Origin of the sequence: Streptomyces sp. ISL-96 (genome assembly GCF_018614035.1) — a bacterium.
In the GTDB taxonomy this organism is placed as follows: domain Bacteria; phylum Actinomycetota; class Actinomycetes; order Streptomycetales; family Streptomycetaceae; genus Streptomyces.
Window position 1 is genome coordinate 172428 of the sequence record NZ_JAGGPA010000011.1, and the last position, 110498, is coordinate 282925.

Genomic DNA, 110498 nt, shown 5'->3' on the forward strand with positions numbered 1-110498 from the left:
GCCAACCCCGAGGTGGAGACGGCCGAGCAGGCGCAGGAGCGCGCCGACCAGGTCAAGCCGGTCACGGCGAACGCGAGGGCCTTCCGGGTGCTCGTACGCAACGCCATGTTCCGCCGGGTCGAGCTGGCCGCCCTGGACAACGTCCGGGAGCTGGGCGCGCTGGACGGTGAGTCCGGCTGGGACGAGGACAAGTGGGGCGAGGCCATGGACGCGTACTGGGACGAGTACGACGACCTGGGCACGGGTCCTGACGCCCGCGGTCCGAAGCTGCTGATGATCGAGGAGGACGCCGAGCACGGTCTGTGGCGCGTCCGCCAGATCTTCGCCGACCCGAACGGCGACCATGACTGGGGCATCAGCGCGGAGGTCGACCTCGCCGCCTCGGACGAGGAGGGGCGGGCGGTCGTCCGCGTCACCTCGGTAGGCCAGCTGTAGAAGAAGGAGAAGCACCCGTGACGACGAACCCCGCCGAACGGCTCGTCGACCTGCTCGACCTGGAGCAGATCGAGGTCAACATCTTCCGCGGCCGCAGCCCGCAGGAGTCCCTGCAACGCGTCTTCGGCGGGCAGGTCGCCGGCCAGGCCCTGGTCGCGGCGGGCCGTACGACCGAGGGCGAGCGGCCCGTGCACTCGCTGCACGCGTACTTCCTGCGCCCCGGCCGCCCCGGTATGCCGATCGTCTACCAGGTGGAGCGGGTACGGGACGGGCGTTCCTTCACCACCCGGCGGGTCACGGCGGTCCAGCAGGGCCGGACGATCTTCAACCTCACCGCGTCCTTCCACCAGCCGGAGGAGGCCGCCTTCGAACACCAGCTGCCGCCGCGCCTGTCCTTCCCGGACCCGGATTCGCTGCCGACGGTGGCGGACGAGATCCGCGAGCACCTGGGCGAGCTGCCCGAGGCACTGGAGCGGATGGCCCGCCGCCAGCCCTTCGACATCCGATACGTCGACCGGCTGCGCTGGACCGCCGAGGAGATCAAGGAGGCGGACCCGCGCAGCGCGGTGTGGATGCGGGCGGTCGGACCGCTGGGCGACGACCAGCTCGTCCACACCTGCGCGCTGGCGTACGCGTCCGACATGACGCTGCTGGACGCGGTCCGTATCCCGGTCGAACCCCTCTGGGGCCCGCGCAATTTCGACATCGCGTCGCTGGACCACGCGATGTGGTTCCACCGGCCGTTCCGGGCGGACGAGTGGTTCCTGTACGACCAGGAGTCCCCCATCGCGACGGGCGCACGGGGGCTGGCGCGCGGCCGGATCTACGACCGTGCGGGCAACTTGCTGGTGTCGGTGGTGCAGGAGGGACTGTTCCGCCCGCTGCCGTCCTGACCCGGATAGACGCCGCTACGGGGCGCATTCGTGACGCGGACCACGAGGGCGGGGCGGAGATCCCGCTGACGGCGGTGTCCCCGCCGAAGTTCCAAGTGGGCCGGCCGGCTGCGCAGCTCCTGCTGCACCAGGTGCGGTTGCGGCCGAATCTGGTGGTACGGGCGTCGTGCGGTCCCGAAGGTGCCCCGTGTCATTGAGCAGCCGCACCGCCGCGTTCCCATCCGCGGAGTACACCACCGCCGACAGCCACGCCGTCAGGTCGTCCGCGTAGCGCTCCTCCGGCGAAGGTCAGCCCCTCCCAGGCGCCGAAGTCCGCCTCTCGCAGGCCATCCTCGACGTGTACGTCCAGGCCCGGCCGCGCGGCAACCGCCTCCGCCGTCTCCCGGCTGCGCCGCAGCGGCGACGATCGCCTGCACGCTGCGGCGGACCGCCAGCAGCGCCGCGGTCGCTTCGGCCTGCCGGAGGCGGCCGGAGGCGGCCGGAGCCGCCTCCTCGACCCCGGCACGCCCCCCTTCCCCGTCTCCGCACAGCGGCGTCTTGATCTCCAGGAGAACTCCTCGTCAGTAGTCGATGCGGTCGGATTTGGCCAGCCACGCGTCGAACGGCGCCGTACGGTTCGGCAGGTCCAGCTGCTCCACCGGCATCGGCCACATCGACGCGGGCTGCTTCTCGAACAGGTCGTAGAACTTGCGGTCGTCGAAACCGGCCACCGCGGCATCGTGCCGATCAGCGGCGTAGATGATCCGGTCGAATCGCGCCCACAGCGCGGAGGAAAGGCACATCGGACACGGCTCGCACGAGGTGATCAGGACGCAGCCCTCGAGCGAGAAGGTGTCCAGTTTCTTGCAGGCTCCGCGCATCGCGCTCACCTCGGCGTGCGCCGTCGGGTCCAGGGTCGCGGTGACCTGGTTGTTCCCGATCGCGACAACCTCGCCGCCCTTGGCGACCAGTGCGCCGAACGGACCACCGCCGTTCGTCACGCTGTTGGTGGCCAAGCTGATCGCCTGTTCCATCCAGGCGCGGCTGAGCTCCTGGATGCTCGTCTCTTGGGTGTTCGCGGTCACGGTCACTCCTTCTTCGAAGACGGTGGGGGCTCCCCGGATTCGGGGCAACAACTGGGGTCCGCGGATGCCGCCTTGAGATCAGCACTCAATCAGCGCAGAAATCCGCACGGCCGGCGACCCGCGTAAGATCATCGCGGCACGACGCCGGCAATGTGCTCCTGTGCCACCGGGGTGTGGGTCAGGTCCAGCCCCGTCGCATTGCGGATGGCGTTCACGACCGCCGGAGTGGCCGAAATGGTGGGCGGTTCGCCGACACCACGCACACCGTACGGCGCGTGCGGGTCACCCATATCGATGGCATTCACCGTCATCGGCAGCATGTCCACGATCGTCGGGATCAAGTAGTCCGTGCACGACGGGAGATCAGGCCAGGTGATCTCAGTATGCCGACCGGAAAACTTCTCAGTCACGACTTTCCCTTCGGTCGGCAAGAAGTCAGGAGGATCAAGCAGAGCAGTCGAACGACGGCCTTTGCGGCCACCGCTTCCTTGCGACTTGTGTGAGGAGTACACAGCCACGCGAGTGGAGCCAGCTAGGAGTGGAAGACATGAAGGCTGAGGCCGACTCTTCGTAGACTTCTACAAGAGCCGGTCAGACCTGCGGCGTTGGTCAACGCCCAGCACTCCCGTAGTAGTTCCTGATACGGATCGTGCACCGCCGGCCGAACCCCCGCACCGGCCGGCCGCCCCAGCACCACCCACCCGATCGTCAAATACCGGGGCCCGGCCGGCCCGGTGGGGAAGGTAACGGTCGATGAGGTCGGCGGCCGGTACGCCCCGCAGCGTCGGGCAGGGCTCCTTCAGCGAAGTCCGGCTCAGTCGAGATTGCCCAGCTTGCCGAGGTCCTTGCACATCACGCCGTCCTTCATGACGAGCAGGATGTTGGCGGGCGCGGTGAGAGCCGCGATGTCGGTCAGCGGGTTCCCGCGGGCCACGACGACGTCGGCGCGCTTGCCCGCCTCCAGCGTGCCGATCTCGTGCGCCAGGCCGAGGAGTTCGGCGGCCTCACTCGTCCCGGCGCGGATCGCACCCATCGGCGTCATTCCGCAGTCGACGAGGTACTCCAGCTCCCGCAGGTTCGTGCCGTGTTCCGCGATGCCGCAGTCGGTTCCCATGGCGACACGGACGCCCCGCGCGACAGCGTGCGGGATGTGCCGGCGGGCGACGGCCTGCCAGTGCTTCTTCTTCTCGTACGCCCAGGCTGCCACCTTCTGCGGGTCGGGGTCGGTGTTCACGGTGGTGAGCGTCGGCACGAGAAACGTGCCGCGCTCCAGCATCAGGTCGATCGCCTCGTCGTCGATCGCGTAGCCGTGCTCGACGCTGGCGACTCCGGCGCGTACGGCATTGAGAATGCCGCCGCGGCCCTGGGCGTGCGCGGCCACCTTCGTGCCCCGGTGGCCTGCCGCGACCTCGGTGATCGTACGGATCTCGTCCTCCAGGAAACCGTCGTCGTCCGGATGGTCGGTCGGGCTCCACACGCCGCCGGTGGCCGCGACCTTCACGCAGTCGGCGCCCTTGCGGAGCACCTCGCGCACGGCCCTGCGGCATTCGGTGGGACCGTCGGCGAGGCGGCCCATGACGGGGTCGTTCTCGCCGTTGTCGGTGGCCGCCCGGAAGTCGCCGTGGCCACCGGTGGGGGTGAGCATGGCGATGGCGACCAGCAGGCGCGGCCCGGCGAGCAGCCCCGACTCGACGGCCTCCCGGTGGCCGGCGTCCGCGCCACCGAGGTCGCGGGCGGTGGTGACGCCCGCGTCGAGGGTGAGCTTCATACGCGGCGCGGCGAGAAAGGTCCGCAGCGAGACGGGCATCGCGGCGACCTCGGCGTGGGTGAGGGCTCCGCCGGGCGCCGCCATGTGCACGTGGCAGTCGATGAACCCGGGCAGGATCGCGTTCCCCTGTACGTCGATACGCCGCGCCGGGGCGGGCAGTGCGGGCAGGCGCAGCCCCCCCGACGGTCCCGCCCAGCGGATGAGCCCGTCCTCGATGAGCACCGCTCCGTCCGCGACCGGCTCGCCACCGGTGCCGTCGATGAGCAGTCCGTTGTGGAGGAGTACGGGGGTGCTGGGGCCGGTCATGGCGCGATTCCTTCCCAGGAGTGGTGCGTGCACCACCACACGGTGGTGTAACCGTCCTCGGCCGGAACCTCGGTGCCCTTGAGCGGGCGAAGGTCTGAAACAGTACGAACCAGTGACCGACCGGCGGCCGGACCGGCCGCCCATAGCCATAGGAGACGGCGATGAGCCTGTACGACATCCCCCTGCGCACCCTGACCGGCGAGCCGACCACCCTGGCGGCCTACGAGGGCAAGGCGGTGCTGGTGGTGAACGTCGCGTCCAAGTGCGGGCTGACCCCGCAGTACGCCGGCCTGGAGCGGCTCCAGCAGACGTACGGGGACCGGGGCTTCACGGTGCTCGGTGTGCCGTGCAACCAGTTCGCGGGCCAGGAGCCGGGCAGCGCGGAGGAGATCGGCACGTTCTGCTCGGCGAGCTACGGCGTGACGTTCCCGCTGCTGGAGAAGATCGAGGTCAACGGTGATCACCGGCACCCGCTGTACGTCGAACTGACCTCGGCGAAGGACGAGGCCGGCGAGGCCGGGGACGTCCAGTGGAACTTCGAGAAGTTCCTGGTGAGCGCGAAGGGCGAGGTCGTCGGCCGGTTCCGCCCGCGCGTCGAGCCGGAGGCCCCGGAGGTCGTGGCGGCCATCGAGGCGCAGCTGCCCTCCGCCTGACGGCACGGACACGCGAAGGCGCCGTCCCTCTTGTGCAGGGGGACGGCGCCTTCCGACGTCGACGGGCTGTCGGGCTAACGGGCTAACGGATCGGCATGCCCGACAGTGTGCGGGCGATCACCAGGCGCTGGATCTCACTGGTGCCTTCGAAGATCGTGTAGATCGCGGCGTCGCGGTGCATGCGTTCCACCGGGTACTCGCGCGTGTAGCCGTTGCCGCCGAGGATCTGTATGGCCTGTGCGGTGACCTTCTTGGCCGTCTCGCTGGCGAACAGCTTGGACATCGAGCCCTCGGCCGAGGTGAACGGCTTGCCCGCGCTCGCCATCCAGGAGGCCCGCCAGACCAGCAGCCGCGCCGCGTCGATCTGGGTGCGCATGTCGGCGAGCTGGAAGGCGACGCCCTGGTTGTCGATGATCGGCCGGCCGAACTGCTCGCGCGTCCTGGCGTAGTCGAGTGCGACCTCGTACGCGGCGCGGGCGGTGCCCACCGCCATCGCGCCGACGGCCGGGCGTGATGCCTCGAAGGTGGCCATCGCGGCGTTCTTCACGCGCTCGCCGCCCTTCTGGACGCGCTCGCGGGCGCGGGCGAGACGCGCGTCGAGCTTGTCCTTTCCGCCGAGCAGGCAGTGGCCGGGGACGCGGACGTTCTCCAGGACGACCTCGGCGGTGTGCGAGGCGCGGATGCCGTGCTTCTTGAACTTCTGGCCCTGGGAGAGGCCGGGCGTATTCGGCGGGACGATGAAGGAGGCGTGGCCCTTGGAGCCGAGGTCGGGGTCGACGAGGGCGACGACGACATGGACGTTGGCGATGCCGCCGTTGGTCGCCCAGGTCTTCGTGCCGTTCAGCACCCACTCGTCCTTGGCCTCGTCGTATACGGCGCGGGTGCGCATCGCCGATACGTCGGAGCCTGCGTCGGGCTCGGAGGAGCAGAAGGCGGCGACTTTGACGTCGTTGGGGTCGCCGTACATCTGCGGGATCCAGGTGCCGATCTGCTCCTCGGTGCCGTTGGCGAGGACGCCGACGGCGGCCAGGCCCGTACCGACGATGGACAGGGCGATCCCCGCGTCGCCCCAGAACAGCTCCTCCATCGCCATCGGGATGCCGAGGCCCGTGGGGTCGAAGAACTGCTGGGCGTAGAAGTCGAGGGAGTAGATGCCGAGCTTGGCCGCCTCCTGAATGACGGGCCAGGGCGTCTCCTCGCGCTCGTCCCATTCGGCGGCGGCCGGGCGCATCACGTCGGCGGCGAACCCGTGGATCCAGTCGCGGACCTGCTTCTGGTCGTCGTTGAGTTCGAGCGTGAACTCGGCCATCGTCCCCTCCAGGCGTTACTTGCGGTAACAGAAGTCTGTTACTGGTAAGTAGCTCATGTCAACCGCGGCAACACGGCCGACGGTCATGGTGTTACGTTTCCCAGGCGTCACGGAATCGCTTTGGGCGGGGAGACACATCATGGAAACCACACAGCAGGACGCTCAGCAGCGCTCGGCTGCCGCGCGGCGGCGGCGGGAGCTGCTGGAGGCGGCGGACCGCGTGGTGCTGCGGGACGGGCCCCAGGCTTCCATGAACGCGATCGCCGCGGAGGCGGGGATCACCAAGCCGATCCTGTACCGGCACTTCGGGGACAAGGGCGGGCTGTACCGCGCGCTGGCCAAGCGCCACACCGATGCGCTGCTCTCGGCGCTGCGGGCGGCGCTGGACGCGCCCGCCGAGCGGCGGCAGCGGGTCGAGGCGACGCTGGACACGTACCTCGCGGCGATCGAGGCGCTGCCCGAGGTGTACCGGTTCCTGATGCACCCCGCCGAGGACGCCCACCAGCCCGAGCAGGGCTTCGACGTCGGCCGCCACTCGGCTCCGCTGCTGCGGCGGCTCGGGGAGGAGCTGGCGATGGTGATAGCGGAGCGGGTGGACCTCGGTCCGGACAGCGAGCAGCTGGCGCGGGTGTGGGGGCATGGGATCGTCGGCATGATGCACGCGGCGGGTGACTGGTGGCTGGGCGAACGCCCGTGCTCGCGCGAGCAGTTGGTGTCCAGCCTCGCAGACCTGCTCTGGGGCCGCCTGGCCGCCGCCGGCGACCGCGTGGACGGCCCCGGCTTCTAGCCCCACCCCCGGACCAACACCGCCGCGCGGGCCTGTTCCGGCTACGCCCGGCCGCCCCACGACGCCCGCCGCGCCGCCCGCAGGGCCTTCGCCCGGCGCCAGCCGGACAGCCGGTCCGTGTAGACCACCCCGCCCAAGTGGTCGCACTCGTGCTGCAGGCAGCGGGCGAAGAAGCCGGTGCCCTCGACGCGCACAGGATCGCCCGCCACCGACACCCCCTCCACCACCGCCCGGTCGAACCGCTCCGTGCCCGCCTCAATACCCGGCAGGGACAGGCACCCCTCGGGACCGCGTACGGTAATGCCGTCGGCCTCGACCAGGCGTGGGTTGACGATGTGACCGACATGCCGGACATCTTCATCGTCCGGACAGTCGTAGACGAAGACACGCAGCGGTACGCCGACTTGATTGGCCGCGAGGCCAACCCCCTCGGCGGCGTACATCGTCGCGAACATGTCCTCGACGAGCCGGACCAGCGAGGGACCGAAGTCGCTCACCGTCTCGCAGGGCGCGTGCAGCGCCGGGTCGCCGAGCAGTGTCATGGGTCGTACGAGCCCGGAACTGCCGGGAATCGGGCGGTGTCGCATGGCGGCAAGCGTACGGGCAACCGGACGTTCCGCCGGGGGCCACAAACGCCCCGGCGGTGCCGGGGTGCGGGAGCCCGGCTGGATCTCGATAGGCTGAGCCCCGACGTTGACCGGTGGACCTGGGGCAAATGCGGCGCCGGATGCAAGGAGGATCAGTGACGATGGCAGGCAACACGGAGCCGTTGTCGCCGCGGGCCAAGCTGGCCGTGACGGCAGGCAAGGCCGCGGCGGCGGTGTCCCGCGCCGCGGGACGCGGCAGCGGATCCGTGATCGGCGGCAAGGTGGCGCTCAAGCTCGACCCCGACCTGCTCGGGCGGCTCGCCCAGCATCTCGACGTCGTGCTTGTCTCCGCGACGAACGGCAAGACGACCACGACCCGGCTCATCGCCGAGGCGCTGCGGGCCAGCGGCCCGGTCGTCTCCAACGCGCTCGGCGCCAACATGCCGGCGGGCATCACCTCCGCCCTGGCAGGCGGCTCGGACGCGAAGTACGGCGTGATCGAGGTCGACGAGAAGTACCTCGCCGGAGTCGCGCGCGATGTGACGCCGAAGGCGATCGCACTGCTCAACCTCTCCCGCGACCAGCTCGACCGCGCCGCCGAGACCCGGATGCTCGCCGAGAAGTGGCGCGAGGGCCTGTCCGGCACGAAGGCCGTCGTCATCGCGAACGCCGACGACCCGCTGATCGTCTGGGCCGCGTCGTCCTCGCCGAACGTGGTGTGGGTGGCGGCCGGCCAGGAGTGGAAGGACGACGCCTGGTCGTGCCCCTCCTGCGGCGGCGTCATGCAGCGGCCCGGCGACGACTGGTTCTGCGGCGAGTGCGGCTTCCGCCGCCCCTCCCCCAGCTGGGTGCTCAGCGGCGACCACGTCCTGGACCCGCACGGTTCGGCCTGGCCGATCCATCTCCAGCTGCCCGGCCGCGCCAACAAGGCGAACGCCGCCACCTCGGCCGCCGTCGCGGCCGTCTTCGGTGTGCCGCCGCAGGTGGCCCTGGAGCGGATGTACGAGGTCCAGGCTGTCGCCGGCCGCTACGACGTCGTCCAGTTCCAGGAGCGCGAGCTGCGACTGCTCCTCGCGAAGAACCCGGCGGGCTGGCTCGAAACGTTTTCTCTCATCAACCCGCCGCCCACGCCGGTGATCCTGGCCGTCAACGCGCGCGGTGCGGACGGCACGGACACCTCCTGGCTGTGGGACGTCGACTACACCCGGCTGGCCGGCCACCCGATCTTCGTGCTCGGTGACCGCAAGCTGGACCTCGCGGTACGCCTCGAAGTCGCGAACCTGGACTTCCGGGTCTGCGAGACGCTCGACGAGGCCGTGCAGCTGGCGCCGCCCGGGCTGATCGAGACGATCGCCAACTACACCGCGTTCCAGGACCTGCGCCGCCGCGTCGGCAACTAGGCCCGCGTACACCGGAAAAGGACAAGCAAGCATGAGCGACAACAGCCTGCGCCTGGTGTGGATCTACCCGGACCTGCTGAGCACGTACGGCGACCAGGGCAACGCCCTCGTCGTCGAGCGCCGGGCCCGTCAGCGCGGTCTCGACGTGCACCGTGTCGACGTACGCAGCGACCAGGCGATCCCCACTTCGGGCGACATCTACCTGATCGGCGGCGGCGAGGACCGGCCGCAGCGCCTCGCGGCCGAGCGGCTGCGCCGCGACGGCGGTCTGGAGCGTGCGGTCAGCAACGGCGCGATCGTCTTCTCGGTCTGCGCCGGATACCAGATCCTCGGCCACGAGTTCATCAACGACCTCGGCGAGCGCGAGCAGGGCCTCGGGCTGCTCGACGTGGTCAGCACGCGCGGCGAGGGCGAGCGGTGCGTCGGTGACGTCCTCGGGGACATCGACGACCGGCTGGGCCTGCCGCAGCTGACCGGGTTCGAGAACCACCAGGGCATCACCCATCTGGGCCCGACGGCGCGGCCGTTCGCGCGGGTGCAGATCGGCAAGGGCAACGGAACCGGTGACGGCACGGAGGGCGCGTACAACGACACCGTCTTCGGTACGTACATGCACGGTCCCGTGCTCGCCCGCAACCCCCTCATCGCGGACCTGCTGCTGAAGCTGGCCCTCGATGTGAACGCGCTGCCGCCCACCGACGACCGGTGGTACGAGGCGCTGCGCGCCGAGCGCATCGCGTCCGCGACGCAGCCTGCCTGACGGCCGGCCGACGTCCAGCAGTCGGACTGCCGGTTCGGCCCCGTCACTCTGCGCGAGTAGGGTGACGGGGATCCAACCGGACGACGTGGTCCGGTCTCCGGCCCACGTTGCAAAGGTATTCCGGGCATGCGCATTGGTGTACTCACTTCCGGCGGCGACTGCCCCGGCCTGAACGCCGTCATCCGTTCCGTCGTGCACCGCGCCGTCGTCGATCACGGCGACGAGGTCATCGGCTTCCACGACGGGTGGAGGGGTCTGCTGGAATGCGACTACCGCAAGCTCGACCTTGACGCGGTAGGCGGCATCCTGGCCCGTGGCGGCACGATTCTCGGCTCTTCCAGGGTCCAGCCCGCGCATCTGCGCGACGGCGTCGAGAAGGCCCGCGGCCACGTCGCGGAGCTCGGGCTCGACGCGATCATCCCGATCGGCGGCGAAGGCACGCTGAAGGCGGCGAATCTGCTGTCCGAGGCGGGGCTGCCGATCGTCGGCGTACCGAAGACCATCGACAACGACATCGCCTCGACCGACGTCACCTTCGGGTTCGACACGGCGGTCGGGGTCGCGACCGAGGCCCTCGACCGGCTCAAGACCACCGCCGAATCACACCAGCGCGTGCTGATCGTCGAGGTCATGGGGCGGCACACCGGCTGGATCGCGCTGCACTCCGGAATGGCGGCCGGCGCGCACGCCATCGTCGTACCCGAGCGGCCCTTCGACATCGGTGAGCTGACCGAGCTGGTCGGCAAGCGCTTCTCGGCGGGCAAGCGGTTCGCGATCGTCGTGGTCGCCGAGGGCGCCAAGCCGCGCGAGGGCTCCATGGAGTTCGACGTGGGCGGCAAGGACATGTACGGGCACGAGCGCTTCGCGGGCGTCGCCAGGCAGCTGTCCATCGAGCTGGAGGAGCGCCTCGGCAAGGAGGCCCGCCCCGTCATCCTCGGGCACGTCCAGCGTGGCGGCACTCCGACGGCGTACGACCGCGTCCTCGCCACTCGCTTCGGCTGGCACGCGGTGGAGGCGGCGCACCGGGGTGAGTTCGGGATGATGACGGCGCTGCGCGGCACGGACATCGTGATGGTTCCGCTGGCCGAGGCCGTGGAGACGCTCAAGACGGTGCCCACCGAGCGGTACGCCGAGGCCGAGTGCGTGCTCTGATCAACTTGCTGCGGGTCTGAACTACTGCCCCCGGCCGCGGACGCGGCCGGGGGCAGTTCTAGTCTGTAGCGGACAACCGGCACGAATTGGGTCGCCCCCACGGGAGTACGCAGATGGATCACAGCGGGCACGGCAGCGGCATGAACATGGATCTGCCGCCGTTCACGCTGGGACGGGGGCTGGAGTTCTCCCCCGACCTCTTCTTCCTGGTGGGGTGCCTGCTGGCGCTCGCCCTGTACGGGTGGGGCGTGGTGCGCCTGCGCCGGCGCGGCGACGCCTGGCCGGTCGGCCGGGCGGTTTTCTTCGTCATCGGCGTGCTGAGCGTGGCGCTCGTGATGTGCACCAAGCTCAACGACTACGGCATGGTCATGTTCAGCGTGCACATGGTGCAGCACATGGTCATCAGCATGCTCTCGCCGATCCTCCTGCTGCTCGGCGCTCCGGTGACGCTGGCGCTGCGCGCGCTGCCGGTGGCCGGGCGCGGGAACGGCAAGGGGCCGCGCGAGGTGCTGCTGATGCTGCTGCACAGCCGCTACATGAAGATCGTCACGCACCCGGCGTTCACGATCCCGCTGTTCATCGCGAGCCTGTACGGGCTCTACTTCACGCCCATTTTCGACTTCCTGATGGAGAGCAAGCCGGGCCACCTCGGCATGATGGTCCACTTCCTCGCCGTCGGCCTGGTCTTCTTCTGGCCCATCATGGGCATCGATCCGGGGCCGCACCGTCCGGGTTATGTGATGCGGATGCTGGAGCTGTTCGCCGGTATGCCGTTCCACGCGTTCTTCGGCATCGCGCTGATGATGGCGACCCAGCCGATGATCGGTACGTACACGAACCCGCCCGCGTCGCTGGGCATCGACGCGCTGAGCGACCAGCACGCGGCGGGCGGCATCGCCTGGGCGTTCTCGGAGATCCCGTCGGTGCTGGTGCTGGTCGCGCTGGTCTTCCAGTGGTACCGCTCCGAGCAGCGGGTCGCGCGGCGCTCGGACCGGGCGGCGGACCGCGACGGCGACCAGGAGCTGGCGGCGTACAACGCCTATCTCGCCTCGCTCCAGGCGCGCGGGCGCTAGCCGGCCGGTAACGTCGGCACAGTAGCGCGGGAGCCCTTCAGGGGTGACGATGGCCCTCCATCAGAAGGAGGGGGTGCGCATGCCCGGTTCTGCTAAGTCGATGGGGGTGCTCACCGTCGGGACGCTGATAGTCATCTCGGCGTACACGGCGGCACTCGGCAGCAATGGCTGGCTGTGGTTCGGCTGGGTCGTGCTCGGACTGGTCACGGTCGGAATGGCCGCGTCGCGCAGCCGGTGAGGAGCTGACAGCCGGAGCAGTCGCTGAAACGAAACCTCACTGCGCGACGCACGCACGAACGCCGCGTGGTCAGAAGCGGAAGACCGGCCCGGTCGCGGTCTCGAGCACGCACGCGTTCGGGTAGGTCTTGTGCCATGCCATCGGTACGCCGCGCCAGCTGCCGGAGGCGCTGACGGTCACCGGCTCGTACTGCTTGGTGCACGCCCGCGGGTTCCCGGGCAGCGTGTCGAAGTCACCCTTCGCCTTGTCGAGCGCCGCGCACGCGCCCGTGGCGTCCGGGTGGGGCCCTGAGGGGCCGGGAGCGCACTGCAGCAGGACGCCCCGGATCCAGGTGCTTCCCGCTCCGGAAACGGTGAGGAAGAGGCCGCTGGGCTGCTTCCGGTCATCCGTGTCGGCCGCCGCCCGGGCCGGCACGGCCGCAGCGGCGAGGGCGAGCAGGGCGACTGCGGTGACGGTGGCTTTGGAGCGCATCCGGACCTCCTGGGGCGGCGACGGGTTGCCTGGCGGCTGAGTGTCGGGGAGAGCCAGGCCACCTCCCGCCACGGCCACGGGCAAGCGACCGCGCCGCCCTTGTCCCACGCATGAGTACGCGCACTGCTCCGTACGGCGCAGACGGGTCTCGCGGGAGCGGTTCAGACGTCACTCCCGCAGGGCGTCCAGGCCCGCGGCCAGCCCCTCGGGGCCGCCGCGGGCGGCCATCGCGACGGCGGTGGCCCGCAGCCGTGGCAGTTCCGCCGCCGGCATGCGGTGCAGACCCAGCCGGAAGGCCGGGTCCGGTTCGCCCGGCTCGTCGTCCATGGCGCGCAGCTCGACCAGGAGGTAGCCGAGCAGCCAGGCGGTGAAGGTCCGGTGGATGTCCACGGCGGTGCGCTCGCCGAGCCCCGCGTCGTACAGCAGCGCCAGGACGCGTTCGTCGCCGCGCAGTACGGCAAGGGGCCGGCGGGCCAGCGGCGTGGACAGCATGCGGGTGGCCAGCAGGGGCACGACGTGCGGGTGGCGCAGGGCGACGCGGTGGGTGGCGAGCGCGAAGCGGCGCAGTTCGCGGCGCCACTGCGCCGGGTCGGGCGTGGCCGCGGGTTCCTGGTTCAGTTCCTGGTGCAGTTCCTGCCAGAAGGCCTCGACCAGCCCGTCCAGCAACGCGTCCTTGCTCGGGACGTAGCGGTACAGCGCCATCGCCTCGACACCCAGCTCGGCGCCCAGTTTGCGCATGCTCAGGGCGGACAGGCCGTCGCGGTCGACCACTTCCAGTGCCATGGCCAGCACGCGTTCCCTGGTGAGCCGTCCGTAACGCCCCCGGTCGCCCGCGCGTCGCCCGCCGCCGTCCCCCGCGTCTTTCGGCATGACCGTCCTCCGCGCTCGTCCAGTGGATGCTGATGATCTCGCCGCCGGTCACCGCGACATCGGATAACGACAGTCGCACAGTCGGACATATACGGAGTAAACGTACATAAGCAGCGTACAGCGTTGCACCAGGAGCGTCTGCCATGACGCACAGCGAGCCGGTGAATGGGGCGCTCTCGGACCGAACGCTCGGACGCGAGAGAGCGAAGCCTGTGACCCACCGTTGACTGTCCTTCTCACCGGAGGCGCCGGCTTCATCGGCAGTCATGCCTGCGTCGAGCTGCTCGACCACGGCTACGAACTGATCGTCGTCGACAACTACCCCAACAGCACCCCGCAGGTCTTCGCTTGCGTGGAAAGGATCGCCGGCGGTTCGTCGGCGCCGTGTACGAACTGGACATCCGTGATCGACGCGCCCTGTCGGCCGTCTTCGACCGCCACTCTGTGGACGCCGTCGTGCACTTTGCCGCGCACAAGGCCGTGAGCCCGTCGATACGGATGCCCATCGAGTACTACGACACCAACGTCGGCGGCACCACCTCCCTGCTGCGGGCGATGCACGAACACGGAGTGCACCAGCTGGTGTTCTCCTCGACCGCCTCCATCTACGGAGACGCCGGGCACGGGCCGCTGAACGAGGCCACGCCCGCCCGCCCGGCCAATCCGTACGCGGCCTCCAAGTGGCTCTGCGAACAGATCCTGGCCGATGTGTGCCACCGGCACCCGGAGTTCACCGTGCTCGCGCTGCGGTACTTCAACCCGGCCGGCGCCCACCCCAGCGGTCTGCTCGGCGAGGGCCCCACCGGAACTCGTGACCATCTGATGCCCTGCCTGGCTCAGGTGGCCATCGGCCGGCAGCACCGGCTCCGCGTCTTCGGCGACGACTACGCCACCCCGGACGGAACCGCGATCCGCGACTACATCCACGTCATGGACACGGTCGACGCGCACCGCGTCGCGCGCTGGACCACCTGGCCGACAGCCGGGGCATGCACACGTACAACCTGGGTCTCGGGAAGGGCCGTTCGGTCCTCGAAGTCGTCTCCGCCTTCAGCGCGGCGTGCGGCGCGCTCGTTCCGTACGACATCGCGCCCCGGCGCCCCGGCGATGTGCCCGAACAAGTCGCCGACGCGTCGGCCGTGGAGCACGCCGCATGCATGGCCGGCCTCGGCCACGAGGTGCTGGGCACCGACGTCGACGCCGAACGGATCGCCGCCCTGTCAGCGGCCAGGACGTCCCTGCGCGAGCCCGGCCTGCACGAACTTCTCGCCAGGAGCGTCGCATCGGGCCGGCTGCGCTTTTCCACCTCCCCCGCCGAAGCCGCCTCGTTCGCGAGGACACACTGCTCCCGCCGACGCCGAGGCCCGGTACGCCGAAGCGGCCCTGCGCGCGGTGTACGCCCCCATGGTTACGTCGTCCTCGTCGTCGGCGCGACAAGCGTCTACATAATGCTGCCGCCGACCTGTACGCCGCTGTAGGCAGCCATCGGTCTCGCGGGTGTGGCAGCCGTACTCATCGGTGTACGCATCAACCGGCCGGCGCACCGCTGGCCGTGGTGGGTGCTCGCCGCCGCGCTGCTCGCGTTCGCGGCGGGAGACACGTACTACAACGTGATGGAGGAGTACTTCCAGGCGTCCAACCCGTTCCCCTCACCGGCGGACGCCTGCTATCTGGCGACGTATCCCCTGTTCGCCACAGGGCTGTTGGGGCTGGTCAGGTACCGCTGGGTGGGCCGTGACCTGCCGAGCCTGCTGGACGCGCTGATCTTCACCGCCGGACTCGCCCTGCCCGTCTGGGTTTTCCTGGTGCAGCCCCTCGCGCGTGTCGAGGGCCTGACGTGGGTGCAGCGTGCCATCAGCATCGCCTACCCCCTCGGTGACGTGCTGGTACTGGCCCTGCTGGTGTGGCTGTTGACCCCGGGTTCGCTGTCCGGACGCAACCGTTCCGTGCAGTTGCTCGTCCTCGGCACGCTCACGCTGCTCGGATTCGACATCGCGTACGGGATCCTCCAGCTCAACGGGTTGTGGCAGACCGGCACCCTGCTGGACACCGGCTGGGTCGTCTTCTACACGGCGTGGGGACTGGCGGCGCTGCATCCGTCCATGCTGGAGCTGACCGCGCGGGCCCATCAGCCGCAGTCCCTGCTTCCGCCGCCAACGCGGCTCGTGCTGCTGTCCGCCGCCGTGCTGATCGCGCCCGGGATCCTGCTGTACGAAGGGCTGCGGGGCAATCCCCATGACGCGGCCGTGATCGCCGCCTTCTCCGGCACCCTGGTCCTGCTGGTCATCCTCCGTCTCACGGGGATGGTCGTGGCGCACCGCAAGGCGGTGGCCCGTGAGGTGGCCCTGAGAACAGCGGCCGCCTCACTGGTGTCGGCCACCAAGCCGCAGGAGATCGCGCGGGCCTGCGACGCCGCGGTCACCACACTCTTCGGACCCGGGGTCCGGCACGCGAGCATGCTGCTGTCGGCCGGCCTCGGCGACAACGGGCACAGGGGGTCCGAGCCGTCGCCCTCCGGCCCCGGCGACTGGCGGGACGCCCGGACGGGCCGGACGCCGCAGGCCTGGCCGGTCACCCTCGGCCTGCGCCGCACCCACCTGGTGGCGGTCCGGGACCTCGGTTCCGGGACAGCAGCCGGCCTGGCGCATCTGCCGACCGCCCTGGTGTGCCCCATGATCCAGCCCGACCGGCCGGCCGGGGGCGAGGTGCCGGGCGTCCTGCTGGCGGTCGGTCCCCGGAAACACCTCGCGGAGATGCGCGGTTCCTTGGAGACCCTGGCCTCCCACGCGGGTCTCGCGATGGAACGCATCGCGCTCCGTCAGGAGATCATCCGGCGGGAGAGCGAGGCGTACTTCCGCACGCTGGTGCGCAACGCCGCGGACGTCATCCTCAACGTCGACGACGACACCGTCCGTTACGCGAGTCCTTCCGCGAAGGCCGTGTTCGGCGATGTACAGCTGATCGGTGCGGCGTTGCCCGATCTGGTGGACGCGCGGGACCGGGACCGGGCGGACGGCGTCCTGACGGCTCTGCGCGACGGCGACCACCGCATGATCGGCGCCCACGCGATGGCCGCGCAGAAGGAGTCGTCCGGCGTACGGATGGCCGGGATCAACCACTTCAAGGCGGTCGACGACCACCTGTGGCGTGGTTCAGCGCCCGGCGAGGCCGGCTACCGCGAGCTCGCGGCGCGCGGCGTACACACCGTCGTGGACCTTCGGGCGGAGAAGCTGTCCGCCGAGCAGCTGGCCGTACCCCACAAGGCGGGGCTGAACGTCGTCCGCATGCCGATCCGGGACGGACAGACGCCCACCAACGACCAGGTCACCAGCTTCCTCAAGACGGTCAAGTCCTCGGACAGCCCGGTGTTCGTCCACTGCGGCGCCGGCGTCGGGCGTACCGGCTCCATCGCCGCCGCGTATGTCGTGAACACCGGTGAAGCGACCTCGAAGCAGGCCGCGCTGCGCAACCTCGCCGTGGGTCCGCCCTCGATCGAGCAGGCGTGGTACGCGCTCTCCTCCGGGCGTGACGAGAGGAGCCAGCCGCCGGCCGCCGTCGAGGCTTTCAGCCGTATCTTCGACGCCCCCCGCCGGATCATGGCTTCACTCTGACAGACCAGCACTTCCCAGGATTGTCGACCTTCATGACACCGCATCAGTCAGAACTGATGCGGTGTCATTTTCGGATGCGCGCTGCCCAAAACTGATGCCCGCCACCGGCCAGGCACGGTTACGCGGGACGACAGCTGCCCATACACTGACGGTCCCCCCGCGATACCCAGTGACCTGGCAGTACGCAGCCCTGGAGCCGATCCGGCGGAACGAGGAGCAGCCTCATGTTCTATTACGTGCTCAAGTACGTCCTTCTGGGGCCTCTGCTGAGACTGCTCTTCCGGCCCCGGATCGAAGGGCTTGAGCACATCCCCGACGAGGGCGCCGCGATCGTGGCGGGCAATCACCTGTCGTTCTCCGACCACTTCCTGATGCCCGCCATCATCAGACGGCGCATCACCTTCCTCGCCAAGGCGGAGTACTTCACGGGCCCCGGCCTCAAGGGCCGGCTGACCGCCGCGTTCTTCCGCAGCGCCGGTCAGATCCCCGTCGACCGGTCCGGCAAGGAGGCGGGGAAGGCCGCGATCCGTGAGGGGCTCGGCGTACTGAGCAAGGGTGAGCTGCTGGGCATCTACCCGGAAGGCACCCGCTCGCACGACGGCCGGCTCTACAAGGGCAAGGTTGGTGTGGCGGCGATGGCCCTCAAGGCGAAGGTGCCCGTCGTGCCGTGCGCGATGGTGGGTACGTTCGAGATCCAGCCGCCGGGACAGGTTTTGCCCCGCATCAGGCGCGTCACCATCCGGTTCGGTGAGCCGCTGGACTTCTCGCGCTACGCGGGCCTGGAGAACGAGAAGGCGGCGCTCCGCGCGGTCACCGACGAGATCATGTACGCGATCCTCGGGCTGTCCGGGCAGGAGTACGTCGACCGGTACGCGGCCGAGGTCAAGGCGGAGCAGGCGAAGAAGTTCCCGCGGCTCATGCGCTGACGGCGGATCAGCGGACGGCGAACGTTTCCCCAGCGTCGCCTCCCCCGCGCATAGCGTCCTTCGTATGACCAAGGGAAGCGCATTCGTCATCGGAGCTACAGGACAGATCGGGCGGGCTGCCGTACGGGCGCTCGCCGAGGACGGCTGGGACGTGACCGCCGCATCGCGCGGCGGCGGCCGCGCCGAGACCTGGCCGCAGGAGGTACGGCCGGCAGCGGTCGACCGGGAGGACGACGCGGCGCTGGCCTCCGCGCTCGGCGACGGCTGCGACGTACTGGTCGACATGGTCGCGTTCGAAGAGCGTCACGCGCGACAGCTGACGGGGCTCGCGGACCGCGTCGGTTCCGCGGTCGTCATCTCCAGTGGCGCCGTCTACGAGGACGCCAAGGGCCGCAGCTTCGACACCCAGGACGAGCCCGACGGGTTCCCCCAGTACCCGGTGCCGGTCCGCGAGAGCCTGGCCACCGTGGCGCCGGGTGACGCGACGTACGGGACCAGGAAGGTCGCGATCGAACGGCACCTGCTGGCCGCCGCCGACCGGCTGCCGACCACGCTGCTGCGCGCCGGCGCGGTCCACGGACCGTACTGCCGGACTCCGCGCGAGATTCACTTCGTCAAGCGGGCGCTGGACGGCCGGCCGGTCAGGATCCTGGCGTACGGCGGACTCAGCCAGTTCCACCCGGTGCACGTCTCCAACGTCGGGGAGCTGATCCGGCTGGCGGCGGCGCGGCCCGGCGCGCGGGTGCTCAACGCCGGTGATCCAGAGGTGCCGACGGTCGCGGAGATCAGTACGGCGATCGACGCGGTCATGGGGGTGCGGAGCGAGCTGGTGCTGGTGGACGGGCCGCCGCCGCGGGACGGCCTCGGGGAGACGCCCTGGGGGCCCGACCGCCCGATCGTCTACGACATGTCGGCCGCGGAGCGGGAGCTGGGATACCGGCCGGTGACGACGTACACCGAGTCGCTGCCCGCCACCGTGGACTGGCTCGCGGACCAGTTGCGCGAACGGGACTGGCGGGAGGCGTTCCCCAAACTGTCGCAGAGGTACGGGCCAGGCGACGGCCCCTTCGACTACGCGGCGGAGGACGCCTGGCTCGCCGGCGCCCGGTAGACGCGACGAGGGGGCGGCCGGGATTTTCCCCGCCGCCCCCTCACCCGTTCGGACCGTTATGGCTTCGGTGTGGCGTGCGGGGCGCACGTCACGTCGTGGCTGTCGGTCTTTCCGGTGAGCAGGTACGTGTCGACCCGGTCGTTGACGCAGGGGTTCGCGATCCCGGTGACACCGTGCGAGCCGGCGTCCTTCTCCGTGATCAGGCGCGAGCCCTTGAAGCGCTTGTGCAGCTCGACGGCGCCCTCGTACGGAGTGGCGGCGTCACGCTCGGCCTGCACGATCAGCACCTTCGGCAGCCCCTTGCCGGACTTCACGTTCAGCGGGGTCTGCTGCTTGGACGACCAGGTGGCGCAGGGCAGGTTCATCCAGGCGTTGGCCCACGTCATGAACGGGTGGTCCTGGTGCAGCCTGGTGTTGTCCCGGTCCCACGTCTTCCAGTTGGTGGGCCACTTGGCGTCCGCGCACTCGACGGCCGTGTAGACGGCGTTGCCGTTCTCGGAGGCCGCGTTGCCCGCGGTGTTCGACATGTCCGGCGCGATCTCGTCGACGAGCGCCTTCGTGTCACCCGCGACGTACTTGCTCCAGATCTCGGCGGTGTGCGCCCAGGCGGAGTCGTAGTACGGCGCGCTCTGGAAGAAGCCGACGAGCTCGGCCGGGCCGACGACGCCGCCGATCGGGCTCTGCTTGGCGGTGGCGCGCAGCTTCACCCACTGCTGCTCGACCTTCTCGGGGGTGTCCCCGAGGTGGTACGTCGCGTCGTTCTTGGCGACCCACTGCTTCCAGTCGTCCCAGCGCATCTGGAAGGCGACGTCCTGGTCCAGGTTGGCCTGGTACCAGATCTTCTCCTTCGAGGGGTTGACCACGCTGTCGACGACCATGCGGCGGACGTGGCCCGGGAACAGCGTTCCGTAGACCGCGCCCAGGTACGTGCCGTACGACACGCCGAGGAAGTTCAGCTTCTTCTCACCGAGCGCGGCGCGGACGACGTCCAGGTCGCGTGCGGTGTTCGGCGTGGTCATGTGCGGCAGCAGCCAGCCGCTGCGCTCCTGGCAGCCGTCCGCGTACTCGGCGGCCAGCTTGCGCTGGGCGAGCTTGTCGGCCTCGCTGTCGGGCACCGGGTCGAGCTTCGGCGCCTTGACGAACTCCTCGGGTTCGACGCAGGAGATGGGCGAGGAGTGCCCGACACCGCGCGGGTCGAAGCCCACGAAGTCGTACGCCTTCGAGGTCTTGGCCCACAGGGGGTTCTTCGTGGCGATCCGGCGCGGGAACTTCATGCCCGAGCCGCCGGGGCCGCCCGGGTTGTAGAGGAGAGCGCCCTGCCGGTCCTCCTTGGAGCCGGTGTTGCCGATGCGGTCGACGGCGATCTTGATCTTTTGGCCGTTCGGCTTGGCGTAGTCGACCGGGACGGTGACCCAGCCGCACTGGATGGGCTTCTCGATGCCCCAGTCGGCCGGGCAGTCGCGCCAGTCGATGCCCGTCTTCGCCGCACGGTCGGCGGCGATCTGCACCCCGCGCGCCTCGGACGTGCTGGTGCTGCGGCCCTCGGCGCCGGCGGCCGGCGCTGCCATCGCGCCGGCCATCAAGGTGCCCGCTATGAGAGTGCCGGCGGAGCCGAGCGCTGCTGTACGCCTCAAGTGGTGCCTCCCCCTGTGAGTGTTGTGCCGTACGTGACGTACGTGACGACAGTGGTCATTAGTCAGATCATGTACGGGCGCATCCTGTCGCCTGAAAGGGGCCGGGCAACAGGCTGTACTCGTGTTCTTTACCAATCCCATAACCGGAGAGCCGTGTCCCGCTGAGCGGTGCACATGGCGGTCACCCAAATGTCTGAAGTGCCCCGTCCAGTACGCGCCGCAGCCGCAGCGCGTCGACCGCCACCGCCGTGACCAGCACGGCGGGCCCGGCGAGCGGGGTGAGGACCGCACTGTCGCCCAGAAGAGTGGTTTCTTCCGGTTTATGCTCAAAGTCTGGGTTTACGACGATGAGTTGGCCGGTCGCCCGGTGCCCACCGAGCACCGCTCCCCCGTCCCAGCCGCCGGGCGCCCCCGGACCGTACGACAGTTCCTGGTCAAGCAGCGGGCGGCCGGCCCGGAACACGGTGAGCCGGGTGGTGAGCGTGCCGGACTCCTCGCCGTACCGGCCGAGAATCTGCTCTTCGCGCAGGACCAGACGGGCGGATGCGGCGAGCTCGACGCGGGTGGTCATGCGAAGGTCGCTCCCGCGGGCCGAGACGATCGGTTCCGGCAGCCAGCGCAGGTGCGCGTCGGCTCCGGCCGTCAGCCGTACGTCGTAGCGGGCGTGCCCGCCGCCTCGGCCGGGCAGGGCCACCGTGGCCGCGGCCGAGTCCACGGCGAGCGCGGCGCCGTCGCGTACCTCTGCCTCGACGGCCAGCCGGTCACCGCCCAGCGGTGCGCTCATCGCGCCGACGACGGTGACACGGGCGTACGCACCGGTCGCACGCGTACGGCGCAGGGCGAGCGGCCCGTCGCTCTCCAGGACGGGCAGGCGGGTGCCGCCCCGGCCGTCGGGGACGGCGCGGATCCTGGCAGTCGCCGCGATGCCCGCCGGCGCCACGGTGGTCATGCGGACCAGGCGGCGAGCTGTGCGCGGACCCAGTCGGCCACCGGCTTCACGCCGTTTGCTGAGGTCAACGAGGTGAAGGTGACAGGCAGTTCACCGCGCTGCGCCTCGGCGTCGCGCGCCATGCGGCCGAGGTCGGAGCCTACGTACGGCGCGAGGTCGGTCTTGTTGACGACCAGCAGATCGGCTGTCGTGACGCCCGGTCCGCCCTTGCGCGGGATGTCGTCACCGCCCGCCACGTCGATGACGAAGACCTGCGCGTCGACGAGGCCTCTGGAGAAGGTCGCGGTGAGGTTGTCGCCGCCCGACTCGACCAGGATCAGGTCGAGCGGCCCGACCGCGTCCTCCAGGTCCTCGACCGCTTCGAGGTTGGCGGAGATGTCGTCACGGATGGCGGTGTGGGGGCAGGCGCCGGTCTCGACGGCCTGGATGCGCTCGGGCGGCAGAACGGCGTTACGGAGCAGGAATTCGGCGTCCTCGCGCGTGTAGATGTCGTTGGTGACGACGGCGATGGACAGCTCGTCGCGCAGTTCGCGGCACAGGGCGGCGACGGTCGCGGTCTTGCCGGAGCCGACCGGGCCGCCGAGTCCGATGCGCAGGGCGCGCTTCGTACCGTCGGGGCGGGCGGCGTCGGCGCTGACGGCCATGGCCCTGTCGTGACTGTGGTCGAGGTGCATGGTGTGCGGCTCCTAAGCGGTGTGCGGTGTTACGAGGCGAAGAGGCGTACGGGCCAGGCCGCGTGCGCCTCCGCCGTGATGTCGAGCAGCGGTGCGGAAGCGGCGGGCAGCGCGCCGGTGCCTTCTTCGCGTGCGCGGTGGGCCGCTTCGGCGGCGCGCCGCGCGACCTGGTCGAGTTCGGGTGCGAGGCGGGCGAGGACGGCGGTGGCCTCGAAGGGGTCCAGGCCGAGGAGGCGTACCACCGCGGTGGCGGGCCCGCCGACGGTCTCGTACGCGACGCAGTGTGCGGCGTCCTCCGGTCCGAGCCCGGCCGCGCGGGCGGTGACGCCGAGCACGACGGGCTGGTGCGCGCCGCGCGGGCGGGCGGCGGCCAGCGCGTCGAGCGCGTCGCACGGCCAGGTGGCGCGGGCGGCGCGCATGAGCTGCCGGCCGAGCTTGCGCGCCGTCGCCCGCAGGGCGGGTGACGGCGTACGGGCGTCGGCGGCCTCGTCCAGTTCGAGCGCGTCCACGCCGAGGGCCGCGGCGGCGGCGAGCGCCGCCGAGGTGAGGCCGGTGGTGTGCAGGCGGCCCCGACAGAAGGCGGCGAGGTCCGCGGCGTCACGGATACGCCCCGCCTTGACGGCCGCTTCGGCGCCACCGGAGTGGGCGTGGCCACCGGCGGGGAACCGCCCGTCCGCGAGGACGAGAAGGGCGGCCCGTGATCCGTGCGCCGGGTACTGGCCGCGAGTGTCAGCGGCGGAAACGTCCATGTCAGAAGAGGAAGTAGCGCTGGGCCATGGGCAGCTCGGCCGCCGGCGCCGGTTCGACCGCGTCGCCGTCGATCGTCACCGTGAAGGTGTCCGGGTCGACCTCGACGCGCGGAAGGGTGTCGTTCTCGCGCATGTCGGCCTTGGTGACCCGCCGGGTGTTCTTGATGGGTACGAACCGCTTGCCGAGCCCGAGGCGTTCGGGCAGCCCGTCCTCGATCGCCGCCTGGGCCACGAAGTTGAAGGAGTTGGCGGCGGGGGCCCTGCCGAGCGCCCCGAACATCGGCCGTGGCATCACCGGCTGCGGGGTCGGGATGGAGGCGTTGGCGTCCCCCATCTGCGCGTACGCGATCTGTCCGCCCTTGATGACGAGCTGCGGCTTGACGCCGAAGAAGGCGGGCTCCCACAGCACGAGGTCGGCGAGCTTCCCGCTCTCGACCGAGCCGATCTCGTGGTCGAGGCCCTGCGCGACGGCCGGGTTGATCGTGTACTTGGCGACATAGCGACGTGCGCGGTGGTTGTCGGCGCGGCCGTCACCCGGCAGCGCGCCCCGGCGCTTCTTCATGACGTGCGCGGTCTGCCAGGTGCGCAGCGCGACCTCACCGATGCGGCCCATCGCCTGCGAGTCGGAGGAGATGATCGAGATCGCGCCGAGGTCGTGCAGGATGTCCTCGGCCGCGATGGTGGAGGGCCGGATCCGGGACTCGGCGAAGGCCAGGTCTTCCGGCACGGCCGGGTTGAGGTGGTGGCAGACCATCAGCATGTCGAGGTGTTCGTCGATGGTGTTGACGGTGTGCGGCCGGGTCGGGTTGGTGGAGCTGGGCAGGACGTACGGCTCGGAGACGACCGTGATGATGTCCGGCGCGTGCCCGCCGCCCGCTCCCTCGGTGTGGTACGCGTGGATCGTACGCCCGGCGATGGCGGCGAGGGTGTCGCCGACGAACCCGGCCTCGTTCAGCGTGTCGGTGTGGATGGCGAGCTGAGCACCCGTCTCCTCGCACACGCCCAGGCAGGTGTCGATGACGGCGGGCGTCGCGCCCCAGTCCTCGTGGATCTTGAACCCGAGTGCGCCGCCGCGCAGCTGGGCGTGCATCGCCTCGCGGGACATCGTGTTGCCCTTGCCGAGCAGTCCGATGTTGACGGGGTAGTGCTCCAGCGCCTCGAACATCCGGGCCAGGTGCCACCCGCCGGGCGTGACCGTGGTCGCCTTGGTGCCCTCGGCGGGTCCGGTGCCGCCGCCGACGAGTGTGGTGATGCCGCAGGAGAGCGCCTGGTCGACGACGGTCGGCGAGATGAAGTGGACGTGCGCGTCGATGGTGCCGGCGGTGAGGATCTTGCCGTTGCCCGCGATGATCTCGGTCTCGGGGCCGATGACGAGGTCGGGGTGTACGCCGTCCATGGTGTCGGGGTTGCCGGCCTTGCCGATGCCGGTGATCCGCCCGTCCCGCAGGCCGATGTCGGCCTTGACGATGCCCCAGTGGTCGAGGATCACCGCGCCCGTGATGACGGTGTCGGGAGCCCCCTCGGCACGGGTCGTACGCGCCTGGCCCATGGACTCCCGGATGACCTTGCCGCCGCCGAACACCGCCTCGTCGCCGGCGCGTCCCGGGCCGCCGCAGCGGTCCTCCTCGATCTCGATGAGCAGGTCCGTGTCGGCGAGGCGGATGCGGTCGCCGGTGGTGGGGCCGAACAGGTCGGCGTACACGGGGCGCAGGAGCTCAGGCATCGAGGGCACCTCCGGTGGTCCCACGCAGACCGGCGACGATGCGCCGGCCGCCGATGGGGACGAGTTCGACGTCGACGGGGATGCCGGGCTCGAAGCGCACGGCGGTGCCCGCGGCGATGTTCAGCCGCAGGCCGCGGGCGGCGGCGCGGTCGAAGTCGAGGCCGGGGTTGGCCTCGGCGAAGTGGTAGTGGGAGCCGACCTGGACGGGCCGGTCGGCCGCGTTGAGGACGGTGAGGCGGGTGACGGGCAGGCCCTCGTTGAGGGGGACCGGCTCGTCGGCGTACAGGACTTCTCCGGGAATCATCGGCAGCCGTCTCCCCGTCAGGCGATCGGTTCGTGGACGGTGACGAGCTTGGTGCCGTCCGGGAAGGTCGCCTCGACCTGTACGTCGTGGATCATCTCGGGGATGCCCTCCATGACGTCGTCACGGGTGAGCACCTTGCGGCCCGACGACATGAGCTCGGCGACACTGCGGCCGTCGCGGGCGCCTTCGAGGATGTGGGAGGTGATGAGGGCGATCGATTCGGGGTGGTTGAGTCTCACGCCGCGCGCACGGCGCTTCTCCGCCACGTCGGCCGCCACATGGATGAGCAGTCTTTCCTGCTCGTGCGGGGTCAGTTGCACGCGTCCCACCTCACAGTCCTCGTACCGGACCGCCCGGTCCGGCTGCCACGGCTACCGCGACGGACATAGATGTATCACGCATCTAGCAGGTGGGATTCCGGCACCCCTCCTGCGACTCCCTGTCCGTTCCGGCGCCTGGTGCGGCAGGCTAGTTGCGCGGGGTTTCGGACGCGTTAACTGAGATTTCGCCGAGTTGACGGCGTCATCGAGGTCAGCGCGCGGCGTCCGTCCCCGGACAGCGCTTGCCGGTCCGCATGCCTCGACAGTCCCGCCCCGGCACCGCGCACGTTGCCGCGCCCGCCGCGCGATGCGGAGGACATGGAAGCTGTTACGGGCCAAAATCATCCGTTCGCCGTATACGGCGCCTGCGCCTCCCCGTCGGCTGACGGCAGCGCAAGGCCGGCCGTGCGTCCCGGCCGCAGCGGACGGGACGCACGGCCTTCGTACGCGCTTTTCAGATGCCGGGGTCAGCTGCCAGGGGCTTCGCCGCGGTGTTCGGCGGCGATGCCGAAGCGGCGGCGTTCGCCCGGAGCGGACGACGTCGAGCCGATCGTCGAGACGGAACTGATCACCGACTCCTCGGCCACCTCCTGCTCACCCTCAAGTCGTTCCAGGTCAGCGGCCGAAACCAGCGCGACCAGCGGCTTCCCGTGCCGGGTCACGACCACCCTTTCGCCGCCGTAGACGACGCGGTTGATCAGCTCGGCTAGCTCTGCCCGGGCTTGCGTCACCGGAATCTCGTAGGCCATGCTCCCCATAGTACGAGCTGTACGTCCTGTACATTTTTTACAGAGCCCGCGGAGGCACCGCATGTACCGACCGATCCCGCACAGCGCCCGCTACGTACTGCCCGAGTTCACGGAGCGCACCAGCACCGGGAGCCGCACCCTCGATCCGTACTCGAAGCTGCTGGAGGAGCGGATCGTCTTCCTCGGGACGGCCGTCGACGACACCGCGGCCAATGACGTGATGGCGCAGTTCATGCATCTCGAACACGCCGCCCCCGACCGGGACATCTCGCTCTACATCAACTCCCCCGGCGGCTCGCACACCGCCATGTCCGCGATCTACGACACGATCCAGTTCGTCGCATGCGACGTCGAGACGATCTGCCTGGGCCAGGCCGCTTCCTCGGCCGCGCTGCTGCTCGCGGCCGGCACACCCGGCAAGCGCCTCGCGCTGCCCGGCGCCCGGGTGCTGCTCAGTCAGCCCTCCATCGCCGAGCCCGTGCACGGCCAGCCCTCCGACCTGGAGGTCGAGGCACGGGAGTTGCAGCGCATGCGGGAAACGCTCACCCAACTCCTCGCGCGGCACACCGGGCAGAGCGTGGAGCGGGTCGACGACGACATCGAGCGCGACAAGGTGTTCACGGCCGAAGCGGCGGCGGCGTACGGCCTGGTGGACCATGTCGTGCCCAGCCGCAAGGCCACGCTCGTCTCGTCCGCGGCGAGGTGAATCCGCGCATGCTGCCGCCCGAACTGCCGCCGCTGCCCGCACTGACCCGCGCGGAATGCGATGTCGTCGACCGCTACCTCGAAGTGCTCGACCTGGTGGGGCGTATCAATCCCGCGCACGGCGCCGACACCTACAGCGCGCTGCGGGCGGCCCAGACGCTCGCCGGGAAGGCCGCCGGCCTGCGGGACGCGCTGGCCCTGATGCACGAGCGGGGTGAGACGCGCCTGCACGCCGCCACGCTCGCGCGGGCTTTGCGGGTGCTCGACGGAGAGCGGCGGGCGGGCCGTGTCACCCTCCCGCCCGCGTCCGCGAGTTGAGGCACGCGCGGCCGCCTACCCCATTGGCGTACGAGAAGGGCTCATCCAAACGGGGTAGGAAATACCTGAACAGCGGTACGGCCCAACTTGCGCAACACGCCTACGCGCGGGGCGGAATGATCCGTTCCAGTGCTGGTACAGCGGTCGCCAGGCCCCTGCGCCCGGATCCGGAAATGCCCCTGTCCACCCGAACGGGTCATCGGTGAGCAGCCTCACAAAACGCCGTTTCGGCTCGGAAATCCGGTGGTTCATGAGTCAAGATCCCTGGGACGACAAGCCCCCGCCACCGCGGCGGGGCGGTCCGGGCGGACGCTGAGTCCTGCCGCCGCTTCGGATGACTGGTCGACAGGAGTGCATCGGCAGGAGTGGAGGACCCAGGCAGTACGGGGTGACCGGAGACGGTCGTCCCTCGGGGTGAAGCCGCAGTACGCGGCCGGGCATCTTCGCCTGTCCGAACCCGACAGGTCATCCTTCACAGGCGGCTGACGAAGGGTTGCGCATGACCGCGCACAGGAATATTCCGACCGTACTGTCCCGGGCCGGAGCCGCTTCGGCTCTCACCCTCGCCGCGATCGGCGGCACGATGCTGGCGCCGGGGGCCGTCCCCGAGGCCCACGCCACATCGCTCTCCGCGAAGGCGCTGAACGTCGCCGCGTCGAAGAAGGGGGCCCCGTACAAGTACGGGGCGACGGGCCCGAGCCGGTTCGACTGCTCAGGGCTGACGCTCTATTCGTACAAGAAGGCCGGCAAGACCCTGCCGCGCACCGCCCAGTCCCAGTACAACAAGACCCGGCACATCTCCGCCTCCAGTCGGCAGCGCGGTGACCTGGTCTTCTTCCACTCCGGGGGCAGCGTGTACCACGTGGGTATCTACGCGGGCAGCGGCAAGATCTGGCACTCCCCCAAGTCGGGAGCCGTGGTGAGGCTGGAGAAGATCTGGTCCAAGAGCGTGCGGTACGGCCGGGTGCGCTGAATATTCCGAGGCGACTGTCGGTCCTGGGCGGTACGTTCGCCGCCATGACCTTCACAAATCCGGTACGTCACATCACCTTCGACGCCCACGCCCCGTACGCCGTCGCCGAGTTCTGGTCTCATCTGACCGGCTACAAGCTGCTGGACGAACCGGGCGACGACGAGGTTCTGATCGATCCGGAGCAACCCAATGTGCCCGGGCTTCTGTTCATCCGGGTCCCCGAAGGAAAAACCGTCAAGAACCGCGTCCACCTCGACATCCAGCCGCCGCACGGCACGCGGGATGCCGAGGTGGAGCGGCTCGCCGCGCTCGGTGCGCGGATCGTCAGCGACCGGCGCGTCGAGGACGGCCGCGGCTGGGTGGTCATGGCCGACCCCGAGGGCAACGAATTCTGCGTGGAGCGCGGCGCGGAGGAGATACGGCCCGCCTGAGTGCGGCCGCCCGCCTGAGTCACCTGGCCGCCACCAAGGGGCCTGCCAGGAGGAACACCCCGAGCACGGCGAGCGCGGCCCCGCTGACCCCTTCCACGGCACGGGCCGCGCCCGGCCGCCGCAGCCACCCGCCGAGCCCGTCCACCAGCAGCGCCACGGCGGGGAACCACAGCAGCGCGAGTACGACGACGATCGTGGCGAGCAGCAGCGTCCTGGGCAGCGGCTGCTGGTCCGCCGGCACGAACTGGGGCAGCAGGCTGAGGAAGAGCACCGGCGCCTTGGGGTTGAGCGCGTTGGTGAGGAAGCCCTCGCGCAGACTGCGGCCCGTGCCCCGGGCCGCGGCCGCCTCCGTCCCGTTCTCGTGCTGCGGCGCCGGGCGGCGCACCGCGGACCGCAGGGCCCGGCAGCCCAGGTAGAGGATGTAGGCGCCGCCGAGCAGTTGAATCGCGCGGAAGAGCGCCGGTACGGCGACGAGCAGCGCCGCGAGCCCGGCCACGGCGAGCGCCGTGTGGACCAGCAGCCCGCCCGCGACCCCTACCGCGCACGCGACCCCGTCCCGGCGTGACGCCAGTGCGTTGCGTACGACGACGGTGAAATCAGCGCCGGGCATGGCGACCATGCCCGCGGCGACGCCCGTGAAGGCGACCAGTTGTGCGTCCATGCCCGCAAGCCTGGCCGCTTCTGGCCTTTAGCATGTACTTGCGATCTTCTAGGTCTGCCTAAAGGAAAGCTTAAGGAGCCGCCCGATGTACGACCCGACACGGCTGGCGGCGCTCGTGGCGGTCGCCGAGGCCGGTTCGATCACCCGGGCCGCCGCGCGCCTCGGCTACACCGCGCCCGCTCTGTCCCAGCAGCTCGCCAAGCTGGAGCGTGAGGCGGGCGCCGCCCTGCTGGTACGCCACCACCGCGGGGCCCGTCTGACGGCCGCGGGTGAACTGCTGGCGGCGCGGGCCCGGCGCGTACTCGACGAGATGGACCAGGCGCGGCACGAACTCGCGCGGCTCGCGGGGCTGTCCGGCGGTCGTCTGCGCGTCGGTACGTTCACCACGGCCGGGATCCATCTGCTGCCGCCCGTGCTCAGTGCGTTCCGCCGCGCCCATCCCGATGTGGAGCTCGCGGTCGCCGACTACGAGCCGCCGGACGGCGTCTCGGCGGTGGCCTCGGGCGCGGTCGACCTGGCGCTGACCCATGCGTACGAACCGGCGTCACCGGTGCCCATGCCCTCCGGCGTGGCGGCGGAGCCACTGCTGGACGAGGAGCTCGTACTGGTGACGGCGCCCGGGCACGCGCTCTCCGGCGGGTCGGGGCGGCTGCCGGTGGGCGAGCTCGCGGGGCAGCCGCTGATCAGCAGTGCGCCGTCGCATCCTGCCCGGCAGGGCGTGGAGGCGGCGCTGGCCGCGGCGGGGGCGACTCCGGCGGTGGTGTGCGAGTCGCCGGGTTACGCCTTGGTGTGCGCGCTGGTCAGCGCGGGGCTCGGGGTGGCCGTGGTGCCCGAGATGGTCGCCGCGATGGCGATGACCCCCTTGGGCGTACGGGCGCTGGAGCCGGCCGGGCTGCGACGTACGATCTCGGTGGTGCACCGGCCCAGCGGGGCGAGCCCGGCGGCGGACACGCTGCGCGCGCTGCTGCGCGGCGCCTTCGGCCGGGCTTCCGCGGCGTGATCCGGGGCGGTCGTACCGCTGGGGACGCGGCCCTACTGCTGCACTGGCTGCTGGACCGGCTGCTGGATGGGGACGGGCTGCTGGACGGGGACGGTCCAGGGCAGCTCGATCCACACGGTCTTGCCGCCCTCCTCGGTGGGCCGGACGGAGACCCGCCCACCGCACTCGGCGGTCAGCCAGCGGATGATCACTATGCCGCGCCCGTTGTCCTGCTGGACGGCCGCGGGAAGCCGTTTCGGCCAGCGGGGGTGGCTGTCCGTGACGCCGATGCGAAGCTGCTCGTCCCGCTCCAGCCGCACGTCCACGGTGAACGTGGGCGACTGCCCGAAGGTGTGCTGAACGGCATTGGTGGCCAGTTCCGAAACGATCAGCCGTACGGTATCGGCGGCGTCGGATCCCGGGGGCATGCCCCACTCGCCGAGAATCTCCGCGACATATCTCCTCGCCGCGGAGACCGAGGCTGGCTCGCTCGGCAGAGTGACGGATACTTCCTGGTGGTCTGCCATGGCGACGCTGTCCCTTTCCCACCGGGGCCGGACTCCGACTCGTAGCGGATGAACTTCGAGGACGGCCTCGGATTGTGCTCGGCGCCAGAGTGCCACTCGTGGTGCCGCGATAGGGGGTGATCCCCCAAGATGTGCACATATCTGTCGCTCAAAGCGGTGAACTCTGCTACGCGAGACCGTATTCGGGCGCGTACCCGTGCATCCTCGCCCGTTGGAGGGAGGAGGAAATGCGGCACAGGCCCGGCGGTACGTCGGCGCAAGCTCGGCGAGGCTGCGGAGACTTCGCGACGGGGCGCAGCGGCGCCGTGAAGCCGTCCGACGTGACCCGGTTGCCCAACTCAGGGACCTGGTCGACGCGTTGACCGTACCGTCGCCCACAAGGGCGGCAACCACTGCGACGGACGCGCTCGGCGCGGGGAGTTGACGCGAGCGAGTGTCAGAACGCGGCGGTGGGTGCGGTCCGCACGACCGTGGCCACCGCTTCCTCGATCCGCTGGTCGGTCAGGTCAGCCCGCGCGGTCAGCCTGAGCCGGGAGATACCGTCCGGCACCGAAGGCGGACGGAAACAGCCCACCACCAGACCGGCCGCCCGGCAGTCGGCGGCCCACCGCACCGCCGCCTCCGGCGAGGGCGCCAGAACCGACACCACGGCGGCGTCCGGACGTACGGCGGACAGGCCCGCGTCCGTCAGGCCCCGGTGCAGCGACACCGCGACGGTACGGGCCCGCGCCGCCAGCCCCGGTTCGCGGCGCAGCAGCCGTACGCTCGCCAGCGCGGCGCCCGCGGCAGCCGGCGCCAGACCGGTGTCGAAGATGAACGTACGGGCCGTGTTGACCAGGTGGTCGATGACGCGGGCCGGGCCGAGGACCGCTCCGCCCTGGCTGCCCAGGGACTTGGAGAGCGTGAGGGTGGCGACCACGCCGTCCGTACCCGCCAGGCCCGCCGCGTTCAGCGCTCCCCTGCCTCCGCTGCCGAGGACTCCGAGCCCGTGCGCGTCGTCGACGAGGAGGGCGGCTCCGTACGCACGGCAGGCGGCCGCCAGTTCGTAGAGCGGCGCGGCGTCGCCGTCCACCGAGAAGACGGAGTCGGTGACCGCGAGGGCGCGGCCGTCGTGCGCTTCGAGGGTCTTGCGTACGGCCGCGGGGTCGGCGTGCGGCACGACCGCGGTGGTGGCGCGCGAGAGCCGGCAGCCGTCGACGATCGAGGCGTGGTTGAGGGCGTCGGAGACGATCAGCGAACCGTGGCCGCCGAGCGCGGTGAGGGCGGCAAGGTTGGCGGCGTAACCGGAGGAGAGAACGAGCGCCGCCTCAAACCCGCAGAAATCGGCCAATTCCCGCTCAAGTTCGGCGTGCAGCCGGGTGCTGCCGGTGACGAGCCGCGAGCCAGTGGCGCCGGCGCCCCAGCGGCGGGCGGCCTCGGCGGCGGCGGAGGTGACCTCCGGGCGGCGGGTGAGACCGAGGTAGTCGTTGCTCGCGAGGTCGAGCAGGGGGGACTCGGCGGGGCGCGGGCGCAGGGTCCTGACGAGTCCGGACCTGGCGCGCAGCGCCGCCTGTTCGTCGATCCAGCCGAACGGGTCGAACGGTCCCTGGGGCATGGCGGATTCCCTTGGTAGGCCCTTTTGCAGGCTCGCTTGCGGGCGCTTTTGTAGGCAGCCCACAGACACTAGCCGGGGGCACGCGAGGTCAGGGTGTGGCAATGCCCACACCTCGTGAGGCCGCTCTTGTGCGGTTCCTCCTTGGCCACAGGTGGTGCCGTAGTCCAGGATCGGCTCCATGGACCTGCTGAACACGCTGGTGGAGAAGGGGCTGCGGCGCGAGCTGCCGACCCGCGAAGAAGCGCTCGCCGTGCTGGCGACCTCCGACGACGAGCTGCTCGATGTGGTGGCCGCGGCCGGAAAGGTACGCCGCCAGTGGTTCGGACGGCGGGTGAAACTGAACTATCTCGTCAACCTCAAGTCGGGCCTGTGCCCTGAGGACTGTTCCTACTGCTCGCAGCGGCTCGGCTCGAAGGCCGAGATCCTGAAGTACACCTGGCTGAAGCCCGACGAGGCGTCGAAGGCGGCGGCCGCGGGCGTCGCGGGCGGCGCGAAGCGGGTGTGCCTGGTCGCGAGCGGGCGCGGACCGACGGACAAGGACGTCGACCGCGTCTCGAAGACGATCGAGGCGATCAAGGACCGACACGAGGACGTCGAGGTGTGCGCCTGCCTCGGGCTGTTGTCGGACGGACAGGCGGAGCGGCTGCGGGCGGCGGGTGCGGACGCGTACAACCACAACCTGAACACGTCCGAGGCGACGTACGGCGGCATCACCACCACCCACACCTACGCCGACCGCGTCGAGACGGTCCAGCAGGCGCAGGCCGCGGGCATGTCCGCCTGCTCGGGTCTGATCGCGGGCATGGGCGAGACGGACGCCGACCTGGTGGACGTCGTCTTCGCGCTGCGCGAGCTCGACCCGGACTCGGTGCCGGTGAACTTCCTCATCCCCTTCGAGGGAACGCCGCTGGCCAAGGAGTGGAACCTCACCCCGCAGCGGGCACTGCGCATTCTGGCGATGGTGCGGTTCGTCTGCCCGGACGTGGAGGTACGGCTGGCGGGCGGGCGCGAGGTGCACTTGCGCACCATGCAGCCGCTGGCCCTCCACCTGGTCAACTCCATCTTCCTCGGCGACTACCTCACGAGTGAGGGCCAGGCCGGGCAGGCCGACCTGGAGATGATCGCCGACGCCGGTTTCGAGGTGGAGGGGACAGACACGACGACGTTGCCGGAGCACCGGGGCGGTGGCGGCTGCGCGTCGGCGTGCGGTGAGCCGGCGGCATGCGGTGAGCCGGCGGCCGGAGAGGAGACCCCGGAGATTCCGGCCGCCCGTACGGACCTGGTGGCGGTACGCCGACGGGGCGCCGGGACGGACGTCGCGCCCAATGCCTGACCCGCTCTCCCCCGCCGACCTGCTCAAGCTCGACCGCGACCACGTCTGGCATCCGTACGGTCCGATGCCCGGCCGGGCGGAGCCGCTGCTGGTGGAGTCCGCGTCCGGCGTACGGCTGCGACTCGCTACGCCCGCGCACGGCCAGGACGAGTTGATCGACGGCATGTCGTCCTGGTGGTCGGCCGTCCACGGCTACAACCACCCCGTCCTCAACGAGGCGGCGCGCGGTCAGCTCGACCGGATGAGCCACGTGATGTTCGGCGGGCTCACCCATGAGCCGGCCGTTCGCCTGGCCGCGAAGCTGGTGGAGATCACGCCGGAGCCCCTGCGGCACGTGTTCCTGTCCGACTCCGGTTCGGTGTCGGTCGAGGTCGCGGTGAAGATGTGCCTCCAGTACTGGCGCTCGGTGGGCCGCCCCGGCAAGCAGCGGCTGCTGACCTGGCGCGGCGGCTACCACGGGGACACCTGGCAGCCGATGTCGGTGTGCGACCCCAAGGGCGGGATGCACGAGCTGTGGCAGGGGGCGCTGCCGCGCCAGATCTTCGCGGACGCGCCCCCGGCGTCGTACGACACGTTCGACGCGGCGTACGCCGAGCACCTGCGCGCACTGCTCGCCCGCCACGCGGACGAGCTGGCCGCGGTGATCGTGGAGCCGGTGGTGCAGGGCGCGGGCGGGATGCGCTTCCACTCCCCCGAGTACCTGCGGGTGCTGCGGGAGGCGTGCGACGAGCACGGCGTGCTGCTGGTCTTCGACGAGATCGCGACGGGGTTCGGCCGTACGGGAACACTTTTCGCTTCGGAGCACGCGTCGGTCTCGCCCGATGTGCTGTGTCTGGGCAAGGCGCTGACCGGTGGTTATCTGACGATGGCGGCGACGCTGTGTACGTCCGAGGTGGCCGACGGGATTTCGCGCGGCGAGGTTCCGGTGCTGGCCCACGGCCCGACGTTCATGGGCAACCCGCTGGCGGCCGCGGTGGCCTGCGCCTCGATCGACCTGCTGCTCGGCCAGGACTGGCAGGGCGAGGTCAAGCGCATCGAAACGGGCCTGCGCGAAGGCCTGGCGGAGGTGGCGGGGCTGCCGGGTGTGCGTGACGTACGGGTGCTGGGGGCGATCGGCGTCGTACAGCTGGATCGTGAAGTCGATATGTCGGCGGCGACGGGAGCGGTGGTGCGGGAGGGCGTCTGGCTGCGGCCGTTCCGTGACCTGATCTACACGATGCCGCCGTACGTCACGAACGACACGGACCTGTCCCGCATCTGCGGCGCGGTACGGGCGGCGGCCACGGCAGGCGCGTGAGCGGTTCTTTCCCCTGGCCGCCCCTCCCCGCCATGGGGCTCCGCCCCGGACCCCGACGCCCTCCGGGCGTGTCCTCAAACGCCGGACGGGCTGGATTTTGCTGAGCTGGACAGCTCGGCGAGCTCAGCGAGCCGACTCCGGCAGATTCAGCCCCTCCGGCGTTTGAGGAGCGGGGTCTGGGGCGGAGCCCCAGTTACGGGAAGGGGCGGGCAGGGGAAAAAGCCCGCCACTCACGCCAGCCACAAGAAACAACCACCAGGAGCACACCGCATGCCTGTCATCGTCGTCAGCGGCACCGGAACCGAGATCGGCAAGACCATCGTCACGGCCGCACTCGCAGCCGTAGCCCAAAGCCAGGGCCGCACCGTCGCCGTACTCAAGCCCGCCCAGACCGGACTCACCCCTGGAGAGCCGGGAGACGCCCATGAGGTGGCGCGGCTCGCGGGCGACGACGTCGCGGCGGTCGAACTCGCCCGATTCCCCGAGCCCCTGGCACCCGCGACCGCCGCCCGCCGCGCCGGCCTGCCCCCCGTACTGCCGCAGGACATCGCCACGGCGGCAGCGAAGCTCGCCGCCGAGTACGACCTCGTACTCGTCGAAGGCGCCGGCGGCCTCCTCGTCCGCTTCGACGACGAAGGCGCCACCCTCGCCGACGCCGCCCGCCTCCTCGGCGCCCCCGTCCTGGTCGTCACCCCGGCCGCCCTCGGCACGCTGAACTCGACCGCGCTGACCGCCGAGGCCCTGCGCGCCCGCGACATCGAGATGCTCGGAGTCGTCGTCGGCAGCTGGCCCAGCGCCCCCGGCCTCGCCGAACGCTGCAATCTGACCGACCTGCCCGAAGCAGCCGGTGGAGCCCCCCTGCTCGGCGCCGTCCCGGAGGGCGCGGGAGCCCTGGCCCCCGCCGAATTCCGTGCCCGCGCCACGACTTGGGTCGCGCCCGCGCTCGGCGGCACCTGGCGCCCGTAGCACCGGTAGCCCGTAAGGTCGTCCCCATGCGAGCACGTATCGACGAGATCGTCTTCGACTGCGCGGAGCCGACCGTACTGGTCCGCTTCTGGGCCGCCCTGCTGGGCGGCGAACCTGCACGAGGGCGAGCTGGACCTGGCCACGGCGAGCGCCGAGGCGGAGCGCCTCGGGGCGACCAGAACCGGCGGCATCGTCGCCGACGAGGAAGGTTCCTTCCAGGTGCTGCTGGATCCGGAAGGCAACGAGTTCTGCTTCGTAAGCGGCGTGAGCGGCACTACGGGGTAGGAATCGCGGTAACCGTACGCCCGCCGGAGGAGGTCCGCGATGCCGAAGCGCCGCAGCAAGGTTCCCCGGGACGCCGTCCACCACCCGCTTTTCGCCCGTTTCTACGCCCGCGTCAGCGTGCTCTGCGACCTGAGAAGCGGCGTGGCCGCGCACCGCACGGAGCTGCTGTCCGGTCTGTCGGGCCGGGTCATCGAGATCGGCGCGGGCAACGGGCTGAACTTCGCCCATTACCCGGCGGCCGTATCCGAGGTCGTGGCGATCGAACCGGAGCGCAGCCTGCGCCAGTTGGCCGTGAAAGCGGCCCTGGACGCCGGTGTCCCGGTGGACGTCGTACCGGGCGCGGCCGAGGCGCTGCCGGTCAAGAGCGAGGCGTTCGACGCGGCGGTGGTGTCGCTGGTGCTGTGCAGCGTACGGGACGTACCGCGCGCGCTCTCCGAGATCAAGCGCGTGCTGCGGCCCGGCGGGGAGCTGCGCTTCTTCGAGCACGGCCGGGGCGAGGGGCGGGCCATGGTGACGGCGCAGCGGGTGCTGGACCGCACGGTATGGCCGCTGCTTTTCGGCGGGTGTCACACGGCGCGCGACCCGCTGGCGGGCATTGCGGCGGCGGGGTTCGAGATCGGCACCTACCGGCGGCTGTTCGTACCGGAGAAGGGCCCGCGGCTGCCGTCGTCGCCGTGTGTGCTGGGCGTGGCACACCGGCCGCCGGAACCCACGGAGCCGACCGCGCCCGGAGAGGGCGTCGCCTACTAGGCCAGCGCCCTCACAGGCTCCACTGCCGCAGTTCTTCCGCGATCACGCGCACGTCCGCCTTGCCCTCCTTGACGAGCCTGGCCAAGTCCCTGACCTGTTCGGGGGAGGTCACGACCTTCAGTCCGCAGGCGACGAGATAGCCGTAGGCGACGGCCGAGGCGAACATCGCGTTCGAGCGCTCCAGCGCCGGCACCTGCAGCAGCAGCTGGAGGAGGGCGGCCGCGCGGGCGGCCGGATCGCTGTAGACGGGGATGCCGAATATCTCCGCCTCGTGGCGGGCCACAGCGGCGACGAGCGCGCCCCAGTCGACCACCTGCGGGTCACCCGGGGTCTTGTGTTCGGCGATCATGAGGAGCCAGGCGAGGTCGATCCTGAGGCTCAACGCTTGCCTTCGCGCTCCGGGCCGAACTCCTCCACGAAGACCGATTCGTACTGCTTCATGAAGTCCGACGCGGCCTCGACGAAGGTACGTCCCACCTCGCCCGCGTCCTGTCGGACCAGCTCCTCGATGTAGCGGTTCACGCTCATCCCGCGCTGGAGGGCGCGCTGCCGCGCGGCCTCGGCGGTGGTCTCGTCCACCCGTACGTTCAGCTGAGTCTTTGCCACACCATCAAGCTAGCGCGGCGGCGCTAGCACCGGCAAGAGACCGCGCCAAGGGGTGAGAAAAATCGTCGACGCCGCGACGCGCGGGATGGTGGGATGCCACCATGGACGATCTTCGTATACGAGCCGCGGCACCCGGCGACCTCGACGCCGTACTGGCCTTCTGGAAGGACGCCGCCGAGGGCACGAGCATCAGCGACGACCGCGCGGGCGTCGAACGGCTGGTCGCCCGCGACCCCGATGCACTGATCCTCGCGGAGCTCGGCGGCGAGCTCGTCGGCACCGTCATCGCGGGCTTCGACGGCTGGCGCTGTCACCTGTACCGGCTGGCCGTACACCCCGGCCGGCGGCGGCGCGGCATCGGATCGGCTCTGCTCGCGGCGGCGGAGGAACGTTTCGTGGAGCTGGGAGGACGACGCGGCGACGCGATGGTCCTGACGGAGAACGAGCGCGCGCACCATGCATGGCGTGCCGCGGGTTACGCCCCGCAGCCGCAGTGGCGGCGGTGGATCAAGCCGCTCACCGACTGACTCGGGCGGCGTGTGGCGCAATTTGCCCGTCCTTTACCATGGGCGGATCATTCACCCCCATTTGAAAGGTGTGAGCGTCCGCCCATGGGCGAGCCTCCCAGTAGCCGACATCGCGCACTCCTCCCAGCCCTGCCCGATCATGGGACGGAGGTGAACCGATGACCGAAGTGCTTCTGCTCGCCGTGGCCGTGCTGCTCTCGCTCGCCTGTGGGGCGTTTGTCGCGGCGGAATTCTCGCTGACCACGATCGAGCGCGGAGACCTCGAGCGCGCCGTGGAGCGGGGCGAGCGGGGCGCGGCAAGCGCCCTCAAGGCCGTACGCAGCCTTACGTTCCAGCTCTCCGGCGCCCAGCTCGGCATCACCGTGACCAACCTCCTCGTCGGCATGCTCGCCGAGCCTTCCCTCGGCAAGCTGATCCGCGGTCCGCTCGAAGACGTCGGCCTCTCCCGCTCGGCATCGTCATCGGTGGCTCTCGTCATTGGTACGGCGCTCTCTACCGTCGTCCTGATGGTCGTCGGCGAGCTGGTGCCCAAGAACTGGGCGATCTCCTCGCCGCTGGGCGTGGCCAAGGTGGTCGCGGCCCCGCAGCGGATGTTCAGCCTGGCCTTCCGCCCGCTCATCAGCCACCTCAACGGCTCGGCGAACCGCATTGTGCGGCGCTTCGGCATGGAGCCGGCCGAGGAACTGGCGTCCGCCCGCACCCCCCAGGAGCTCGTCGCTCTGGCACGGCACTCCGCGCGGGAGGGCGCTCTGGAGGCCGACACCGCCGAGCTCTTCGTACGTACCCTCAACCTGGCCGAGCTGACGGCGGAGAACGTGATGACCCCGCGCGTGCAGGTCACCGCACTCGACATTCAGGCCACCGCGGAGGACGTGGCGAACGCGACCCGCGCGACCGGCCTGTCCCGCTTCCCCGTCTACCGGGGCAGCCTCGACTCGGTCGTCGGCATCGCGCACATCAAGGACGTACTGACCGTGCCCGCCGAGCGCAGGCCGTCGTACCCCGTCGCCTCTCTGGTGCGCGAGCCCCTGCTCGTACCGGAGTCGCTGACCGTGGACCGGCTCCTGGACCGGCTGTCGGGCAAGCACACCATGGCCGTCGTCATCGACGAGTACGGCGGCACGGCGGGGGTCGTGACGCTGGAGGACATCGTCGAGGAGGTCGTCGGCGAGGTGCGCGACGAGCACGATCCGCACGAGACGCCGGACCTCGCCCCGGCGGGCGAGGACGCCGACGGGCGGGTGCTGTGGTCGGCGGACGGTGCGGCCAGGACGGACCAGCTGGAGCGGGTCGGACTGCGGGTGCACGAAGGCCCGTACGAGACGCTCGCCGGGCTGGTCGCCAACGAGCTGGGACGCATCCCGGCCGTGGGCGACCGCATTGAACTGGCCGGGTGGCAGCTGGACGTGGTGGACGCGGCCGGCCGTCGCGCGGCGCGCGTGCTGCTGCACGCGCCGCTGCCGGGCGAGTCCGCTGACGGCGCCACTTCCGCCGACTCATTCGGCTCCGGGGAAAAGGAGGCCGGGCGATGACCGCGGTCCAGCTGCTCATCGGCCTGCTCACGCTGGTTGTCAACGCCTTCTTCGTCGGCGCGGAGTTCGCGCTGATCTCCGTACGCCGCAGCCAGATCGAACCGCAGGCCGAACGCGGGAACCGGCGGGCGCACAGCGTCCTTTGGGGGCTCGAACACGTCTCGGCGCTGCTCGCCGCTGCCCAGCTGGGCATCACGCTGTCCACCCTGGTGCTCGGCGTGGTCGCCGAGCCGGCCATCGCGCATCTGCTGGAGCCGGTCTTCCATGCCGTCGGTGTGCCGGACGGGCTGACGCACCTGATCTCGTTCGTCATCGCGCTCGCCCTGGCGACGTACCTGCACATGCTGTTCGGGGAGATGGTGCCGAAGAACATCGCGCTGGCCGAGCCGGTCAGGACCGCGCTGCTGCTCGGGCCGCCACTGGTGGCGCTGGCGCGGGCGCTGCGGCCGGTGATCTTCGCGATCAACGCCTTCGCCAACGCGCTGCTAAAGGTGCTGCGGGTGGAGACCAGGAACGAGGTGTCCGCGACGTTCACGGACGACGAACTGGCGCGCCTTGTCACGGACGCGGGCCACGCCGGCCTGCTCGACGACCGCGCGGCCGAGCGGCTGCACGACGCCCTGGAGCTGGGCCGGCGCCCGGTGCAGGACGTGATCATGCCGGTGGAGCGCGTGGTGTTCGCCCAGATAGGGACGACGCCGGAGGACCTGGAGCGGCTGTCGGCCGAGTCGGGGTTCTCCCGCTTCCCGGTGCTGGAGGGCCTGCGGATCCTGGGTTATCTGCATGTGAAGGACGCGCTGGACGCCGCACCGCGCAACGTGCCGTTCCCGGTCTCCGCGCTCCGGCCGATCGCCCGGGTGCGGGCGGCCACGCCGCTCGACGACGTACTCACCGCGATGCGGCGCAGCCGGACGCACCTGGCGGCGGTGCTGGGCGACGACGGCAATCCGGCGGGGCTGGTCACGATGGAGGACGTGCTGCGCGAGCTGGTGGGCCGTCCGGGTCAGCGGCAGTCCTAGGGGGCGCGCGGGCCTTCAGGGTTCCGCGCGTTCGCGCGCCGGCCGGCCACGACGAGGCGTCGCCATGGCCGGGATAGCATCGCTCCCGCCATGGAACCGAATGCCACATACACCAGTCTTGTCGCGGTCGGCGACTCGTTCACCGAGGGCATGTCGGACGCCCTGCCCGACGGCACGTACCGGGGCTGGGCGGATCTGCTCGCCGCGCGGCTCGCGGCGCGCACGCCACCGGTTTCCAGTACGCGAATCTCGCCGTACGGGGAAAGCTGATCGGCCAGATCGTCGCCGAGCAGGTCGACGTCGCGGCCGCCATGCGGGCGGACGTGGTGACGCTGGTGGGCGGGCTCAACGACACGCTCCGGCCGAAGGTCGACATGGGCAGGGTGTGCGGGCTCCTCGAAGAGGCGGCCGGGAAGCTGGCGCCGTCCTGCGGGCAGCTGGTGCTGATGCGCAGCCCCGGCCGCAACGGTCCGGTGATGGAGCGCTTCCGGCCGCGCATGGAGGAGCTGTTCGACTTCGTCGACGGGCTGGCGGCGCGCCACGGCGCCCTGGTGGTCGATCTGTACGGCGCCCCCGTGCTCGCCGACCCGCGGCTGTGGCATGCGGACCGGCTGCATCTGACGGCGGAGGGGCACCGGCGGGTCGCGGAGGCGGTGTGGCAGACGCTGGGTCTCGCGGCCGAGGACGACTGGCGCGCGCCGCTGGCGCCCGGCGTACTGCCCGGCTGGGCGGCGCGGCGCGGCAGTGACCTGCAGTTCGCGCGCGAACACCTGGTGCCGTGGATCGGGCGACGCGTCACGGGGCGTTCCTCGGGAGACGGGCGTCCGGCCAAGCGCCCCGACCTCCTGCCGTACGCCCCTCCCTCTCCGTAGCGCGTCTGTCGTCACGCTGATCGTTGACGTCTCGTAGGTAGCCACAAACGGGACCGCGGCGCTGGCCTGCAGAAACCGCCAGTAGAATCTGGTCACGTGACTGCTGCTCCTGCGAAGCCTCGCATCCCCAATGTCCTGGCCGGCCGCTACGCCTCCACGCAACTCGCCGTCCTGTGGTCCCCCGAGGAGAAGGTGAAGCTGGAGCGCCGGCTGTGGCTCGCCGTGCTCCGTGCTCAGAAGGACCTCGGCATCGAGGTGCCCGACGAGGCCCTCTCCGACTACGAGCGTGTGCTCGACCAGGTCGACCTGGCGTCGATCGCCGAGCGCGAGAAGGTCACGCGCCACGACGTGAAGGCGCGGATCGAGGAGTTCAACGCGCTCGCGGGCCACGAGCAGATCCACAAGGGCATGACGTCCCGCGACCTCACCGAGAACGTCGAGCAGCTTCAGATCCGGCTCTCGCTGGAGCTGATGCGCGACCGTACGGTCGCCGTCCTCGCCCGCCTCGGCAAGCTGTCCGGTGAGTACGCGGAGCTCGTCATGGCGGGCCGCTCGCACAACGTCGCGGCCCAGGCCACGACGCTCGGCAAGCGCTTCGCGACGGCGGCCGACGAGCTGCTGGTGGCGTACGGGCGCCTTGAGGAGCTGCTCGGCCGCTACCCGCTGCGCGGGATCAAGGGCCCGGTCGGTACGGCGCAGGACATGCTGGACCTGCTGGGCGGGGACGCCGAGAAGCTGGCGGACCTGGAGCAGCGGATCGCCGTTCACCTCGGCTTCTCGCAGGCCTTCACCTCGGTGGGTCAGGTGTACCCGCGCTCGCTGGACTACGAGGTCGTCACCGCGCTGGTGCAGCTGGCGGGCGCTCCCTCCTCCGTTGCCAAGACCATCCGGCTGATGGCCGGGCACGAGCTGGTGACCGAGGGCTTCAAGCCCGGCCAGGTCGGCTCGTCCGCGATGCCGCACAAGATGAACACCCGCTCCTGCGAGCGTGTGAACGGCCTCATGGTGATCCTTCGCGGCTACGCCTCGATGACGGGTGAGCTGGCGGGCGACCAGTGGAACGAGGGCGACGTGTCGTGCTCGGTGGTACGCCGGGTCGCGCTGCCCGACGCGTTCTTCGCCTTCGACGGCCTGCTGGAGACCTTCCTGACGGTGCTCGACGAGTTCGGCGCCTTCCCTGCGGTTGTGGCGCGCGAGCTGGACCGCTACCTCCCCTTCCTCGCGACGACCAAGGTGCTCATGGCTTCGGTACGGGCCGGGGTCGGCCGCGAGGTCGCGCACGAGGCCATCAAGGAGAACGCCGTCGCCTCCGCCCTGGCGATGCGCGAGCAGGGCGCCGAGCGCAACGAGTTGCTGGACAAGCTCGCGGCCGACGAGCGGATCCCGCTGGACCGGGCCCAGCTGGATGAGCTGATGGCCGACAAGCTGTCCTTCACCGGGGCAGCGGCGCAGCAGGTCGGCGCCGTGGTTTCGCGTATCGAGGAGATCGTCAAGCAGCATCCCGAGGCCGCGGCGTACGCCCCCGGATCGATCCTCTGAGCCGCGCGGCATGACACCCGAAGAACTCCTGGCCGCGCGCGACCGCCTCGTCCCCGACGTGGTCGCGGGCGGCCTGCGGGTGCTTTTCTGCGGCATCAACCCCGGGTTGATGTCGGCCGCTACGGGCCACCACTTCGCCCGCCCCGGCAACCGCTTCTGGCCGGTACTGCATCTCTCGGGTTTCACCCCCCGGCAGTTGAAGCCGGCCGAGCAGGACGAGCTCCTTTCCCATGGCCTTGGCATCACCAATGTGGTGGCCAGGGCGAGCGCGCGGGCCGACGAGATAGGCGACGCGGAATTCCGCGAGGGCGGCCGGATCCTGACGGAGAAGGTCGAACTGCTCCGGCCGAAGTGGCTCGCGGTGGTCGGCATCACCGCTTACCGCACGGCCTTCGGTGAGCGGAAGGCGTCGGTCGGCCCGCAGGAGCGGATGATCGGCGAGACCCGCGTATGGGCCCTGCCGAATCCCAGCGGGCTCAACGCCCACTGGACCGTACAGACCATGGCCGAGGAGTACGCCCGGCTGAGGGCCGCGTCGCAGGCGAGCGGCTAGGGCGGGTCTATCTCGGTGACGACCGCCAGCAGCTCGTACGACGGCCCCTCGTTCTCCAGGGCCAGTCCCACCGCGACCCACCTGCCGTCGGCCCGCCAGATGTGCAAGAGTTCGAACCCGGCGCTCAACTCGTCCCAGGGCGCGGGTATCTCCTCTCCCAAGATGCTCCGTTCCAGCACACTCCACAGGCTGAACACCTGGGGCTCACCCCACCTGCCGCCGAACACGGCCAGCAGCGCCTCGTACTCCGCCACGCACTGCTCCCGCAACTCCAGACGCTGAGCGGCGTCCTCGTCCCCCAGCTCGTCCACCAGCTCGTCGGCCGCGCTCAGCTCCGCCGTGTGATAGCCGGGTCCGCTGAAGCCGGTGTCCGACCTGCGGCGCTTTGCCGGGAATTCCTGTGCGCGCAGCAGGTCTATGAGGGCGAGATACCGTGCGGTGCTCATGCCGTCAGTAAACCCGCCGCCACTGACAATTGGCCCGCCGTCAGGCGTCACGACGGCGCGCCTGCCCGGGCGGCGGGCGCAGTGCTCGGAGCCAGCGAGTACGATCCGGCAGAACAAGCGCGCGAGCTGGGAGGACACACCGTGGGGCGGTTGACCGGCGGGGACCCCTCCTTGCTGCGGCGGATCAATTCCGCTGTGGTGCTGCACGCCCTGCGGGGCGCCGGCTCGCCCACGCTCACCGACCTGACCCGCATCACGGGCCTCTCCCGGCCGACGGTCGAGGGTGTGGTCGAGGGGCTGATGGAGACCGGGCTCGTCGTCGAGGCCCCGCCCGAGGACGGCGAGGCGCGGCGGCAGGGACGGCCGGCGCGGAGGTTCCGGTTCCGCGCCGAGGCGGGGCACCTGATGGGCGTCGAGATCGGTCCGCACCGCATCGCTGCCCTGCTCTCGGGCCTCGACGGCCGTGTCATCGGCGCCGGCTCACGCACGGTGTCCGAGACCGCCTCCGCGGACGAGCGGCTGGAGCGGGTGCGCGCCATGGTCGCCGACGTACTGCGCCGAGCCGGTGTTCCCCGCAGCTCCCTGCGTGCCGTCGGGGTGGGAACCCCCGGCATTGTGGAGGCCGACGGGACCGTACGGCTGGGCACGGCACTCCCCGACTGGACCGGGCTGCCGCTCGGCGAGCGGCTCCGCCGGTCGTTCCGCTGCCCCGTACTGGTCGAGAACGACGCCAACGCGGCGGCGGTCGCCGAGCACTGGAAGGGCGCCGCCGTCGACTCCGACGACATCGTCTTCGTACTGGCCGGGCTGAGCCCGGGCGCGGGATCGCTGATCGGCGGGCGGCTGCACCGGGGCTTCGGCGGCGCGGCCGGCGAGATCGGAGCGCTGCATCTGCTGGGCCGCGAGGTCACGCCGGAGATGCTGCTGTCGACGACGGACGAGCCGGTGCTCCCCCTCGACGAACAGGCCGTGGCCACCGTCTTCCGGCGCGCCAGGCAGGGTGACTCCGCCGCGCAGGAGGCCGTCGAGCGGTTCATCCAGCGGCTGGTGCACGATGTGGCGGCGCTGGTCCTGGCGCTCGACCCCGAGCTGGTCGTGATCGGCGGGTGGGCGGCCGGCATCGACGGCGTACTGGAGCCGCTGCGCGGCGAGTTGGCGCGCTACTGCCTGCGTCCGCCCCGAGTCGCGCTGTCGGTGCTGGGTGAGGCGGCGGTGGCGACGGGGGCGCTGCGCCTGGCCCTCGACCATGTCGAGGAAGAACTCTTCGCCGTCGAGAAAACGGTGACGGCCCGCCGCTGAGTGCGACGGGCCGTACCGTACGACGGTCGGGCTCACTGCGAATTCAGGAGGCCCTGCGCTCCTGCGTGTGGTGACTGATCTCCACGTCGCCCGAGTCACCGAAGGTGAGCCGGCAGGTGTCCGCCCGGTAGGTGGCCACCGAGACGGCGGCGGTCCTGCCCTCGGCGAAGTATCGCGTGGTGACGACGAGGACGGGCGCGCCCGGCAGGCGGTCGAGCTCCTTGGCGTCGTCCGCGCGGGCCGAGCCGAGCTCGACGGCGCGGTCCTGGCCGTCCATTCCGAGGCGCTGCAGCTCCCGCAGCACGCTCCGCGCGCGGGCGGCGCCCGAGGGCGCTTCGATGGCCGCGAGGTCCGGCACGGAGGCTACCGGCACGTACAGCAGCTCGGCCGCGACCGGCTGGCCGTGCGATACGCGGATCCGGCGGACCGTGTGGACCTCGTCCTGGCAGCCGCCGCCGAGCATGCGGGCCACTGCCACCGGGGGTACGGCACTGGTGCAGTCGAGGGGCTGCCAGGAGTCGCCGGTCGCTTCCGGCCAGCCGTGCTGCGACGTACCGACGTCCACACCCACGCGCGGCGGGGCGACGGTCGTACCCACGCCGCGGCGGCGCTGCAAGCGGCCTTCCAGCTCCAGCTGTTCGAGCGCCTGGCGGAGCGTGGCCCGCGCGACGCCGAAGCGGGCGGCGAGTTCGCGCTCGTTGGGCAGGATCTCACCGACCGCGAAATCGGAGTCGAGCGCCTCGCTGAGCACGGTCTTGAGGTGCCAGTACTTCGGCTCCGGCACCGTATCGAGCTGCGTGGTCCCCACCCTGATCCTCCGCAATCGGCCTGGTCCCCGGGCGAGTTTCCGCGCCCTTGTTTATTAAAGGTTCCTGCACTAACTCTGCGACCATAAGTCCGGCGTCTGCCTTGGTCAAGACCAATCAGCGCAGGACGGGCGCTTCCCTTACACGGCGAGTGCGGTAAGTTTGTCCGGATTCCGCACGATGTAGATGCACTGGATGAGGCCGTCCACGACGTCGAGCTGGAAGACCGAGTCGGGCTTTCCGCCGGACAGGACGAGCAGCGCCGGACCGCCGTTGACTTCCAGGAAGCGGAACTCGCCCTCGGGGATGCCCTTCCTGGCCGCCCCGAAGAGGAACCGGCCCACCTTGTCGGCGCTCTCGATGACCCGCAGCGGTGCCTTGGCCTTGCCGCCGCTGTCGCCGACGAGCCTAACGTCCGGCGCGAGCAGAGCGAGCAGCGCGTCTAGGCCCGGACTTCGCGGGTCGCTGAAAAGGTTCGCCGCAGCGGCTCTTCGGCGTCCGAACCCGACCGGATCGGACCGGCATTGCGATCGCCGTTGCGGACCGGACTGAGCGGCGATCGGTCGTGACCAGTTGATCTTCACGATCGGGTGACCTGCGAAGTACGGGTCTAGGTCTCCTCCCGACGCGGCGGCGAGGAACCGTTCAGTGAGGTCGCGGCGTTCCGCGGGATCCACGTCGAAGCGGGGCCTGCGTTCCCCGACATGCCGCCGGGCGCGTCCCGCGAGCTGCCGTACGGCCGATTCCGAGCGTTCCAGGGTGGCTGCGATTTCGCCGTACGGGAAGCCGAAAGCCTCCCGCAGTACGAACACCGCGCGCTCCAGCGGGGAGAGCGACTCGAGAACGACGAGTACCGCGAGCGAGACGGAGTCGGCGAGAACCGCACGTTCCGCGGCGTCCTCGACGCTCGCACCGAAGTCCGTTTCGAGCGGCTCCGGGAGCCACGGTCCGACGTACGCCTCGCGCCGCGCCTGTACGTGCCGCAGCCGGTCGATGGCGAGGCGGGTGGTGATCCGCACCAGATAGGCACGTGGTTCCCGTACGTCGTCGCGCGCCTGGGCCGACCAGCGCAGCCACGCCTCCTGCACGACGTCCTCGGCGTCGGCGACGCGGCCGAGCATCCTGTAGGCCACCCCGGTCAGAACGGGGCGGTGCTGTTCGAAGACGTCGGTCACGGTGTCGGCAGTCACTCCTCCATCCCATCCGACCGTTCGCGCCGTGTCCAGGCAGCACGGGTGCGTCGCGGCCGGAACTGTCCGGCCTCTTGAACTCCAAGCTACTCGGCGGTAATTGTTGCTGACACGTTGTCTAGCCCCGACCCCACCCAGGGAGCAGCAGCATGGCCGCAAAGGTCTCCTTCAGCATCGAGTCCCCCACGGGCAGCCACACGCTCTCCGTCGCGTACGAACGGGCGGGCGCCGGCGAGCCGCTGCTGCTCCTCCACGGCATAGGCCATCACTGGCAGGCGTGGCAGCCGGTGCTCTCCGCGCTGGCCGCCGAACGCGACGTGATCGCCGTCGACCTGCCCGGTTTCGGCGGATCGACCGCGCTCCCCGACGGCCTGTCCTACGACCTGTCGACGGTCGTTCCCGTGCTCGGTTCGCTGTGCGAGGCGCTGGGCATAGAGCGCCCCCATGTGGCGGGAAACTCCCTCGGTGGCCTGCTCGCCCTGGAGTTGGGCCGCGAAAGGCTCGTGCGGTCGGTGACGGCGCTGTCCCCCGCCGGTTTCTGGACGGAGAGCGAGCGCCGCTACGCCTTCGGCACGCTGCGCGGGATGCGGTTCGGGGCTCAGAACCTCCCGCTGCCCGTCGTGGAGCGCATGGCGCGCACGGCCGTCGGCCGGGCCGCCCTCACCAGCACCATCTACGCGCGGCCCGGATGGCGTTCACCGGAGGCCGTCATCGCCGAGACCGTGGCGCTGCGCGACGCTTCCGGGTTCACCGAGACGCTCTCGGCGGGCCGCCGCGTCCTGTTCACCGACGACGTTCGCGGCATACCCGTCACCGTGGCCTGGGGCAGCCGCGACCGGCTGCTACCACGCCGCCAGGGCCTCAGGGCCAAGCACGCGATCCCCGGCGCCCGGCTTGTCAGGCTGCCCGGCTGCGGCCACGTTCCGATGAACGACGACCCCGCGCTGGTGGCCCGCGTCATCCTCGACACCAGCAGCTGACACGCCCTCGTCGCAGGACGGAAGCGTACGACTGGTGCTCGGGTACGGGTACGGCGCGGCTGTAGCGGGGCGTGTCGGACCGGTTCCCTGGAAGGGGGGCCAGTTGTTCACTTGTGGTTCGTGTGGCTGCCGTGGCCGGGCACTAGGCATGGCGTCGCATGCCCGGACCGAACCGTCACTGGAGGCGCATCGATGCCGTACCGCCGACCGCAGAGCCAGCCGCAGAGCCAGTCCCCCGACCGACGCACCGTCCTGCGCGGCTCGCTGGCCGCCTCGGCCGCGCTCGCCCTGCCCGCCGCCGCCGCGCCCGCCCAGGCCCTTTCCGGCCGTCCCCGCGCCGCGTGGGGCGTACAGACGGGCGATGTCACCTCCTCGTCGGGACTGGTGTGGGTACGGTCCGACCGCCCGGCCCGGATGGTCGTGGAGACATCCGCGACCGAGTCCTTCCGCCACTCCCGCAGATGGCACGGGCCGCTGCTCGGCCCCGGTACGGACTTCACCGGGACGACGTCGCTGCGCGGACTGCCGGCGGGCGAGCAGGTGCACTACCGGGTCACCCTCGCCGATCCCGACGATCCCCGGCGCACCGGGGAAGCGTTCCAGGGAACGTTTCGTACGGCGTCCGTCAAACGACGCGACGGTGTGCGCTTCCTGTGGTCGGGCGACATCGCGGGACAGGGGTGGGGCATCAACCCCGACATCGGCGGCTACCGCGTGTACGAGGAGATGCGCCGCCTCGATCCGGACTTCTTCCTGTGCAGCGGCGACACGGTCTACGCGGACGGTGTCATCCATCCGAGCGTGACACTGCCGGACGGCCGGGTGTGGCGGAACATCACCACCCGGGAGAAGGCGAAGGTCGCCGAAACGCTGGACGAGTTCCGCGGCAACTTCCGCTACAACCTGCTGGACGAGAACGTACGCCGTTTCAACGCGCAGGTGCCCTCCATCGTGCAGTGGGACGACCACGAGGTACGCAACAACTGGTACCCCGGTCAGATCCTCGACGACGCCCGCTACACGGAGAAGAACGTCGACGTACTCGCGGCGCGGTCGATGCGCGCGTTCAGCGAGTGCTTCCCCCTTTCCACCCTCCCCCCGCGCGGGGAGGGTGGAAAGGGGACCGGCGGCCGCGTCTACCGGGTGGTCAGGCAGGGCCCCCTGCTCGATGTCTTCGTGCTCGACATGCGGACGTACCGCAACGCCAACTCCCCCGGCCGGCAGCCCGACGACGCGACCGGAATCCTCGGCGCCGAGCAGCTCACCTGGCTGAAGCGGGAGTTGTCGCGCTCCCGCGCGGTGTGGAAGGTGATCGCCTCCGACATGCCGCTGGGGATCGTCGTCCCGGACGGGGCCGCCAACTTCGAGGCGGTCGCACAGGGCGATCCCGGTGCGCCGCTGGGCAGGGAGCTCCAGATCGCCGAACTCCTGCGCCACATCAAGCACGCCCGTATCACCGGGACCGTGTGGCTCACCGCCGATGTGCACTACACATCGGCTCAGCACTACGACCCGTCCCGCGCGGCCTTCAAAGACTTCGCGCCCTTCTGGGAGTTCGTGTCCGGGCCGCTGGCCGCGGGCGGCTTCCCCGCGACCCGGCTCGACGCCACCTTCGGCCCGGACCAGGTCTTCCTGAAGGCACCGACGCGCGCGAACGTCTCGCCCATGGAGTCCCCGCAGCATTTCGGCGAGGTCGAGATCGACGGCGGGAGTGGGGAGCTGACGGTGCGGCTGCGCGCCGAGGGAAACGTGGTGTTGTTCAGCAAGGTGCTTCAACCTGGCCGGGTCGGCCTCTGATTTGATTGAAAACGGTCACTAACTGCCCAGAAGCACACTTAACCCGCCAGTCACAAAGCGTTCGTGATCACGCAACACCGCTCGGTCACAGTGGTGCCATGACGAACATGACCGAAGTGACCAAGAGGGCCCGCCGCACGCACCACTGGCGGCGGGATCTCGTCGAGCTGGCTGCCCTGTTCACGGCGGTGGCCGTCGCCGATGCCGTCGCGAACACGATCGTGCACGGACCGGACGGGCCGTACCTCCTGGTGATCTCGGCCGTGGTGCTGACCGCCACGGCCGGGTTCCACACCTGGTGGGCACGACGGCACAGCCATGCTCCGCCGCCGGCCGGTGCTGGTACGAGCGCCGCGGGTACGAGCATCACCACCGGCACCCCCGACACCGCAGCCCCCGCCCCCGAAACCGCCCTGTGGCGGATGCGTACCACCGTCAGGGACGAGCCCGGCAGCCTCGCGCTGCTGTGCACCGCCCTGGCCCGGCACCGGGTGGACATCCTCACCCTCCAGACGCACCCGCTCGCCGAAGGCACGGTCGACGAACTGCTGCTGCGCGCCCCCGCGACCCTCCAGGCCAACCAGCTCACCCGTGAGATCGCGGCTGCCGGCGGCACCGACACCTGGCTGGAACGCGCCGACGCCCACGACCTGGTCGACGCCCCCACCCGGGTGCTCGGCCTCGCCACCCGCACCGCGCTCGATGCCGCGGAACTGCCGCTGGCCCTGCGTCAGTTGCTCGGCCGCTGCACCATCCATTCGCTGCCCGCGACCACCCTCACCGGCCGCCCCACCGGCGAGACGGCACCGGTCGAAGGTGTACTCGACGGTACGGTGATGAAACTGCGCGACCCGTCCGGTGGGGCCATCACCATCGAGCGCCACTACCTGCCCTTCACCCCGACCGAGTTCGCCCGCGCCCGCGCCCTCGTCGAGCTCGACGCCCGCCTCGGCCCGCGCATCCCCCGCAGCGAGGACGTCCTGACCCTCCCCGAAGGCAACGAGATCACCGTACGCAGGGCCGGACTCGACGACCTCGCAGCCGCCCGCGCCATGCACGACCGCTGCGGCGACCGCACCCTGAGCCTGCGCTACCACGGCCCGGTGGGCGACGCCGACCGCTACCTCGGCCACCTCCTCAGCCCCCGCTTCGGCCGCACCCTCGCCGTCCAGACCGCGTCCGGCCGTCTCGTCGCCCTCGGCCACCTGCTGTGGGACGGGGACGAGACCGAGGTGGCGCTGCTCGTCGAGGACGCGTGGCAGCGCCGCGGCATCGGCTCCGAGCTGCTGCGACGCCTGGTGGCGCTCGCCGTCGAGGCGGGCTGCGAGAGCGTGTACGCCGTCACCCAGTCGTCCAACACCGGCATGGTCGCGGCCATGCGCGGCCTCGGCCTGCCCCTCGACTACCAGATCGAGGAGGGCACGCTGGTGGTCACCGCGCGGCTGGCCGCGTCGTCGACGACGACGACCGTACGACCGCGTACCGCCCAGCAGCGCTGAGCGCCTCGCACAGCTCCCGCCACAGATCCTCAACGTCCTGCGGCCGGCCGCCGTGCCAGTTCGGCCGCCGTCGCCGGTGCCGCCCACGCGCCTGCGCCGCTCAGGGATGATTCTCGGCCATCCACTGCGCCTCGCCCCCGCCAAGCTCGGCCGCGGCCTCGGAGCCCTGCTGCTGGTTCAGGTGCACCCGCACCGGCGCGAGCTCAGGACTGCGGACCGCTGCTGCCACCGGCTGCGGGGGCGACGGGGTGGCCGGAACCAAGGCGCCGATGTCAGGCCATTGACCCTGGAACGGTAGTGACGCGGAGGCCTCGCCCGTACGAGGATGTCGGCATGTCAGTCACTTCGAGCAGCCCGCTCGCCCTCCCCCGTCAGGTCGCCGACGCCTACGTCGACGCACTCATCGCCCTCGACCCGATCACCGGCACGTACCTGGGAGTGAAGGAGAGCTCCCGCAGCCTGCCGGACTTCTCACCACAGGGGCAGAAGGCACTCGCCGAGCTGGCCCGCACCACTCTGGCCGAGCTGGACAAGGCACAGGACCTGCCGGGCGCGGACAGTGACGTCGAGCGGCGCTGCGGCCGGCTGCTGCGCGAGCGGCTGACCGCCGAACTCGCCGTACACGAGGCCGACGAGAGCCTGCGGGCCGTCAGCAACATCCACTCCCCCGCGCACAGCATCCGCGGTGTCTTCACCGTGACGCCGACCGAGACCGACGAGGACTGGGCGGCCGTCGCCGAGCGGCTGCGCGCGGTGCCGGACGCCCTTGAGGGCTACCGGGCATCGCTCGCGCTCGGTCTGGAGCGGGGGCTGCTGGGCGGTCCGCGCGCCACGGAGACGTTTACCGGCCAGCTGACCGAGTGGGCGGGAGACGGGCGCGGCTGGTTCGAGGAGTTCGCGGCGGCGGGACCCGATTCGCTGCGCGCCGAGCTGAACGGGGCCGCCCGCGGCGCCACCGGGGCGGTCGCCGCGCTGCGCGACTGGATGCGCGATGTATACGGTCCGGCCGTGAAGGGCGCGCCCGACACCGTGGGCCGCGAGCGGTACGCCCGCTGGTCGCGCTACTTCAACGGCACCGACCTCGATCTGGACGAGGCGTACGCGTACGGCTGGTCCGAATACCACCGCCTGCTCGGCGAGATGAAGACCGAGGCGGAGAAGATCCTGCCGGGCGCGGCCACGCCGTGGGAGGCTCTGGCCTGGCTCGACGAGCACGGTACGCACATCGAAGGCGTCGAGGAGACGCGGGTCTGGCTGCAGGGCCTGATGGACGAGGCGATCGAAGCGCTCGACGGTACGCACTTCGAACTGGCCGAGCGGGTACGGAAGGTGGAGTCCCGCATCGCGCCCCCCGGCAGCGCGGCCGCGCCGTACTACACCACCCCTTCCGAGGACTTCTCGCGTCCGGGCATCACCTGGCTGCCGACGATGGGCGAGACCAGCTTCCCGGTGTACGACCTGACGTCGACCTGGTACCACGAGGGCGTTCCGGGGCACCACTTGCAGCTCGCGCAGTGGGTTCACGTCGCGGACCGGCTGTCCCGCTACCAGGCGTCGGTCGGCATGGTCAGCGCCAACGCCGAGGGCTGGGCGCTCTACGCGGAGCGGCTGATGGACGAGCTGGGCTTCCTCGGTGACGCGGAGCGCAGGATCGGCTACCTGGACGCGCAGATGATGCGCTCGACGCGGATCATCGTGGACATCGGCATGCACCTGGAGCTGGAGATTCCGGCGGATTCCCCCTTCCACCCGGGCGAGCGCTGGACCCCGGAGCTCGCGCACGAGTTCTTCGGGATGCACAGCGGACGTCCCGCCGACTTCGTGGAGAGCGAGCTGACCCGCTATCTGTCCATGCCCGGCCAGGCGATCGGCTACAAGCTGGGCGAACGGGCGTGGCTGCTGGGCCGTGAGAACGCCCGCAAGGCGCACGGCGACGCCTTCGACGCGAAGTCGTGGCACATGGCGGCGCTGTCGCAGGGCTCTCTGGGCCTCGACGACCTGGTGGAAGAGCTGTCGAAGCTCTGACGGCCCGCCTGCGCGGATACGGCGGCCGGGGTCGGTTTTCATGAGCCCGGCCGTCCCCGCCGTGCAGGCCCGTACGCGCTCTACGACGCCCTCACCCGCGCCGGAAGCCACCCTCGGAATCAATGACCTGACCCGTCACCCACTCCGCCTCGTCCGTAGCCAGCCAAGCGATGAGCCGGGCCGGGTCGTCCGGCATGCCCCACCTCCCGGCGGGGAACATCGCGGCGATCGTGTCGTAGTCGTCGCCGGTCAGGTAGTCCGTGTCAACGGGCCCGGGATTGATGGTGTTGACAGTCACTCTCAGATCCGCGAGTGCCGTGGCGAGGGTACGAGTGGCGGAGGCGAGGGCGCCCTTGGCGAGGCCGTACGCGATCTCTTCGGGCATGCCGCCGCCGATGTCCTGGCCGGAGGTCATCATCATGATCCGCCCGCCTGGTGAGCGCGGCGGCAGTGTCGCGCGGAGTCGTGCGTACGCCTGGGCCAGCAGGATCACGGAGCGCGTGTCCACAGCCCAGTGCGCGTCGAGCATGGCCGCGTCGACGGTGTCCAGCGTGCCGTCGGAGCCGCTGAGAGCGTGGTTCGCGACGAGGATGTCGATACGTCCGCCGAGCGCCTCGGCGGCGGTGGCGATCAGCTGGGCGGGCGTCTCGGGATCCGCCAGGTCACCGGGCCCGTGCGCGACGGTGGCACTGGGGTCGGCGAGCGCTTCGCGTACCCCCGCCACGACGGCTTCCACGCCTTCGGGTTCCGCTCCCCAGGGCTGCGCCGCGTCGTGCGGTACGTGGTGGTGGAGGTAGACGCCCGCGCCGTAGGCGGCGAGCCGCCGGGCCACCGCATAGCCGATGCCACCGCGCCGGCTCGCGCCCGTGACGAGGGCGGTGCGGCCGCGCAGGGGCAGTGGGTCGCGGCGGAGTTCGGCCGGGGAAGGGCCTGGAATCTTGGGCATGGCCCACCATCCTGGTGGTTTCGGGGTACTGCTGTCACCCGGTTTCCGGGGGTGCGAAAACCGCTACCACCATGTCCACCGGATGCGGGAGCCTCACCCCATGCCCACTCCCCTACGCACCCTCGCCCTGTCCCCGCGCGTCACCGCGACCGGTAACGCGCTCGCGGCCGCCGGCCGCCGGCGCGGTCTGGGGTGCGAGACGCTGCGCGAGTGGCGCGCACCGGACCGGCCGCACGGCATCACCTCGCTGTACGCCGGGCCACTCTTCGCCGACGCCGTCTCCGGCGGTCTCGGGCTCGGTCTGCTGGAGCCGCCGGTGGACTGGCTCGCGAAGCTGCCGTACGAACTCACCCATCGGCAGATCGAGTTCACCACGGTCGCCAGGGCCCGCTCACTACGCCGCCCCGCCTTCGTCAAGCCACCGAACGACAAGAGCTTCCCCGCTCGCGTCTACCCGGACGGCAGCGGGCTGCCGGGCCCCGACGCGGTGGACGACGACACTCCGGTGCTGGTCAGCGACATCGTCGCGTTCAGCGCCGAGTACCGGCTGTTCGTACTGGACGGCGAGGTCGTGACCGGCAGCCGCTACGCGGTGCGGGGCGGCCTCGACGTCGTACCGCTGGAGGAGGACGCGCTCCACGCGCAGGTGCTGGACTTCGCGTCGCTGCTCCGCGCGCCCGGCGTTCCGCCGCTGCCGAGTGCGGTCGTCGTGGACGTCGGTACGGTCGACGGGCGGTGGGCCGTGGTGGAGGCCAACGCGGCCTGGGCGAGCGGGCATTACGCGTGCGACAGCGACGCCGCGCTGGATGTGGTGCTGCGGGCGGCGCGTCCGGTGGTCGAGGTCGGGCGGCAAGACGTGCGGTCCCTGCGGCCGCCTGTACACCGAGTCGTACGGTGAACCGGCCGGCCGTCAGCAGCCGCAGTTGTCCGAGTCGACGGGCGCGGTGAGCGGGTCGGCGTCGCGCCGCTCGCGGCCCTCCCAGGTCTCGACCTCGAAGCCCTCGCGGATCCAGTACTCGATGCCGCCGAGCATCTCCTTGACCTGGTAGCCGAGTTCGGCCAGGGCGAGGGCGGCGCGGGTGCCGCCGTTGCAACCGGGTCCCCAGCAGTACGTGACGACCGGCACGGACTTGTCCAGCAGCTTCTCCGCCTGCGTCGGGATCATCGCCGTGGGGAGGTGCAGGGCGCCGGGAATGTGGCCCTGGTCCCAGGACTCCGCGGAGCGCGAGTCGATCACGAGGAAGCCGGGGTCTTCGCCCGACGCGAGGACCGAGGCGACGTCGGACACGTCGGCGTGGAAGGCGAGGCTGGCAGCGAAGTACGCGGCGGCCGCGGCGGGGGCGGCCGGCGGGACGCGCAGAACGGCGTTGGCAGCGGGGGCCTGGGCCGCGGCGGGGGCGGCGGTCTGTGTCGTCGTCATGGCTAAAAATCTACGACGAGTGATCATCGAGCTGAAGTGAGATCCCCCGGCTCTTCTCTTGATCTGCCGGTGGATTCCCTGTTGTCTCGGGGACATGACCGGATATTCACCGGACGCCACCGACTGGCGCATCCTGGAAGCCCTGCAACGCGAAGGCCGGGCGACGTTCGCCGAGCTGGCGCGCACCGTGTCCATGTCACCGAGCGCCGTGACGGAGCGCGTGCGGCGGCTCGAAGAGGCAGGGGTGATCTCGGGCTATACGGCCGTCGTTGAGCAGGAGCAGCTGGGGATGCCCATTCTGGCGTTCGTACGGCTGCGCTATCCGCACGGCAACTACAAGCCGTTCCACGACCTGCTGGAAGTGACGACCGAGGTGCTCGAAGCCCATCACGTCACGGGCGACGACTGCTTCGTCATGAAGGTCGCCGCCCGTTCGATGAAGCACCTGGAGGAGGTCTCGGGCCGGTTCGGCACGCTCGGCTCGGTCACCACCAGCGTCGTCTACTCCTCGCCGCTGCCACGGCGCGCGCTCAGCCGCTGACCGAAGGCCGTACGGTGGCGGACCACTGAGCCGTGCCGGTCCTTGACGACCTCCAGCTGGGTGGTGACGCGGCGCCGCAGGTCGGCCACGTGGCTGACGATGCCGACGCTGCGGTCCCGTTCGCGCAGGGAGTCCAGTACGTCGAGGACCTCGTCCAGGGTCTGGTCGTCGAGGCTGCCGAAGCCCTCGTCGATGAAGAGCGTGTCGAGCCGTACGCCGCCGGCCTCGTCGGTGACCACGTCGGCGAGGCCCAGCGCGAGGGCGAGCGAGGCGAAGAACGTCTCGCCCCCGGAGAGGGTCGCCGTATCGCGCTCGATGCCCGTCCAGGCGTCGACGACGTGCAGGCCGAGTCCCGAACGGCCGCGGCCGCCGGCCCGTGCGTCGGAGTGGACGAGGGTGTAGCGGCCGGACGACATGAGCTGGAGGCGGGCGGTGGCGGCTGCCGCGACCTGCTCCAGGCGGGCCGCGAGGACGTACGACTCCAGCCGCATCTTGCGTTCGTTGTCGGCGGAGGTGCCGGCGGTGAGGGAGGCGAGGCGTGCCACCCGCTCGTACTCCTCGCGCAGAGGGCCGAGGAGTCGCGTCTCCTCGGCGGCCTGCTGCGAGAGTGCGGTGAGCGCGGCGCGGCACTCGCGGGCGGCGTCGAGTGCGGACGCTGCTTCGATCAGTCCGCGCTCGGCGGCGTCGAACTCCGCCTGGGCCTGCCGCGGCGCTGCCTGCGGCCGGTCGGCGGCCGCGGCGGTCTCGGGTTCCGCCAACCGGTCGGCGACGGCGGCCTGTTCACGCTGCCAGTCGTCGATGCGGTGCTGGAGGTCGCGCTGCTCCGCGTCCCCGAGCAGCGCCTGGGCGGCGGCGCCCGGAGTGTCGAACCCGGCCTTGAACGCGGCGTCGGCGAGCCGGTCGTCGGCCTCCTTGAGGCGCTGGGCGGTGGCTTCGACCGCTCGTACGGCTTCCGCGGCTTCACCGAGCGTCCGGACGCGGCGCTCCAGCAGGGCAGCATGCGCGGCGACGGTGCGTTCTTCACCGCGGCCGAGGGCCACTTCGGCTTCGCGGTCGGCCAGTTCGCGGTCGAGCGCTTCGCGCTGCGAGGTACGGGCGGCCGCCCGACGCTCGGCCTGCTGCCGCGCTTCGACGCGTCGCGCGTACTCGCGCTCGGCACGGTCCAGCGCCTCGCGGGCGGCGTGCAGGCCGGCGGCGGTGGCGTGCGCCTCGGCGTGCTGCCGCCGCAATTCCTCAACGAGGGCGGAGAGCTCGCTGACGCTCACGTCACGGGGGCGGCCCGCCGTACCTGCCGTGGCCCGGGCGGAGGCCGGAGAACCGTTGCCGGACTCGCCCGGAGGCGCCGGCTCGGCCGCCGATCGCGCGTACTGGGCCGGGATCCCGGCGCCGGCCTCCCCATCCCCGCCCGCTCCGCCTGCTCCCGCTTCCCCGTGGGCCGGGGATCCGGCGACCGCACCGGCGTCGCCTCCGGCCGCGCAGCCGGTGGCCTGGGCGGAGCGGGCCGCGGCGGTAACGCCGGTCCGCTCGCGGTCGGCCCGCGACGCGTCCGAGGACGCCGCTTCCAGCGGGCCGCCGCCCACGGCGGAGCCGCCCGCCTCGGCGCGGGCCGCCGCGTGGTCCTCCCGTACCGCTGCCAGCGCGCGCTCCGCCGTACCGCGCGCCGCCTCGGCGCTCGTGTAGGCCTCGTACGCCGCTTCTTCCGCCGTACGGTCCACCTGGTCCGCCGCCGCCCGCGCGGGCGACGGGTGCTCCCGCGAGCCGCAGACCGCGCACTCTTCACCGTCGCGCAGGCCAGCCGCCAGCTCCGCCGCGATGCCCAGCAGCCGGCGTTCCTTCAGGTCCAGCCACGTCTCGTGCGCCGCCACCGCGCTGTCGCGAGCCGTCCGCAGCCGGTCCTCGGCGGCCGTGACCCGCTCGGCGAGTACGTCGCGCCGGCGCGCGGCGTCGAGCCTGCGGCGGGCCGGTTCGAGGCGGCCCGCCAGGTGCTCCGCGCGGGTCACCGCGTCCTGCGCCGCTTCGATGCGTTCCTGGCAGCGACTGCGCGTCGCGTCCCAGCCGGCCAGCCAGTCGGCGGCGTCCCGCAGCAGCTCGTCGTCGGCGTGGGCCTCGCGCTCCAGCTCCGCCCGCTGCCGGACGATCTCCTCGCTGCGGTGCTCCGCCCTGCGTGCGGCTTCCAGGCTGCCGAGGTCCTGGCGGAGCCGGCGTTCCAGCGCGGCGAGCTGCTCGGCCCCGGTTTCGGCGAGGTCCGGGGGCAGTTGGGCTCGCGACCGCTCCCGGGCCTTGGCCGCCGCGCGGTGTTCCCGCTCGGCGTCGTCGCGCACCGACAGAGCGGGCGCTACGCGGTCGGCCCGGCGCGCGCGCTCGTGCCGCTCACGCAGCCGCTCGTACTCCGGGCGCCTCGCCTCCAGCGCGTCGGCGCGTCGGCGGGCGTCCTCGTAACGCTGCTGGAGAGCGGCCAGTTCACGCTCGGCCTCCAGCCCGCGCCGGGCCTCGGCCTGCCGGCTCCCGGCAGCGGCCACGGCCGACTCCGCGATGTCCAGCCGCTCCCGCGCACCGCTGCGCGCGATCGCGGCCCACTCCCGTACGCCCTCGGCAAGCCCTGGCTCGCCGGGCTTCGCGTCCGGCAGCGGCCAGGCCCGTGCGTCCGCGTTGTCGCCCGCCGCCTGCGCCATCCGCTGCGCGACGGCGAGCAGCCGCTCGTCGCCCGCGCGCACCTGCTGCTCCGCCGCACGGCGCAGTTCGGCGAGACGGTCCTCGACCGCGGCGAAGCGGCGCGTGTCGAAGAGCCGGCCGAGGAGCTTGCCGCGCGCCTCCGCGTCGGCGCGCAGGAAGCGCGCGAAGTCGCCCTGGGGCAGCAGCACGACCTGGCAGAACTGCTCCCGGCTCATGCCGACGAGCTGCGTGATCTCCTCGCCGATCTCCTGGTGGGAGCGGCTGAGCGCCTTCCACTCACCGGTTTCGGGTACGTACTCGCGCAGCCAGCTCTGTGCCTTCTCCGTCGTGAAGCCGGTGCCCTTCTTCTTGGGGCGCGGCTGTGCGGGCCGCCGGGTGATCTCAAGACGCCGCCCGCCCACCGTCAGTTCGAGGCGTACCTCGGTCGGCAGATCGTGCGGAGCGTGGTCGCTGCGCAGCGAGGCTCCGGGGCTCTGCCGCGCGCCGGGCACGGCGCCATACAGCGCGTAACAGACGGCGTCCAGGACCGAGGTCTTGCCCGCGCCGGTCGGCCCGTGCAGCAGGAAGATCCCGGCCGCGCTGAGCGCGTCGAAGTCGACTTCCTGGGTGGCTCCGAAGGGCCCGAAGGCCGTGATGTGCAGCGAGTGCAGTCTCACCGGGCGACCTCGCGCCCGGTGTCGTCGACGCGTACGTCGTCGAAGGCTCCGAAGAGCACTGTGCGCTCCCGCTCGTCCGGGCCGCTGCCGCCGCGCACATGGGCCACGAAGTCCTCCGCGATCTGCTGGTCGTCGCGCCCCTTGAGGCGCTGGGCGTACGACGCGAGGGGGTCCTCGGGGGCCCGCTCGGGTTCGAAGACGAGGCTGATGGTGTGCGGGAAGCGCGCGCAGAGCCGCGCCATGGGTTCCGTGGGGCGTACGGGATCGGTGAGTGTCGCCTCGATCCAGGAGTCCTCGTGGCGTTCCAGAGAAGGGTCCTCGATCAGCTCCTCCAGGCGCCCGCGGATCCGGGCGACCCGCCTCGGTACGGGGCAGTCGAGCCGCTCCTGTGCCTCGATCTCCCCGCCGGGGCCGAGGTCGATCAGCCACATCGTCTTTCGGTGGTCCGCTTCCGAGAAGGAGTACGCGAGCGGGGAGCCCGAGTACCGCACTCGTGCGGTGATGGCCTGGGAGCCGTGGAGGTGGCCGAGGGCGACGTAGTCGACGCCGTCGAAGACTCCGGCGGGTACGGAGGCCACGCCGCCGATCGTGATGTCGCGCTCGCTGTCGCTCGGTTCGCCGCCCGTGACGAAGGCGTGCGCGAGAACGACCGACCGAGTGTTCGCGGGGCGCGCCGCGAGGTCTGCTCGTACGCGCTCCATCGCCGCTCCGACGACCGCCTCGTGCCCCACCTTGGACACCTTGAATTCGTCGCGCACCAAGGCGGGCTCCAGATACGGAAGCCCGTAGAAGGCGACGTCCCCGTGCGCGTCGCGAAGTACGACGGGTGTCGCACAACCGGCAGGGTCGGTACGCAGGTGGATCCCGGCCCGGTCGATGAGCCCGGCGCCGACGCCCAGCCTGCGGGCCGAGTCGTGGTTGCCGGAGATCATGACCGTCGGCACGCCGGCGGCGGCGAGCTGGTGCAGGGCCCGGTCGAAGAGCTCGACGGCGGCCAGCGGTGGCACCGCTCTGTCGTACACGTCACCCGCGACCAGTACGGCTTCCACGTCGCGCTCGCGGACCGTGGTCACCAGGTGGTCGAGGAACGCGGCCTGGGCGTCGAGCAGGCTGACCCGGTGGAACGACCGCCCCAGATGCCAGTCCGACGTGTGCAGAATCCTCAAGAGACGGCCCCGACCTGCATTTTTACTTCCTCCGCCCCCTGAGCCCGCACCGAATCAGCGCGGACCTGACTGTCAGCACCGACCACGTTAGCGCCGCTCAGCACCTCGCCCACCACGGACCTCAGTTTTGGCCGAACCGGGGGCCCGGCGCCGGCTCAGGCGTCGCCGTACGCCTCGCCGCCGAGATCGAACCCGGCGGTGCCCGCCGTGGCGTCGGCGAGCCAGGCGCGGAAGGGCTCGATGTCCGCCTCCGGCAGCCCGACCTCGATCGCGACCGCCTCGGCGTACCGGACGTCGCGCACGGCCCGCCCGGTCGCCCGCAGGTCGTTCTCCAGCTTTCCGGCCCGCTGGTGGTCGACGGTGACGGTGGCGAGCCGGAAGCGCTGTCTGGTGATCGTGCCGACCGCGTCCAGGGCTTCGCCGACCACTCCCCCGTACGCCCTGATCAGCCCGCCCGCACCCAGTTTCACGCCGCCGTAGTAGCGGGTGACGACGGCGACGGTGTACCGGACCTCGCGGCGCAGCAGCATCTGAAGCATCGGTACGCCCGCCGTGCCGCCCGGCTCACCGTCGTCGCTCGCCTTCTGCACGGAGGCGTCGGCTCCGATGACGTACGCGAAGCAGTTGTGCGACGCCGTCGGGTGCTCCTTGCGGACGCGTGCGACGAACTCCTGCGCCTCGCGTTCGGTGGCGGCGGGCGCGAGCGCGCAGAGGAAGCGCGACCTGTTGATCTCGGCTTCGTGCACGCCCGCGCGGGCGACGGTCCGGTACTGCTCCTGCATTCGGCCCACCCTATGCGCAGGCCGCAGGGGTTACTTCCGGAGCAGCAGGATGACGGCCGCGACCACCAGGCCGACCACCACGGCGGCGACGCCGTAGGCGAGGCGGTGGGCGCGCAGGCCGGGCAGGAAGCGGTCGACGGCGTACCGGCCGGGACCGGTCAGGGTGAGCGCCACCGCGGCCGCCGTGAGGAGCACTTCGTACTCCACGCCCTCGGGGGCGAAGAAGCCGCCGCCCCACTTCACCGCGAGCACGTTGACCATGGTCCCCACTACGGCCGCGCCCGCCAGCGGGGTGAGCAGGCCGAACGCGAGCCCGAGGCCGCCGAAGGTCTCGGTGAGGCCGGCCACGGCTGCCATCGCCTCGCCGGCCGGGTAGCCGCTCGCGGTGAAGAACTGACCGGTTCCTTCGAGCCCGCCGCCGCCGAACCAGCCGAAGAGCTTCTGTGCACCGTGGACCGCCATGGTCAGGCCGAGGGCGAGACGGAGCACGAGGAGGCCCGCGTCGTAGCCGTGGAGGGAGGGGGTGCGCCTGTCGGCGGTGCTGTTGATGACGGGTACGCCGAGGGTGTTGGTGGGGGGAGTCATGTGAGGGGCTCTCTCCTTGGTTGTCGGTCGTGTGACTGCGCTGCGCTTGGGGGCGTGATACTTGAAACTTCAAGTCACACGTCGCGACGATACACATCAGTACAACCTTGAACAACAACGCACCCGTGAACAGCCGGCGCGCGTTCCGGGGAATGCCCGTACGCCGCCGTCCGTTAGTCGCATGCAGCGGTCACATGCGGTGACCTTTCGACGTCAGGAGGCAGGGCGTGCACGGCGACCCGGCAACGATCCGCAAGATCCTCACGCAGTCCGGCGACACGTGGGCGGTGGTGGGCCTGTCCAACAACCGGTCGCGAGCGGCGTACGGCGTCGCCGAGGTGCTCCAGCGCCACGGCAAGCGCGTCGTGCCGGTACACCCCAAGGCCGAGACGGTCCACGGCGAGCAGGGGTACGCGTCGCTGGCCGACATCCCGTTCCCCGTCGATGTCGTGGACGTTTTCGTCAACAGCGACCTTGCGGGCGGCGTCGCGGACGAGGCGGCGGCGATCGGCGCGAAGGCGGTGTGGTTCCAGCTCGGCGTGATCGACGAGGCGGCGTACGAGCGCACGCGCGCCGCAGGGCTGGACATGGTCATGGACCGCTGCCCGGCGATTGAACTCAGGTGAACCGGGGCCCGGACATCACAGTCCCCGGTAGTCCGTCTCAATACCCCATGGGTTCCAGCCGTCGCCGAAAGCCCTGGGATAGAGCGGATCTGCCGGGGGCCTGGCCAGAGCCAACAAGTGAGTCACGCGGGTCGGCGAACGTCTCCGCCGACGGTGCGGCTCACTCTGGTTTTCTGGTGTATTAAGAATTTTCCTCCCAATTCACCACAAGTCAAGGGCCCGGCATGTCCGGATTCACCGGATTCACCGGGTGGGTACGGCGGCTGCTCACGCCGGGTGACCCACGGGCTCACTCGGCGGTTTCGGTCTCCAGGTCGGCCAGTGCCAGCAGTTGCTCCGGGGTGACGCCCTCGGGGATCGGTACGGGCGCGGGCGTCCGCAGCGGCGGCTGCCAGCCCTTCGCCGCGTCCCAGCTACGCACGACCCGGGCGGGCGCGCCGGCCACCACCGCGCGGTCGGGCACCTCGCCCCGTACCACCGCGCCCGCCGCGACGACGACGTTACGGCCGAGACGGGCGCCCGGGAGGATCACGGCACCGGTGCCGATCCAGCAGCCGGGGCCGATCTCCACCGGGTCCATGCGGGGCCACTGCTTGCCCACGGGGACGTCCGGATCGTCGTAACTGTGGTTCGTGGACGTGACGTACACGAACGGGCCGAAGTAGCAGTCGTCCCCGATGGTCACCGTCGTATCGGCGATGACGTGACTGCCGCGGCCGAGGACCACACCGTTGCCGAGCCGCAGGATCGGGTCGGGGCCGAGGTCAAGGCCGGGCATCATGCCGGCGGTCAGCGTGACCTGTTCACCGATGATGCAGTGGTCGCCGAGATGGATCCACTCCTCGCCGAACACGGTGCCCTGCGGGAAGGCGAGCTTCGTTCCGGTGCCGATCGAACCGAAGCGCAGCCGCCCCGGACGCTCCGCGCTGACCGCTCCGGCCTGCTGCACCCAGCTCCATCCACCGTGCACGGCGGCGGTCACCAGGCGGCGACGCCAGGCGGACAAGGATGAGAACGTGTTTCTGTTCTTCGGCACCCGCACACGGTAGTCGTCGGAAGGGGGGCCTCTCTGAACGGCCTCCTGTGATGTTCGCCCCACCCGGCATCCTGGGGACGAAAGGCGTCGCTTACGGTTCCCCTGGCGCGACCGACCCGCAAGAAGCACCAAGGAGCACGCGATGGCAGAGCAGGCTTTGATCACCGGCGTGGGCGGCAAGGAGCCGAGGATCGACGCGTCGGCCTTCGCCGCGCCGACGTCCGTCGTGATCGGGGACGTCACGCTGGGCGCGGGCGCCAGCGTCTGGTACCACACCGTACTGCGCGCCGACTGCGGACCGATCGTCCTCGGCGCCGACAGCAACATCCAGGACAACTGCACCGTTCATGTGGACCCGGGCTTCCCCGTGACGGTCGGCGACCGCGTCTCCGTCGGGCACAACGCCGTACTGCACGGCTGCACGGTGGAGGACGACGTACTGGTCGGCATGGGCGCCACGGTGCTCAACGGCGCGCACATCGGCGCCGGCTCGCTGATCGCGGCGCAGGCGCTCGTGCCGCAGGGGATGCGCGTGCCCCCGGGCTCGCTGGTCGCGGGCGTACCCGCCAAGGTGAAGCGGGAGCTGACGGACGAGGAGCGCGAGGGCATCAAGCTGAACGCCGCGATGTACCTGGAGCTGGCCAAGGGCCACCGCGAGGCGCACGCGGACTAGCCCACTGGCGGACCGGCCGCGGCGGGCGGCGTCATTCGGCAGCCGCCGGGACCTTCTCCGGAGTGGCGGCCTCCGACCGCTCTGCGGCTGCGGACTGCTCTGCGGCTGCCGACTGCGCCGCTGCCTGAGCGGCGGCCTTCTTCGCGCGGTTCTTGAGCACGAGCATCGAAGTCAGGCCGAACAGCACGGCGACGACCAGTCCCAGCCAGGAGAAGCGCTTGAGCCACGCCTCGGCGACCACACCCACCGAGTAGATGACGGCCGTGGTGCCGCCCGCCCACAGGATTCCGCCGAAGACATTGGCGATGAGGAACTTCCAGTACGGCATCCGCAGTACGCCCGCGAGCGGCCCCGCGAAGATCCGCAGCAGTGCGACGAAGCGGCCGAAGAAGACCGCCCACATGCCCCACTTCTCGAACGAACGCTCCGCCATGGCGATGTTGGATTCGCTGAAGTGCTTGGGGAACTTGCGGCCCAGTTTCGCCAGCAGCGGCCTGCCGCCCCTGCGCCCGATCGCGTAACCGATCGAGTCACCGATGATGGCGCCCGCCGTGGCGCATGCGCCGAGGACGTACGGGTTGATGTCGCCGTGCTGCGAGGCGAGCAGGGCCGAGCTGACGAGGACGATCTCGCCCGGCAGCGGAATGCCCAGACTCTCCAGCCCGATGACGATCCCCACCAGGAGGTAAATGCTGACCGCCGGGATGGTCTCGAGCCACTCCGTGATGTGCAACGCCGGTTCCTGTCGTCGTGGAAGGTGCGGCTGACCGCCGTGCGCCCCCGTGGCACACGGCGGGCAGCCTACCCGTACCTCGCCATGCCGTGACGGCGTCCGGGAGGTCGCACCCGTCACACGGGGTGAAGGTCAGCTGTTGGGACGCAGCGTCCAGACAACCGTCATTTCGCCCGTCACGGCGCCGTCCTCGCGCTGGATGGAGATCTCGACCGGGAACTCGGGGCGCTGTCCGGCGTCGAGCTCCGCGACCACGTCCGCCACCGGGCGGCCGAGCGTCGCGGTCGCGGTGACCACGCCCATGGCGAGCTTCTTGTAGCCGATCTCCGCCCTGACGGCGAGCGGCACGGCCCGCGAAAGCTGGTCGCCGAAGGCGGCGATCACAATGGCGCCGCTCGCCGACTCGGCGAGGGTGAACATGGCGCCGGCGTGCGGACCGCCCACGTGGTTGTGGTAGTCGGCCCGGTCCGGCAGACGGACCACGGCGCGTTCCGCGGTGGTCTCCAGGAACTCCAGGTTGAGGGTACGGGCCATGGGAACCGTGGCGACGAGCATGTCGCCCACTGACATCTGATCTGCGCTCATGAGGCGCGAGGTTACCCGCGAGTAGGCAAGCTTGGCCATCCCCTCGGGGGCCGGACGTATCGACTGCTGTCGTTCACCTCTATCGTTACTGGCCATGTGGCCAGGACAGCAGCCGCCCGGGGGCGAGCAGAACCCGCAGGACGCGCACCAGAACCCGTACCAGCAGCCTGGTTACCAACAGTCGGGGTACCAGCAGGCCGGGTATCAGCCGAATCCTTACCAGCAGCCGGCCGCGCCGCAGTACGCGCCGCCGATGCCGCCGGGCGGCAACGGGAAGAAGACCACCGTCATCGCGATCGTCGCCGCCACCGCCGTCGTCGTGGCGGCCGTGATCACCGGGGTGGTGGTCCTGGGAAAGAACGATGAGGGCGGCTCCACGAAGGCAGGCGACAAAGAGACATCGTCGCCGCCCTCCGACACACCCGAGGAGCCCTCCGCCCCCGCCGAGAACCCGCGCGGCGGCTCGGTCGAGGGGGCCGAGCCGACGATTCCCGGCTGGAAGGTCGTGACCAACCCGAAGTACGCCACGCGCTTCGACGTACCGCCGGAGTGGGAGGTCAAGTCGCCCGGTCAGAGCATCAGCTTCACGGACGACAAGGACAAGCCCCTCATCTCGGTCTCGGCACCGGCGTACTTCAAGAGCGGATGGTGCGGCACGAACGCCGTGCTCGGGGCCGCCGGGACCCGCGGCGCGAACGGGGCGAGCACGACCGGCCCCGAGGCCGAGAACGTGGCCGGGGCATGGGTCTTCGCCGGTTACGACCAGGAGGAGACCGGCACGTTCAAGATCTCCAAGGCCACGCCCTTCACCTCCAGGTCCGGGCTCAAGGGCAGCGTTTCCGTAGCCACCGTCACGGGCGTCAAGAAGAAGACCAAGTGCGACACCGACGGCAAGTCGATCGCCTTCGCCTTCAAGAACGCCAACGGCGACTTCGCCGTCTGGAGCCTGTTCACCTCGAAGGGCGTCAAGGACGAGCTGCCGGACGCGACCATCAAGCAGATCCTCGGCACCGTCCGGCTGGCCGACTGACCGCGCACCCCCACTTCCCTCTGACCCAGGCCGAATCTGCCCTGTTCCCGCTCATAGGCGGCGCGATAGCCGACCGGCTGACGCGGCACCGCGTGATGGTCTCCGCCAACGCCCTCAACTGCGTCTCCCAGGAATGACGGCGCTTCACCAGGAGATGGTCCTCGTCACGGCCGCGGTGCTGTTCGTCCCCGACGTACGGAATCTGACGCGCCGTACGCATGAAGTGGAAGTGACGGAGACGGAGGCCGCCTTGGCCGTGTCAGCCGATGCTGAAGGCCCCGCCGGGCGGCTCGGGTGACTCCACCGCGTCCGCGTCCCGTACGGCCGTCGCGCCACCGGTGAAGCGCGCCAGCGCGGGGCCGCTCTCCACGCGCGCGGGGAACACGTCGGCCGCGGTCCTGCGGGCGAGGGCCGCCGTGGCGATGGGAGCGTGCGAGGCGATCAGCACCGCGTTGCCGAAGCGGCGCCCGCGCAGCACTCCCGGTTCGGCGATCAGGGCGACTTCTCCGAAGACGGCCGCGAAGGTGGCCACTTGGGAGCGGAGGAACGCGAAAGGCGCGCCGTCCGCGAGGTTGGCGGCGTAGATCCCGCCGGGGCGCAGGACGCGTTCGGCCAGGCGCGCGTACTCGACGGACGTGAGATGCGCGGGCACCCGGGAACCGCCGAAGACGTCGGCGACGATGACGTCGGCGGACGCGGCGGAGGCGTTTGTGAGCCACTCGCGCGCGTCGGCGCCATGCACCCGTACACCGGACCCCTCGGGCAGCGGCAGGTGCTCGGCGACCAGTGCCAGCAGGCCCCGGTCGGCCTCCACGACGTCCTGACGCGAGCCCGGCCTGGTGGCGGCCGTGTAGCGGGGCAGCGAGAGGCCGCCGCCGCCGAGATGCAGGACGCCGAGGGGTACGCCCTCCTCTGCGGCGCAGTCGACGACATGGGCCAGCCGTCGCGCGTACTCGAACTCCAAGTGGGCCGGGTCCTCCAGGTCGACGTACGACTGGGGCGCACCGTCGACCGTCAGCAGCCAGGCCCGCGGCCGGTCCACGTCGGGCATCAGCTTGGCGGTGCCCCAGTCCACGTCCCGGATCACGGGTATCGGCTCGTCCACCCCACCATTGTGCGCCGCGGGCCACCCCGCCCAGACCCCGGCCTTTGAGGACCGAGGCCTGGGCGGAGCGCCGGCGGGGAAGGACGCGCCTCAGGCAACCAGGCCCGTCACCGTGCCCGCGCCCACCGTGCGTCCGCCTTCCCGGATCGCGAAGCCGAGGCCCGTCTCCAGCGGCACCTCGCGGCCCAGCTCGACGGTCACCGTGACCGTCTCGCCGGGGCGTGCGACAGCCCTTTCGCCGAGGTCGATGTCGCCGACGACGTCCGCGGTACGGATGTAGAACTGCGGCCGGTAGCCACTCGTGACAGGCGTCGTACGCCCGCCCTCGCGCGCCGACAGGACGTACACCTGCGCGGTGAAGCGCCTGGTGGGCATGACGCTGCCGGGCGCGGCCACCACATGCCCGCGGCGCACCGCGTCGCGCGGCACACCGCGCAGCAGCAGCGCGACGTTGTCCCCCGCCTCGGCGGACTCCATCGGCTTCCCGAAGGTCTCCAGACCGGTCACGACCGTTTCGGCCTCCGCGCCCAGCACCTCCACCCGGTCACCGACGCTGATCGTGCCGCGCTCGACGGCGCCGGTGACGACCGTGCCGCGCCCGGTGATCGTCAGCACGTTCTCGACGGGCATGAGGAACGGCGCGTCCGTGTAGCGCTCCGGGATCGGCACGTACGTGTCCACCGCGTCCAGCAGCGCCTCGATCGCCGCCGTCCACCGCGGGTCGCCCTCCAGCGCCCTGAGCCCGGACACCCGTACGACGGGCACGGCGTCGCCGCCGTAGCCGTGCGCGGAGAGCAGGTCGCGCACCTCGAGCTCGACGAGGTCGGTCAGCACAGCGTCCTCGCCATCGGCGATGGCGTCGGCCTTGTTGAGGGCCACGACGATGTGGTCGACGCCGACCTGGCGGGCGAGCAGGACGTGCTCGGCGGTCTGCGGCATGATCCCGTCGAGCGCGGAGACGACGAGGATCGCCCCGTCGAGCTGCGCGGCTCCGGTGACCATGTTCTTCACGTAGTCGGCGTGGCCGGGCATGTCGACATGCGCGTAGTGCCGGGTGTCGGTCTCGTACTCGACGTGCGCGATGTTGATGGTGATGCCGCGCTGCGCCTCCTCGGGAGCCCGGTCGATCCGGTCGAACGAAACGTAAGAAGTGCTGCTGCCGGTCCCGCGCTCGCTCAGGACCTTGGTGATGGCGGCGGTCAGGGTGGTCTTGCCGTGGTCGACGTGGCCCATGGTGCCGATGTTCAGGTGCGGCTTGGTGCGTACGTATGCCGTCTTGGGCATGGTGATCTTCCCTCGGAAGGTCGAAGCGTGATGGGGACCCCTGGGCCTTGCCGACCCTCCCCCTGTGGGGTCCGCCGGACGATCCGGGAAGGGTCAGCGTCGGGCGCCGCCGAAGGGCGCTGCGGCAGCCTTCGGCGCGGCCGCGACTGCGGTCCGCGCTGCGAGGAAGGCGTGCCTGAACATGCGTTGATCCTCGCCGACGGACACCCCCGCGTCGAACGATTTACCCGCGACACGTCGACCGCGCGACCGCCTCGTGCGGTGCGCGTTACGGCGATCACATACGCTTGTCGGTTAGTCTCCCCGGATGCTCGACACCGCCGCCCCGCCCGCGCCCGCCGGGTTCACCGTCCGCTGCACCAGGACGCTGCTCTCCCCGTGGTCGCGGCTGTCGCTGCTGGTGTTGATGCTCGCGGCGGCGGTGACGACGGTGCTGGTCTTCGAGCCGCAGCGGCTGCTGAGCGCGGGCTGGCCGCCGCAGTTGAGCGGCGCGGCGGCCTTGGTGCTCTTCGGTGTCGCGTACGGACTGTGCACGGCGGCGTTCGTACCGCGCCCGATCCTCAACCTGGCCGCCGGCGCCCTCTTCGGCTCCCAGGCGGGGCTCGTGGCCGCCGTCGCGGGAACGGTCGTCGGCGCGGGAATCTCCTTCGGCCTCGGGCGGACGCTGGGCCAGGGCGCACTGCGTCCGCTGCTGCGGGGGCGGGCACTGCTCGCGGCGGACGGTCAGCTGAGCCGGCACGGTTTCCGCACGATGCTCGCCATCCGGCTGTTCCCGGGCGTGCCGTTCGCCGCCGCCAACTACTGCGCCGCTGTTTCCCGCATGGGGTGGCTTCCGTTCCTCCTGGCCACGGCGATCGGTTCGGTCCCCAATACGGCGGCGTACGTCATCGCGGGAAGCAGCGCCTCGTCCCCCACGTCGCCCGCTTTCCTGATCGCGATGGGCTTCATCGCGCTGTCGGGTCTCACCGCGGCGGTGGTCGCCTGGCGCAAGCGCCACCGCCTGCGCGGCGAGTAGGCGCTCTCCGCCTGATCGGGTACGCAGTCGGGGGTTCCCGCAGCGCCGACATCTTCGGGCGATACGCTGCGCACCAACTGACCTTGACTGCACCTGCACGCTGCACGCCGCTGCACAAATACATCCGGGACGGCATTAGCCCCATGAGTTGGTTCGAATCATTCATCCTCGGACTCGTCCAGGGGCTCACCGAGTTTCTGCCGATCTCGTCGAGCGCCCATCTGCGGCTCACGGCGGCCTTCGCCGGCTGGCACGACCCGGGAGCCGCCTTCACCGCGATCACCCAGATCGGCACCGAGGCGGCCGTCCTCATCTACTTCCGCAAGGACATCGCCCGGATCGTCTCCGCGTGGTGCAAGTCCCTCGTCGACAAGTCGATGCGCGGCGACCACGACGCCCAGATGGGCTGGCTGGTCATCGTCGGTTCCATCCCCATCGGCGTACTCGGCGTCACCTTCAAGGACCAGATCGAGGGCCCGTTCCGCGACCTGCGGCTGATCGCCACCACCCTGATCGTCATGGGCATCGTCCTCGGTATCGCCGACCGCCTCGCGGCCCGCGACGAGGCCGGCGGCAAGCACCGCGCGATCCGGGAGCGCAAGACGCTGAAGGAACTCGGCGTGCGGGACGGCCTGATCTTCGGAGTCTGCCAGGCCATGGCCCTGATCCCGGGCGTCTCGCGCTCCGGCGCGACGATCAGCGGCGGGCTGCTGATGGGCTACACCCGCGAGGCCGCGGCGCGCTATTCCTTCCTGCTCGCCATCCCCGCGGTGCTGGCGTCGGGCGTCTTCGAGCTCAAGGACGCGAGCGAGGGCGGCCATGTGTCGTGGGGGCCGACGATCTTTGCGACGATCATCGCCTTTATTGTCGGCTATGCCGTTATCGCGTGGTTCATGAAGTTCATTACGACCAAGAGCTTCATGCCGTTCGTGATCTACCGGATCATCCTCGGCATCGCACTGTTCATCCTGGTCGGTACGGACACGCTGAGCCCGCACGCGGGCGAGTCGGCGGGCTGATCACGGGGCTGGACGGGGCCGAACGGGGCTGAGAAAGCTCACCAGTGCGAAGGGCGCGTCAGCGCGGGCGGGAGCCTGGTGCCGGCGTCGCCCTTCGCCGCGTTCAGCTGCGACTGTGTGAGGAAGAAGCTCCCCGTGAGGTCGGCCCCCGAGAGATCGGCGTCGCGGAAGTCCGCCCCTATCAGGTCGGCAACCCTCAGGTCGGCGCCCCTGAGGTCGGCGCCGATGAGGTAGGCGCCTCTCAGATTGACGCCGTGGAGGTCAGCACCCTTGAGGTTGGCGCCGATGAGGTCGGCGCCCCTGCGGTCCTTCTTCTTGCCGCCCTTCTTGCCCTTGGCCCCCTTCGTGACACCGGCTCGCGCGAGTTCGCTCGTACGCAGAAGGAGCACGTTGACGTCCTGCCGGTGTGCTGCCACATCCAGGGCCAGGAGCTCGTCCGGACTGCCCTGCGCCAGGCGCTCGATCTCGGTCAGCGCGCCGCGCAGGTCACCGTGCAGGGCGTGGGCCGCTTCGAGCTCCAGCGCCTCGGTCAGGTACCAGAGCAGCTCATGGAGCTGCCGTACGACCGGGAGCAGCGCGAACATCTGCTGCGCGGTGTCGGGGGCCTGGCGCCAGTCCTGCCCGGCGTACGTGACCCGGGAGATCTGCTGCCCCGCGCCGAAGCAGTCGTACACCGTGCAGCCCTGGAAGCCCTGAGGCCTCAGGCGCTGGTGAATACCGCAGCGGAAGTCCGCCTGGAGGTTGGGGCAGGGCTGCCCGGCGTCCTTGTCCATCGCGAAGTCGGAGGAAGCCGTGAAAGCCAGTGCGACACAACACAGTCCGAAGCAGTTCGCACAGTCGCCTCGCAGGTCGAGGCTGCCTCGGCCGGGGTCGGATTCCGCATGAACGCGCTGCTCGGACAAGGTGTGTGATCTCCTGATGCGTGTCCGGGCACCGCCGCTCGGCGCCCGGTGATCAACCTTAATGCGAGGAAAGCCACTGCCGTTCTGGTGCTCACTGTCAGTGCCTGGACGTAGTCTTATCTCATGTACCGCTCTCCCCCGCCGGTTGGCTCCGTGCGGCCCCTGACCGAGGCGAATGAGGCAATTCGCGCTCTGGTCGAGTCGCGCGCGGACGAGGCATGGCCTGCGGACGAGTACGAAGTCCTGCTCCTGCGTTGGGCCGCGGCCGTGCGCGGCGAGGTAGCCGAAGCGGCCTAGCCACCCGCGGGCCTCTACTCGGCCGTCGTACCGCGCCCCGCCCGGAGCTCACGAGCACCGCCCTCACCAGCACCCTGAGGTCACACAGCGTGACCGCGCATGCTTGCACGACCAGACGCGCGAGCAGCTGAAGCTGCCGCACGTACGGAGCAGGCTCTTCGGCCTGGTGACCCCAGCCGCCGAAGGACCTCGCGAACGTCCCCCTCCTGACACCCCTCGCAACACCACCACGGAGTCTTCGCCCGACCTCGCCATCCCTCGTGGCGTGCGCGGCTCTTGGCTCAGGACGCTCGCTGCCGGAGACTGAGCCAATGACGCAGCGTGTAGAGCTCGCGACCGTGATGGACCGACTGGCCATCGACGCAGTGATCACCGGGTACGCGGTGGCCGTGGACGACGCCAACTGGCTCGAATACCGCGCCCTGTTCACCCCTGACGGCCGGGCCGACTACCGCACGGCGGGCGGCATCGAGGGACCGGCCGCCGAAGTCGCGGGGTGGCTGATGGAGACGATGCGGCTCTTTCCCGTACGCCAGCACCTCATCGTCAACCGGCGTCTGCGGCTGGAGGATCTCAACGGCGACACCGGGGACCGGGCGGAGCTCCAGGCCGATTACGTGAACCCCATGCGGCTGGAAACCGTGCCCGCCGGCAGCAAGGACGACGGCTCCGGGCCGTCGCCGGAGCCCAACTTCATGTCCGGCGGACGCTACGCGTTCAGCCTCCTGCGCACGGAGAGCGGCTGGCGGCTGCGTTCGGTGGTCGTACGGGAGAAGTGGCGGCGTACGACGGGAGCGCTCGACCCCCGCTGACGCGCGGGGCACACGGGGCGCGCGGGACGGGCTCCACTGTCCGCGATCGGCGCGCTCCCCCACACTGGGGGCAGGGACTGTTCCGGGACTCCTCACGGAGCTGAGCGGCAGGACGAGGAGGCGCCGCATGCGGATTCGGGCCCGCCGGTGGGAATGGCCGTCGTCGCCCTGGTGGCGCGGCGCCGTCGCGGTGGCGCTCTGCGCGCTGCCCGCGCTCGCCTTTCCCGCCCCCTCCCTCTGGTGGTTCGCGTACGTCGCCCTCGTGCCGTGGATGCTGCTCATCCGCTCCGCGCCGACGGGCCGGCGGGCGGCTCTGGACGGCTGGCTCGGCGGCACCGGGTTCATGATCGCCGCGCATCACTGGCTGATGCCGAGCCTGCATGTGTTCATCGTGGTGCTGGCCGCGCTGCTCGCGCTGCTGTGGCTTCCCTGGGGCTGGCTGGTCCGCTCGATGCTGGGCGGGACACCGTCGGCCCGTCGCGCGACGGCCGCGCTCGTCGTCGTCCCCTCCGGCTGGCTGATGGCCGAGCTGGTCAGATCCTGGGAGGGGCTGGGCGGCCCGTGGGGGCTGCTCGGTTCGAGCCAGTGGGAGGTCGCCCCCGCGCTGCGGCTGGCCTCGGTCGGCGGTGTGTGGCTGGTGAGCCTGCTGGTGGTGGCGGTCAACACCGCCGTGGTCGTGCTCCTGACCGTGCCCCCGGCCCGTACACCCGTGGTGGCCGCCCTGACGGCCTGCGCGGTCGCGGCCGGCGCCGTGTGGGCGTGGGCGCCGCGCCCCGAGCAGTCCGGCCGGGTGCGGGTCGCGGTCGTACAGCCCGGTGTGGTCAGCGGCACGGACCGTCCCGAACAGCGCTTCGCGCGCGGCGAGGCGCTGACCCGCGAACTGGCGGGACAGGACCTCGATCTGGTCGTCTGGGGCGAGAGCAGCGTCGGCGCGGACCTGACCGAACGACCCGACCTCGCGGCCAGACTCGCCGCCCTCTCCCGGCTGGTTGACGCCGAAGTGCTGGTCAATGTCGACGCGCGGCGCTCGGACCGCCCCGGCATCTTCAAGAGCTCGGTGCTGGTCGGCCCGCGGGGCGTCACCGGCGAGCGCTACGACAAGATGCGCCTGGTCCCCTTCGGCGAGTACGTCCCGGCGCGTTCCGTGCTCGGCTGGGCGACCTCGGTGGGCAAGGCCGCCACCGAGGACCGCAGGCGCGGCACGAACCCCGTGGTGATGACGCTGCCCGGCGGCGGCGCCACCGGTGGGCTGCGCGTCGGTCCTCTGGTGTGCTTCGAGTCGGCGTTCCCCGACATGAGCAGGGAACTGACCCGCGGCGACGCGCAGGTGATCGTCGCCCAGTCGGCCACGTCGACCTTCCAGAACAGCTGGGCCCCCGAGCAGCACGCCTCCCTCGCGGCGCTGCGGGCCGCCGAGACCGGACGCCCGGTGGTGCACGCGACGCTCACCGGCGTCAGCTCGGTGTTCGGCCCCGGCGGCGAGCGCGTCGGCCCACCGCTGGGGACGGACGAGAGCACGTCCGCGGTGTACGACATCCCGCTGGCCGAGGGCACGACGGCGTACGTCGGCGCAGGTGACTGGGCCGTCCACGGCGCGCTCGCCGTACTGGTTCTGCTGGGCGCGGCCGGGGGCGTACGGACTCTCAGACGGCCTGCTGCTCCTCGGCCGCCCGGACCACCCGCTCGCACAGCTCGTGCGTCAGCAGCGCGTCCTGGGCGCTGAGCAGCTTTCCGGCCCGTACGGCGTCGAGGAACGAATCCACGGCCTGCTCGATGCCGCGCTGGTGCGCCACCGGCACCCAGTCACCGCGACGGCGCACGGTCGGCTGCCCCTTGTGGTCGATGACCTCGGCGAGGTTGACGACCTGGCGCTTGGCGTTCTGGCCGGAGACTTCGAGGATCTCCTCGGTGGAGCCGTTCATCCGGTTCATGGTGCCGATCGCGGTGAACCCGTCGCCGGAGAGCTGGAGGACGACGTGGTGGATCAGGCCCCCGACGACCTTGGCCCGTACGTCGATGTGGTCGACGGTGCCGGGGACCAGGAAGCGCAGGGTGTCGACGACGTGGATGAAGTCGTCGAGGACGAGGCTGCGCGGGTCCTCGGGCAGGCCGACGCGGTTCTTCTGCATGATGATCAGGTCGCGCGGGTGCTCGGCGCACTGCGCGTACCCGGGGGCGAGACGGCGGTTGAAGCCGACGGCGAGGCTGACGCCGCGCTCGTCCGCGAGCCGCACGAGCCGCTCGGACTCGGCGAGTTCGTACGCGAGCGGCTTGTCGACGTACGTCGGTACGCCCGCTTCCAGCAGCCGGGTCACGATCTCCGGGTGCACGGCGGTGGGCGCGTGCACGAAGGCCGCGTCCAGGCCCTGGGCGAGCAGCGCGTCGAGGCTCGTGTGGCACTGCGCACCGGGGATGCGGTAGGTCGCGGCGACCCGCGCGAGGGTGGCGGGCGTGCGGGTCTGCAGGTGCGGTTCGATGCCCGGCCGGGTGGTCAGTACGGGCAGATATGCCTTCTGCGCGATGTCGCCGAGCCCGATGACGCCGACCTTCACAGGGGCCTCCCTAACGCTGTACCTGGTGATCCCGGACCTGGTGGTCCCGTGCCCCGGCAGCATACGTGCGCTGCGGGGGCAGCCAGTTCGCGATGCCGTCGAAGGCGCGCAGGGCCAGGCCGGGACCGAAGCCCGCGAGGACCATGAGGGTGTCGCGCAGGGCGACGGCCGGGGCGCTGCGGACCGACATCAGCTTGGTGATCTGCGCGGACTTGCGCACGATGCCGGTGGTGCGCGGCAGCCGGTCGGCGGAGTACGCCGCGAGACCCGTCCCGAGCTCGTTCGCGTCCGGGAGGTGGTGGGCCAGCACGATGCCGTCCTCGATGGCCTGGTTGCCGCCCTGGCCCATGGTGGGCGCCATGGCGTGCGCGGCGTCGCCGAGCAGTGCGGTCCTGCCGCGGTGGAAGGCGGGGAGCGGGGTGATCATGTGGTGGACGTCGTGCCGCAAAACCTTGTCGGGGTCGGCCGCGTCGAGGATCGCGGGTACGGGGTGGTGCCAGTCACCGAACCTGCGCAGGAGTTCGGCCTTCTCGCCGTCGGCCGAGCGGCCTCCGGCGGGGGCCACGGCGGCGGCGTACGCGTAGACCCGGCCGTCCTTCATCGGCTGGCTGCCCCAGAGGGCGCCGCGGCCCCAGGTCTCGTGGGGCTCGAAGGGGGCGACGGGGGCCGGCACGACAACGCGCCACGTGGTGATTCCGGCGTAGCGCGGGCCGGGGTGTCCGGGGAAGAGGGCGCGGCGCGTCGCGGAGTTGATGCCGTCGGCGCCGATGACGAGGTCGGCTTCGATGTCCCCGTCGGGGGTGCTGACGACGGCGAGCCTGCCGCCCGCTACGCCGGGATCGGTCAGTGTCGCTGGGCATCCGGTGCGTACCGCGCCGTCGGGCAGCCGGGCGGCGAGGCGGTCGATGAGGGTGGCGCGGTGGACGAGGACGAGGGGACCGCCGAAGCGCTCGGTGGCGGCGGAGCTGTTCGTACGGGCGAGCCAGCGGCCGCCGGGGGCGCGCACGCCGCCGTCGCCCTGCCAGGCGGCCAGCTCGCGGATCTCCTCGCCGAGGCCGATGACGTCGAGGGCGTGGTGCCCGTTGGGCGCGAGCGCGATCCCGGCGCCGACGGCTTCCACGGCTGCCGCGCGCTCCAGGACGGTGACCTGCCAGCCGCGCTGGTGGAGGGCGACGGCGGCGGTGAGCCCGCCGATTCCGCTTCCCACGACGACGGCGCGGTGCTGGGAACTGCTCGAACCGCTGATGGCCATGACGACTCCTCGGCAACTACACCTGTAGTGACTCGATGAGTGTACTACAGGTGTAGTTGGCGCGATAGGTTGTTCCCATGACCTCACGCACCGCCACGGGTCGCTCCCGCCCCGAGCTCATCACCGACGCCGCCCTGGCCCTGCTCGTGGAGCGCGGCATGCGGGGGCTCACCCACCGGGCGGTGGACGAACGTGCCGGGCTGCCGCAGGGCTCCACCTCCAACTACGCCCGCACCCGCCAGGCGCTGCTGGAGGCGACGGTGCGTCGGCTGGCCGAGCGCGAGGCCCGGGTGCTCGCCCTGGACGAGATCCCCGCCCCGTCGGACAGCCTCGACGGCATCATCCGTGCTCTCGCGCTCGTCCTCCACCGCCATCTGACGCACCACCGCGAACTGCTCGTGGCCCGCTACGAACTTGGCCTGGAGGCGACGCGCAGGCCCGAGCTTCGTGCGTTCTACGACGCGGCGGGCCGCCACCGGTTCCGCGAGCCGCTCAACGCGTTGATGGCGGCGGCCGGTTCGCGGGAGCCGGAACGGCACGCCCTGTCGCTGGTGGCCTGGTGCGAGGGGCTGATGTTCTCCTGCGCGGCCGGGGCGTACCACTCCGCGGTGCCCAGCGAAGAGGAACTGCGCAAGGGGTTCGGTGAGCTGCTGCGCGGGATGCTCGGCACTCCGGGCGTCGGCACATAAAGGCTGGCGGTGAGTGGAGGCGGTGAGTGACGACGACCGCCATGACCAATCCTGAGCGCATCGATCCCTCCACCACCGCCGGTGAACGCGAGATGCTGGAAAGCTGGCTTGAGTTCCACCGCGAGACGCTGGCACTCAAGTGCGCGGGCCTGAGCGAGGAGCAGTTGCGGGAGACGGCCGTTCCGCCCTCGGACATGTCGCTGCTCGGTCTCGTGCGGCACATGGCGGAGGTCGAGCGGGGCTGGTTCCACCGGGTGCTCTCCGACGAGGACGCCCCCCGGCTCTACTACAGCGACGAGAACCCGGACGGCGACTTCCATTTCACCGACCAGGACACCTGGGAGGAGGCGCACACCGCCTGGCGGGCCGCGATCGACAGGGCGCGCGAGCTTGCCGCGCCGCACTCGCTCGACCACATCGGCAAGGGCAAGCACCGCACCGGGAAGCCCTACAACCTCCGGTGGATCTACGTCCACATGATCGAGGAGTACGCCCGCCACAACGGCCACGCCGATTTCCTGCGTGAGCGCATCGACGGCACGACGGGCGACTAGCCCGCACCCGCATCACCCGGGGCTCCGTCCCAGACCCCGGACGGGGGCGGAGCCCCGGACCCCGGACCGGGGCCCGGATCACTCGTGTGGGCCAATCTCGCCCCGCGCACACCCGGAAACCGCCCCACGCCCACCAGAGTTGCCCAGGTGCACCGAACGAGAACCACAGCGAAGATCCTCATGGGAGTGGCGGTCTCGGCCGTCTCCGCCACCGTCACCGGATGCGTGGCCGTGGAGCCCGGCCCGCCCCCTGTCCCCGTACCGGCGGCGGACGCCGCGCCGCTTGCGCGGGACCAGAACGTACAGCCGCAGATCATCCAGGCCCCCGCCCGCGAGGCCCTGGACGCCGCGCTCCAGCCGTCACAGCGAACCGCACCGCGGACCGGGCCGCGAGACACCCCGGAGGTACGCCGCCCCGCGCCCCCCGCACCACCCCGCCACCCGGCCACAGTTCCCGCCCCGGCCCCCGCGCGCCCCGCGCCCGCCGCTCCCGCATACCCCGTGCCCGCCGTGCCGGCCGTAAAGGTTCCGCGTGTCCTCCCGTCCCTGCCTGCCCCCGCCGCGGGAGCGGGAGCCGACGTATGCGCGCTCGGCGAGAGATACGGCGGCTGGCAGCACGACAGCGCCCAGGCCCGCATCTGCCGCGAAACCTACGGGCGTTGACGCACGCGGGACGGCCGCACATTGATCAGCCCGCGTCCGCGATCCTTCGCTCGAGCCGGTCGATGGCCGCCCTCACCCCGTCCCCGTAACCGTCGTCCCCCAGCGCATCCGACGCCGCCCGCGCCCGCCCCAGATGGGTGCGCGCGGCGTCCGGACGGTGCAGCTTCAGATAGTCGGCGGCGAGGTTGAGATGGAGCGACGGATAGAACCCGCGCACCGCGACCGAGGAGTCGTGCCGGGCCACCCGCTCGTCCGTCAGCCCGTCGGCGGCGGCCAGCGCCCGCAGATCCCAGGCCAGTTCGTCCCCGGCGTCGTCCTGCGTGTCCGCCATGTAATGCGCGAGCGTGCAGCGGTGAAACGCGTCCCCGTCCTCGCCGATCTCCGTCCACAGCTCGCCGAGGCGGTTGCGCGCCTCCTCGCGGTCGCCCGCGTGGAGAAGCATGATCGCCTGCCCGATCCGTGTCATCGTGACGTCCTCGGACGTCTCCTGCTGCGCCATGACCATGTCTCCTGTCGCCCGCCGCACGGAAAGCCAATAATCCCGACGGTCTCGACGCTAGACCCCGCCACTGACAATCGGGCTCAGGCTCGGGCGCGCGGCCGCACCGTCCTGGTAGCGCTGAGCCAGGCCGGTGACCGTACGGGCAACCTCCGCGCGCAGTTCCGGCGGGCCGAGCACCTCTGCCTCCAGCCCCAGCCGCAGCAGATCCCCCAGCGCCACAGGCAGCGCCTCGACGCGCAGCACGGTCTCGACCCAGCCCTCCTCGTCCGGCGGCCCCGCCGCCCGTACCGCCTGCGACCCGGCCGCCCCGAACTGAACCGGCAGCAGCCTCAGGCCACGCGGTGACACCCGCAGCCGGGCCTCGCCCCGCAGTACCCCGGCCTCCATCCGGCGCGCGCTCTCCTGCCAGTACGCCGCCAGATCGAACCCGGCCGGCCGCTCGAAGCCCTCATCCAGTGCCTCCACCGCGAGCATCCGCGACACCCGGTACGTACGCACCGACTCCCCGGCGTCCGCCACGAGATACCAGTTGCCCCCCTTGAGCACGACGCCCAGCGGCCCCAGTTGGCGGTGTACGTCGCCGCGCCAGCTCCGGTAGTCGACCCGAAGCAGCCGCTGCCGCCAGACCGCCCCGGCGACGTCGGCGAGGTACGGCGCGGGGTCCGCGTCCCGGAACCAGGCGGGGGCGTCGAGGTGAAACCGCTCCTGGACGCGCCGGGTGCGTTCAGCGAGGCCCTCGGGCAGTGCGGCGCCCAACTTGAGCTGCGCCGCGGTGAGGTCGGCGGCGAGGCCCAGTTCGGCCGCCGCCGCGGGCATGCCGGCGAAGTGCAGCGATCCCGCCTCGTCACTCGTCAGGCCGGTCAGCCGGGTGCGGTAGCCGTCCATCAGGCGGTAGCCGCCGGCCGGGCCTCGGTCGGCGTACACCGGTACCCCGGACGCGCTGAGCGCCTCGACGTCCCGGTAGACGGTGCGGACGGAGACGTCCAGCTCGGCGGCCAGTTCCGGGGCGGTCATCCGGCCCCGGTTCTGCAGCAGCAGGAGCAGGGAGAGCAGTCGGTCGGCGCGCATGCGCCAAGTCTGCCCGCGTACCTGACAGAAGGTGTCAGGTACGGACGGGAAGCTGGTTCCCAGGAGCGCGAAAGTGTCGCGCCGACTGCTGAAAGGAACCTCCATGCCCACACAGGCCACCGGAATCTTCACCTTCGCCAACTGGGACGAGACCCCGGTCGCCGGGACGGACGAGACCTCCAAGCTGGCCCGCGCCTGCGTCACCAACACCTTCACCGGCGCCATCGAGGCAGCCGGGACCACGTGCGAGTACTCCATCGCGTACGTGACCGGGAAGACCGGCGTCTTCACCGGTCACCAACTGTTCAGCGGCTCCGTGGACGGCCGGGAGGGGACGTTCGCCGTCGAGGAGCGGGGCACCTTCGGCGAGGACGGCACGGTCCACTGCACCTTCGAGGTGGTACCGGGCTCGGGGACCGGCGCTCTGGCCGGGCTGAGTGGGACGGGCGGCTACACCGCGCGGCACGGCGAGCCGTCCGTCCCGTACACCTTCAGCCACCAACTGGGCTGATGGGCTGATCAGGCCGATCAAGCAGCCAGATCAGCGAGGTTGGGCACAGTCCAGTCGATGGGCTGGTGCCCCTGCGCCGCCACCGCTTCGTTGATCTGCGTGAACGGCCGGGACCCGAAGAACTTCTTCGCCGAGAGCGGCGAGGGGTGCGCGCCCTTCACCACCACGTGCCGCTCCTCGTCGATCAGCGGAAGCTTCTTCTGGGCGTAATTGCCCCAGAGCACGAAGACCGCCGGGTCGGGCCGCGAGGCCACGGCGCGGATCACCGCGTCCGTGAACGTCTCCCACCCCTTGCCCTTGTGGGAGTTGGCCTCGCCGCCCCGCACCGTCAGTACGGCGTTGAGCAGCAGGACACCCTGCTCGGCCCACGGCATCAGATAGCCGTTGTCCGGGATCGGGGTGCCCAGCTCCGCGTTCATCTCCTTGTAGATGTTCCGCAGGGACGGCGGCACTTTGACGCCCGGCCGCACCGAGAAGCACAGCCCGTGCCCCTGTCCTTCGCCGTGGTACGGGTCCTGGCCGAGGACCAGGACCTTCACCCGGTCGTACGGGGTGGCGTCCAGGGCGGCGAAGACCTCCTCGCGCGGCGGGTAGACCGGCCCGTTCGCCCGCTCCTTCTCGACGAATTCGGTGAGCTGCTGGAAATACGGCTTCTGCAGCTCGTCTCCGAGGACGCCGCGCCAGGACTCGGGCAGCATGTCGGTGTCGGTCACGTCAACAACCTCCGGTAAACGATCAGTTCTTCATCAAAGAACCTACCCGCGGCCACTGACAACGGCTCCTACCAGCTGGTCTTCTTGTGCAGCTGCCACACCTGCATGATCGTCTGCGGGTCCAGCGCCCGTTCGGCGCCCGCGATCTCGTCGGAGGCGGCGACGTACAGCTTGCCCTGCCACAGCGGCAGCAGACGGACGTCCTCGAGCAGGATCTCCTGGGCGCGCCCGAACTGGTCGCCCACCGCGGCCCGGTCGCTCTCCTGCCGCGTCTTCGGCAGCAGGCTGGCCGTGATCTCCGGGGTGTCGTACGGCGTACCGACGGCGTTGTTCTCGCCGACGAAGGGGGCGACGAAGTTGTCCGGGTCCGGGAAGTCGGGGGACCAGCCGCGGCCAAACACCGGGTACTCGCCCTTCTGGTACCCCTTGGCGAACTCCTTCCACGGGCGGTGCTTCAGCGTGATCTTGAACAGCCCGGACTCGTCCAGCTGCCGCTTCAGCTCGGCGAACTCCAGCGCGGTGGCAGATCCGTACCGGTCCGAGGTGTACCAGAAGGTCAGCGGGACCGGCTCGGTGATGCCCGCCTCGGCGAGAATGTTCCGCGCCTTCGGCACGCTGGGCTCACCGTAGGTGTCGAAGAAGCTGGTCGCGTGACCGGCGACGCCGCTCGGGATCATGGAGTACAGAGGCTCGGCGGTGCCCTTGTAGACCTTGTCGACGAGCGCCCCCCGGTCGACCACCTGGGCGATGGCCCGGCGGACGGCGGGCTTGCGCGCGGCCGGGTCCTTGGGGTTGAACACCAGGTACCGGATCTCGGCGCCGACCGCCTCGACGACCTGGAGTTCCTTCTCCTTGGGCTGGCCCTCCAGATCGATGACCTGCTCCGCGGTCAGACCACGGAACGTCGCGTCGATCTCCTTCTTCTTCAACGCCTCCACCATCACGGCGGAGTCTTTGTAGTAGTGGATGGTGACGGCGTCGTTCTTGAGATCGGCGAACCCCTCGTACTTCGGGTTCTTCACGAGCTCGGCCATCTTCTCCGGCTGGTACGACGCGAGGTTGTACGGGCCCGAACCGGTCAGCTGGTTGCCCGTGCGGAGCCTGTCCTTCGGGTAGTCCGCGGGGCTCACCATCGACATCGCGGGCGTCGCGAGCACGAACGGGAAGGTGGCGTCCGGCTTGTTCAGCCGGAAGGTGATCTTCCGGTTACCGCTCGTCTCGACCTTGTCCAGGCTGGAGAGAAGCCCGCTCGGGCCACCCTTCTCGCCGATCGCGACGATCCGGTCGATCGAGTGCTTCGCCGCCTTGGCGTCCAGCGCCGTTCCGTCGGAGAAAGTGAGGCCCTCTCGGAGCGTGCAGGTGTACACCTGGTTCGAGCTGTCCGTGAAGGAACACTTCTCGGCGGCGTCGGGCTCAGGCGTGGTGCTCCCTGTGGGGTAGCTCACCAGCGTCTGGAAGACATTTCTGTACAGCTCCCAGGAACCGTCCCATGCGCCGGCCGGGTCGAGTGTGCTGGGCGTGCTCGTGGTACCGACAGCGAGCTTCTGCTCGGTGTCGGACTGATCACTGGACAGCATCCCGCAGCCGGACGTCAGCAGGGATATGGACGCAAGGGCTGCAGCGGACTGCAGACATCTGGTCCGGTTGAACACGTGCACGCTCCTCGATCAGCCATGGGTCGGCAGACCATACCGCAGCGCCCCGCCGGCTCAACGGGCAGACCCGGCAGGGCGCTTGGGCGTAATCCAGCATATCCGGAGTAAAAACGGAGTAAAACGACTCAGTGGACGCCGGCGTTCAGGAAGATACCGCCGTCCACGACGAGTGTCTGCCCCGTGATCCAGTCCGACTGGTCCGAGGTGAGGAAAGCGGCCGCTCCCCCGATGTCCTCGGGAACGCCGAGCCGTCCCAGCGGGTACGCCGCGGCAGCCTCCGCCTCGCGGCCGTCGTAGAGCGCCTGGGCGAACTTGGTCTTCACCACGGCGGGCGCGATCGCGTTGACCCGTACGCCCGGCGCGAACTCGTGCGCCAGCTGGAGGGTCAGGTTGACCATCGCCGCCTTGCTCATGCCGTACGCGCCGATGAAGGGCGAGGCGGAGAGGCCGGCGACCGAGGCGATATTGACGATCGCCCCGCCGTTCTCCTTCTGCCACGCCTTCCAGGTCTGCTGCGCGAACCCGAGCGCGGAGATCACGTTGGTCTCGTACGTCTTGCGGGCGACAGCGAGGTCCAGCTCCGCGATCGGCCCGAAGACCGGGTTCGTGCCGGCGTTGTTGATCAGGAAGTCGACCCGCCCGAACGCCTCCATGGCGCGCTCGACGGCGATCGCCTGGTGCGCCTCGTCGTGGGCCTTGCCCGCGACGCCGATCACCCGGTCGGCGCCGAGCTTCTCCACGGCCTCCTTGAGCGCGTCCTCGTTGCGCCCGGTGATGCACACCCGGTCCCCGCGGGCGACGAGCGCCTGGGCGACGCCGTAACCGATTCCGCGGCTCGCGCCCGTGATGAGCGCGACCTTCCCGCTGTCCCGTACCTCTGCCTCAGCAGTCATGATCCTCAGTCCCTCGTCAGTTGAGCGGGCCGCCGGCGACGTACATGACCTGGCCGGAGACAAAACCGGCGTCCTCGCCCGTGAAGAAGGCGATGGCGTTGGCGATGTCGTCCGGCGTGCCGACGCGCTGCACCGGGATCTGGGTGGCGGCGGCGGCCTGGAACTCCTCGAAGCCCATGCCCACGCGGGCGGCGGTCTGCGCGGTCATCTCGGTGACGATGAAGCCGGGCGCGACGGCGTTGGCCGTAATGCCGAACTTGCCGAGCTCCTTGGCGAGGGTCTTGGTGAAGCCCTGCAGGCCGGCCTTGACGGCGGAGTAGTTCGCCTGGCCCCGGTTGCCGAGCGCCGAGCTGCTGGAGAGGCTGACGATACGGCCGAACTTGGCGTCCACCATGTGCTTCTGGCAGGCCTTGGCCATCAGGAACGCGCCCTTGAGGTGCACGTTCACCACGGTGTCCCAGTCGGACTCGCTCATCTTGAACAGCAGGTTGTCGCGCAGCACACCCGCGTTGTTCACGAGGATCGTCGGCGCACCGAGCTCCGCGGCGACGCGCGCGACGGCGGCTTCGACCTGGGCGCTGTCGGAGACGTCACAGCCGACGGCGAGGGCGGTGCCACCCGCCGCGGTGATCTTCTCGACGGTGTCCTTGCACGCGGCCTCGTCGAGGTCGAGTACGGCGACGGCGCGGCCCTCGGCCGCAAGACGGACCGCGGTGGCGGCGCCAATGCCGCGCGCCGCCCCGGTCACGATCGCGACACGCTGCTCGGTGGTGGACATGCTGGTTCTCCTCGCCCTTGGATGCGGCGCCCAAGTCGACCGAGAGTGAGTACCCGATCACTGAGCAACCGCTTAGTAGCTTCAGCAGACGTGACGCTAGAAGCCATGGCACGCGGTGTCAACGGCCCAAGGAACGACCCGGGGATTTGCGTAGCGCAGATCACCGCACCAGCAGGTCGAGCAGGCGCTCGACCTCCGCCTCCGGATCCGTCGTGAGGCCCGTGTGCACGGGGCCCGGCTGTACGACGGTGCTGCGCGGCGCGACGAGCCAGCGGAAGCGCCGGCCCGCGTCGTCGCCCGCCGCCTGCCCCGCCGCCTCCCCGCCGCAGCAGACGCCCTCCACGGCCCGCAGGGCGGCCCGTACGCCCGCTACGTCGGCGTCGGGGTCCAGCGCCTTCAGCTTGGCCTCGTCGAGGTGGGTCCTGGCGGCGACGAAGGACTTGGCGCGGCAGTAGACGAGCACGCCCGCGTTGAACATTTCGCCGCGCTCCACGCGTGGCACCACGCGCACCAGCGCGTACTCGAAGACATCCCGCTTGGCGCTCACTCGCGGCCGTCCTTCTTCTGCTGCTCGGTCGGGTGCGGCTGCGGCGTCAGGCGGTCCTTCAGCCAGCCGGGCGCCCGCGACGGCTTGTCCTTGGTCGGCGCGCTGAGGGTGATCCGGTCGGCGATCGTCGCGGCGCGGGGCAGCAGCGCGTCGACGTACGCGCGGCGCAGCGCGTCGGTCCTCTCGAAGCCGGGCTCGTCGACCAGCCACTCGACGGGGACCTCGGCGGCGACCTCGGTCAGCAGCTCCTCGGTGACCAGCGGCGCCAGCTCGGCGGCCGCGGCCGCGATGTCGGGGCCGAAGGGCGCGAGCACATGGTCCGAGGCGTTGTACGGCTTCGCTGACGCGCTCCGGGCGGTCGGCCAGTTGTGGTGCCAGATCATGGTGGCGCCGTGGTCGATGAGCCACAGATCGCCGTGCCAGACGAGCATGTTGGGGTTGCGCCAGGAGCGGTCGACGTTGTTGATCAGCGCGTCGAACCACACCACCCGGCCCGCCTCGGCCGGGTCCACCTCGTACGCGAGCGGGTCGAAGCCGATCGATCCGGGGAGGTAGTCCATCCCGAGGTTCAGTCCGCCGCTCGCCTTGAGCAGTTCCTGGACCTCCTGGTCCGGCTCGCCCAGGCCGATCACCGGGTCGAGCTGGATGGTGACGAGTTCGGGGACGCGCAGCCCGAGCCTGCGGGCCAGTTCTCCGCAGATGATTTCGGCGACCAGGGTCTTGCGGCCCTGTCCCGCGCCGGTGAATTTCATGACGTAGGTGCCCAGGTCGTCGGCCTCGACGATGCCGGGGAGCGAGCCGCCCTCACGCAAGGGCGTGACGTACCGGGTCGCGGTGACTTCTGTCAGCATTTTCCCAGGCTATCCGACTTCCTGATCTTGCAATCGATGCTTACCCCATCAGCGTAAAACGAGGGAATTGAACCACGATCACCCCTGGGGAGAATCTGGGGAGTTTCGGCTGACGTGCCGATCCCCCCGGCTCCCGAGCATTCCGTCAAGGGCGGTGCGTCCCTTGCTCCCAGCCTCCGGCATGAAGTGAGCATAGTAACCGAGCGTGATAGCCGGCGAGGAGTGTCCGAGCCACCGCGCCAGAGTCACCACGGACTCCCCCGCCTCCAGCATGATCGAGGCGTAGGTGTGTCGCAGCACATGGAAGCCGTCCTTCGGCGCCGCCTCCCACTGCCACGGCTTCGCCCCCTTCGGGCGCGGCGGGATGATGCCGGCCTTGGCCAGCGCGGGTTTCCAGGTGTAGGTGTTCCATGTGTTCACGGCCACGGCGTTTCCAAATCGCGTCGTTAGCAGCAGCGAGAACTTCCTCCGCGGCCTGTCCGGCCCCGGCTTCTCCCACGGAAGCTCTACCTCCACCGGCGGGAACGCTCCGACATAACGCTTCAACTCCTCGGCCACCGAGGACGGCATATCGACGCTACGCATCTTCCTCCCCTTCGGCAGGGCGAAGTACAACTTCCCGTTGACTGCCTGAACTTGGCGCCGGACATGAAGGACGCCTCTCGCATAATCGATGTCCTCTGGGCTCAACCCGAACACTTCGCCCTGTCGAAGCCCGCACCCCAGACCGAGCACCACGGTTATCCGGTTCCGTGGGCTGATCACGTCACGAACTCGGAGTACCGTCTCCAACGACCACGCCTCTCGTCGCTCCTGCGACGCCTTGGGCCACCGAACGGACTTCGCGCGCATCGGGTTCTGGGCAAGCCGCTTGTCATCGACGGCCGCCTCCAGAATGGAGGACAGCTCGCTCAAGATGCCGCGTCGGTAGTCGACCGAGGAGACCGTTGCCTCCAACTTCGCCGTGTACGCGCGAAGCTCTGCCGCCGTGATGTTCCTGAGCGGGAGTTCGCCCAGATGCGGAACGATGTGCAGCCGCGCCCTCCGCTCCTGGTTCTGCTGGGTCTTCGGAGCGCCCCCTCTACCGGGAGCCCAGTGCATCGCTATGTAGTCGGCCAGTGTGATGGATCCGTCACGCGGGTCCACGAACTCCCCGCGCTCCTCGTCCGTGGCGGACCGGCGAAGCCATGCCTTGGCGTCCTCCAAGGTCTCGAAGGAGCGATCCCGGATGCCGGGGATGCCGGCGACCTTGTATCGCTTTCCCTTCCCGTAGCGAGCGGTTCTCTCTCTCCTCCCGGTGGCCGGGTCCTTCTTCTTCTTGATCCAGCGGTCTTCTATGTACCCGGCCAGGGGACTCTCCTTGTGCGTGGTGTGGCGAACGGCGCCCTGCAGCGCCTGGCGTTTCAAACGTCGTAGATGCGTCCGGGCCGGTGCTGCGGGGCACCGGCCAGAGGGCTCAAGCTCGGGTTGGAGCGAGAGTCGGCCTGCTCCTGTTCGCGGACCCAGGCATCGAGTACTTCACGCCGGTACATGACGCGACCGCGAGTTCCCATACGGAAGCTGGGTGGCCCCTGCCGCCGGTGGCGCCAGACGTAGAGCGTATGAGGCGAAAGGCCGAGGTATTCGGCAGCGTCCTTGACTGACAGAAAGGCTGTGCGGACGACACGGTCCCTGGGCACATCGGCGGAAGGGGCACGCAGCGGTTGTGTAGGCATCACATGAATCGGTCTCTGTGAGTTGCGAGGGGCCAGGCAGATGCACAGACCAGGGCGCTCCGTGCCTCCCCTCGTCTTCGCAGCGCTGCCCTGCGTCCGCTACGGCTCCACCGCCAAGCACAGCCGAATGCGAACACCTCGATGGTCACGGCGATCGCCGGTTTGGCTAACCGGCGATCACGGGCTATGTTCCGCTCGCTCCCGGCCGGGCTCCGCCCTCAGTTGCCGCCCCCGCCAGTGCCCCCGCAGTTTGGAAGTGTTGCGCGCAGCTCATGCGCCATGGGCACCGAAAGCGAAGAGGGCATGGCCGGTCAGTCGGATAAATCGGAGCGCACGCATCGGCAGAAAAGACTCCTCATCGGGTTGCCCGGTGGGCCGCTTACCGACTCGGCGCTTCCGGGGTGTTGTACGTTGACATATCCCTGGAAGGGGTTCCAGCCTTTCCAGGCTCTTTCTCGTCTGCCGTGGGCGAATTCCGAAAAAGGACGACGAGGACTGATCGGGTGATGCGGATCTCGCATACCACGCCAGAGAGCGCCCGGGCGGTGCGGGGTTGCGGATCAGTCGCAACCCCGGGCCACACCGGAGTAGCTGCACCAGCTGACCTGGTGATTTCCGGGACGTTGTACGTTGACATGCTCCCGGCGGAGGTTTCCAGTCCTTGGAGTTCTTTCTCGTCTGCCGTGGGCGAATGCTGTCCTTTGTCAGCGAAGCCAATCGTTGTGTCATCCAACCCAGTCGACTCGCGGCCGGTCTCAGCTGGCAGTCATTGAGCCTTTTCCAACCTCAGGTTGAGGCGTGGTGAAGGACGAGGACGGCCTTCACGATGTCAGTGATGCGGTTGGTGCTGCAGCGGAGCTTTCGGAGCAGGCGCCAACCCTTGAGGGTGGCCATGGCCTGCTCGCCGAGGCAGCGGATCTTGGCATGGCTGCTGTTGTGACGCCGCTTCCATCGCTTGAGGCGACGGCCCCGGAACGGGACCCGAACAGTCCCGCCTGCTCCTTGATATGCCTTGTCCGCCCAGCACTTCAGCCCCGCGGCGGCGAGTGCGTCGACGATCCCGTGCTGTCGGGCAGCGGTGAGGTCATGGGTGGAGCCGGGCAGGGCGGGCGAGGCCCAGAGCAGGCGTCCGAACGGATCGGTGAGAACCTGGATGTTCATGCCGTGGCGTTTGTGCTTCCCCGAGTAGTACGGGGTGTCGGCGGCGATGCGGTCGATCGGCAGCAGGGTGCCGTCGAGGATGACGAACGCCTTCTTTCGGCTCGCCTTCATCGCCTCTGCCAGGGACGGGGCGCGAGCAGCCAGCACCTCGACGGCCTCGCGTATGTAGCGGTACACGGTCGCGATCCCGATGCCGAACCCGGCAGCGAGCTGGGCATAGGTGTCGCCACACCGCAGATGGGCCAGGGCCAGCAGGGCTTGGCGGCCGGCCGTCAGGCGCCGCCATCGCGTCCCGATCTCCCGCTGCCGGACAGCTAGTTGCCTGCCCAGATACCGCAGAGTGCGGCTGGACAGATCAATCGAGGAGGGGTAGACAAGCACGCGAAGCTCCTGACAGACACGGGTGATCTTGGTCGAGAACCCGTCTACCAGGAGCTTCGTCGTTGCGCAGGAGGGTTTAACTCGCGGTCAGTACCGTGAGGTTGGAAAGGGCTCACGGAATGAGGCCGAGTTCAGGGGTGGGAATGCGCTGATGCGCTGCCTGGGCCGCGGCGGCGTAGCGAGGGTCGGGGCGCAGGCCGTTCTCGCGTAGACACGCCTCGGTGAACTTGATGACGTGCTCGTCCTTGTGCTCCACGGAACGGGCCACCAGTTCGTTGAATGGCGGGACCTCGGTTTTCAGTGCGGTTTCGAACGCCGTGTCCTCACCACGGCGGCCGCCGGTAAAGGAGAGAAGAAGCGCCACATGGAGCTGCCAGACGGCGGCCACGGTCGGCAGATGCATTTCCGTCGGAAGGTGGGGCAGGACGATCCGGACGGCGGCCGGAAGTGTCACGCCGTGGAGCAGTGGTATGGGATAGATCTCGGTGTGGACGAGATAGAGACCGGCGAACTCGGCTGTCATTTCGCTGAGGAGCAGGTGCGGGTCCTTGGGGGCGACTGCCCGCAGCGCCTTGGTGTATCCGGGGAGTTCGGCGATCCGGTGAAGTCTCTGCCTCGAAGTCACTCTCGCCTTCGGTGGATGCAGGAAGTCTTCCAGCAGTTCGCGAGGAAGTTCCGCCACGGCCTGCGCGAGGCTGGTCGTTCCCCGGAAGTCCGCGTTCCCTGGAAGGCTGCGGTATCGGGCCGCCCAGTAGGCAAGCCCTCGCGCGAGCTCAGTGAGCTGCATCTGACTCGGTTGGGGGGTGGCGGCCAGGCTGCGCACGGCGTGCGCCGTTCGGATCGCGCCGTGCGTGATGCCGGCCAGGAGGCCGGAGATGAGTCGTGGCCACCATCGGACGAGCACGTCGCGCCAGGGAGTATCGGCCAGTTCCTGGACGAATAGCTGCTCCCAGTCCCCGGCCCGGCTGAAATCGCCCAACGCGGCACGCCAGGTGGCTTCGTCCGACGCGTTGAGCGGAAAGGAGGGTGCGGGCCTGTCGTGATGTGGTTTGGCCCGGTAGACCTCGACCCAGGTGCCGATCTGGTCGCCGTGGCCCAGGACGGCCAGTGTTTCGGCTGCCATCGGGCCGTGGTTGACCAGTTCACCACGTTCCCCGCGCTCGTACCCCATGTCGTCGAGGCGTTCCAGGGCTTCGTTGACGGCGTCGAAGTAGGTGACCAAGGGGTTCTCCTCTTGTCAGGTACCGGTGACGTACGGGTTCTGTCGGAGCTGGTTGGCGTGGGGGAACGCCGGAGGCCGGCTGTGACAGTCGCGGTCACCTCAGCGGCGGGGAGAGCGATTCATGGTTGTTCCTGCTGGCCCGGTTCAGTCGATGCCGCGGAAGATGTGACGGTCGGGGATGTCTTCTTCCTCGCCGGCCAGGAGCACGGGCCGCCCGGTTCCGGGCTCAACGGCAGGGCGTGCCAGTGCCTCACGCCGGCCGCCATGGGCCGCGATCCGGTTCTCATGCGTACGTGTGTGCTCGAGGGGCATCTGCATGTCGGTTGTCCGCTCCTTCACTGTCGGGTTGTGACTTCCTGCTCCACTGCCGGGTCCCGGGCGGTGCCGCGTCCTGCGCCAGGAGGCACTCCTCGAGGAACCCGAGAGCCCTGAGGTGGTAGGTACGGGCCGCCCAGCCGAGGCTGATGTTGTGCCCGGCGTCCGGTTGGAGGTCGACTGTCGTCTTCGCCCCCGACAGTGGATGCCGCAGAGCGGCTATGGCCTCCTCGTCGAACAGCCACCACTGCTCCTGCTCGGCGAAGGTGAAGCGCACCGGCACCCGCACCAGGGACGCGATGGGGGGGTACAGTTCCGGCCACAGCGGGCCCTGCAGTGCTTCGGCGGCCGGAACCGGGCAGACCAGTGCGCGGCCGAGCCGGAAGGCATCCGGCGGATAGAGCCGCAGGGCTCCCCAGTGCCGGCGCCAGTCTCCGTGCCTGCCACGGCCGGGCAACTGGTGCGGGTCCACGGCGAGGCGGTTGCCGAGTCCGGAGATGTCCAAGCCGATCAGGCCGCTACCGCGTTCGTCCGCGGCGGCGGCCAGCGCGAGCTTGCCGCCGTTGGAATGGGCCACGAGGAAGAAGCCCGCCCCGGTGTCATGGGTGGCGGCGAAGTCGGCCAGCGCGGCATGCAGGGTGACCGCCTGGTCGGTGACGGTCTGTCCCTCGGGCAGCTGCGCGAGGGACAGACCGTAGCCGGGGCGGTCGACGGCCAGTACGGTGTAGCCGAGTTCGGCCCCCAGAGCCAGCAGTGAGAGCCCGGGGCGAGAGCGGCTGTCGAAGTAGCCTGCCCGCATGCCGCCGCCGTGGATGGCGACCACCACGGCGCGCGGCGGCTGCGTGGCCGGTTCGGCGAGCAGCGCGGACATGGGGACGCCGTCGGCATCGAGGGTGATCTCGCGGATTTTTGGGGCACCGGAATTCGGTGGCTGCGCCATGTGATCAGAACTCCTCGTGCACGCTGGGATCGGAAGGTCTGAGGGAGGGCGGGCCGGGGAGGAGACAGCCGGTTTTGCTCGGCGGCCCCTGGTGGCGGCCGAAGCTCCACGCGATGCGGCGGCGTACGAGAGTGCGCAGGGGTGTCACGGTGTACGTCCCTGGGGCCCGGCCGGTGGGGGAAGGCGTCGTCGGGCCTGTCTGGAGTTTCGTCATCCGCTCTCTCCGGTGCCCGGCTCGGGGCGGCGCGCTGCGGTGCGCCAGCTGCGGGGTGCACGGTGGCCGTGGGCGCGGTCGGGGCTGCGCCAGTCGGCGGGCGCGGGAACCGGCTCCTCGGTGGCGCTCGGCGCGCCGGACAGCCGCATGAGGAGCACCACGGCGAGTGCGGCCGTCTCCTCTTCGGTGGGCACACCTCTTTCCACGCGGAAGAGGTGCTCGGTGTCGAGAGCGGGGGTGGGGGTGGTCATGTTTGTCACGTTCTGTGTCCTTTCCGGACTCCTGGTTCGGTTGCGTGAGAGCCGGGCCGTCGGACCGGCTGAGCGGGCCCCCGGACGGACGAGGCGCCGCCCGGCCGGTACGCAAAAGGCCGACGGCGCCGCATCAGGTCGCACCGGGGGAATCGCCCGGCGGTTGGGATCACGCCGACGCGCGCGCCCGGACGTCCTGGAGCAATCGCGCCTGACTGACCATCACCGGATCGGGGGCGGCTTGGGAGCGCACGGCCCGGGCGAACGCGGCCACCGTGCGCGCCACCTGGTCGTCGGCGGGCAGCAGCACTTCCTTGGCGCGGCCGCGCCGCTCGAGGCGGACCCGGGGGCGGTGGTCGGCGGGCGGGGTGAACGCCCGCTCGACGGTGATGCTGCCCTCGCTCCCCCACAGCTCGTACGCCGAGCGGTATCCGTGGTCGAGGCCGAAGGACAGCTGGACGCCGACCCCGTTCGGGGCGCGCAGCAGCACCGCGCCCGAGGTGTCCACCGAGTCGGCGGGGCCGTGCGAGAGGGTGGCGCCGACGACGCCGAGCCGCTCGCCCAGGAAGTGCAGGGCGGCCCGCAGCGGGTAGACCCCGGTGTCCCACAGGGCGCCGCCGCCGAGTTCGGGGCGGTAGCGGATGTCACCGACCGGCAGCCGGGGCACCGCGAACACCGCCTGGAAGGAGCGCAGTTCGCCGATCGCACCGTCGGCCAGGAGCTTTTCGACGGCCTTGTGCTGGGAGTGATGGACGAACATGACGTTCTCCATCAGGAACAGGCCCGACTTGGTCGCCAGGTCGAGCAGTCGCTGCGTGGCGGCGAGGTCGGTGGTGAGCGGCTTCTCGGCGAGGACGTGCTTGCCGGCGCGCAGCGCCGCCTCGGCCCACTGGGCGTGCAGGGCCGCGGGCAGCGGTATGTACACCGCGTCGATGTCGTCCCGGGCCAGCAGAGCGGCGTAGCCGTGCACCGGGCGGGCGTCGAAGTGTCCGGCGAGTTCGCGGGCCCGGCCGGTGTCGCGGCTCGCGACGGCCGCGACGTGCACGCCGGGCGTGGCCGCCATCGCCGGCAGCATGCGGCGGCGTGCGATGTCCGCACAGCCGAGGACACCGATCCGCAGGGCGGACATCAGGCACCGGCCCCGGTCGCGCGGAGGCAGGCGAGCAGGGTGCGGGCCTGGACGTTGACGTAGTGGCCGTGCCTGACCAGGGAGGTGAGCTGGCCGGGGGTGACCCAGCGGTACCCGGCGGGCGGGTCCAGCGGGGCGGTCGCCTCGTCCGCCTCGACCAGCAGGTAGCGGCTCTCCGCGTTGAGGAACCTGCCGCCCTCCTCCGAGTGCAGGGCCTCGTAGCGGATCCGGTCGGGCCCGGCTGCCAGTACCTCGTCGAGGTAGCCGGGGCGTTCGTCGCCGTGCAGGTGGGCGTAGTTGTCGGGGGTGTACTGGACGGTGGGGCCGAGTTCGATGGTGTCGAGGAAGCCGCCCTCGACGCGGGCGTGCACCAGGACGTGCAGCGCCCCGTCGATCCATCGGGTCAGGAAGGCGGCGACGCCGAGGCCGTACGGCTCGAACAGCGGCTGGGTCCATCCGGAGACCTCGCGGCTGCCCGCCTGGACGGACACCGCGACGACACGGAAGTACCGGCCGTCCTCGTGGTCGATGGCCTTCTCGCCTCGCTGCCAGCCGGGGAGCGCGTCCAGCGGTAGACGGCGGGTGCTCACGTTGTGCCGGGAGCGCTCGGCGGTGATCCACGACAGCAGTTCGGTGTCGGAGTGCAGCGCGCCGGTGGCCGTGTCCGGGAAGGGTGCGCAGGCCAGCACCGTGCGGGAGTCCATGTTGACGACGTTGTCGCGGTGCAGGAGCTCGCCGATCTGGCCGAGGGTCAGCCAGCAGAAGTCCTCGTCGAGCACAACGTCGCCGACGGCCTCGACGATCATGTTGCGGTTGCTCTTGTGCAGGAACCAGGAGCCGTGCTCGGACTGGAGTACGTCGGCCAGGACACGGCCCTCGCCGGGCCGGACGAAGTAGTCGATGTACTTCACGTCCGCGCCTTCGTGGACCTTGGTGTAGTTGCTGCGGGTGGCCTGCACGGTCGGCGAGAGCTGGAGCAGGTTTCGGTTGCCGGGCTCCATCTTGGCCTGCATGAGAAAGTGCAGGACCCCGTCGAACTCCTTGACCAGGATGCCCAGGATGCCGATCTCGGGCTGCTTGATGATCGGCTGGTGCCACTGGGGGAACGCCCCCTCCTCGTGGGTGACGTGCAGTCCCTCCACGGAGAAGAACCGGCCGCTGCGGTGCACCAGGTTCCCGGTGCCCTCCTCGAACGACCAGCCGTCGAGTGCGTCGAACGGGATCCTCTCGACCCGGAACCGGTGCGCCCTGCGGCGGCCTTCGAGCCAGTTGGGGAATGCCTCGGTGCTCAGCTGCGCGCCGGCCGTGCTCGCCGCCGACCGGGCTATCCGGTCGGCGGTCGCGGCGTTCTCGCGGGGCTGCAGGGCAGTCGGGCCGACTGCGGTCGTGACGAACGTAGCCGACATGGCGTACTCCTGAGGGTGGGGCAAAGGGATATGACGGGTGGTCAGGCGGGGTGCCGGGCGTCCGGGGCGCGGTACGGCATGAGCAGTCCGGCCTCTTCGGCCTGCCGCAGCGACATGGCGTTCGCGTCCTTCTCGGACATCAGGGGCGGCCGGGTCCAGCCCCAGGGGAGGGCCAGGTCGGGGTCGAGCGGGTTGATGTCGATCTGGGTGCCGGGCACGTACACGCTGGACAGGACGTAGGAGATGCACGAGTCGTCGGCGAGGGCGAGGAAGCCGTGGCCGACGCCCTCCGGAACGAAGACGGACCGGCCGGACTCGGGGTCCAGGACATTGCTCGCAAAAGCCCCGAAGGTGGGTGAGCCCGGCCGCAGGTCCACCACGAAGTCACGCAGCGCCCCCCGGACGCAGGTGACGAACTTTGCCTGGCCGGGGGGGCTGGTCACGCTGTGGATGCCGCGCAGGGTGTTGTTCTGCGACACCGAGTAATTGATCTGGCGCGGTACGAAGCTCCGCCCCATGACCCTTTCGAATTCGTCCTCCCGCATTCCTTCGAAGAAGGAACCGCGTTCGTCCTTTCGGAATTCCGGAGTGACGACGAACACCCCGGGTATATCCAGCTCTGCTATGTCCACTGCCGTTCCACATCCCTGTCGACGTCATTTCATCAAATGGCGCCGCACGGACGTCTGCCAGGAGATACGGCGCGCACGTGCCGTTACGCTCTACTTGCTCGATTCGACGAGGTGAACACCTCGCCGTGAGAGGTCCGCTCAGTTCCCGGTCGACGCGCAGCGGTGTTCAACGGACTTGCGCAGCGCGGCCGCGATGCTGTGCACCTGCGTGTCATCGAGTCCCTGGTGCAGGGGCAGCAGCAGCGTGCTGTCCGCGCATGCCTCGGTGCCGGGCAGCGCCAGGTGTTCGGCCTGGTACGCCGGGACCTTGTGCAGCGGCGGGTAGCGCAGGGTGGTGTAGATGTCCTGCTCCAGCAGATCGGCTGCGACCTGGTCGCGGATGGCCGGGTCCAGCTGCACCCAGTAGAAGTAGTACGAGGAGGCGTGCCCCTGCGGCAGGGCCGGAGGCAGCGTTACGCCCTGAACGCCGGCGAGCAGACGGTCGTAGTGCTCAGCGATCTCGCGGCGCCGCGCCACGAACTGCGGGAGCCTGCGGAGCTGGACGATGCCGATGGCCGCGGTGATGTCGTTGCCTATCACCCGGCGGCCGAAATTCTGCACGTCCAGCTCCCACCAGCGGGGGGAGACCTTGGCGGCGGCGAATCCGTTGGACTGCTGCAGACCGTGGTATGCCAGCTGGCGGGCCTTGCGGGCCAGTTCACGGTCCTTGACGTAGAGCATTCCGCCGTCACCGGTGACCAGGACCTTCATCGAGTCGAAGCTCCACATGGCGACATCACCGAAGGTCCCGCAGGCGGTGCCGTCCGCGCTGGAGGCCACCGCGCAGGCCGCGTCCTCGATGAGCGGGATGCCGCGTTCCTCGCACAGTGCGGCGATCGCGGCGATGTCGCCGGGATAGCCGCCGTAGTGGAGGACCAGGACTGCCTTGGTGCGGGGGGTCAGAGCCCGTTCGACATCGGCGGCGGTCGGGTTGAGGGTGCGTGCGTCGACATCGCAGAAGACCGGGCGGGCGCCGGTCGCGGCGACCGCGTTGCCCGCGGCGACGAAGCTGGCCGAGGGGAGTACCACATCGTCGCCGGGGCCGAGTTCCAGCAGCTCGGTCGCGAGGAAGAGCCCGGCCGTGGCGGAGTTGATGAAGAGCACCTGTTCGGGGTCGACGCCGAGGTGGCCGGCGAACTGTGCCTCGAAGTCCTTGGTGCGCGGCCCGTGGCCCAGCCAGTTGCTGGCGAACACCTCGGATACCGCCTGGAGTTCCTCATCGCCCAGGCTGGGCTGAAAGACGTTGATCACTTTTTCCTCCGGAAAGAACGGGGCGGTGAGGGAAGACGAACCACGAGGCAGGGGGGGCGGTGTGCCGGCGCTGGGACACCGCGGGCGCGACCGGATCAGCTCCGGTGTTGTGCGGTCAGCCGCTCGAGGAGCGGGACGATCTCCTGTGGAGCGGGTGTTGCCAGGGCGTCCGCATACAGCCCGGCCGCACCGTCCTTGAACGAGGGCTCCTCCAGGATGCGGACCAGCTGTTGTTTGAGTCCGGCCGCCGAGAACTGCTCACGGTCCATGGCCAGGCCGGCGCCGCGCTCGGTGACGTGCCGTGCGGTGCCGGTCGATTCGCCGCCTTCCTTCCAGGTGATGAGCTGCGGCACCCGGTGCGCGACCGCGGCCGCGTAGGTGCCGTACCCGCCGTGGTGGATGATCGCCGAGCAGCTCGGCAGGAGTTGGTTGAGGGGCAGGTAGTCGACCGTACGGACGTTGTCGGGGACGCTGTCCAGCGAGGCCATCTGGTCGGAGTTCAAGGTGGCGACGAGTTCGATGTCGAGTTCGGCCACCATGCCGAGCAGCTCGGAGATCGAGAACTGGCCGTCCTTGGAACGCTCGCGCTCGGTGATGCCGAGCGAGAGGCAGACCCGTGGCAGCTTCGGCGGCTCGTGCAGCCATTCGGGGACGGCGGACGAACCGTTGAACGGGACCCAGCGCACCGATACGGACCGGGTGTCCAGCGGCAGCCGCAGCGCTGCGGGCAAGGGGTCGACGGTCCACTGGCCGAGCAGCAGCTCCTCGTCGAACTCCATGCCGTAACGCTCCAGCAGAGGTGTAAGCAGGGCGAGTTGGGGATCCTCGACCGGGGCCGCGCCCGGCGGCTGCGGCCGCTTGAGGAACTTCTGCCGGGACCAGGCGAAGTAGTCCGGGCCCCACATCATCCGGGCGTGCGCCGCGCCGCTGAGGCGCGCGGCGATGGGCGCGGGGAGGAACGCGGGATCCCAGAGCACCAGGTCGGGCTGCCAGGTGCGGGTGAATTCGACGAGGTCGTCCAGCATGTCGCGGTGGCCGGTGGCCGCGGGCTCGGCGGGGAAGTACTTCGCGAGTGCGGGCAGCACCTGCCGGCTGAAGGTTTCCCACGGACGGGAATCGGAGGTCAGGGCCAGCGCGCGGGTGACCCGATCGAGTTGTGGACGGATGTCCGGCGCCGTGGCCCTGGGGTCCACCGTCTGTCCGAGGGGAACCGGTGTGAGACCCACGGTGCTGATGGGTCCGGCCATTTCCGGGTGGCTGACGACCCGCACCTCGTGGCCCGCGTTCTGCAATGCCCATGCCAGCGGCGTTATGGGATGCAGATGCGCTGTGGCCGGGAATACCGCGAACAAGACCCGCATGGGTGGCTCCAATTCACATGGGCGGGCAGGCGCGCCTGCCCCGAGAGATGACCCGGAAGCGGTCCGGGACAGTGGTCAGGGCGTCGTGCCGGCCGAGCGCAGTGCCTTCTCGTACGTCTTCTCCGGCTGCGCCCCGGTGAGCGTGGGCCCGTTGTTGAAGGAGATCCGGGGCACCGAGCGGATGCCGCCGGCGCGGATGCGGGAGAGTTCGGCGTGCAGTTCGGCGGCGGATGCGTCATTCGCCTCGACACCGGTCTCGGCGGCCAGCCGGTCCAGGACGGGGGCCTGGGCGATGTTCAGGCCGTCGGTGAAGTGGGCCCGGAACAGCCGCTCGACCATGGGCTCGGCCAGGCCGCGCGCCGCGGCGGACGCGATGAGGCGGTGTGCCTCGAAGGTGTCGGCGGCCAGCGCCCGCCCGTAGTCGAGCGTCACGCCGTCGTCCAGCGCGTCCGCGGCCGCCTGCTCGGTCTCCGCCACGACGTGCGCGCCGAACCTCTCTGCGAGTACCTCGAGGAGCGGCTCGCCGGTGAAGCCCGCGTCGGGGGCGAGCTGGAAGGGACGGAAGACGACCTCCACCTCGCCCCCATCGGCCCGCACTCGCTCGATCGCGCGCTCCAGTCGCACGTACGCGACGTACGAGGCCGCGCAGATGACATCGAGAACGAACTCGACCCTGGTGGTCCTGCTGTCCGAGCGCCCCATGGTGTGTGCCTCCAGCTGTTGTGGCCGGCGCGGCAGGGCGTTGGTTCGCCCCGCCGCGCCGATGGTCGTGCGGATGGTTGGCCTTCGGTGGCTCAGGCGTCGGCTGGGACCTCGCGCGCGCCCTGGGGGGCGGGCTGCGGTGTCACGGCGTTCGGGCCGGCGTCCCCGGCCTCCCCGTGGCCGGCGGCTCCCGGCTTGACCTCTCGCAGCAGAGCCGCTGCCAGGACCGCGAGGAGAACAGCCACCCCGGCACTGACCAGTGCCGTCACCTGCAGCCCGAGGACGAAGGCCTCGCGGGCGGCGGTGAGCAGCTCCGCGCCGGCCTGTGTGGAGAGTTTCCCGGCCGCCGCCACGGCGCCACCGAGCGACTCGCGCGCCGCCTCGTCGTGTACACCGGCCGGCATGGTGTCGCCGATCTCGCTGCGGTAGACACCGAAGCCGATGCTGCCGAGGACGGCGATTCCCAGCCCGGAACCCAGCTCGGTGGTGGTCTCTGAGATAGCCGACGCCGCACCGGCACGCTCGGGCGGAGCCGAGCCGACGATCAGGTCGGTGCCGAGGGCCGCCATCGGCCCGATGCCCGCACCCATCAGGGCCGATGCCGTCACCAGGAGTCCCAGGCCGGCGTCCGCGCTGACCAGGGTGAGCATCGCCAGGCCGACGGCCGCGACGACCAGGCCTCCCGCGATGACGAAGCCGGGACGGATCTTTGCCGCGAGAGCCGGTGCCGTCATGGCGCCGGCCATCAGCCCGGCCGCGTTGGGCAGCGACCAGAGGCCGGCCTGCAGCGGGGAGAGTCCGTGGACCAGCTGGAGGTATTGCAGCGTGAAGAGCTGTGAGCCGGCCATCACGAGAATGCCGACGGTGAGAAGGACGGCCGAGACGCTGAACGTGCGCTCGCGGAACAGTTCGAGGTCGACCAGCGGGTCGGCAAGTGTCTTTTGCCGGCGGATGAAGAGGACCCCGACGCTCAGGCCGAGCACCATGAACGCGACGCTCTGCCAGCCCACGCCGTGTTCGGCTACCAGCTTGAGGCTGTAGACAACCGTCAGCACGGCGACAAGGGACAGCAGGGCGCTGACGAGGTCCAGCCGGCCGGCGCCGCTGTCACGGTGCTCCGGCAGCAGCACCGGACCGAGTACCAGAAGGATCACCATGATCGGGACACCGATCAGGAACGCCGAGCCCCACCAGAAGTGGTCGAGCAGGAATCCGCCGAGCAGCGGGCCGAGGGCGCCGCCCACCGCGAAGCAGGTCATCCAGACACTGATGGCGACCGTGCGCTGTGCCGCGTCGTGGAACATGTTGCGGATCAGCGAAAGGGTGGAAGGCATCAGCGTCGCGCCGGCGACACCGAGCAGCGCCCGGGTCACTACGAGCATCTCGGCGCTGGTGGAAAACGCGGCGAGCACCGAGGCCACGCCGAAGGCGGCGGCACCGGCCAGCAGGAGCTTGCGCCGTCCGATCCGGTCGCCGAGTGTTCCCATCGTGATCAGCAGACCGGCGACGAGGAAGCCGTAGATGTCCAGGATCCACAGCATCTGCGAGGTGCTCGGCTGCAAGTCCGCTGTGATCGCGGGCACCGCCAGGTGCAGGACGGTCATGTCCATCGCGATCAGCAGTGTCGGCATCGCCAGCACTGCTAATCCGGTCCACTCTTTTCGGCTCGCGCGGGGCGCGGCTACGGAGGTCATGAGGTTCCCTGTCTCTGGGGCGGATAACTGGCCTGCTGCGCCATGGACGCTAAAATATGAACCGCACTTGAGGTCAACCCCTGCCTGCGTCCGAAGAGCGGCTTGGCGTCCGTACCCGCCAGAGCGAGGCCGGATGGAGGGAGTCACGGGAGGCCTTCGGGCGGGGCCTGGTACATGTCGGCCGAGGAAGCGTCCTGTATGGGTTGCGTGCGCGCGTGCGGCTCCGAGCCGAACCTCACCGACGGCGAGTTTTCGCGCCGGGCCAGGACAGCGGAGCCTGGCCACAAGCCTCTTCGCTCGGGAGGAACATCTCAAGGGCTGCCGCTTCAGACCTGTGTCAAGTTCCGTCAGATCACTGCGGGCCACACCGGGTCAGGGTGCTGCGGAGCGTCCGCACCGCGGCACGGTGGTCCCGGCGGCGTTCGCCGAGCCGTGCCCGTGCGTGGACACCCTCGCCGCGGTAGTGGACACGGTCATGCGCGGCCCCCCACGAACTCCTTCACCGAGGAGACGACATAGTCGAGCATCTCGTCGGTCAGTGCCGGGTAGACGCCGACCCAGAAGGTCTGCTCGGTGATGATGTCGCTGTTGGTCAGGTCCCCGACAACGCGGTGCGGCTGATCGATGTAGGCCGGGTGCCGGGTCAGGTTGCCGGCGAACAGCCGCCGGGTGCCGATCTTCCGGTCCTCCAGGAACTGCACCAGTTCCGCCCGCTTGAACGGCGCCTCGGGGTCCACTGTGAGCGCGAACCCGAACCAGCTCGGGTCGCTGCGTTCGGTGGCCCTGGGCAGGATCAGGTGCGGTACGCCCTCCAGGCCGTCGCGCAGCCGGCGCCAGTTGCGGCGGCGGGCGTCGACGAAGTCGTCCAGCTTGTCGAGCTGGGTCAGCCCGAGGGCGGCCTGGATATCGGTCGCCTTCAGGTTGTAACCGACGTGCGAGAAGATGTACTTGTGGTCGTAGCCCTCGGGCAGCGTGCCCATCTGGTACTTGAACCGCTTGAGGCACTTGTCGGTCTCGCCCGGCTCGCACCAGCAGTCCCGGCCCCAGTCGCGCAGGGACTCCACGATCCGCGCGAGGGCCAGGTTCGAGGTCAGTACGCAGCCGCCCTCCCCCATGGTCAGATGGTGGGCCGGATAGAAGCTGACGGTCGTGATGTCACCGAAGGTGCCGGTCAGCTGCCCGTCATACGTCGAGCCGACGGCGTCGCAGTTGTCCTCGATCAGGAACAGGTTGTGTTCCTGGGCGAGTTGGGCGATCTCGGCGACCTCGAAGGGGTTGCCGAGAGCATGGGCGATCATGATGGCCCGGGTGCGCGGGCCGATCGCCTCGGCGACGCGGGCCGCGGTGGCGTTGTACGTGCCGAGCTCGACGTCGACGAAGACGGGTACCAGAGCGTTCTGGATGATCGGGTTGACGGTGGTGGGGAAGCCCGCCGCGACGGTGATCACCTCGTCGCCCGGCCTCAGCCGGCGGTCCTCGAGCAGGTGCGAGGTGAACGCCGTCATGGCGAGGAGGTTGGCCGAGGAGCCCGAGTTGGTCAGGTGCGCCTTGCGGCGCTTGAGCTTGCGGGCGAACCGCGACTCGAACTTGCGCGCACTGGGTCCGGCGGCTATCCGCATCTCCAGGGCGGCCTCGACCAGGGCCGTGCGGTCGTTGTCGTCGAGGACCGCGCCCGCGGGCCAGATCTCGGTGGTGCCGGGGACGAAGGAGCCGCCGTCCTGGGTGTCCAGGTGGAACTTCCTGGTCTCGTCGAGAATGAGTCCCTTGTGGACGTTCATGATTTCCCTTCCAGGGCCTGCCGGCCGGTGTTCTCGCTGGCGTGCTTCACGGCTTTCCACCAGCTGGGGTTGTCGTGGTACCAGGCAACGGTGTCCGCGAGGCCCTGGTCGAAGGAGATGCGCGGGGCGTACCCGAGCTCTTGTCGTATCTTGGTCTCGTCGAGCGAGTAGCGCAGGTCGTGCCCCTTGCGGTCGGCGACGCGGCGGATCTTGGACCGGTCGCTTCCGGTGAGCTCCAGGAGCCGTTCGGTGATGGCCAGGTTGGTCTGCTCGTCGCCGCCGCCGACGTTGTAGATCTCGCCCGCCCGGCCCCTGTTGAGGACCAGATCGATGGCCCGGCAGTGGTCGTCGACGTGCAGCCACTCGCGGATGTTGCCGCCGTCGCCGTACAGCGGGACCTGCTCGCCCTCGATGAGGTTGGTGACGAACAGCGGGATGAGCTTCTCCGGGTGCTGGTAGGGCCCGTAGTTGTTGGAGCAGCGGGTGATCGAGAGGTTCAGCCCGTGGGTGCGCCAGTAGGAGCGGGCCAGCAGGTCGGAGGACGCCTTCGACGCGGAGTAGGGGGAGTTGGGCTCGAGCGGCCACTGCTCCGTCCACGAACCCTCGTCGATGGAGCCGTAGACCTCGTCGGTGGAGACGTGCACGACGCGGCGGATCCTGGCGGCGAGGGCCGCGTCGAGGAGCCGCTGGGTGCCGGTCACGTTGGTCCGGACGAACTCCTCGGCGGACTCCAGGGAGCGGTCCACGTGCGACTCGGCGGCGAAGTGGACCACCGCGTCGTGGCCGGGCAGCAGCCCGCGCAGCAGCTCGGTGTCGCAGATGTCGCCGTGCACGAAGGTCATCCGGGGGTGCGACGGGGGGAGGTTGTCGCGGTTGCCCGCGTAGGTCAGCTTGTCGAGGACCGTGACATGGGCGCCCGCCCAGTCCTCGTACCCGTCGTCCAGGAGGGTGCGGACGTAGTGCGAGCCGATGAAGCCCGCACCGCCGGTGACCAGGATCTTCTTCATGCCGCTACCTCGACTCGGGTGTGGTCGCCGACGACCAGCCGGTGATGGACGGTGTCGTGCTCGGCGGGCACCACGGCGGCGGAGCGGCCTATGAGGGAGCTGTGCAGACCGCGCACCTCGGAGACGGTCGCGCCGTCCAGGACGATGGACTGTTCGATGTGCGTGTCGCTGAGCACGCAGTCCTTGCCGATGGAGGTGTACGGGCCGATGTAGCTGTCGGTGACGACCGTGCCCGCGGCGATGATGGCCGGGCCGACGATGCGCGAGCGCACCACCCGGGCCCCCTCCTCGACGACGATCGGACCGACCAGGGTGCTGGCCTCGTCGACCTCGCCCACCGCGTGCGGCTTGAGATCGTCCAGGAGGGTGCGGTTGCACTCCAGTACGTCCTCGACGCGGCCGGTGTCCTTCCAGTAGCCGTCGTACTCGCTGGCCCGGACGTCGGCGCCGGCGGTCACCAGCCACTGGATGGCGTCGGTGATCTCCAGCTCGCCGCGTGGGCTGGGCTCGATGGCGTCGACCGCCGCGTGGATGGCGGGGGTGAAGAAGTAGACGCCGACCAGCGCGAGGTCGCTGCGCGGCTCCTTGGGCTTCTCGACCAGCCGCTCCACCCGGCCCTCGGTGTCGAGTTCGGCGACGCCGAAGGCGCGGGGGTCGGCAACCTTCTGGACGACGATCTGTGCGGCGGGACGGGCTGCGGCGAAGTCCTCGGCGATGCGCTGGACTCCCCCGGTGAGCATGTTGTCGCCGAGGTACATCACGAAGTCGTCGTCGCCGAGGAAGGGCCGGGCCAGGCTCACGCAGTGAGCGAGACCCAGCGGCTTGTCCTGCGGGATGTAGGTGATCTTCACGCCCAGAGCCGAACCGTCCCCGAGGACGGCACTGATCTGCGGCAGCCCCTCACCCACGATGATGCCGATCTCCGTGACGCCGAGATCGCGGATGTTCTCCAGGACGTGCTGGAGAACCGGCTTGTTGGCGATGGGTATGAGCTGCTTCGGCATGGAATAACTGAAAGGCCGCAGACGGGTCCCCGACCCGCCCGACAACACCAGGGCTTTCATCGCGGAATCTTCCTCTCGCCCCTGTTTCGGGGGCATGCTCTGAATTCTTCTTCGCTGGGCGCATACATGAAGGACCGCGGAAGCAGGGCCCGGGGTTATCCGCGCCCTCCCCCCGCGGTCCACCGCACGCTCACGTTCAGCTCCGCCATGCGCCAGCCCTCCTGGGTCCGCTCGGCCCGTACGTCGTAGTGGGCGCCGCCGGTGAAGAGCGGGGCGGATGTGTCGTGCGGGACGTGCACGGCGTGGACGTTGGCGCGTATCGAGGCGTGGTCGCCGTGCGCGTCGATGACGCAGTTGGTGGCGTAGTGCTGGGTGCCCGCCCACATCGCCTTGGGGGCGCTCATGAAGCCGGGCAGCCCGTCGATGCCCCGGTGGGTGCCGTTGGGGAGGTCCAGCCGGACATCCTCGGTGAGCAGCGAGCGGTACCAGTCCTCGGCCAGTGGGCCTGATGCGTCGAGTCCGTGAACGAACCGGTCCACCAGGGCGGCCAATTGGGCCCGGTCCTCCAGAGTGCGCAGCCTCTCCTGCAGATCGGCGGGGGCGGGAGCGAGAGGGGAAGGGAGCGAAGTCATACGGGTCTCCTTGTCGTGTCCGCACGTCACGGGCGTACGGAGAAAGCCGGGCGGGGCCGCCGCACGGTGAGGGGACGTCACAGAAGCCGATGAGGCCGGCGGGCCGGTGCCGGTGCTGGTGAGAGATGCGCGTTCATGGCGGTGCCAAGGGCCCGCGGGGCGCGGTTTCAGGCGAGGCCGTCGTCGACGACGCACCCGCCCGTAGACGCTGCACGGCCGGCGTCGGATCGACGCCGGCCGTGCAGCATGCGGGACTCTGGGGACAACCCTCTTCGGGCTGTTGCACAGAAGCAATCGAATTGCCGCGGAGCTGACAGCTCCTGTCCGACACATAACGTGGGGCTGCCAGGCGACGTGACCGGGAGTGCGGTCACGCGGCGAGGCTGCGGTAGAGGTGGTAGCGCTTGAAGCCGAGGGGACGGACTCCGGGCATCTCGTTGGCGATCTCCAGCGACCTGCGGCTCAGGTCGCCGCCGAGGAACTCGATGTGCGCCTCGTCGTCCGTCCACTCCGCGAAGTTGATCACGCGGCTGCCGTCGACGCTGAGGTGGAAGTGCGCGGCGATCAGGCCCGCCTGCTCGTCCGCCGGCGCACTCTGCACATTGCGCACGATCGCGTCCACAATGTTGCGTTGCCGCTGTGAGCCGTCCACGTCGAAGCTGGCGGCGACCATGGCGCCCGGGGCCTGGCCCGTCGGGTCGACCAGCACGTCGCGGTGCAGGCGGTACTCGATCGGATCTGTGCTCGCCGGGCCTGCGGGCAGGCTCAGGCCGCGCGTGAACGGCCGGTAGACGGCATCGTCCGTGCACTGCGCGTACGTCAGCACGACATCGTTGCCGGTGCTCAGGTAGCACGAGAACGTGAGGATGCCCTCGGGCCGGGGCGCGCTCTCCCAGACGGCCATGATCTCGTCGAGCACCGCGCGTCCCTGCTCTGCGCCGTCCACGAACCAGTAGCTCATGTAGACCGCGTGGGAATCGGGGCGTGAGATCTGCGGGTGGGCGGAGCGCTGGGCGGTGGAACTGGGCATGGTTGGTCTCTCCCCTGGTGTGGTCAGGTCTTCGGCTTTCACTCGGCGGGGCCGCCGAAGCAGCGGTGCACGGCCTTGTCGGGGGACTGCGTCAGAGCCGGTTCCAGGCGTCGGCGTCAGGTGCGAAGAACTCCCGCAGCTGCGGCATGAACGCCCCGGATCCGGCCGCTGTGGTGACCAGTTCGCGGACGTACCGGGCCAGTTTCTCGACACCCGCGTCGCCCAGGGCCGCGTACGGTGCCCGGTCCAGCCGGCCGGTCTCGTGCTCCATTTCGTCCCGCAGCGCGACCCCGCGGGCGGTCAGCGCCCCCGCACGGTCGACCAGGTCGCGCTCAACGAGCCTTTCCCGCGCGGCCGACCAGTCCTGCTCGGACCACCCTCGCTGGGGCATCACGACCTCCTTCGGCATGCCGCGCTCACTGGCGCAGTCGAGGACGAGTGCCTCGACCCCGATCAGCTGGAGATGGCCGAGGACCGTGGCATGCCCGTCGCCCCGGTGCTCCCGGAGCATGGTCGCGGCGTGCCACAGGGCGATGTGCGGCTCGTCGGGCTGCTCGAGGCCGGCGTTGGCCGCGTACAGCGGGCGCCCGGGGAAGGAACCTCCCGAAGCCGCAGCCGTGGCCAGTTTCGCCGCTTCGGCCATCTGCTGTGAGCGGATGACCTCGGAGCCGAGCAGCCGCTCGAGCGCCGTACCGATGGCCTTCTGGCGTGCGAGGACCGCTTGCTTCGGGGACACGAGGTCCCAGACCGCGGGCACGCGTTCCGCGACGAAAGCGGGGGCGAAGCCGTGGAAGACCGCGGTCACGACCGGGGCGTCCACCGCACCGAGCGGTGCCGAGCGGCACGCAAGGTAGACGCTCAAGGGGTCGGTGACACCGAACTGCTCGAGTTCCGTCCCCAGATCCGGGGTGAAATACGAGATCGAATGCAGCGCGTTGACCGCTTGCGCGCAACGCTGCTCATAGGGACGCTCACTACTTTGTGCTGCAGTCATGACACCCTTAAGACCTGGAGGAGAGAGGGGAATTCGGAGGCAGACGGAACTGAGCTTGTGCGGCAACCACGGCCCGGGGCCAGTGAGTTGACCAAGGGATGACGCGGGCTGACAGGTATCTTTCGGCTCACTGCGGCGGGTTGCCGTGTTTGCGCGAGGGCAGGTCGGCGTGCTTGGCCCGCAGCATGTCGAGCGAGCGGATCAGCACCGAACGGGTCTCGCGCGGATCGATGACGTCGTCGATCAGTCCGCGCTCGGCCGCGTAGTAGGGGTGCATGAGCTCGTCCTTGTACTCCGCGATGCGCTGCTCGCGTACGGCGTCGGGGTCCTCGGCCGCGTTGATCTCACGGCGGAAGACGACGTTGGCCGCGCCTTCGGCGCCCATCACCGCGATCTCGTTGGTGGGCCAGGCCAGCGCCAGGTCGGCGCCGATGGAGCGGGAGTCCATGACGATGTAGGCGCCGCCGTACGCCTTGCGCAGCACCAGCGAGATCCGCGGCACAGTGGCGTTGCAGTACGCGTACAGGAGCTTGGCGCCGCGCCGGATGATGCCGTTGTGCTCCTGGTCCACGCCGGGCAGGAAGCCGGGCACGTCGACCAGGGTGACCAGCGGGATGTTGAAGGCGTCGCAGAACTGCACGAAGCGCGCGGCCTTTTCGGAGGCCTCGATGTCCAGGACGCCGGCCATGGCGGCGGGCTGGTTGGCGACGATGGCGACGACATGGCCGTCGAGCCGGGTCAGGGCGCAGACGATGTTGGTCGCCCAGGCCGGATGCACCTCGAAGTACTCGCCGTCGTCGACGACTTCCTCGATGACCTTGCGGATGTCGTACGCCTGTCCGGGATCGGCCGGGACCAGGTCGAGCAGCGACTCGTTGAGACGGTCGGACGGATCGCCCGAGCGCTCGACGGGCGACAGCTCGCGGTTGTTGGCGGGCAGCAGCGACAGCAGGTAGCGCACGTCCTCGATGCAGTGCTCCTCGTCGTCGTACGCGAAGTGCGCGACGCCGGAGACGGCGGAGTGCACATCGGCGCCGCCGAGGCCGTTTTGGCTGATCTCCTCGCCGGTGACCGCCTTGACGACGTCGGGCCCGGTGATGAACATCTGCGAGGTGTGGCGGACCATGAAGACGAAGTCGGTCAGGGCCGGGGAGTAGGCCGCACCACCGGCGCACGGGCCGAGCATCACGCTGATCTGCGGGATGACGCCCGACGCCTTGGTGTTGCGCTGGAAGATGCCGCCGTAGCCGGCGAGCGCGGTCACGCCCTCCTGGATGCGGGCTCCCGCGCCGTCGTTGAGCGAGACCAGCGGTGCGCCGGCCGACTCGGCCAGGTCCTGGATCTTGTGGATCTTCTGTGCGTGTGCCTCGCCGAGGGCGCCGCCGAAGACCCGGAAGTCGTGGGCGTACACGAAGACCGTGCGGCCGTGCACGCTGCCCCAGCCGGTGATCACACCGTCGCTGTACGGCTTCTTGTGCTCCAGGCCGAAGCCGGTGGCCCGGTGCCGGCGCAAGGGCTCCACCTCGTTGAAGGAGCCCTTGTCCAGGAGCAGCGCGATCCGCTCGTGGGCGGTCAGCTTGCCTTTGGCGTGCTGGCGCTCGGTGGCGGCCGGGTCGGGGCCGTTTCGCGCCGTCTCCTTGAGGTCGGCCAGTTCGGTGATGCGGTCGTGGATCGTCTCATCTACTGGGGGCATGTGGTTCCACACTCTCCGTGGGTCGATGGTCAGACGGCGCTGTCTGCGGCGGCGAAGGCACCGGTGGTCAGGGTGAGTTGGCGGGCACTGCTGGTCGCGTGGACGCGTGCGTGCGGTGCGATGCGCCGGACCAGGCCGCCGAGTACCAGACCGGGCCCGGTCTCGATGAACCGGTCCACGCCCCTCGCGGCGAGCACCTCGATGGCTTCGGTCCAGCGCACCGGGCTGGTGAGCTGGCTGCGAAGGGCGGCGATCGCGTCGGCGGCGGTGGGTACCGGGGCTCCGGTGACGCTGGAGACCAGCGGGATGACCGGGTCCCGGAATTCGGTGGTGATCAGCGCCTCGGTGAACTCCGCCTCGATGCCGCGCAGCAGACTGGAGTGGAAGGGGGCGCCGGCGTTCAGCTGCGCCACCCGGGTGGCGCCGGCCGCGCGTGCCGCTCGCGTCAGCCGGGTCACGGCCTGGGCTTCGCCCGAAACCACCGTCTGGCCGGGGCCGTTGTCAGCGGTGATCTCGACGGTGCGACCGGTGGCCGCGGCGGCTTCGGCGCACAGGCGCGCCACTGCCGGGCCCTCGAGGCCGAGCACCGCGGCGGTGGCGCCCGGCACCTGGTCGTTGACCGTGGCGACCAGCTCACCACGCAGCCGTACCAGGCGCAGCGCGTCCGTCCATTCCAGTACGCCTGCGGCGACCAGCGCCGCGTACTCACCGAGGCTGTGTCCCGCGACCGCGTCGGGCTCGATACCCTGCCCGCGCAGCACGTCCAGGGTGAGCAGACTGGTGAGCAGGACGGCCGGCTGCGAGATGG

General features: G+C 70.5%; 114 protein-coding genes, 5 pseudogenes and 1 riboswitch (2 of these 120 cut by a window edge). Of the genes and pseudogenes, 50 read left to right on the top strand and 69 right to left on the bottom strand.

Annotated features, from left to right (window positions below):
• Positions 1–435 carry the 3' end of an RNA helicase gene (locus J7E96_RS07910; RefSeq protein WP_215128889.1) on the top strand. The gene continues 2079 nt to the left of window position 1, outside the view, so only the last 435 of its 2514 coding nucleotides appear in the window; the start codon falls outside the window, past its left edge; it ends in the stop codon at positions 433–435.
• Positions 436–452: 17 nt separating this feature from the next.
• Positions 453–1328: an acyl-CoA thioesterase II gene (locus J7E96_RS07915; RefSeq protein WP_215128891.1), complete on the top strand. Its 876-nt coding sequence runs from the start codon at positions 453–455 to the stop codon at positions 1326–1328.
• A 15-nt stretch (positions 1329–1343) separates the two neighbouring features.
• Here the strand turns inward: J7E96_RS07915 and J7E96_RS37150 are convergent.
• From J7E96_RS37150 to J7E96_RS07935, 4 genes and pseudogenes are all read right to left on the bottom strand, one after another.
• Positions 1344–1828 (bottom strand): annotated as a pseudogene (locus J7E96_RS37150) (histidine phosphatase family protein); the annotation flags it as partial.
• Positions 1829–1888: 60 nt separating this feature from the next.
• A complete protein-coding gene (locus J7E96_RS07925) occupies positions 1889–2392 on the bottom strand; it encodes a nucleoside deaminase (RefSeq protein ID WP_215128893.1) in 504 nt (167 codons plus the stop codon).
• Positions 2393–2520: 128 nt separating this feature from the next.
• Positions 2521–2751 (bottom strand): annotated as a pseudogene (locus tag J7E96_RS07930) (hypothetical protein); the annotation flags it as partial.
• Between the two features lie 455 nt (positions 2752–3206).
• Positions 3207–4466 carry an amidohydrolase family protein gene (locus J7E96_RS07935; protein WP_215128895.1) on the bottom strand — a complete coding sequence of 420 codons (1260 nt, stop codon included), beginning with the start codon at positions 4464–4466 and terminating at the stop codon, positions 3207–3209.
• A gap of 161 nt (positions 4467–4627) precedes the next feature.
• On the opposite strand from J7E96_RS07935, the gene J7E96_RS07940 reads away from it, so the two are divergent.
• The gene (locus J7E96_RS07940; RefSeq protein WP_215128897.1) at positions 4628–5119 is read left to right on the top strand and encodes a glutathione peroxidase; all 492 of its coding nucleotides are present in this window, start codon (positions 4628–4630) and stop codon (positions 5117–5119) included.
• A gap of 82 nt (positions 5120–5201) precedes the next feature.
• On the opposite strand, the gene J7E96_RS07945 is transcribed toward J7E96_RS07940, so the two are convergent.
• Positions 5202–6428, bottom strand: a complete 1227-nt coding sequence (locus tag J7E96_RS07945; RefSeq protein ID WP_215128899.1) for an acyl-CoA dehydrogenase family protein — start codon at positions 6426–6428, stop codon at positions 5202–5204.
• 139 nt (positions 6429–6567) lie between these two features.
• Here J7E96_RS07945 and J7E96_RS07950 point away from each other — a divergent pair, with 139 nt between their 5' ends.
• Positions 6568–7215: a TetR family transcriptional regulator gene (locus J7E96_RS07950; protein ID WP_215128901.1), complete on the top strand. Its 648-nt coding sequence runs from the start codon at positions 6568–6570 to the stop codon at positions 7213–7215.
• Positions 7216–7256: 41 nt separating this feature from the next.
• On the opposite strand, the gene def is transcribed toward J7E96_RS07950, so the two are convergent.
• Positions 7257–7802 carry a peptide deformylase gene (gene def / locus J7E96_RS07955; protein WP_215128902.1) on the bottom strand — a complete coding sequence of 182 codons (546 nt, stop codon included), beginning with the start codon at positions 7800–7802 and terminating at the stop codon, positions 7257–7259.
• Positions 7803–7963: 161 nt separating this feature from the next.
• Here def and J7E96_RS07960 point away from each other — a divergent pair, with 161 nt between their 5' ends.
• The 5 genes from J7E96_RS07960 to J7E96_RS07980 all read left to right on the top strand — a co-directional run bounded on the left by J7E96_RS07960 (position 7964) and on the right by J7E96_RS07980 (position 12425).
• Positions 7964–9202: a MurT ligase domain-containing protein gene (locus tag J7E96_RS07960; RefSeq protein WP_215128904.1), complete on the top strand. Its 1239-nt coding sequence runs from the start codon at positions 7964–7966 to the stop codon at positions 9200–9202.
• A 31-nt stretch (positions 9203–9233) separates the two neighbouring features.
• Entirely contained in the window at positions 9234–9962 is a 729-nt protein-coding gene (locus tag J7E96_RS07965) for a type 1 glutamine amidotransferase (RefSeq protein WP_214978378.1), read from the top strand.
• Between the two features lie 126 nt (positions 9963–10088).
• Positions 10089–11114 (top strand): 6-phosphofructokinase, encoded by a 1026-nt coding sequence (locus tag J7E96_RS07970; protein ID WP_215128906.1) that lies wholly within the window; start codon positions 10089–10091, stop codon positions 11112–11114.
• A gap of 113 nt (positions 11115–11227) precedes the next feature.
• Positions 11228–12187 (top strand): cytochrome c oxidase assembly protein, encoded by a 960-nt coding sequence (locus tag J7E96_RS07975; protein ID WP_215128908.1) that lies wholly within the window; start codon positions 11228–11230, stop codon positions 12185–12187.
• Between the two features lie 79 nt (positions 12188–12266).
• The gene (locus tag J7E96_RS07980; protein WP_215128910.1) at positions 12267–12425 is read left to right on the top strand and encodes a hypothetical protein; all 159 of its coding nucleotides are present in this window, start codon (positions 12267–12269) and stop codon (positions 12423–12425) included.
• Positions 12426–12494: 69 nt separating this feature from the next.
• Here J7E96_RS07980 and J7E96_RS07985 read toward each other — a convergent pair whose 3' ends face one another.
• Positions 12495–12896, bottom strand: coding sequence for a subtilase-type protease inhibitor (locus tag J7E96_RS07985; protein ID WP_215128912.1), 402 nt, complete (start codon positions 12894–12896; stop codon positions 12495–12497).
• Between the two features lie 168 nt (positions 12897–13064).
• On the bottom strand, positions 13065–13766 hold the full coding sequence (locus J7E96_RS07990) for a TetR/AcrR family transcriptional regulator (RefSeq protein WP_215128914.1): 702 nt from the start codon (positions 13764–13766) through the stop codon (positions 13065–13067).
• Between the two features lie 223 nt (positions 13767–13989).
• Here J7E96_RS07990 and galE point away from each other — a divergent pair.
• From galE to J7E96_RS08015, 5 genes and pseudogenes are all read left to right on the top strand, one after another.
• Positions 13990–14917: pseudogene (gene galE / locus J7E96_RS07995) on the top strand (UDP-glucose 4-epimerase GalE); the annotation flags it as partial.
• A gap of 6 nt (positions 14918–14923) precedes the next feature.
• On the top strand, positions 14924–15244 hold the full coding sequence (locus tag J7E96_RS38405; RefSeq protein WP_308295886.1) for a hypothetical protein: 321 nt from the start codon (positions 14924–14926) through the stop codon (positions 15242–15244).
• 21 nt (positions 15245–15265) lie between these two features.
• Positions 15266–17377: a dual specificity protein phosphatase family protein gene (locus tag J7E96_RS37155; RefSeq protein WP_308295871.1), complete on the top strand. Its 2112-nt coding sequence runs from the start codon at positions 15266–15268 to the stop codon at positions 17375–17377.
• Positions 17378–17601: 224 nt separating this feature from the next.
• The gene (locus tag J7E96_RS08010; protein WP_215128916.1) at positions 17602–18303 is read left to right on the top strand and encodes a 1-acyl-sn-glycerol-3-phosphate acyltransferase; all 702 of its coding nucleotides are present in this window, start codon (positions 17602–17604) and stop codon (positions 18301–18303) included.
• Positions 18304–18367: 64 nt separating this feature from the next.
• On the top strand, positions 18368–19414 hold the full coding sequence (locus J7E96_RS08015; protein ID WP_215128918.1) for an NAD(P)-dependent oxidoreductase: 1047 nt from the start codon (positions 18368–18370) through the stop codon (positions 19412–19414).
• 56 nt (positions 19415–19470) lie between these two features.
• Here the strand turns inward: J7E96_RS08015 and J7E96_RS08020 are convergent, their stop codons facing one another.
• From J7E96_RS08020 to J7E96_RS08055, 8 genes are all read right to left on the bottom strand, one after another.
• Positions 19471–20994: an alpha/beta hydrolase gene (locus tag J7E96_RS08020; RefSeq protein ID WP_215129241.1), complete on the bottom strand. Its 1524-nt coding sequence runs from the start codon at positions 20992–20994 to the stop codon at positions 19471–19473.
• A 235-nt stretch (positions 20995–21229) separates the two neighbouring features.
• On the bottom strand, positions 21230–21997 hold the full coding sequence (locus J7E96_RS08025) for an urease accessory protein UreD (protein ID WP_215128920.1): 768 nt from the start codon (positions 21995–21997) through the stop codon (positions 21230–21232).
• Positions 21994–22671, bottom strand: a complete 678-nt coding sequence (gene ureG / locus J7E96_RS08030; protein ID WP_215128922.1) for an urease accessory protein UreG — start codon at positions 22669–22671, stop codon at positions 21994–21996. The genes J7E96_RS08025 and ureG overlap by 4 nt, the downstream gene beginning before the upstream one ends.
• A 29-nt stretch (positions 22672–22700) precedes the next feature.
• Entirely contained in the window at positions 22701–23420 is a 720-nt protein-coding gene (locus J7E96_RS08035; RefSeq protein WP_215128924.1) for an urease accessory protein UreF, read from the bottom strand.
• Position 23421: 1 nt separating this feature from the next.
• Entirely contained in the window at positions 23422–25143 is a 1722-nt protein-coding gene (locus J7E96_RS08040; protein ID WP_215128926.1) for an urease subunit alpha, read from the bottom strand.
• Positions 25136–25447, bottom strand: a complete 312-nt coding sequence (locus J7E96_RS08045; protein WP_215128928.1) for an urease subunit beta — start codon at positions 25445–25447, stop codon at positions 25136–25138. Before J7E96_RS08045 ends, J7E96_RS08040 begins: the two co-directional genes overlap by 8 nt.
• Before the next feature lie 17 nt (positions 25448–25464).
• Entirely contained in the window at positions 25465–25767 is a 303-nt protein-coding gene (locus J7E96_RS08050) for an urease subunit gamma (RefSeq protein WP_214978352.1), read from the bottom strand.
• Positions 25768–26234: 467 nt separating this feature from the next.
• A complete protein-coding gene (locus J7E96_RS08055) occupies positions 26235–26516 on the bottom strand; it encodes a type II toxin-antitoxin system Phd/YefM family antitoxin (protein WP_215128930.1) in 282 nt (93 codons plus the stop codon).
• A 61-nt stretch (positions 26517–26577) separates the two neighbouring features.
• Between J7E96_RS08055 and J7E96_RS08060 the strand changes: the two genes are divergently transcribed.
• The 4 genes from J7E96_RS08060 to J7E96_RS08075 all read left to right on the top strand — a co-directional run bounded on the left by J7E96_RS08060 (position 26578) and on the right by J7E96_RS08075 (position 28943).
• The gene (locus J7E96_RS08060) at positions 26578–27222 is read left to right on the top strand and encodes an ATP-dependent Clp protease proteolytic subunit (protein ID WP_215128932.1); all 645 of its coding nucleotides are present in this window, start codon (positions 26578–26580) and stop codon (positions 27220–27222) included.
• Positions 27223–27230: 8 nt separating this feature from the next.
• Positions 27231–27539 (top strand): hypothetical protein, encoded by a 309-nt coding sequence (locus J7E96_RS08065; RefSeq protein WP_215128934.1) that lies wholly within the window; start codon positions 27231–27233, stop codon positions 27537–27539.
• Between the two features lie 313 nt (positions 27540–27852).
• Positions 27853–28036: riboswitch (cyclic di-AMP (ydaO/yuaA leader) on the top strand.
• Positions 28037–28038: 2 nt separating this feature from the next.
• Positions 28039–28512: a C40 family peptidase gene (locus tag J7E96_RS08070; protein WP_215128935.1), complete on the top strand. Its 474-nt coding sequence runs from the start codon at positions 28039–28041 to the stop codon at positions 28510–28512.
• A gap of 44 nt (positions 28513–28556) precedes the next feature.
• A complete protein-coding gene (locus J7E96_RS08075; protein ID WP_215128937.1) occupies positions 28557–28943 on the top strand; it encodes a VOC family protein in 387 nt (128 codons plus the stop codon).
• 19 nt (positions 28944–28962) lie between these two features.
• Here J7E96_RS08075 and J7E96_RS08080 read toward each other — a convergent pair whose 3' ends face one another.
• Positions 28963–29604 (bottom strand): LysE family translocator, encoded by a 642-nt coding sequence (locus J7E96_RS08080; RefSeq protein ID WP_215128939.1) that lies wholly within the window; start codon positions 29602–29604, stop codon positions 28963–28965.
• Positions 29605–29689: 85 nt separating this feature from the next.
• On the opposite strand from J7E96_RS08080, the gene J7E96_RS08085 reads away from it, so the two are divergent.
• Positions 29690–30604, top strand: a complete 915-nt coding sequence (locus J7E96_RS08085; protein WP_215128941.1) for a LysR family transcriptional regulator — start codon at positions 29690–29692, stop codon at positions 30602–30604.
• Between the two features lie 32 nt (positions 30605–30636).
• Here J7E96_RS08085 and J7E96_RS08090 read toward each other — a convergent pair whose 3' ends face one another.
• Positions 30637–31110, bottom strand: a complete 474-nt coding sequence (locus J7E96_RS08090; protein ID WP_215128943.1) for an ATP-binding protein — start codon at positions 31108–31110, stop codon at positions 30637–30639.
• Positions 31111–31546: 436 nt separating this feature from the next.
• Entirely contained in the window at positions 31547–32704 is a 1158-nt protein-coding gene (locus tag J7E96_RS08095) for an 8-amino-7-oxononanoate synthase (RefSeq protein WP_215128945.1), read from the bottom strand.
• Between the two features lie 178 nt (positions 32705–32882).
• Here J7E96_RS08095 and bioB point away from each other — a divergent pair, with 178 nt between their 5' ends.
• The 5 genes from bioB to J7E96_RS08120 all read left to right on the top strand — a co-directional run bounded on the left by bioB (position 32883) and on the right by J7E96_RS08120 (position 37335).
• Entirely contained in the window at positions 32883–34037 is a 1155-nt protein-coding gene (bioB, locus tag J7E96_RS08100; protein ID WP_215128947.1) for a biotin synthase BioB, read from the top strand.
• Positions 34030–35334, top strand: a complete 1305-nt coding sequence (locus J7E96_RS08105) for an adenosylmethionine--8-amino-7-oxononanoate transaminase (RefSeq protein WP_215128949.1) — start codon at positions 34030–34032, stop codon at positions 35332–35334. Before bioB ends, J7E96_RS08105 begins: the two co-directional genes overlap by 8 nt.
• 270 nt (positions 35335–35604) lie before the next feature.
• A complete protein-coding gene (gene bioD / locus J7E96_RS08110) occupies positions 35605–36300 on the top strand; it encodes a dethiobiotin synthase (protein WP_215128951.1) in 696 nt (231 codons plus the stop codon).
• Positions 36301–36435: 135 nt separating this feature from the next.
• Positions 36436–36585 (top strand): VOC family protein, encoded by a 150-nt coding sequence (locus J7E96_RS38690; RefSeq protein WP_251069590.1) that lies wholly within the window; start codon positions 36436–36438, stop codon positions 36583–36585.
• 39 nt (positions 36586–36624) lie between these two features.
• Positions 36625–37335 (top strand): class I SAM-dependent methyltransferase, encoded by a 711-nt coding sequence (locus tag J7E96_RS08120; RefSeq protein WP_215128953.1) that lies wholly within the window; start codon positions 36625–36627, stop codon positions 37333–37335.
• A gap of 10 nt (positions 37336–37345) precedes the next feature.
• On the opposite strand, the gene J7E96_RS08125 is transcribed toward J7E96_RS08120, so the two are convergent.
• Both J7E96_RS08125 and J7E96_RS08130 read right to left on the bottom strand, forming a co-directional pair.
• Positions 37346–37717 carry a fic family toxin-antitoxin system, toxin component gene (locus J7E96_RS08125; protein WP_215128955.1) on the bottom strand — a complete coding sequence of 124 codons (372 nt, stop codon included), beginning with the start codon at positions 37715–37717 and terminating at the stop codon, positions 37346–37348.
• Positions 37714–37941: an antitoxin gene (locus tag J7E96_RS08130; RefSeq protein WP_215128958.1), complete on the bottom strand. Its 228-nt coding sequence runs from the start codon at positions 37939–37941 to the stop codon at positions 37714–37716. Before J7E96_RS08130 ends, J7E96_RS08125 begins: the two co-directional genes overlap by 4 nt.
• Positions 37942–38042: 101 nt before the next feature.
• Here J7E96_RS08130 and J7E96_RS08135 point away from each other — a divergent pair, with 101 nt between their 5' ends.
• The 6 genes and pseudogenes from J7E96_RS08135 to mug all read left to right on the top strand — a co-directional run bounded on the left by J7E96_RS08135 (position 38043) and on the right by mug (position 43983).
• The gene (locus J7E96_RS08135) at positions 38043–38468 is read left to right on the top strand and encodes a GNAT family N-acetyltransferase (RefSeq protein WP_215128960.1); all 426 of its coding nucleotides are present in this window, start codon (positions 38043–38045) and stop codon (positions 38466–38468) included.
• A 158-nt stretch (positions 38469–38626) separates the two neighbouring features.
• Entirely contained in the window at positions 38627–40000 is a 1374-nt protein-coding gene (locus J7E96_RS08140) for a hemolysin family protein (protein ID WP_215128962.1), read from the top strand.
• Positions 39997–41019 carry a hemolysin family protein gene (locus J7E96_RS08145; protein WP_215128964.1) on the top strand — a complete coding sequence of 341 codons (1023 nt, stop codon included), beginning with the start codon at positions 39997–39999 and terminating at the stop codon, positions 41017–41019. The genes J7E96_RS08140 and J7E96_RS08145 overlap by 4 nt, the downstream gene beginning before the upstream one ends.
• A gap of 90 nt (positions 41020–41109) precedes the next feature.
• Positions 41110–41891 (top strand): annotated as a pseudogene (locus J7E96_RS08150) (SGNH/GDSL hydrolase family protein).
• A 96-nt stretch (positions 41892–41987) separates the two neighbouring features.
• The gene (purB, locus tag J7E96_RS08155; RefSeq protein WP_215128966.1) at positions 41988–43430 is read left to right on the top strand and encodes an adenylosuccinate lyase; all 1443 of its coding nucleotides are present in this window, start codon (positions 41988–41990) and stop codon (positions 43428–43430) included.
• Between the two features lie 10 nt (positions 43431–43440).
• The gene (gene mug, locus J7E96_RS08160) at positions 43441–43983 is read left to right on the top strand and encodes a G/U mismatch-specific DNA glycosylase (RefSeq protein ID WP_215128968.1); all 543 of its coding nucleotides are present in this window, start codon (positions 43441–43443) and stop codon (positions 43981–43983) included.
• On the opposite strand, the gene J7E96_RS08165 is transcribed toward mug, so the two are convergent.
• Positions 43980–44429, bottom strand: a complete 450-nt coding sequence (locus J7E96_RS08165; RefSeq protein WP_215128970.1) for a hypothetical protein — start codon at positions 44427–44429, stop codon at positions 43980–43982. The genes mug and J7E96_RS08165 overlap by 4 nt on opposite strands.
• A gap of 141 nt (positions 44430–44570) precedes the next feature.
• Here J7E96_RS08165 and J7E96_RS08170 point away from each other — a divergent pair, with 141 nt between their 5' ends.
• The gene (locus tag J7E96_RS08170) at positions 44571–45728 is read left to right on the top strand and encodes an ROK family transcriptional regulator (RefSeq protein WP_215128972.1); all 1158 of its coding nucleotides are present in this window, start codon (positions 44571–44573) and stop codon (positions 45726–45728) included.
• A gap of 43 nt (positions 45729–45771) precedes the next feature.
• Here J7E96_RS08170 and J7E96_RS08175 read toward each other — a convergent pair whose 3' ends face one another.
• Positions 45772–46536 (bottom strand): GntR family transcriptional regulator, encoded by a 765-nt coding sequence (locus J7E96_RS08175; protein WP_215128974.1) that lies wholly within the window; start codon positions 46534–46536, stop codon positions 45772–45774.
• A gap of 138 nt (positions 46537–46674) precedes the next feature.
• Positions 46675–47724, bottom strand: coding sequence for a sigma-70 family RNA polymerase sigma factor (locus tag J7E96_RS37165; protein WP_308295872.1), 1050 nt, complete (start codon positions 47722–47724; stop codon positions 46675–46677).
• Between the two features lie 149 nt (positions 47725–47873).
• Between J7E96_RS37165 and J7E96_RS08190 the strand changes: the two genes are divergently transcribed.
• From J7E96_RS08190 to J7E96_RS08210, 5 genes and pseudogenes are all read left to right on the top strand, one after another.
• Complete coding sequence (locus J7E96_RS08190) at positions 47874–48704, top strand: alpha/beta fold hydrolase (protein ID WP_215128976.1); 831 nt, start codon at positions 47874–47876, stop codon at positions 48702–48704.
• 192 nt (positions 48705–48896) lie between these two features.
• The gene (locus J7E96_RS08195) at positions 48897–50501 is read left to right on the top strand and encodes an alkaline phosphatase (RefSeq protein ID WP_215128978.1); all 1605 of its coding nucleotides are present in this window, start codon (positions 48897–48899) and stop codon (positions 50499–50501) included.
• 107 nt (positions 50502–50608) lie between these two features.
• The gene (locus J7E96_RS08200; protein WP_215129243.1) at positions 50609–52000 is read left to right on the top strand and encodes a GNAT family N-acetyltransferase; all 1392 of its coding nucleotides are present in this window, start codon (positions 50609–50611) and stop codon (positions 51998–52000) included.
• 85 nt (positions 52001–52085) lie between these two features.
• Positions 52086–52205 (top strand): annotated as a pseudogene (locus J7E96_RS38695) (Lrp/AsnC family transcriptional regulator); the annotation flags it as partial.
• 128 nt (positions 52206–52333) lie between these two features.
• Positions 52334–54025 carry a DUF885 domain-containing protein gene (locus J7E96_RS08210; protein ID WP_215128982.1) on the top strand — a complete coding sequence of 564 codons (1692 nt, stop codon included), beginning with the start codon at positions 52334–52336 and terminating at the stop codon, positions 54023–54025.
• A gap of 91 nt (positions 54026–54116) precedes the next feature.
• Here J7E96_RS08210 and J7E96_RS08215 read toward each other — a convergent pair whose 3' ends face one another.
• On the bottom strand, positions 54117–54971 hold the full coding sequence (locus tag J7E96_RS08215) for an SDR family oxidoreductase (RefSeq protein ID WP_215128983.1): 855 nt from the start codon (positions 54969–54971) through the stop codon (positions 54117–54119).
• Between the two features lie 100 nt (positions 54972–55071).
• Between J7E96_RS08215 and J7E96_RS08220 the strand changes: the two genes are divergently transcribed.
• Positions 55072–55869 (top strand): ATP-grasp domain-containing protein, encoded by a 798-nt coding sequence (locus J7E96_RS08220; RefSeq protein WP_215128985.1) that lies wholly within the window; start codon positions 55072–55074, stop codon positions 55867–55869.
• A gap of 12 nt (positions 55870–55881) precedes the next feature.
• Here J7E96_RS08220 and J7E96_RS08225 read toward each other — a convergent pair whose 3' ends face one another.
• Positions 55882–56391 carry a rhodanese-like domain-containing protein gene (locus J7E96_RS08225; RefSeq protein WP_215128987.1) on the bottom strand — a complete coding sequence of 170 codons (510 nt, stop codon included), beginning with the start codon at positions 56389–56391 and terminating at the stop codon, positions 55882–55884.
• 94 nt (positions 56392–56485) lie between these two features.
• Here J7E96_RS08225 and J7E96_RS08230 point away from each other — a divergent pair, with 94 nt between their 5' ends.
• Positions 56486–56932: an Lrp/AsnC family transcriptional regulator gene (locus J7E96_RS08230; protein ID WP_214978733.1), complete on the top strand. Its 447-nt coding sequence runs from the start codon at positions 56486–56488 to the stop codon at positions 56930–56932.
• Here J7E96_RS08230 and J7E96_RS08235 read toward each other — a convergent pair.
• From J7E96_RS08235 to J7E96_RS08250, 4 genes are all read right to left on the bottom strand, one after another.
• Positions 56893–60261 (bottom strand): AAA family ATPase, encoded by a 3369-nt coding sequence (locus tag J7E96_RS08235; protein ID WP_215128989.1) that lies wholly within the window; start codon positions 60259–60261, stop codon positions 56893–56895. The genes J7E96_RS08230 and J7E96_RS08235 overlap by 40 nt on opposite strands.
• Positions 60258–61427, bottom strand: coding sequence for an exonuclease SbcCD subunit D (locus J7E96_RS08240; RefSeq protein WP_215128991.1), 1170 nt, complete (start codon positions 61425–61427; stop codon positions 60258–60260). The genes J7E96_RS08235 and J7E96_RS08240 overlap by 4 nt, the downstream gene beginning before the upstream one ends.
• A gap of 155 nt (positions 61428–61582) precedes the next feature.
• Entirely contained in the window at positions 61583–62209 is a 627-nt protein-coding gene (locus J7E96_RS08245) for a YigZ family protein (protein ID WP_215128993.1), read from the bottom strand.
• A 30-nt stretch (positions 62210–62239) separates the two neighbouring features.
• Positions 62240–62794 (bottom strand): DoxX family protein, encoded by a 555-nt coding sequence (locus J7E96_RS08250; protein ID WP_215128995.1) that lies wholly within the window; start codon positions 62792–62794, stop codon positions 62240–62242.
• Between the two features lie 227 nt (positions 62795–63021).
• Here J7E96_RS08250 and J7E96_RS08255 point away from each other — a divergent pair, with 227 nt between their 5' ends.
• Positions 63022–63420 carry a CoA-binding protein gene (locus J7E96_RS08255; protein WP_215128997.1) on the top strand — a complete coding sequence of 133 codons (399 nt, stop codon included), beginning with the start codon at positions 63022–63024 and terminating at the stop codon, positions 63418–63420.
• Positions 63421–63709: 289 nt separating this feature from the next.
• On the opposite strand, the gene J7E96_RS08260 is transcribed toward J7E96_RS08255, so the two are convergent.
• Positions 63710–64456 carry a DapH/DapD/GlmU-related protein gene (locus J7E96_RS08260; protein ID WP_215128999.1) on the bottom strand — a complete coding sequence of 249 codons (747 nt, stop codon included), beginning with the start codon at positions 64454–64456 and terminating at the stop codon, positions 63710–63712.
• 142 nt (positions 64457–64598) lie between these two features.
• Here J7E96_RS08260 and J7E96_RS08265 point away from each other — a divergent pair, with 142 nt between their 5' ends.
• Positions 64599–65129, top strand: a complete 531-nt coding sequence (locus J7E96_RS08265; protein WP_215129001.1) for a gamma carbonic anhydrase family protein — start codon at positions 64599–64601, stop codon at positions 65127–65129.
• Positions 65130–65160: 31 nt separating this feature from the next.
• Here the strand turns inward: J7E96_RS08265 and J7E96_RS08270 are convergent, their stop codons facing one another.
• Both J7E96_RS08270 and J7E96_RS08275 read right to left on the bottom strand, forming a co-directional pair.
• A complete protein-coding gene (locus J7E96_RS08270) occupies positions 65161–65862 on the bottom strand; it encodes a DedA family protein (protein WP_215129003.1) in 702 nt (233 codons plus the stop codon).
• Between the two features lie 132 nt (positions 65863–65994).
• Positions 65995–66432 carry a DUF4442 domain-containing protein gene (locus J7E96_RS08275; protein WP_215129245.1) on the bottom strand — a complete coding sequence of 146 codons (438 nt, stop codon included), beginning with the start codon at positions 66430–66432 and terminating at the stop codon, positions 65995–65997.
• Between the two features lie 109 nt (positions 66433–66541).
• Between J7E96_RS08275 and J7E96_RS08280 the strand changes: the two genes are divergently transcribed.
• Entirely contained in the window at positions 66542–67477 is a 936-nt protein-coding gene (locus tag J7E96_RS08280) for a hypothetical protein (protein WP_215129005.1), read from the top strand.
• Positions 67478–67736: 259 nt separating this feature from the next.
• Here J7E96_RS08280 and J7E96_RS08285 read toward each other — a convergent pair whose 3' ends face one another.
• Together J7E96_RS08285 and tuf are read right to left on the bottom strand one after the other, a co-directional pair.
• On the bottom strand, positions 67737–68582 hold the full coding sequence (locus J7E96_RS08285) for a spermidine synthase (protein WP_215129007.1): 846 nt from the start codon (positions 68580–68582) through the stop codon (positions 67737–67739).
• Positions 68583–68672: 90 nt separating this feature from the next.
• On the bottom strand, positions 68673–69866 hold the full coding sequence (tuf, locus tag J7E96_RS08290) for an elongation factor Tu (protein ID WP_215129009.1): 1194 nt from the start codon (positions 69864–69866) through the stop codon (positions 68673–68675).
• A 307-nt stretch (positions 69867–70173) separates the two neighbouring features.
• Between tuf and J7E96_RS08295 the strand changes: the two genes are divergently transcribed.
• Both J7E96_RS08295 and J7E96_RS08300 read left to right on the top strand, forming a co-directional pair.
• Entirely contained in the window at positions 70174–70881 is a 708-nt protein-coding gene (locus tag J7E96_RS08295) for a TVP38/TMEM64 family protein (RefSeq protein ID WP_215129011.1), read from the top strand.
• A 143-nt stretch (positions 70882–71024) separates the two neighbouring features.
• Positions 71025–71900 carry an undecaprenyl-diphosphate phosphatase gene (locus tag J7E96_RS08300; protein ID WP_215129013.1) on the top strand — a complete coding sequence of 292 codons (876 nt, stop codon included), beginning with the start codon at positions 71025–71027 and terminating at the stop codon, positions 71898–71900.
• A 38-nt stretch (positions 71901–71938) separates the two neighbouring features.
• Here J7E96_RS08300 and J7E96_RS08305 read toward each other — a convergent pair whose 3' ends face one another.
• Positions 71939–72802, bottom strand: coding sequence for a pentapeptide repeat-containing protein (locus J7E96_RS08305; RefSeq protein WP_251069550.1), 864 nt, complete (start codon positions 72800–72802; stop codon positions 71939–71941).
• A 123-nt stretch (positions 72803–72925) separates the two neighbouring features.
• Here J7E96_RS08305 and J7E96_RS08310 point away from each other — a divergent pair, with 123 nt between their 5' ends.
• From J7E96_RS08310 to lnt, 3 genes are all read left to right on the top strand, one after another.
• Positions 72926–73099, top strand: coding sequence for a hypothetical protein (locus J7E96_RS08310; protein ID WP_214978767.1), 174 nt, complete (start codon positions 72926–72928; stop codon positions 73097–73099).
• A gap of 311 nt (positions 73100–73410) precedes the next feature.
• Complete coding sequence (locus J7E96_RS08315; protein WP_215129015.1) at positions 73411–73911, top strand: nuclear transport factor 2 family protein; 501 nt, start codon at positions 73411–73413, stop codon at positions 73909–73911.
• Between the two features lie 127 nt (positions 73912–74038).
• A complete protein-coding gene (gene lnt, locus J7E96_RS08320; protein ID WP_215129017.1) occupies positions 74039–75634 on the top strand; it encodes an apolipoprotein N-acyltransferase in 1596 nt (531 codons plus the stop codon).
• On the opposite strand, the gene J7E96_RS08325 is transcribed toward lnt, so the two are convergent.
• Complete coding sequence (locus J7E96_RS08325) at positions 75555–76463, bottom strand: Gfo/Idh/MocA family protein (RefSeq protein WP_215129019.1); 909 nt, start codon at positions 76461–76463, stop codon at positions 75555–75557. The genes lnt and J7E96_RS08325 overlap by 80 nt on opposite strands.
• 10 nt (positions 76464–76473) lie before the next feature.
• The gene (locus J7E96_RS08330) at positions 76474–77715 is read right to left on the bottom strand and encodes an FAD-dependent monooxygenase (RefSeq protein ID WP_215129021.1); all 1242 of its coding nucleotides are present in this window, start codon (positions 77713–77715) and stop codon (positions 76474–76476) included.
• 77 nt (positions 77716–77792) lie between these two features.
• On the opposite strand from J7E96_RS08330, the gene J7E96_RS08335 reads away from it, so the two are divergent.
• From J7E96_RS08335 to J7E96_RS08345, 3 genes are all read left to right on the top strand, one after another.
• Positions 77793–78404 (top strand): TetR/AcrR family transcriptional regulator, encoded by a 612-nt coding sequence (locus J7E96_RS08335; RefSeq protein ID WP_215129023.1) that lies wholly within the window; start codon positions 77793–77795, stop codon positions 78402–78404.
• A gap of 41 nt (positions 78405–78445) precedes the next feature.
• On the top strand, positions 78446–78958 hold the full coding sequence (locus J7E96_RS08340) for a DinB family protein (RefSeq protein ID WP_215129249.1): 513 nt from the start codon (positions 78446–78448) through the stop codon (positions 78956–78958).
• Between the two features lie 147 nt (positions 78959–79105).
• Entirely contained in the window at positions 79106–79621 is a 516-nt protein-coding gene (locus J7E96_RS08345; RefSeq protein ID WP_308295873.1) for a hypothetical protein, read from the top strand.
• Between the two features lie 25 nt (positions 79622–79646).
• Here the strand turns inward: J7E96_RS08345 and J7E96_RS08350 are convergent, their stop codons facing one another.
• Both J7E96_RS08350 and J7E96_RS08355 read right to left on the bottom strand, forming a co-directional pair.
• Entirely contained in the window at positions 79647–80120 is a 474-nt protein-coding gene (locus J7E96_RS08350; protein ID WP_374196643.1) for a hypothetical protein, read from the bottom strand.
• A 57-nt stretch (positions 80121–80177) separates the two neighbouring features.
• Complete coding sequence (locus J7E96_RS08355; protein ID WP_215129027.1) at positions 80178–81191, bottom strand: YafY family protein; 1014 nt, start codon at positions 81189–81191, stop codon at positions 80178–80180.
• A 103-nt stretch (positions 81192–81294) separates the two neighbouring features.
• Here J7E96_RS08355 and J7E96_RS08360 point away from each other — a divergent pair, with 103 nt between their 5' ends.
• Positions 81295–81702, top strand: a complete 408-nt coding sequence (locus J7E96_RS08360; RefSeq protein WP_215129029.1) for a DUF3224 domain-containing protein — start codon at positions 81295–81297, stop codon at positions 81700–81702.
• Positions 81703–81719: 17 nt separating this feature from the next.
• On the opposite strand, the gene ung is transcribed toward J7E96_RS08360, so the two are convergent.
• The 29 genes from ung to fabD form a co-directional block, all read right to left on the bottom strand.
• Positions 81720–82415: a uracil-DNA glycosylase gene (gene ung / locus J7E96_RS08365; RefSeq protein WP_215129031.1), complete on the bottom strand. Its 696-nt coding sequence runs from the start codon at positions 82413–82415 to the stop codon at positions 81720–81722.
• Positions 82416–82483: 68 nt separating this feature from the next.
• The gene (locus J7E96_RS08370) at positions 82484–84067 is read right to left on the bottom strand and encodes an ABC transporter substrate-binding protein (protein WP_308295874.1); all 1584 of its coding nucleotides are present in this window, start codon (positions 84065–84067) and stop codon (positions 82484–82486) included.
• 128 nt (positions 84068–84195) lie between these two features.
• Positions 84196–84963 carry an SDR family oxidoreductase gene (locus J7E96_RS08375; protein ID WP_215129033.1) on the bottom strand — a complete coding sequence of 256 codons (768 nt, stop codon included), beginning with the start codon at positions 84961–84963 and terminating at the stop codon, positions 84196–84198.
• Between the two features lie 16 nt (positions 84964–84979).
• Positions 84980–85741, bottom strand: a complete 762-nt coding sequence (gene fabG / locus J7E96_RS08380) for a 3-oxoacyl-ACP reductase FabG (RefSeq protein ID WP_214971524.1) — start codon at positions 85739–85741, stop codon at positions 84980–84982.
• Positions 85742–85901: 160 nt separating this feature from the next.
• Positions 85902–86288 carry a DUF3037 domain-containing protein gene (locus J7E96_RS08385; RefSeq protein WP_215129034.1) on the bottom strand — a complete coding sequence of 129 codons (387 nt, stop codon included), beginning with the start codon at positions 86286–86288 and terminating at the stop codon, positions 85902–85904.
• A complete protein-coding gene (locus tag J7E96_RS08390) occupies positions 86285–87139 on the bottom strand; it encodes a HipA family kinase (protein ID WP_215129036.1) in 855 nt (284 codons plus the stop codon). Before J7E96_RS08390 ends, J7E96_RS08385 begins: the two co-directional genes overlap by 4 nt.
• Before the next feature lie 78 nt (positions 87140–87217).
• Positions 87218–88546, bottom strand: a complete 1329-nt coding sequence (locus tag J7E96_RS08395; protein WP_251069552.1) for a site-specific integrase — start codon at positions 88544–88546, stop codon at positions 87218–87220.
• On the bottom strand, positions 88543–88854 hold the full coding sequence (locus J7E96_RS08400; protein WP_215129038.1) for an AlpA family transcriptional regulator: 312 nt from the start codon (positions 88852–88854) through the stop codon (positions 88543–88545). Before J7E96_RS08400 ends, J7E96_RS08395 begins: the two co-directional genes overlap by 4 nt.
• 786 nt (positions 88855–89640) lie before the next feature.
• Entirely contained in the window at positions 89641–90396 is a 756-nt protein-coding gene (locus J7E96_RS08405; protein WP_215129040.1) for a transposase family protein, read from the bottom strand.
• A gap of 112 nt (positions 90397–90508) precedes the next feature.
• Positions 90509–91618 carry a questin oxidase family protein gene (locus J7E96_RS08410; protein WP_251069553.1) on the bottom strand — a complete coding sequence of 370 codons (1110 nt, stop codon included), beginning with the start codon at positions 91616–91618 and terminating at the stop codon, positions 90509–90511.
• Between the two features lie 144 nt (positions 91619–91762).
• A complete protein-coding gene (locus J7E96_RS08415) occupies positions 91763–91936 on the bottom strand; it encodes a hypothetical protein (RefSeq protein ID WP_215129042.1) in 174 nt (57 codons plus the stop codon).
• Positions 91902–92873: an alpha/beta hydrolase gene (locus J7E96_RS08420; protein ID WP_215129044.1), complete on the bottom strand. Its 972-nt coding sequence runs from the start codon at positions 92871–92873 to the stop codon at positions 91902–91904. The genes J7E96_RS08415 and J7E96_RS08420 overlap by 35 nt, the downstream gene beginning before the upstream one ends.
• A gap of 4 nt (positions 92874–92877) precedes the next feature.
• Positions 92878–93087 (bottom strand): hypothetical protein, encoded by a 210-nt coding sequence (locus J7E96_RS08425; protein ID WP_215129046.1) that lies wholly within the window; start codon positions 93085–93087, stop codon positions 92878–92880.
• Positions 93084–93338: an acyl-CoA carboxylase subunit epsilon gene (locus J7E96_RS08430; RefSeq protein ID WP_215129259.1), complete on the bottom strand. Its 255-nt coding sequence runs from the start codon at positions 93336–93338 to the stop codon at positions 93084–93086. Before J7E96_RS08430 ends, J7E96_RS08425 begins: the two co-directional genes overlap by 4 nt.
• Before the next feature lie 169 nt (positions 93339–93507).
• Positions 93508–94467: a Gfo/Idh/MocA family protein gene (locus tag J7E96_RS08435; RefSeq protein WP_215129048.1), complete on the bottom strand. Its 960-nt coding sequence runs from the start codon at positions 94465–94467 to the stop codon at positions 93508–93510.
• A complete protein-coding gene (locus J7E96_RS08440) occupies positions 94467–95873 on the bottom strand; it encodes an NDP-hexose 2,3-dehydratase family protein (RefSeq protein ID WP_215129050.1) in 1407 nt (468 codons plus the stop codon). Before J7E96_RS08440 ends, J7E96_RS08435 begins: the two co-directional genes overlap by 1 nt.
• Before the next feature lie 41 nt (positions 95874–95914).
• The gene (locus J7E96_RS08445; protein ID WP_215129052.1) at positions 95915–96505 is read right to left on the bottom strand and encodes a dTDP-4-dehydrorhamnose 3,5-epimerase family protein; all 591 of its coding nucleotides are present in this window, start codon (positions 96503–96505) and stop codon (positions 95915–95917) included.
• 138 nt (positions 96506–96643) lie between these two features.
• Complete coding sequence (locus J7E96_RS08450; RefSeq protein ID WP_215129054.1) at positions 96644–97795, bottom strand: DegT/DnrJ/EryC1/StrS aminotransferase family protein; 1152 nt, start codon at positions 97793–97795, stop codon at positions 96644–96646.
• 95 nt (positions 97796–97890) lie between these two features.
• Positions 97891–99156, bottom strand: a complete 1266-nt coding sequence (locus J7E96_RS08455; protein WP_215129056.1) for an activator-dependent family glycosyltransferase — start codon at positions 99154–99156, stop codon at positions 97891–97893.
• Between the two features lie 75 nt (positions 99157–99231).
• The gene (locus J7E96_RS08460; protein WP_215129058.1) at positions 99232–99858 is read right to left on the bottom strand and encodes a DsbA family oxidoreductase; all 627 of its coding nucleotides are present in this window, start codon (positions 99856–99858) and stop codon (positions 99232–99234) included.
• 92 nt (positions 99859–99950) lie between these two features.
• Positions 99951–101552: an MFS transporter gene (locus J7E96_RS08465; RefSeq protein ID WP_215129060.1), complete on the bottom strand. Its 1602-nt coding sequence runs from the start codon at positions 101550–101552 to the stop codon at positions 99951–99953.
• 473 nt (positions 101553–102025) lie between these two features.
• Positions 102026–103330, bottom strand: coding sequence for a lipopolysaccharide biosynthesis protein RfbH (gene rfbH / locus J7E96_RS08470; protein ID WP_215129062.1), 1305 nt, complete (start codon positions 103328–103330; stop codon positions 102026–102028).
• Entirely contained in the window at positions 103327–104337 is a 1011-nt protein-coding gene (rfbB, locus tag J7E96_RS08475) for a dTDP-glucose 4,6-dehydratase (RefSeq protein ID WP_215129064.1), read from the bottom strand. The genes rfbH and rfbB overlap by 4 nt, the downstream gene beginning before the upstream one ends.
• Complete coding sequence (locus tag J7E96_RS08480; protein WP_215129066.1) at positions 104334–105401, bottom strand: glucose-1-phosphate thymidylyltransferase; 1068 nt, start codon at positions 105399–105401, stop codon at positions 104334–104336. Before J7E96_RS08480 ends, rfbB begins: the two co-directional genes overlap by 4 nt.
• A gap of 95 nt (positions 105402–105496) precedes the next feature.
• Complete coding sequence (locus tag J7E96_RS08485; RefSeq protein WP_215129068.1) at positions 105497–105973, bottom strand: nuclear transport factor 2 family protein; 477 nt, start codon at positions 105971–105973, stop codon at positions 105497–105499.
• Between the two features lie 370 nt (positions 105974–106343).
• The gene (locus tag J7E96_RS08490; RefSeq protein ID WP_215129070.1) at positions 106344–107003 is read right to left on the bottom strand and encodes an antibiotic biosynthesis monooxygenase; all 660 of its coding nucleotides are present in this window, start codon (positions 107001–107003) and stop codon (positions 106344–106346) included.
• A gap of 91 nt (positions 107004–107094) precedes the next feature.
• A complete protein-coding gene (locus J7E96_RS08495) occupies positions 107095–107997 on the bottom strand; it encodes a hypothetical protein (RefSeq protein ID WP_215129072.1) in 903 nt (300 codons plus the stop codon).
• A 127-nt stretch (positions 107998–108124) separates the two neighbouring features.
• Positions 108125–109690, bottom strand: coding sequence for an acyl-CoA carboxylase subunit beta (locus J7E96_RS08500; RefSeq protein ID WP_215129074.1), 1566 nt, complete (start codon positions 109688–109690; stop codon positions 108125–108127).
• 29 nt (positions 109691–109719) lie between these two features.
• A protein-coding gene (gene fabD, locus J7E96_RS08505; protein ID WP_215129076.1) for an ACP S-malonyltransferase crosses the window boundary here: on the bottom strand, positions 109720–110498 show its 3' portion. Its footprint extends 181 nt past the window's final position; 779 of the gene's 960 nt are visible here — the last part of the coding sequence; its start codon lies off the right edge, out of view — the gene reads right to left on this strand; the stop codon is at positions 109720–109722.

Excerpts from the sequence above, each read along its gene's own strand:
- J7E96_RS08430 (WP_215129259.1), bottom strand. The coding sequence starts at position 93,338 with ATGACCACCCCCACCCCCGCTCTCGACACCGAGCACCTCTTCCGCGTG.
- J7E96_RS07960 (WP_215128904.1), top strand. The coding sequence starts at position 7,964 with ATGGCAGGCAACACGGAGCCGTTGTCGCCGCGGGCCAAGCTGGCCGTG.
- mug (WP_215128968.1), top strand. The coding sequence starts at position 43,441 with ATGACACCCGAAGAACTCCTGGCCGCGCGCGACCGCCTCGTCCCCGAC.
- J7E96_RS08065 (WP_215128934.1), top strand. The coding sequence starts at position 27,231 with ATGCTGCCGCCCGAACTGCCGCCGCTGCCCGCACTGACCCGCGCGGAA.
- def (WP_215128902.1), bottom strand. The coding sequence starts at position 7,802 with ATGCGACACCGCCCGATTCCCGGCAGTTCCGGGCTCGTACGACCCATG.
- J7E96_RS08070 (WP_215128935.1), top strand. The coding sequence starts at position 28,039 with ATGACCGCGCACAGGAATATTCCGACCGTACTGTCCCGGGCCGGAGCC.
- J7E96_RS08440 (WP_215129050.1), bottom strand. The coding sequence starts at position 95,873 with ATGTCGGCTACGTTCGTCACGACCGCAGTCGGCCCGACTGCCCTGCAG.
- J7E96_RS08315 (WP_215129015.1), top strand. The coding sequence starts at position 73,411 with ATGACGCAGCGTGTAGAGCTCGCGACCGTGATGGACCGACTGGCCATC.
- J7E96_RS08355 (WP_215129027.1), bottom strand. The coding sequence starts at position 81,191 with ATGCGCGCCGACCGACTGCTCTCCCTGCTCCTGCTGCTGCAGAACCGG.
- J7E96_RS08200 (WP_215129243.1), top strand. The coding sequence starts at position 50,609 with ATGACCGAAGTGACCAAGAGGGCCCGCCGCACGCACCACTGGCGGCGG.
- J7E96_RS08035 (WP_215128924.1), bottom strand. The coding sequence starts at position 23,420 with ATGGACGTTTCCGCCGCTGACACTCGCGGCCAGTACCCGGCGCACGGA.
- J7E96_RS08265 (WP_215129001.1), top strand. The coding sequence starts at position 64,599 with ATGGCAGAGCAGGCTTTGATCACCGGCGTGGGCGGCAAGGAGCCGAGG.
- J7E96_RS07965 (WP_214978378.1), top strand. The coding sequence starts at position 9,234 with ATGAGCGACAACAGCCTGCGCCTGGTGTGGATCTACCCGGACCTGCTG.
- bioB (WP_215128947.1), top strand. The coding sequence starts at position 32,883 with ATGGACCTGCTGAACACGCTGGTGGAGAAGGGGCTGCGGCGCGAGCTG.
- J7E96_RS07975 (WP_215128908.1), top strand. The coding sequence starts at position 11,228 with ATGGATCACAGCGGGCACGGCAGCGGCATGAACATGGATCTGCCGCCG.
- J7E96_RS08455 (WP_215129056.1), bottom strand. The coding sequence starts at position 99,156 with ATGCGGGTCTTGTTCGCGGTATTCCCGGCCACAGCGCATCTGCATCCC.
- J7E96_RS08400 (WP_215129038.1), bottom strand. The coding sequence starts at position 88,854 with ATGCCTACACAACCGCTGCGTGCCCCTTCCGCCGATGTGCCCAGGGAC.
- J7E96_RS07950 (WP_215128901.1), top strand. The coding sequence starts at position 6,568 with ATGGAAACCACACAGCAGGACGCTCAGCAGCGCTCGGCTGCCGCGCGG.
- J7E96_RS08425 (WP_215129046.1), bottom strand. The coding sequence starts at position 93,087 with ATGACGAAACTCCAGACAGGCCCGACGACGCCTTCCCCCACCGGCCGG.
- J7E96_RS08390 (WP_215129036.1), bottom strand. The coding sequence starts at position 87,139 with ATGCTGACAGAAGTCACCGCGACCCGGTACGTCACGCCCTTGCGTGAG.
- J7E96_RS08215 (WP_215128983.1), bottom strand. The coding sequence starts at position 54,971 with ATGCCCAAGATTCCAGGCCCTTCCCCGGCCGAACTCCGCCGCGACCCA.
- J7E96_RS07980 (WP_215128910.1), top strand. The coding sequence starts at position 12,267 with ATGCCCGGTTCTGCTAAGTCGATGGGGGTGCTCACCGTCGGGACGCTG.
- J7E96_RS08360 (WP_215129029.1), top strand. The coding sequence starts at position 81,295 with ATGCCCACACAGGCCACCGGAATCTTCACCTTCGCCAACTGGGACGAG.
- fabG (WP_214971524.1), bottom strand. The coding sequence starts at position 85,741 with ATGTCCACCACCGAGCAGCGTGTCGCGATCGTGACCGGGGCGGCGCGC.
- J7E96_RS08010 (WP_215128916.1), top strand. The coding sequence starts at position 17,602 with ATGTTCTATTACGTGCTCAAGTACGTCCTTCTGGGGCCTCTGCTGAGA.
- J7E96_RS08195 (WP_215128978.1), top strand. The coding sequence starts at position 48,897 with ATGCCGTACCGCCGACCGCAGAGCCAGCCGCAGAGCCAGTCCCCCGAC.
- J7E96_RS08340 (WP_215129249.1), top strand. The coding sequence starts at position 78,446 with ATGACCAATCCTGAGCGCATCGATCCCTCCACCACCGCCGGTGAACGC.
- J7E96_RS08480 (WP_215129066.1), bottom strand. The coding sequence starts at position 105,401 with ATGAAAGCCCTGGTGTTGTCGGGCGGGTCGGGGACCCGTCTGCGGCCT.
- J7E96_RS08435 (WP_215129048.1), bottom strand. The coding sequence starts at position 94,467 with ATGTCCGCCCTGCGGATCGGTGTCCTCGGCTGTGCGGACATCGCACGC.
- J7E96_RS07985 (WP_215128912.1), bottom strand. The coding sequence starts at position 12,896 with ATGCGCTCCAAAGCCACCGTCACCGCAGTCGCCCTGCTCGCCCTCGCC.
- J7E96_RS07935 (WP_215128895.1), bottom strand. The coding sequence starts at position 4,466 with ATGACCGGCCCCAGCACCCCCGTACTCCTCCACAACGGACTGCTCATC.
- J7E96_RS08300 (WP_215129013.1), top strand. The coding sequence starts at position 71,025 with ATGAGTTGGTTCGAATCATTCATCCTCGGACTCGTCCAGGGGCTCACC.
- J7E96_RS08210 (WP_215128982.1), top strand. The coding sequence starts at position 52,334 with ATGTCAGTCACTTCGAGCAGCCCGCTCGCCCTCCCCCGTCAGGTCGCC.
- J7E96_RS08075 (WP_215128937.1), top strand. The coding sequence starts at position 28,557 with ATGACCTTCACAAATCCGGTACGTCACATCACCTTCGACGCCCACGCC.
- J7E96_RS08140 (WP_215128962.1), top strand. The coding sequence starts at position 38,627 with ATGACCGAAGTGCTTCTGCTCGCCGTGGCCGTGCTGCTCTCGCTCGCC.
- J7E96_RS08225 (WP_215128987.1), bottom strand. The coding sequence starts at position 56,391 with ATGACGACGACACAGACCGCCGCCCCCGCCGCGGCCCAGGCCCCCGCT.
- J7E96_RS08485 (WP_215129068.1), bottom strand. The coding sequence starts at position 105,973 with ATGACTTCGCTCCCTTCCCCTCTCGCTCCCGCCCCCGCCGATCTGCAG.
- J7E96_RS08020 (WP_215129241.1), bottom strand. The coding sequence starts at position 20,994 with ATGGCCGGCGCGATGGCAGCGCCGGCCGCCGGCGCCGAGGGCCGCAGC.
- J7E96_RS08295 (WP_215129011.1), top strand. The coding sequence starts at position 70,174 with ATGCTCGACACCGCCGCCCCGCCCGCGCCCGCCGGGTTCACCGTCCGC.
- J7E96_RS07970 (WP_215128906.1), top strand. The coding sequence starts at position 10,089 with ATGCGCATTGGTGTACTCACTTCCGGCGGCGACTGCCCCGGCCTGAAC.
- J7E96_RS08460 (WP_215129058.1), bottom strand. The coding sequence starts at position 99,858 with ATGGGGCGCTCGGACAGCAGGACCACCAGGGTCGAGTTCGTTCTCGAT.
- J7E96_RS08465 (WP_215129060.1), bottom strand. The coding sequence starts at position 101,552 with ATGACCTCCGTAGCCGCGCCCCGCGCGAGCCGAAAAGAGTGGACCGGA.
- J7E96_RS08055 (WP_215128930.1), bottom strand. The coding sequence starts at position 26,516 with ATGGCCTACGAGATTCCGGTGACGCAAGCCCGGGCAGAGCTAGCCGAG.
- ureG (WP_215128922.1), bottom strand. The coding sequence starts at position 22,671 with ATGCACCTCGACCACAGTCACGACAGGGCCATGGCCGTCAGCGCCGAC.
- J7E96_RS08120 (WP_215128953.1), top strand. The coding sequence starts at position 36,625 with ATGCCGAAGCGCCGCAGCAAGGTTCCCCGGGACGCCGTCCACCACCCG.
- J7E96_RS08335 (WP_215129023.1), top strand. The coding sequence starts at position 77,793 with ATGACCTCACGCACCGCCACGGGTCGCTCCCGCCCCGAGCTCATCACC.
- J7E96_RS08230 (WP_214978733.1), top strand. The coding sequence starts at position 56,486 with ATGACCGGATATTCACCGGACGCCACCGACTGGCGCATCCTGGAAGCC.
- J7E96_RS08145 (WP_215128964.1), top strand. The coding sequence starts at position 39,997 with ATGACCGCGGTCCAGCTGCTCATCGGCCTGCTCACGCTGGTTGTCAAC.
- J7E96_RS08495 (WP_215129072.1), bottom strand. The coding sequence starts at position 107,997 with ATGACTGCAGCACAAAGTAGTGAGCGTCCCTATGAGCAGCGTTGCGCG.
- bioD (WP_215128951.1), top strand. The coding sequence starts at position 35,605 with ATGCCTGTCATCGTCGTCAGCGGCACCGGAACCGAGATCGGCAAGACC.
- J7E96_RS08500 (WP_215129074.1), bottom strand. The coding sequence starts at position 109,690 with ATGCCCCCAGTAGATGAGACGATCCACGACCGCATCACCGAACTGGCC.
- J7E96_RS08025 (WP_215128920.1), bottom strand. The coding sequence starts at position 21,997 with ATGACCACCGTGGCGCCGGCGGGCATCGCGGCGACTGCCAGGATCCGC.
- J7E96_RS08350 (WP_374196643.1), bottom strand. The coding sequence starts at position 80,120 with ATGGCGCAGCAGGAGACGTCCGAGGACGTCACGATGACACGGATCGGG.
- J7E96_RS08415 (WP_215129042.1), bottom strand. The coding sequence starts at position 91,936 with ATGCAGATGCCCCTCGAGCACACACGTACGCATGAGAACCGGATCGCG.
- J7E96_RS08245 (WP_215128993.1), bottom strand. The coding sequence starts at position 62,209 with ATGCAGGAGCAGTACCGGACCGTCGCCCGCGCGGGCGTGCACGAAGCC.
- rfbH (WP_215129062.1), bottom strand. The coding sequence starts at position 103,330 with ATGAACGTCCACAAGGGACTCATTCTCGACGAGACCAGGAAGTTCCAC.
- tuf (WP_215129009.1), bottom strand. The coding sequence starts at position 69,866 with ATGCCCAAGACGGCATACGTACGCACCAAGCCGCACCTGAACATCGGC.
- J7E96_RS07990 (WP_215128914.1), bottom strand. The coding sequence starts at position 13,766 with ATGCCGAAAGACGCGGGGGACGGCGGCGGGCGACGCGCGGGCGACCGG.
- J7E96_RS08190 (WP_215128976.1), top strand. The coding sequence starts at position 47,874 with ATGGCCGCAAAGGTCTCCTTCAGCATCGAGTCCCCCACGGGCAGCCAC.
- J7E96_RS08040 (WP_215128926.1), bottom strand. The coding sequence starts at position 25,143 with ATGCCTGAGCTCCTGCGCCCCGTGTACGCCGACCTGTTCGGCCCCACC.
- J7E96_RS07940 (WP_215128897.1), top strand. The coding sequence starts at position 4,628 with ATGAGCCTGTACGACATCCCCCTGCGCACCCTGACCGGCGAGCCGACC.
- J7E96_RS38405 (WP_308295886.1), top strand. The coding sequence starts at position 14,924 with ATGGCCGGCCTCGGCCACGAGGTGCTGGGCACCGACGTCGACGCCGAA.
- J7E96_RS08280 (WP_215129005.1), top strand. The coding sequence starts at position 66,542 with ATGTGGCCAGGACAGCAGCCGCCCGGGGGCGAGCAGAACCCGCAGGAC.
- J7E96_RS08490 (WP_215129070.1), bottom strand. The coding sequence starts at position 107,003 with ATGCCCAGTTCCACCGCCCAGCGCTCCGCCCACCCGCAGATCTCACGC.
- J7E96_RS08105 (WP_215128949.1), top strand. The coding sequence starts at position 34,030 with ATGCCTGACCCGCTCTCCCCCGCCGACCTGCTCAAGCTCGACCGCGAC.
- J7E96_RS08090 (WP_215128943.1), bottom strand. The coding sequence starts at position 31,110 with ATGGCAGACCACCAGGAAGTATCCGTCACTCTGCCGAGCGAGCCAGCC.
- J7E96_RS08095 (WP_215128945.1), bottom strand. The coding sequence starts at position 32,704 with ATGCCCCAGGGACCGTTCGACCCGTTCGGCTGGATCGACGAACAGGCG.
- J7E96_RS07945 (WP_215128899.1), bottom strand. The coding sequence starts at position 6,428 with ATGGCCGAGTTCACGCTCGAACTCAACGACGACCAGAAGCAGGTCCGC.
- J7E96_RS08085 (WP_215128941.1), top strand. The coding sequence starts at position 29,690 with ATGTACGACCCGACACGGCTGGCGGCGCTCGTGGCGGTCGCCGAGGCC.
- J7E96_RS08015 (WP_215128918.1), top strand. The coding sequence starts at position 18,368 with ATGACCAAGGGAAGCGCATTCGTCATCGGAGCTACAGGACAGATCGGG.
- J7E96_RS08330 (WP_215129021.1), bottom strand. The coding sequence starts at position 77,715 with ATGGCCATCAGCGGTTCGAGCAGTTCCCAGCACCGCGCCGTCGTCGTG.
- J7E96_RS08045 (WP_215128928.1), bottom strand. The coding sequence starts at position 25,447 with ATGATTCCCGGAGAAGTCCTGTACGCCGACGAGCCGGTCCCCCTCAAC.
- J7E96_RS08375 (WP_215129033.1), bottom strand. The coding sequence starts at position 84,963 with ATGACTGCTGAGGCAGAGGTACGGGACAGCGGGAAGGTCGCGCTCATC.
- J7E96_RS08165 (WP_215128970.1), bottom strand. The coding sequence starts at position 44,429 with ATGAGCACCGCACGGTATCTCGCCCTCATAGACCTGCTGCGCGCACAG.
- J7E96_RS08420 (WP_215129044.1), bottom strand. The coding sequence starts at position 92,873 with ATGGCGCAGCCACCGAATTCCGGTGCCCCAAAAATCCGCGAGATCACC.
- J7E96_RS08250 (WP_215128995.1), bottom strand. The coding sequence starts at position 62,794 with ATGACTCCCCCCACCAACACCCTCGGCGTACCCGTCATCAACAGCACC.
- lnt (WP_215129017.1), top strand. The coding sequence starts at position 74,039 with ATGCGGATTCGGGCCCGCCGGTGGGAATGGCCGTCGTCGCCCTGGTGG.
- rfbB (WP_215129064.1), bottom strand. The coding sequence starts at position 104,337 with ATGAAGAAGATCCTGGTCACCGGCGGTGCGGGCTTCATCGGCTCGCAC.
- J7E96_RS08080 (WP_215128939.1), bottom strand. The coding sequence starts at position 29,604 with ATGGACGCACAACTGGTCGCCTTCACGGGCGTCGCCGCGGGCATGGTC.
- J7E96_RS08220 (WP_215128985.1), top strand. The coding sequence starts at position 55,072 with ATGCCCACTCCCCTACGCACCCTCGCCCTGTCCCCGCGCGTCACCGCG.
- J7E96_RS08060 (WP_215128932.1), top strand. The coding sequence starts at position 26,578 with ATGTACCGACCGATCCCGCACAGCGCCCGCTACGTACTGCCCGAGTTC.
- J7E96_RS08275 (WP_215129245.1), bottom strand. The coding sequence starts at position 66,432 with ATGTCAGTGGGCGACATGCTCGTCGCCACGGTTCCCATGGCCCGTACC.
- J7E96_RS08135 (WP_215128960.1), top strand. The coding sequence starts at position 38,043 with ATGGACGATCTTCGTATACGAGCCGCGGCACCCGGCGACCTCGACGCC.
- J7E96_RS08310 (WP_214978767.1), top strand. The coding sequence starts at position 72,926 with ATGTACCGCTCTCCCCCGCCGGTTGGCTCCGTGCGGCCCCTGACCGAG.